Raw genomic sequence first — 114,736 nt, 5'->3', positions numbered from 1 at the left:
TAAGCCAGCAATCGCTCACCCGTTTCGTCCAGGCGTCCAGCCAGCTTCGCCTCGTAGGCGTCATAGGCGAGCTGGCTACGTGCGTAAGCCCTATAGGCCTTCGCGACGGCGGGAACCTCACTGCCGATACGCGGCAGCCGTTGTTCGAGCAAGCGCTGATAAGCCCCGCCCACATCGACCTGTCGACAGAGCCGCGCGAAGCTGGCCGGGGTCGTGGGCAGCGCCGCCGTGGCTGACGGCGCCCCCCAGCGGCTGAACTCTCCAGGCTTGCCCTTGATGAAGAGTTCGCCTTGTTTATCAAACTCGCTGCCGGCGCTCGCATCGGCGGGAGGGTAATTGCGCATGGCCGCTTCGACCACCGACAGTGAGGCACCGAAGGGATCGCGCTTGACCCGGGCCCGACGTACCGCACCCGCGACACCACCAGTGCCATTCACCGGCCCCCAGGCTTGTACCTGCGGCTGAGCCTGCAGCAGGTCGCGCGTAAAGGTATCGGGGGCCGGCAAGTCGATCATCAGCGCATTGAGGGTGTCACTGTCGCGCTGCAATCGCTGGGTGAGGACCTTGAAACGTTTCTGATGGGCCCGCGAAGCGTGTTTCAACCAGATGGGCAGCCTGGCGACGATGAACTCGACATGGGTCTCGAGTGTGGACATGTTGGACCTCCTTCCTTGGGGGCGATTGAATGCGTTGTCGTGGCCGATGCTCTCCAAACCAATCGTTTTTTGAAACCGCGCAACCGTTGCAAGGGGTTGCGGGCGTCAGCGCAGCAAGCGCTTCGGCGCTACCTTCCCGCCGCGGCCTGCGTGCGCAGCAGATCAATGAACAACCCCAGCTCCCGGTTCACCGGCTCCCCCTTGCGCCGCAACAAGCCAAACGGCGCCAATTGCACGTCCAGCGCCACCGGCAGCGCCACCACCAGGCCCATCTTCAGGTAATCGCGCAAGGCGGTTTCCGAGAGCACCATGATCGCGTCGGTCAGTTGAATCAGCTGTTGCATGGAATACACCGAGCTACATTCGATGATGTCTGCGGGCGTCGGCAGCGCAAGACGTTGTAGCGCTTGATCGAGGCCGATGCGCGCCGGGCTGGTTTCCGGCTGCAGGATCCACGGCCAGTCGCTGACCAGTTCGGCCAGGTCGAGTTTTTTGCGCCGGGCCAGGGGATGGCCGGCATGGACCACCACCAGCAGTCGCTCATTGCCCAGTTGTTCGAAGTCGTAGTGCTCGCTGTCGGTGGCGGCGTTGCGCCGGGCGATGGCCAGGTCGATGCGGCCTTGCTCCAGCAACTGGATCACCTGGTCGCTGGTGTCACCCATGATGCGGATCCGCAGCTGCGGATTGAGCGCCTTGATCCGGGCGATGGAGTCCATGACCAGGTCCGGCGCCGCCCCCATGATGGTGCCGATGGACAGGTAACCATAACCGCCCTGCTGCCGGGCCAGCAGGTCTTCGGCGCAGCGGTCCAGGCCGCTGAGGGCCAATTCGGCGAAGCGAATCAGCTCCTGGCCCAGGGCGGTCGGGCGCATGCCCCGGGGCAGTCGCTCGAACAGGTCGCAACCGAACATGTCCTCGATCTCGTGCAGCATCCGGGTCGCCGCCGGCTGCGACATGTTCAGGCTCTGAGAAGCCCGGTGCAGGTTCTGACTGGCGCTCAAGGCCACCAGCATGTGCAAATGTTTATAGCGCAGACGGTTGAACAGGCTGCGTGACAGCACGGGATGGGTCATGGATTGGCCTCTGATTACCGATACCTTGAGGGTATCGATTGTTAGCGAGATTCGATTTGTAACGCATCAATCGCCCGCCGTACAGTCCAGCCCATAAGAACAAATACCTGCTAAAGGACTCCCGCGATGAAGACTCTTCCTGTGTCTGTGCTGGCCAAGATTTCCTGGCGCCTGCTGCCCTTCCTGCTGCTGATGTACATCATGGCTTTTCTCGACCGGGCCAACGTTGGCTTCGCCAAACAGGCCTTCCAGGCCGACACCGGCATCGGCGACGCCGCATTCGCGTTTGGTGCGGGCGTGTTCTTCGCCGGTTACGCACTGTTGGAAGTGCCCAGCAACCTGATCCTGCACCGCGTCGGTGCGCGCTTGTGGATGTGCCGGATCATGGTCACCTGGGGCTTGGTGTCGGCGGCCATGGTCTTTGCCCACAACGAAACCAGTTTCTACGTGCTGCGCTTCCTGCTGGGCGTCGCCGAAGCCGGATTCTTCCCCGGCGTGATTCTCTACCTCACCTATTGGTTCCCCTCGGCAGCCCGGGGCAAGGCCATGGGCTTCTTCTACTTCGGTGCGCCGCTGGCGTTCATTTTCGGCAGCCCTCTGTCGGGGCTGTTGTTGGAGCTGGACGGTTTCGTCGGTGTTCACGGCTGGCAATGGCTGTTCGCCGTGGAAGGCCTGATGGCGTCGGCAGTGGGAGTGTGGGCCTACTGGTACCTGGACAATCGCCCCGCCGATGCGAAATGGCTGACGCTCGAAGAGCGCCGCCAGGTCCAGGAACTGCTTGATGCCGAGGACCAGCACAAACAATCCCATGGCCGCAGCCTGCTGAGCGTGTTGTGCCAGCCTTCGGTGCTGTACCTGTGCCTGATCTACCTGCTGATCCAGGCCAGCGTCTACGGCGTGGTGTTTTACCTGCCGACCCAAGTGGCCGGGTTGCTGGGCAGCAAGGTTGGCTTGATGGTGGGCCTGGTCACGGCCATTCCGTGGGTTTGTGCGCTGTGCGCGGCCTACCTGATTCCCGGTTACAGCGACCGCACTGGCCAGCGCCGCCGCACGGCTGCATTGACCCTGTTGATGGCCGCCGCCGGGATCGCCTGCTCGGTCAGTGTGTCCAGCCCGCTTCTGGGCATCATCGCCCTGTGCTTCGCCGCTTCCGGCTTCATCGCCGTGCAGCCGGTATTCTGGACCTTTCCCTCCAGTTACCTGGCTGGCAGTGCCGCTGCGGCAGGCATTGCGCTGATCAACTCCTTCGGCGCCCTCGGCGGTTTCATTGCCCCGGTGCTGAAGAATTGGGCCGAAGGCGCCTTCCACTCTCCTGCGGCCGGCCTTTACCTGCTCGCCGCCACCACCGTCATCGCCGCGTTGCTGGTACTGGGCATCCACTCCCCCGGCCAACGCGCTTCGAACACACCGGCCACGGTTTAACTCAAGGAGCTGCACAATGGGTATCCCCACTATCAAACACGTCCGCGCCTTCGTCCTGCGAGGCGGCGGCGCGGATTATCACGACCAGGCGGACGGCCACTGGATCGACGATCACATCGCCACACCGATGAGCAAATACCCGGACTATCGACAGAGTCGCCGCAGCTTCGGCATCAACGTACTCGGCACCCTGGTAGTAGAGCTCGAGGCCAGCGACGGCACGGTCGGGTTTGCCGTGACCACCGGCGGCGAACCGGCGGCCTACATCGTTGAAAAACACTTGGCGCGCTTCATCGAAGGTGCCCGGGTCACCGACATCGAAAAGATCTGGGACCAGATGTACCAATCGACGCTCTACTACGGCCGAAAGGGCCTGGTGATCAACACGATTTCCGGCGTGGACCTGGCGCTCTGGGACTTGCTCGGCAAGATCCGCCAGGAACCGGTGCATCAATTGCTCGGCGGCGCGGTGCGCGATGAGTTGCAGTTCTACGCCACCGGTGCACGGCCGGACCTGGCGCAGAAAATGGGTTTCATCGGCGGCAAGATGCCTTTGCATCACGGCCCGGCCGAAGGCGAGGAAGGCCTGCGCAAGAACCTCGAGGCACTGGCGACGATGCGCGAACGGGTCGGTCCGGACTTTTGGCTGATGCTCGATTGCTGGATGAGCCTGGACCTCAACTACGCCACCAAACTCGCGGTCGGCGCCCATGAGCACGGCTTGAAATGGATCGAAGAGGCCCTGCCGCCCGACGATTACTGGGGCTACGCGGCGCTGCGCCAAAACGTCCCCAAGGGCATGCTGGTGACCACCGGCGAGCACGAGGCCACCCGCTGGGGCTTCCGTATGCTCCTGGAAATGGGCTGCTGCGACATTATCCAGCCCGACGTCGGCTGGTGTGGCGGGCTCACCGAACTGGTGAAAATCTCGGCCCTGGCCGACGCCCACAACGCGCTGGTGATCCCCCACGGTTCTTCGGTCTACAGCTACCACTTCGTCGCCACCCGCCATAACAGCCCGTTCGCCGAGTTCCTGATGATGGCGCCCAAGGCGGACGAAGTGGTGCCGATGTTCCACCCGCAATTGCTGGGCGAGCCGGTACCGGTGCAAGGCCGCATGCGCCTGTCGGTCCTCGACCAGCCTGGCTTCGGCGTGACGCTGAACCCTGAGTGCCAACTGCACCGGCCTTATAACCGCTAGAAGAGGAGCCCGCCATGACCATGCCCCACAACGCCTTCAAAGCCGCCCTGGCCTCCAAGCCTACGCAGTACGGCATCTGGGCCGGCTTCGCCAGCGGTTACGCCGCCGAAATCGTTGCCGGCACCGGTTACGACTGGATGCTGATCGACGGCGAACACGCCCCCAACACCGTGCCCAGCGTGCTCAGCCAACTCCAGGCTGTGGCGCCCTATGCCACCGCGCCAGTGGTGCGAGCGGTGACCGGCGATGCCAACCTGATCAAGCAACTGTTGGACGTCGGCGCCCAGACCCTGATGATTCCCATGGTCGAGACCGCCGAACAGGCCCGGGCCCTGGTGCGCGCCATGCGTTACCCGCCCCACGGCATTCGTGGTGTGGGCGGGGGCCTGACCCGCGCCACCCGCTGGGACGGCGTCGCCAACTACCTCACCACGGCCCATGAAGAGCTGTGCCTGATCGTCCAGGTGGAGTCGCGCACCGGGGTGGAAAACGTCGAAGCCATCGCCGCCGTCGAGGGTGTGGACGCGGTGTTCATCGGCCCCGCCGACCTGTCCATCGGACTTGGCCATGCAGGCAATCCTGGTCATCCCGAAGTCCAGGAGCGTATCCAGTTCGCGGTCAATGCCACCCTCGCGGCCGGCAAGGCTTGCGGCATCCTCGCACCCAACGAAGAAGACGCCCGCCGTTATCAGCGCTGGGGCTGCCAGTTCATCGCCGTGGCCATCGACATCAGCCTGCTGCGCCAGAGTGCCATTGCCACCCTCTCCCACTACCGCGAACCCGCCACTGTTCAAGCGCCATCGCGCATTTATTGAAGGACACTGCCATGTCATCCGTTCCTGTGTTCCAGAACTTCATCAACGGCCAGTTCACCCACAGCGAGGCGCACCTGGATGTGTTCAACCCCGCCACCGGGGCGCTGCTGTCCCGTGTCCCGGCTTCCAACGCCGCTGACGTCGATCAGGCCCTCGCTGCCGCCCGCGCCGCGCAGAAAGACTGGTCGGCCAAGCCGGCCATCGAACGCGCCGGACACCTGCGCCGCATCGCCGCCAAACTGCGGGAAAACGTCGCCCACCTGGCGCGCACCATCACCCTGGAGCAAGGCAAGATCAGTGCCCTGGCCGAGGTGGAGGTCAATTTCACCGCCGACTATCTCGACTATATGGCCGAATGGGCCCGGCGCATCGAAGGCGAGATCATCACCAGCGACCGCCCCGGTGAAAACATCTTCCTGTTCCGCAAGCCCCTGGGCGTGGTGGCCGGGATCCTGCCGTGGAACTTTCCGTTTTTCCTGATCGCTCGAAAGATGGCCCCGGCGCTATTGACCGGCAACACCATCGTCATCAAGCCCAGCGAAGAAACCCCGAATAACTGCTTCGAGTTCGCCCGGTTGGTGGCCGAGACCGACCTGCCACCCGGTGTGTTCAATGTCGTATGCGGCGACGGCCAGGTGGGCGCTGCCCTGAGCGGTCACAAAGGTGTGGACATGATCAGCTTCACCGGCAGCGTCGCCACCGGCTCACGGATCATGACGGCGGCGGCGCCGAACATTACCAAGCTCAACCTGGAACTGGGCGGCAAGGCCCCGGCCATCGTGCTGGCGGATGCCGATCTGGCGCAGGCGGTGAAAGCCATTCGCGATTCACGGATCATCAACACCGGGCAAGTCTGCAACTGTGCCGAACGCGTCTACGTGGAGCGCAAGGTCGCCGATCAATTTATCGAGCGGATCAGCGCGGCGATGTCTGCCACCCGCTACGGCGACCCGATCGCCGAAGCCGACGTGGAGATGGGCCCGCTGATCAACCGCCAGGGCCTGGACAGCGTTGAACGCAAGGTTCAAACCGCCCTCAGCCAAGGCGCCAGCCTGGTGAGCGGCGGCAGCGTGGCGGACCGCTCCAGCGGCTTTCACTTCCAACCCACGGTACTGGCCGGTTGCAACGCATCAATGGACATCATGCGTGAGGAAATCTTCGGTCCGGTGCTGCCGATCCAGATCATTGACGACCTGGATGAGGCCATCGCCCTGGCCAACGACTGCGACTACGGCCTGACTTCTTCGGTCTACACCCGGGACCTGAGCCGGGCCATGCACGCTATTCGTGGTCTCGACTTTGGCGAGACCTACGTCAACCGCGAAAACTTCGAAGCCATGCAGGGCTTCCATGCCGGCGTGCGTAAATCCGGGATTGGCGGGGCCGATGGCAAGCATGGTTTGTATGAGTACACCCATACCCATGCGGTGTACTTGCAAAGCTGACCTGTGATAGACCGAGGCTTGGCGAAGCGCTGCCTTTCGGGGGGCGCTTCGCCCCCCAGCGGGAGCAAGCGCCCTCGCCACAACGACTCTTCCCCGTCCTCCTATTTTCAGACCACCAAGGTCAACCACGCCGACGCCAGCAACAACACCGCCATGGTCCGATTGAACCGGCCCATCGCCACAGCGGAACGGAAGAACCGGGCAGCGCCGAGGCCCAGATAGGCCCACACGGTCATGCACGGAATGGAAATCGCGAAAAACGCCAGGGACAGCCAGAGCACCCGCACGGTACGGTCAGCCTCGGCGCCGGCAAACACGCTGACCACCGCCAGCGCCATCATCCAGGTCTTGGGATTCACCAACTGCAACCCGGCCGCTCCCGCCAAGCCCAGTCGTGGGCCTTCGGCGGGCCGGTCCGGGTCAATGGCCTGGGCCGGGGCGCTGAAAATCTGCCAAGCCATCCAGCTCAACCAGGCAATGCCAGCCCATGAGAGCAATGTCTGAATCGTGGCATGGCGCGCGAGCACATCCCCCAATCCGGTGCCGACCAGGAGCACCAACAAGGCTGCCGCCGCGCACGCGCCGAGGATGATCGGCAAGGTGGTGGCCAGGCCGAAGCGCGAGCTATGGCTCAGCACCAGGATATTGGTCGGACCCGGGGTGATGGAGGCGACAAAGGCGAACAAGGCAAACGGCAGTAACTGGTCCATGGAGCAACTTCTCGGTGAATGATCGTCGCTTGATCATCACCAACAAGCCGGGTTCAGTCTGGAACAATTGAGCAACGCTTGCGGTAGTCCGCCGGGCTCAGTCGATAGGCGCGCTGGAACCAGCGGCCCAGGTGGCTTTGGTCGGCAAAGCCGAGCATGGCGGCCACCGCCACGGCACTCTCACCCTGGGCCAGCAAACGCCGGGCGCGGGCCAGGCGCAACTGGATCAGATAGGCATGGGGCGCCAGGCCGAATGCCGCCTTGAACCCACGGGTCAGGCGAAAACGATCGACACCGGTGACCCGCGCCAGGTCATCCAGCCCGATGTCTTCGTGCAGGTGACTGTGCAGGTAATCACGGGCCTGCTGGGCGACCAGCGGCAGCCGTGGGTCGGGATTGATCCGCGCTCGCCAGTGCAAGTGTTGGGTCAGGTTGGCCAGCAAGGTGTCCAGGGCGGTCTGTCGCACGATGCGGATCTCCTGCTCATGCAGGCTCTCGAACGCCAGGGCGGTGGCACTGGCCAGCCGCGCATCGTCCGTCAGAGTGGCGGCGAACCCCAGCTGGGCATTGTCCGGCGCCTCGTCGAACAAGGAGCGCAATTCGCGCTCCAGCCACTGGGGTTCCAGGTACAAGGTGCGGTAGGTAAAACCGTTGGCTTGGGGTGCATTGCCGTCATGCAACTCACCAGGTTCGAGCAGAAACACCTTGCCGGGCGTGCTGTTGTGCTGCTGGCGGCGGCAATGAAACTGCTGCACGCCCTGCTCGGTCACGCCCACCAGGTAGGTGTCGTGCCAATGGGGATCGTAGGCATGTCCCTCGAAATGCGCGCGCACGGTCTCGATGCCGGACGTGGCGTCCTGCTTGAGATCGATCCAGTTGCGCGCCGTCATGAGCCGCCTCGTTTTGTGTATCCGCCTGGAGCAGATTAACCGCTCGTGGGGATGACGTCTGGAAGATTTGTGCAATCCCCTGTGGGAGCGGGCTTGCTCGCGATGGCGGCTGATCAGTCGATGCAGCTGTTGAATGACCCACCGCTATCGCGAGCAAGCTCACTCCCACAGGGTATCAACCTCGCCCCTGCCTCAGGCTTGCGGCAACACCGCCTCCACCGCCAGCCGCGCCAACTCCGCATCCTGCTCGGCCTTGACCCCGGACACGCCAATGGCGCCGATGCATTGGCCGTCATGACGGATCGTCACGCCGCCTTCAAGCATGCCTTGCAGGTGTGGGGCGCTGAGGAAGGCGTAGCGGCCGCCGTTGATCATGTCCTCGAAGACCTTGCTGTCGCGTCGACCCATGGCGGCGGTGCGGGCTTTTTCCGTGGCAATGTAGGCCGATAACGGCGAGGCGTCGTCCAGGCGCAACAGGCCCAGGGGGTGACCACCGTCGTCCACCACGCAGATCGAAACCGCCCATTGGCGCTGATGAGCCAATTCCTTGGCAGCCTCCAGCAATTGCGCAACGTCTTGTTCAGTGAGTACCGCTTTGGTTTTCATGGATCACTCCGAGTTGTGCGGCAGAAAGTCTCGCCGAGTATTGAGCTTCGACGAGGTTTGAGCCAACAAATTCGAAACACGGGTTCTGATCGTGTATGAATTAATCCAAATGGATCCATTGATAGAAATCAATAGCCCAATTTCATGCATATACCGTTGACAACGATATTAGTTAAGAGACCTAATGGATCCACAGACAAGAACAACATCCGCCTGGAGATCCGACATGTACCCCAAAAATGCCTGGTACGTTGCCTGCACCCCCGATGAAATTGCCGACAAGCCCCTGGGCCGCCAGATCTGTGGCGAGAAGATGGTTTTTTACCGTGGGCATGAAGGCAAGGTCACGGCCGTGGAAGACTTCTGCCCCCATCGTGGCGCCCCGCTCTCCTTGGGCTACGTCGAAAACGGCAACCTGGTGTGCGGTTATCACGGCCTGGTGATGGGTGGCGATGGCAAGACCGTGGAAATGCCAGGGCAACGGGTGCGGGGATTTCCTTGCAACAAGACCTTTGCGGTGGAGGAACGCCATGGCTTCATCTGGGTCTGGCCGGGTGACCAGGCGCTGGCGGATCCGGCGCTGATCCATCATCTGGAATGGGCCGAAAGTGACGAGTGGGCCTACGGTGGCGGCCTGTTCCATATCCAGTGCGACTACCGCCTGATGATCGACAACCTGATGGACCTGACCCACGAAACCTACGTGCACGCCTCCAGCATCGGCCAGAAGGAAATCGACGAAGCGCCACCCGTGACCACGGTCGAAGGCGACGAAGTGGTCACCGCCCGGCACATGGAAAACATCATGGCTCCGCCCTTCTGGCGCATGGCGCTGCGCGGTAACAACCTGGCCGACGATGTGCCGGTGGATCGCTGGCAGATCTGCCGCTTCACCCCGCCCAGCCATGTGCTGATCGAAGTGGGCGTGGCCCATGCCGGCAACGGCGGTTATCACGCCGCGCCGCAATTCAAGGCGTCGAGCATCGTGGTGGATTTCATCACCCCGGAAACCGAAACCTCCATCTGGTACTTCTGGGGCATGGCCCGGCACTTCCAGCCGCAGAATGAGGCCTTGACCGCGAGCATTCGCGAAGGCCAGGGCAAGATCTTCAGCGAAGACCTGGAAATGCTTGAGCGTCAGCAGCGCAACCTGCTGGACCACCCCCAACGCAATCTGCTCAAGCTCAACATCGATGCCGGCGGCGTGCAGTCGCGTCGCGTGCTGGAGCGCTGGATTGCCCGGGAGCGTGGAGCCCAACCCGGATTGATTGCCAGCAGCCATCAGCCACAACTGGCGGAGCAACGGCCATGATCGAAGTCCAGGTGGCGGCGCGGCACAACGAAGCCGTCGATATCTGCAGCTACGAGCTGATCCGAGTCGACGGCCTACCGCTGCCGGCGTTCACGGCCGGTGCCCATATCGACGTGCACTTGCCCGACGGCCTGATACGCCAGTATTCACTGTGCAACCACCCCGAGGAACGGCATCGCTACCTGATTGGCGTGCTCAAGGACCCCACCTCGCGCGGCGGTTCACGCAGTTTGCATGAGTTGATCCAGCCCGGCATGCGCCTGCACATCAGCGAGCCCCGCAACCTGTTCCCCCTCGCGCCTGAAGCCCGGCGCAGCCTGTTGTTTGCCGGCGGCATCGGCATTACGCCACTCCTGTGCATGGCCGAGCACCTGGCCCAGAGCGGTTCGGCGTTCGAACTGCACTACTGCGCCCGGTCCCGGGAGCGTGCAGCCTTTGTCGAGCGTTTGCGCCAATCGCCTTATGCCGATCGGGTTTTCCTGCATTTCGATGAAGAACCCGAGACCCTGCTGGACGCCGCTCGGGTGCTGGCTACGCCCAGTGACGACCTGCATCTTTATGTGTGCGGCCCCGGCGGTTTCATGCAGCACGTACTCGACACCGCCAAAGCCCAGGGCTGGCAGGAACCCCACCTGCACCGTGAATATTTCGCCGCTGCGCCTACCGACACCAGCGCAGATGGCCGTTTCTCAGTGAAATTGGCCAGCAGCGGCCAGGTTTTCGAAGTGCCGGCGGACCGCAGCGTGGTGCAGGTGCTGGAAAGCCATGGCATCGAGATTCCGATTTCCTGCGAACAAGGCGTGTGCGGCACCTGCCTGACCCGCGTGTTGGAGGGCGTGCCGGAGCACCGGGACATGTTCCTGACCGAGGCTGAACAGGCGTGCAACGACCAGTTCACGCCCTGTTGTTCCCGGTCGAAGACGCCGTTGCTGGTGTTGGATCTCTAAGCTCCAGACCAACATGGGGCCCTGTGGGAGCGTCTTTATGGATGTTTTTTAGTTTGTGTGTATATCCGTTTTTTTGGTAACGGCGGCTGGCGGTTCCGCCCTTACGGCGGGTCACTTTCGAAAAGCGTGAAAGTAACCAAAGCGCTCTAGCCCCACCACTCGGTGCCTCGCCTAGGCTCGGCATGCCCGAACGCAGGCATTGCTCCGTAGGCCCGCCGCGAAGGTCCATCCATGGCCCAGCGCGGCTACCTCGGCATCCATGCCGAGGTGCCCACTGCGCAACGCCTACGTTCGGCCAGCGTGGTTTTATGGGGCGCCCAGATCAAGATCAAGATCTAAAGCAAAGCAAAGCAAAGCAAAGCAAAGCAAAGCAAGAGCGGGGTACATCCAGCATCTATGAAGCTGGACCACCGCTATCGCGAGCAAGCTCGCTCCCACATCGGGGTGTGGGTGTTCACAGCATCTGCACACAACACAAAAACCTGTGGGAGCGAGCTTGCTCGCGATGAGGCCAGTCCATTCAACATCTTCATCGACAGTGACATCGCCTTCGCGAGCAAGCCCGCTCCCACAGGAGGAACGCGTTCACGCTAAGCCAGGTCGGCTATAAGGCCGCCTCGCGTGCGCTTTTGATCTTAGGCGCCCCGTTAAACCACGCTGGCCGAACGTAGGTATTGCGCAGTGGGCAACCCGGCATGGATGCCGGGTTAGCCGCGCTGGGCCATGGATGGCCCTTCGCGGCGGCCCACGGAGCAATGCCTGCGTTCGGGCACACCGAGCCTAGGCGAGGTGCCGAGTGGTGGGGCAAGAGCGCTTTGCTTACTTTCGCGCTCTTCGAAAGTGAGCCGCCGTAAGGACGGAACCGCCAGCCGCCGTTATCAAAAAAACGGATATACACACAAACTCTAAAACCATCCCTAAAAGACAAAAATACGACCCTTTCTAAGTGAAGCGCCGTTTTCTCTTAAGTGAACAGTATTAGCTCCCACAGGGGCCCTTTCACTCCGAACGCAGAATCACCGTCATCCGCTCATCCGCCAGCGTCGAACCAAACACCTCGGCATAACGCAAGGTCGCATTGGCATGCTCACGCATGATCGCCTCGGCACGGGCGCCCTGGCGATGGATCAAGGCGTCGAACACCGAATGGTGCTGCATGTGGGCATAGTTGAAGCGGCGAAACTCGCCGGCCATGTTCTGGCGATCCACCGCCAGGGCGGTGACTGAGGCGAAAGGCAGATGATCGTTGCGGGCCAGTGCATCGGCAATCGCCGGGTTGTGGCTGCCTTCGACGATCACCTGATGAAAACGCATGTTGAGGTCGTGATAGACCTCCAGGTCATCCTCGGTCACGTAACCTTTGGCGAACAGTTCGTCGCCCTGCACCAGGCATTGTTCGAGTATCGCCCGGCCCTCGTCGGACAAGCCGCGTTCGGCCGTCTGCCGGGCGGCCAGGCCTTCCAGCACGCCCCGCACCTCTACCGCCCCGGCGATCTCCTCGGCACTCACCGAACGCACCTGGAACCCCCGCCCGCCATAACGCACCAGCAGCCCTTCCTGCTCCAGCGTGCGGAACGCCATGCGCACTGGCATCCGCGAAACGCCGAACAATTCTGCGGTGGGAATCTCCATCAAGCGCTCACCGGCCGCCAACTCGCCCGAGGCGATCATTCTGCGCAGCGCCACCAGCACCGTTTGGCCAGGCTTACTCATCCAGGTGGATTCCAGAGAAAAGAGAACCGGCATAGTAAAAGGCTTGGGGCGGCGTGTCACGGCGGGGGCTGGGCTGAGGGCAGAACGAATCGAAGATGAAAATCCTGTGGGAGCGAGCTTGCTCGCGATGACGGCGGCACAGACAACATCACTGCAAACTGCCAAACCGCTATCGCGAGCAAGCTCGCTCCCACAAGGATCGGAGGTTAATCCGCCGCCCCCACCCGCAGGATCGATGGATCTTCACCGCGATACAGCGCCTCGACTTTCGCCGCCCGCCACTGCAACACCGCCCGTTGGTTGATCGAGCCCTTGTCGGTGATTTCGCCGCGATCGATGGACGCCGGCTCATCGAGCAAGGCGATCCACTCCACACGACTGGCGTTGCCGCTGGCTTCGCGGTTCAGGCGTTGCAGCCAGTCGGCGAACCAGCGGCGTACCGCCGGGCTGGCGAGCACCTGGGCATCGCTGGCATCCGAGGCCAGGCCCGACAGGCGTCGGCACTCAACAAGCCTTGGGAACACCAACGCACCCAGGCACTCGCGATCCGGCGCGGTGATCACCAGGTCCTGCACGTAAGGCGTGCCTTCCAGCACCGCCCGGTTGCGCAACGGCCCGACACTGACGAACACCCCGGAGGACAATTTGAAATCCTCGGCAATCCGTCCATCGAACATCAACCCCAATTGCGGGTTGCCCGGATCGGCCAGCTTGATCGCATCCCCCGAGCAGTAGAAACCGTCCTCGTCGAACACCTCGGCGGTTTGCTGCGGCGAGCGCCAGTAGCCAGGCATGATGTGCGGCCCGCGAAAGCGTCCTTCGAACTTGCCATCCACCGGCACCAACCGCACTTCGCAACCCGGCGCTGGCAGGCCGATGTATCCGGCCATGGACAACGGCCCGGTGGTGAACGTGCAGGACGGTGCCGCCTCGGTCATTCCCAGCCCGGCCATCATCCGGATCCGTTCGCCACAATGTTGCTCGGCCACCTTGTCGAGGCGATCCCAGGTGCTTTGGGACAAACCCGCCGCCGCAAAGAAGAACAGGCTGATGCGCTTGAAAAAACGCTCGCGCAAATCGCCGTCCTGCTCCAGGGCGCTGACCAGTTCTTCCCAGCCCTTGGGCACGGTCAGGTAGGCGGTGGGCGAAATTTCCTTGAGGTTGCGCAAGGTTTCGGCAAAGCCCTGGGCCGTGGGCTTGCCGTCGTCCAGGTAGAACGTGCCGCCGTTGTACAGCACGATGCCGACGTTGTGGCTGCCACCGAAGGTGTGGTTCCACGGCAGCCAATCCACCAGCACCGGCGGCTCTTCACCGAACACCGGAAAGGTCTGCAGCAGCATTTGCTGGTTGGCGCAGAGCATGCGCTGGGTGGTGATCACCGCCTTCGGTAGTTTGGTCGAGCCGGACGTAAAGAGAAACTTGGCGATGCTGTCCGGACCGGTGGCGGCAAAAGCCTGCTCGGCCTCAACGCCGCCGGGCTGTGCCAGCAGGCTGGCGAAGCTGGTCCTGGGCCGGCCCGCCAGCTCGCCCTGGACCGTGATCAGGGGAATATCCGCCGGCAATACGGCATTGATCGCCCGCTCAAACGGCGCGGCATTGCTGACAAACACCAGCCCCGGCCGCAACAGGTCGCAGATGTGCCGCAGCTTGGCGAAATCCTGGGACAGCAATGAATAAGCGGGCGACACCGGGCAATACGGAATCCCCGCGTACATCGCACCGAGGGCCATTTGCAGATGCTCGATATCGTTACCTGAGAGCAGCGCCAGCGGCTTTTCGGCCGACAAGCCGTAGCCCAGCAAGCCTTGGGCGATGGCCCGGACGCTGTCGAGCATCTGCCTATAGCTGACGCGACGCCAGTCGCCACCCGCCTCGCGAGCCGCGATAAAGGTGTGCTGCGGGCGCACCTCGGCCCAGTGCACCAGGCGATCGAGCAAGCGCGCCGGCAACGGCGCCAGGGGCTCCAGGGAGCGCATGTGCAGGATGCCCCGCTCTTCCCTGACTTCAACAGCAGGATGACCAATCGACACCTGGCGATACTGCCCAGGGCCGGGTCGGGAGGACGATCTGAACTCGGAACTCACGTACATTTCCTCCACCAAGGCACGTTCGGGTCGCACGAAGCGAGCGGAGCGTGACAGCCTCTGGCTGTGGCCTTGTCATTGTTATTCTGGCCTGCACCGAGGCGGCGGCCTTCAAGGCCTGGCCGCCGCGGTGCGACGGATTTCAGATCGGGTAATGCCGGGGTCCATTCTGCATCGTCACCCAACGCAACTGAGTGAAATGCTCGATGGACGCCTTGCCGCCAAAGCTGCCGTAACCGCTGGACTTGACCCCGCCGAACGGCATTTGCGCTTCGTCGTGTACGGTCGGGCCGTTGATGTGGCAGATGCCCGACTCGACCCGTTGGGCCAAGGCCAGCGCACGCGTGGTGTCGCGGCTGAAGATCGCGGCCGACAGGCCAAACTCGGAGTCGTTGGCCAGGCGCAGCAGCGCCTCGTCACCCTCCCCGCGCAGGACCACGGCCACCGGGCCGAAGGACTCTTCGCGATACAGGCGCATGTCCGGGGTCACGCCGTCGAGCAGGGTCGGCTGCAGGATGCTGCCCTCCAACTGCCCGCCCGCCAGCAGTGTCGCGCCTTTGGCCAAGGCGTCGTCGATCAAGCCCTTGATGCGCTGGCCGGCACTGGCATCCACCAGCGAGCCGAGCACCGAATCACCGGCAGCAGGATCGCCAGCGCGCAAGGTGGCGATCTTGGCGATCAGCCGGGTGACGAAGGCATCGGCCACACGGGCGTCGACGATCAGTCGTTCGGTGGACATGCAGATCTGGCCCTGGTTGAAGTACGCCCCGAAAGCGGCCGCCTGCACGGCAGCATCCAGGTCGGCGTCCTCAAGCACCAACAACGGCGCCTTGCCGCCGAGTTCCAACAGGGCCGGTTTGAGATGACGCGCCGACAGTTCGCCGACGATGCGCCCCACGTGGGTCGAACCGGTGAAATTGACCCGGCGCACCGCCGGGTTGGCGATCAACCGCTCGACGATGGCCGGCGCATCCGCTGGCGCATTGCAGATCACATTGACCACGCCGTCGCCCAGCCCGGCGTCCTGCAGCACTTGGCCGATCAGCCGGTGCACGGCCGGGCTTATTTCAGAAGCTTTAAGAACCACGGTGTTGCCGCAGGCCAAGGGCATGGCGATGGCGCGGGTGGCGAGGATCACTGGAGCGTTCCACGGCGCGATACCCAGCACCACGCCGCAAGGCTGACGCAAGGCCATGGCAAAACTGCCGGGTACATCCGAAGGAATGATTTCGCCGTTGATCTGGGTGGTCATGCACGCCGCTTCACGCAACATGTTCGCCGCCAGGTGCACGTTGAAACCGTACCAATTGGCCATGGCACCGGTCTCGCCGGCGGCAGCGATGAATTCGCCGCTACGGGCCTGCAACTGCTCGGCCGCACGCAGCAGGCGGCTGCGGCGTTCGTTGGGCGCCAGTGCAGCCCAGGCGGGAAACGCAGCTTGCGCAGCGGCCACGGCGGCATCGGCATCTTCCAGCGTGGCGGCGGCCACGCGCGAGACCGCTTGACCGGTCACCGGGTTGCAACGCTCAAAAGTCCGGCCGTCACGGGCGGGGCACGACTGGCCGCCGATCAACAGGGGCACGTCCAGCATGGTGATTCCTCTTTATTGTCTTTATCGGGAATGCATCGCAGCGGTGTAACAGTAGCGCCAGGGCGACGCAGCGAACAGCGGGATGCGGCCCGCTGTTCGTCTGTCGACTCAGCGCTTATACGTTTGCAAGCCAGGCTTGATGCTCTTGTCGTCCAGGAATTGCTTCATGCCCTGCTCGCGACCGCCTTCGGTGTCGAGCAGCCGCGACTGGTCGAGCTTGGCGTACAGGTAATCCTCGTTCTGCTCCCAGGTCAGTTCGCGGCAGCGTTTGAAGCCGTGCTTGGCTGCGCGCAGCACCACCGGATTTTTCTCCAGCAGGTTGCGCGCCAGCGCCACGGTGACTTCACGCAGTTGCGCCAAGGGCACGCTTTCGTTGACCAGGCCCATCTCGGCAGCTTTCTGCCCGCCGAAGGTCTTGCCGGTCATGATGTAGTACAGCGACTGACGATGACCCACGGTGTCGGCCATGGCCTTGCTGACGAGGTTGCCGGGCGGGATGCCCCAGTTGATTTCCGAAAGGCCGAAGGTCGCTTCGTCGGCGCAGATCGCCAGGTCGCACGCCACCAGCGGGCTGAAACCGCCACCGAAGCACCAGCCGTTGACCATGGCAATGGTGGGCTTGGCGTACATGCGCAACAGTTTCCACTGCCATTGCGAGGCTTCGCGGCGGATTTTTTCCTGGAGGATTTCCGGGCCGGCATCCACCTCACGGAAATACTCCTTGAGGTCCATGCCAGCGGTCCAGGCATCACCGGCCCCGGTCAGCACCAGTACACCGGCGGCCGGATCCTGCTCCAGGGTTTCCAACACGTCGATCATCTCGCGATTGAGGGTCGGGCTCATGGCGTTGCGTTTTTCCGGGCGATTGAGGGTCACCCAGGCAATGCCTTCCTCGATATCGACTTTGACCGTTTTCCAGCGACCTTCGTAATTGCTCATGATGCGCGCACTCTTGTTCTTGGCTGAAGATGATCAAAAATTAAACCTGAATATTAGTTATGTCAATTAACTATTAATCGATTTATCTGTATTTTTTCAGCGGCTGGAGTCACGCAGCCGAACAAGGAATATGCGATCCACCGTAGCCATCGCGTCACAACCTCGGGCAAACTGGATAGCCTTGTTAATCACTCACCTTGAGGATGCTCTTTTCGATGGCCAAGTCTTCCAAGCTTGCCGAACCCTCCGAGGCCGTGGCCGACGGCACCGACGCGCCGCTACCGCTGGACGCTGCGCTGGATGACCTGATCGGTTACGCCCTGCGCCGCGCCCAGTTGAAACTGTTCCAGAACCTGATCGGCCGGCTCGCCGTCCACGATTTGCGCCCCGCCCAATTCTCGGCCCTGGCGATCATCGACCAGAACCCCGGCCTGATGCAGGCCGACCTGGCCAAGGCCCTGGCGATCGAACCGCCGCAAGTGGTGCCGCTGTTGAACAAACTGGAAAGCCGGGCGCTGGCCGTACGGGTGCGGTGCAAGCCGGACAAGCGTTCCTATGGGATCTTCCTGAGCAAGACCGGGGAAACCCTGCTCAAGGAGCTCCAGCAGATCGCCGTCCAGAGCGACCTGGATTCCACGGCTGCGCTTTCGGATGGTGAACGGGAAGAATTGCTGCGGTTGCTGAAGAAGGTTTATCAGCAGTAAGGCCAACGCTCCCCCTGTGGTGAGGGGATTTATCCCCGCTGGGCTGCGTAGCAGCCCCAATCCAGGCTCCGCGATCAATCTGATGTGCCGGGGTAGCCGTTTGAGGGACTGCTGCGCAGTCCAACGGGGATAAATCCCCTCGCCACAAGAGCCACTATGTCCCCCGCTTCACCCCCCTTCGCCCAGCAATGCATCACCAGATCGGCACACTGTAGGTCACCAGGAACCGAGTCTGGTTCTCATCGCGAAAGGCCGCCGTTCCCGGGAAGTTGTTGCGATAGATCGACTTGCGCGCCAGCAGCCCCACGTTTTTCAGCGGGCCGCTCTGGATCACGTACCCCAGCTCCATCTGGAATTCCCGCTCCTTGCGATCCTCGGCATTGAAAGCCGCCAGCTCGATGTGATCACCGCGCACGTAACGCAGCCGAGTCCTCAGGCCTGGTACGCCCACGGCGGCAAAGTCATAGTCATGGATCGCCTGCCAGGTGCGTTCCTTGGCATTGAGAAAATCCGAGCTCATGGTCATCTCGCTCAAGCCCATCAACTCGGTGCCGGACACATAAGGCGTGGCCGTATCGCCACTGGCATGCATATAGCCCAGGCTCACGCGATGCCCACCCAAGCGATAGCCGACCAGCGCCGAAACATTGCGGTTATCCACCTTGCCGGCCTTGGCGGCGCCCTCTTCGTCACTGAAAAAGCTGCGCAGGTCGGTGGTCAACACGCCGTCGCCCAAGGGCAGGTTATGCAGCAACGCCAGGGTATTTTGCTGGTACAGGTCTGCCACTTCGGCGTGGTAGGCCCGCAGGCTGAGGTCTTTGTTGACCTGATAGTCGCCCCCCACATAGGCCATGTGAGACGAAGTCGCCGCGCCATTGAAACGGCGATTGGGTGACGCAATGCTCATCGGCTGGTAGTCGGTGGAATCGCGGCGGTTGATGCGGTCGATGTAGCCGGTGTTCAACGTCAATCCGTCGATGTCCTTGGAACTGAGCGTCGTCCCGCGAAAGGTCTGCGGCAGCAGGCGTGACGGGCTGGCGAAGGCAAACGGCAGGAAAATCGACACATCGCCGGTCTTCACGGTGGTCTGGCCGAAGCGCAACTTGCCGGTCAACGCCAGGCGCGAATACTCATCGGCGGCACGCTTGTCGCTGCTGGACACCGGCAACAACTCAGTGCCACTGCGATCCGGCGATGAATCAAGCTTGATTCCCAGCAAACCACGGACGTCCAGGCCGAACCCGACTGTACCCGGGGTAAATCCCGATTCCATGTTCATGAACACACCCTGGGCCCATTCCCGTGCCGCGGTCTTGGCACCGTCGTCCTTGTAGTCGCGGTCCATGTAGTAATTACGCAGGGTCAGGGTGCCGTGGCTGTCGTCGATGAATCCTTCTGCCCACAACGCGCTGGAACCCAGGCTCAATCCAAGGCAGGCCAGCAGTTGAACGAGCGGTGCAACAGGGGTCGCCGCAAGGGTGACCCGCGCAAGGTTTGGCATGTTCGATATCCATTTATTGTTGTTGTTTTTGATCGGGCGCAATACCTGAGGGATGGGCCCTGGGGAAGGAGAATGGAAATGTCGCGGATACTTCGTCAACCAGGATGTTCGATAATCGAACATTAATATCATTATCTAATTTTCAAATTCTTTCACTTTTAGGTAACAACCAACTGATTTTGTTGATAATTTAGGCCGTCAGAGTCTTTAAACCGTTCCGATTCATTTTTTAGTTAGCTTTGTTAATCTAAATCAGGCCCACAGGTTTCTACCCAACCTGTGTTCCAGACAAAAACAATAAGAGGGATTTGCCATGAACCGTCCGGCGCGTCGTGCGACGCTGACCATCGCCCTGTGTTTTATCGTTGCGCTGATCGAGGGTTTCGACCTGCAGTCAGCCGGCACCGCCGCCGCAGGCTTGCGGCAGACGTTTACCCTGGACCCGAAAATGATGGGCTGGGTCTTCAGTGCCGGGATCATCGGGCTGCTGCCTGGGGCGTTCTTCGGCGGCTGGATCGCCGATCGCATCGGCCGCAAGAAAATCCTCATCGCCGCCGTCTTGTTGTTCGGTGTGTTCTCCCTCAGCACCGCTTATGTCGAGCATTTTTCCAGCCTGCTGCTGGTGCGTTTCATGACCGGCCTGGGCTTGGGCGCCGCCCTGCCCAACCTCATTGCCCTGTGTGCCGAAGCCGTGGGGGAGCAACGTCGCGGCACGGCCATCAGCGTGATGTATGCGGGGGTTCCGTTGGGGGGAGCGTTGGCGGCCGTGGTCGCCATGCTGTTTGGCGAGCACTGGCAAATGACGTTTTTCATCGGCGGGCTGGCGCCGTTGCTGGTCGTGCCACTGATGGTGTTGTGGCTTCCTGAGTCCAGCGCCTTTCGCCAGGCCCGGGATGTCGGCGGCGAGGCTCGCAGCTCAACCGGCCAGGCGCTGTTCGGCGAAGGTCGAGGCCGCACCACCCTGGCCCTTTGGCTGAGCTACTTTTTCACCCTGACGGTCATGTACATGTTGCTCAACTGGCTGCCGTCGTTGCTGCTGGAACAAGGCTTCAGCAGGCCCCAGGCCGGTCTGGTGCAGATGCTGTTCAACATTGGCGGAACCCTGGGCTCGTTGCTCGGAGGCCTGTTGCTGGACCGCTGCAACGGCCTCAAGGTGGTGCTGTTCGTTTATGCCGGGCTGCTCAGCGCCCTGGCCGGGGTCGGGTTGTCGGTCGGCATCGTGCCGATGGCCATCGCCGGGTTTGCCGCCGGGTTGTTCGTCATGGCGGCGCAACTGGTGTTGTACGCATTGGCACCGCCCGCCTATCCCACGGCTGTGCGGGCGACGGGTGTGGGTGCTGCGGTTGCCATTGGGCGCCTGGGTTCGGTCGCCGGGCCTCTGGCCGCAGGGCAGATCCTGGCTGCCGGGGCGGGAACCACCGGCGTGTTGCTGGCGACATCGCCCGGGCTGTTGATTGCAGCCGTGGCGGCAATCAGCGTGATGGCTCGTGCGGTGACGGTGGGTGAGGCGCAGGCTGCGCGTTGAAGCATGCAGCTTCAAGTCAACGACAAGGCGCCCCGACGATACTCACTGGGCGTCTGGTTCATCTCGATGCGAAAGTGCCGGTTGAAGTTGGAGAGGTTGTTGTAGCCCACCTCAAAGCAGATATCGGTCACCGGCATTTCACTTTGCAGCAGCAAGCGGCAGGCGCGTTGGACCCGCAGCTTGCGCATCAGGTCGATGAAACCGTGCCCGGTGATGCGTTTGAAGAACCGCGAGAAGCCCGGTTCGCTCATGTCCAGTTGCCGGGCAATCACCGACAGACGCAGGTCGCCGGTGAGCTCAGCCTGCAGGTACTCGAAAGCTTTGTGAATGCGTTCTGAACTGCGGGCATCCAGGGTGGGCGCGTAGCACGGGCTCGCCAGGCACACGGCATCCTCTTGCGGGGCGTTACTGAGGGTCTCGAGCAGTTGCAGGAACAGCGCCAGCCGCCCCAACCCCTGCGCCGGGCCAATGGCCTCGAGCAGGCTCGCGGCGTTGACGGCGGTGTCGCCGCTGAAGGCCAAACCGCGCCGCGCCCGTTCGAACAGTGCCTGCAAATCCCCCAGCTCGGGCAGGGTCCGGCGCAGGGTCAGCAAGGTGGCGCCGTCGAATTGCAACACTACATCGCGCCCGGCCAGGTGCTCGCCCGGCGCCAGGTCGCCCATCCAGTCATGGGGCAGGTCCGGGCCGATCATCGCCACATGGCCGGGGCCGAACGGGCCGATGTAGTCACCTGCCAACAGTTTTCCGCTGCCCTGGCGGATCAGGTGGATTTCAAACTCAGGATGATGATTCCAGCGCGCCAGCGGATAGGGATAGTCGTGCTCGTACCAGCGAAAACTGTGCTCGGGCTCGGGCAGGATAACTTCCAGTTCGGCTGGTCGCTGCTCGAACAAAGGCGTTCTGTGATCGGACATGTCGCGCCTCTCTTAGCGTTATAGGCAGCACCTTACGCCGGGGACACAGCGGTCGCCAGTGTTGACCTGACCGCCCACTGATACTTTTTTAACCCGGATGTCCGCCCCGGGCCGAGGTTAAAAAAGTACCAGCGAAGCATCCTCCCTGCGTTTGTCCGCATTCAGGTGCGCTGCTGTAATCGGCTGGCCATTGAAGACGCCCCACCACCACCCTCACCCGGTGGAACAGGCGCTGGCCTCGGCACAAGGGCCCTATTTCCTTATTGATACAACTGAAGACAGGACAACCCCATGAAACGACTGGAAGGGAAAAGTGCGCTGGTGACCGGTGCGGCCCGTGGTATCGGCAGGACATTCGCCCAGGCCTACATCAACGAAGGTGCGACGGTAGCGATTGCCGATATCGACCTTGAACGGGCCCAGGCCACCGCCGCCGAGCTGGGTGCCGGCGCCTACGCGGTAAAAATGGACGTGACCGACCAGGCCTCCATCGACCAAGCCATCGACGCGGTTGTGGCCCGGGTCGGCAAGCTGGATATCCTGATCAATAACGCGGCGTTGTTTGACCTGGCGCCCATCGTGGAAATCACCCGCCAGAGCTACGAGCGGCTGTTTTCCATCAACGTCGCCGGCACCCTGTTCACGCTGCAAGCCGTGGCCCGGCAGATGATCCGTCAGGGGCATGGCGGCAAAATCATCAACATGGCAAGCCAGGCTGGCCGGCGTGGTGAGGCCTTGGTAGGCGTCTACTGCGCCACCAAGGCAGCGGTGATCAGCCTCACCCAGTCCGCCGGACTGGATTTGATCAAGCATCGGATCAACGTCAACGCCATCGCGCCCGGTGTGGTGGATGGCGAGCATTGGGACGGCGTGGATGCGCTGTTTGCCCAGCATGAAAACCTGCCGCCGGGGGAAAAGAAGCGCCAGGTCGGCCAGCAAGTGCCTTATGGCCGGATGGGGACCGCGGACGACCTCACTGGCATGGCGATTTTCCTGGCCTCGGCAGAGAGTGAATATGTGGTGGCGCAGACCTACAACGTCGATGGCGGGAACTGGATGAGCTGATAATTTGCGGTTTTAGGGCCTTGAAACGACGGAAATGGACTTATTTGCTTGAAAATTGATCCCACTACTTGAGGATTGTCCCGAACGGTACCCAGCGGTGCCGTTCCAAGGGATTTCAAGAGAGCGTGAATACCGTTGCCCCAGCGGGGCAAAAATTGCGCATCATAGGCGCCGTCCGCTCAAGGGAGATTTACATGCGTGCCATTTCATCCGCCATGCGGCTTGCCGTGCTGTCACTGGGCCTGGCATTCGCCGTCGACGCCGCGGCCACCGAAGAGACGCAGCTGGTCGAATCCATCAACCTCTACCGTAGCCAGTCCCAAAGCTGCGCGGGCCAGGCCTCTCTGGAGTTGCCGCCGCTGGCGATGGATTCACGACTGATCCTGTCGGCCAATGGCATCGGCGACCTGCAACAGGCGCTGGCGCGCACGGCCTATCCAATGGTCAACGTGCAGGCCATCAGCCTGTCCGGGCCACGAGATGCGCAAGCCGCGATGAAGGCCGTGCAGGAAAGTTTCTGCCAGGTGGTACTGGATCCGCAGTTCGTCGACGTCGGCGTCAGCCGCCTGGATCGCGAATGGCGAATCGTGCTGGCGCGTCCTCTGCTGTCGGCGCGCCTGGGGGACTGGCAAGGCGAAGGCCAGAAACTGCTGAAGCTGATCAACAGCGCCCGCTCGCAGCCACGCCGTTGCGGCACCGAAACGTTCACGGCCACAACGCCACTGGCCTGGAACGGTACCCTGGCCCTGGCGGCGGTGACGCACACCCGGGCCATGGCCAACAACAACTTCTTCGACCACAAGGACCGCGATGGCCGCATGCCGGGTGACCGGGCCGAACTGGCCGGCTATCTCGGCCAGTTGGTCGGCGAGAACATTGCCGCCGGGCAGGACACCGCCTTGAAAGTGGTAGACGGCTGGCTGGCCAGCCCCGGGCACTGCGCCAACCTGATGAACCCACAGTTCCGCGAGTTGGGCGCCGGGTACGCGACCGATCCGAAAAGTGATGCGGGGATCTATTGGACGGCGATGTTTGGTACCCAATAGCTTTACGCGGGACGGCTCAATCTGCGGTGGCTGGGCCACCGCTATCGCGAGCAAGCTCGCTCCCACAGGGTTTGGTGCCGCGACAAAAATGTGGGAGCGAACCTGTTCAGTGCGTACTGAAGATCAACGATCGATGCACGCCTGACCCCGCCCTCACCCCGTCGCCGACAGCCAACGCGACCGACCCGAAAGGCATGGCCGCGTCGCCACAGGCAAACACCCCTGGCACGTTGGTTTCGCGGGTCATGTCCGTCTGGATGAAGGCCCCCATCGGCCCGTCTTCGAACTCACAGCCCAACGACGCGGCCAATGGGCTGGCGACTCGCGTGCGGGGCAGGACGAACAGGCCATCGATGGCCACTACCCGGCCATTGGCCAACACGACGTTGGCGCGGTCGCCTTCGATGCGTTCGACGCGCTCTGGCACGATCGTTACCCCGCGTCGTTCCAGGCTAGCGCGCTGCTCAGGGTCCGGCTCGAAGACGCCATGGGTGAAAAATGTGGTCGGGCCCCAGTCTGGAAGCATCAAGGCATGGTGCAGCGACATTTCCGAGGTCGCCAACACGCCGATGGGCCCTTGCTCCAGCTCATAGCCGTGGCAGTAAGGACAATGGAACACGCTTTTGCCCCAGCGCTGCGCCAGCCCTTCCACTTCCGGCAGATCATCGATCACCCCCGTCGCCAACAACAGGCGCAGAGCGCTGTAACGCTGGCCGCGGGCGGTTTCCAGGGTGAAGCCCTGCGCCTCCTTGCAAGCACTGACCAGCGTGTCCGACACCCATTCCACCGTCGGGTAAGCCATGAGCTGGGCACGGGCATCTTCGGCGATGTCTGCGGGAGCCCGACCGTCCTGCCCAAGAAAGCCATGGGAGGTGGCGGCGAACCGATTGCGACGCTGGCCGGCATCGATCACCAACACCTTGCGCCGGGCCCGGGCCAGTTGAAGAGCGGCGGACATACCGGCGTAGCTGCCGCCTGCAATGATGACGTCGTAGCGCATGATCGTTCTCCGTGGGTGGTTTCAAAAGAATCGAGAAGTCTCGACACATCGTAAGTTCCTTGAAAACCCTCTGTCAACGATCTCGTAACTTTTGCAATTACAGGCGATACTCGCCCCTGCCTCAGTCAAAGAACACGCAACGATCATGAGAACCGACACTCGCCTGTCCCGCATGCTTCATGTGCTGATCCACATGGATCGTCATCAACAATCCGCCACCTCCGACACCCTCGCGCAGATGCTCGGCACCAACCCGGTGGTGGTGCGCCGGACCATGGCCCTGCTCAAGGAGCAGGGTTACGTCACGTCGGAGAAAGGCCATCGCGGCGGCTGGACCCTGGCCAAACCGCTGTCGGAAATGACCTTGCTCGACATCCACCAAGCCTTGGGCAGCACGTCGATCTTCGCCATCGGCCTGTCCACCGATCATCCGCAGTGTCTGGTGGAGCAAGCGGTGAATGCAGCGCTGACGGATGCGTTCGATGAGGCCCAGGCATTGCTGCTCAAGCGTTTGGGAGGGATTACCCTGGCCCGGTTGGCGGAGGACTTTGATCAGCGATTTCGGCAGGGTTGCGGGGGTACTTCGCAGGTGGGACAGGCTGAGCATTGAGGTTGACTGATCCGCCGTCATCGCGAGCAAGCTCGCTCCCCCATTAGGGGCCCGCGGCTGCCCCCAATAAAGAACGCCGCTCATTGAGCGGCGTTCTTGTCCATCACCAGACAGCGTCCGGTTTACAGCGCCATGTCAGCCGCTGGGTCAGCTTCGCGTGCTGCGCCCGGTTTGGCCGGGGCCGCGGTGGCGCCTGGCTTACCGATCGCCGGTGGCGGGTCCAGTTGCAGGACTTCGCTGGTGTACGCCCACTCCTGAGCCACACGCTCGGGGCTGTCGTTGAGCTTGGTGCCGTAGCTCGGCACGATCTGGTGCAGTTTTTCCTGCCAGGCCGGGCTGGCGACCTTGTCCTTGAAGACTTTCTCAAGCACGGTCAGCATGATCGGCGCGGCGGTCGAGGCGCCTGGCGAGGCACCCAGCAGGCCGGCGATGCTGCCGTCTTGGGACGCGACCACTTCGGTGCCGAGTTTCAGGACGCCGCCCTTCTCTTCGTCACGCTTGATGATCTGCACGCGCTGGCCGGCCTGCCACAGGCGCCAATCTTCCTGCTTGGCCTCCGGGAAGTATTCCTTCAGGGCGTTGAAGCGGTCTTCGTCCGACAGCATCAGCTGACCGGCCAGGTACTCGACCAGAGGGTACTGTTCAATACCGACCTTGGTCATTGGCCACACGTTATGGGTGGTGGTGCTGGTCAGCAGATCAAAGTACGAACCGTTCTTCAGGAACTTGGTGGAGAAAGTCGCGAACGGACCAAACAGAATCACACGCTTGCCGTCGAGCACGCGGGTATCCAAGTGCGGAACCGACATCGGCGGTGCGCCGACCGAAGCCTTGCCATAGGCCTTAGCCAGATGCAATTGGGCGACAGTCGGGTTTTCGGTGACCAGGAACGAGCCGCCTACCGGGAAACCTGCATACTCACGGGCTTCCGGAATGTCCGACTTCTGCAACAGGTGCAAGGCACCGCCACCGGCGCCGATGAACACGAACTTGGCGTCGGTCTCGGTTTCGGTACCGTCCTTGAGGTTCTTGTACGAAACGCGCCAGGTGCCGTCTTCGTTACGGGTGATGTCTTCCACTTCGCTGGACAGCTTGAGGGAGAAATTCGGCTTGGTTTGCAGGTAAGCCGCGAACTGGCGGGTGATTTCGCCGAAGTTCACGTCGGTGCCCAAGGGACTCCAGGTGGCCGCGACTTTCTGGCTCGGGTCACGCCCTTGCATCATCAGCGGCACCCACTTGCTGATCTGCTCGCGATCTTCGGAGTACTGCATGCCAGCGAACAAAGGACTGGCCTGAAGGGCTTCGTAGCGCTTCTTCAGGAATGCGATGTTCTCGTCACCCCACAGGAAACTCATGTGCGGCGTGGAGTTGATGAACGAGCGCGGGTTCTTCAGCACACCGTTCTTGACCTGCCAGGACCAGAACTGACGGGAGATCTGGAAGGCCTCGTTGATTTCGATGGCCTTGGAGATATCGACCTTGCCGTTCTTGTCTTCCGGCGTGTAGTTCAGCTCGGCCAGCGCGGAGTGGCCGGTACCGGCGTTGTTCCAGCCGTTGGAGCTCTCTTCGGCAACACCGTCCAGGCGCTCGACCATTTCCATGGTCCAACCCGGCTCCAGCTCATTGAGCCAGACGCCGAGTGTCGAGCTCATAATGCCCCCACCAATGAGCAAGACATCCACTTTTTTTGCCTCGGCGGCGTGCGTGGTCGCAAGACCCATCGCCATCGCCAGGCCCAGTAGCGCCGTGTGTGTTTTCTTCAACATGTGTGTATCCCTAGGTAGAACGCCATTCCGCCCAGCAGTCCTGATCAATGATGACGCCCATGGCCGGCAAGGCCGCATGGCGTATAGAGATGAACTGAGGGTGGACCTACAGGGCCGAGCAATCGTCGGCCTCACGTTTATGTCTCTCCGGCGCTGACTTCTTGTAGGTCTTGGCTTCAGCTGGGTGAGGGACACTGCAAAACGGTCGTCATCGGGCCCGGCGTGGCCGTGCCCGATTGTCGCAGCGGGGGGAGTTTACATAAGGAAATAAACAGACCGAAGCCCCTTTTTGACATTCCTGACAAAAACACTGGGTAAACAAAGTCATTTTGATGGCTCCGCTTGACGTTTAACCGGCCACGGAGCCGCAGGAACATGCTGTTCCACTTAAATTTCACGCTACCCGAGCATCTGGCTCAACACCGCCCGTAACTTGCCGGGCTTGAGCGGTTTGTTCAGCAACGGCGCCCCCAATTTGCGCAGGGCGCGGCGGCACTGGTCGCTGCGGTCGGCGGTGATGATCACAGCCGGGATCGCCTGATGAAAATGCTCGCGCAGGTGTTTGACCACCTCACACCCCACCACCCCATGATCCAGGTGAAAATCCGCCAGGATCAGTTCCGGCGCGCGACCTTGCAGCACATCAAAGGCGCCCGCCTCGTCGGTGGCGGTCAACACCTCGCAGCCCCACTGCCCCAGCAACGCGGCCATGCTTTGCAAAATGCTCAGTTCATTGTCGATCACCAGCAGGCGGCGGCCCGGCAGCGGGTTGCCGGCAACTGCTTGTACGGGTATCTGGGAGAGGGACGGCGGTCTTTCGGCTGACAGCGGCACCTGAATGCTGAACACCGAGCCGCGCCCCGGCCGGGAACGCACCTGGACCCGATAGCCGAGGATATGGGCGATGCGCTCGACAATCGCCAGGCCCAGGCCGACGCCTTTGCGATCCGCCGCCCGCCCCACATCCAGTTGGTTGAACTCCAGGAATATCGACTCCAGGCAGTCGGCGGCAATGCCCCGGCCGGTGTCCCAGACTTCCAGGCTCAACTGCCCTCCCCGGCGCCGGGCGGCCAGGAGAACGCCACCTTGGGCGGTGTAGCGACAGGCATTGCTGAGCAGGTTGCGCAGGATGCGGGTCATCAGGCGCAGGTCCGTCATGATCGCTTCGTCGCCAAAATGCGCCCGCAGCTCCAGGCCTGCGGCGCCGGCCACCGATTGGAACTCCGACACCAGCGGCGCCAGCAACTCGTCCAGCCGATACGGGGCCAGGTCGGGCTTGACCGCTGCCTGGTCCAGCCGGGAAATGTCCAGCAGGTCAGTGAGCAAGTCCTCGGCACCTTCGAGGGCCTGATGGGTACGTTCCACCAGCACCTGCTCGGAAGTCGGCAGCGAGCGCTCGCGCAAGGTGGCGATCAGCAGGCGTGCGGCGTTGAGCGGTTGCAACAGGTCATGGCTGGCGGCCGCCAGGTATTTGTCCTTGCTGCGATTGGCCGCCTGTGCGGCGTCGCGGGCATCGCGCAACTGCTGCTCGATCAACTCGCGCTGGGCGATCTGCTGCTGCAAGTTGTGGTTGGCCTCCAGCAGCGCGTCAGTGCGCTCGGCCACCCGTTGTTCCAATTGATCGTTGAGCTGTTGCAGGTGTTGCCGGGCCTGCTCCAGCTCATCGAGGCGCGCCGCCAACTCCGGATAGTGGCTCTTGCGCGTCGAGTGATTGCCCAGCCCCAGCAGCCCCTCCAAGGCTTTTTGCTGCTCGTCAGAGGGCTTCGCCATAAACGACCTCGACATCCCGCTGACTCGACTCCCGAGGGTTGGTGAGGATGCACGGGTCGTGCATCGCATGTTGCGACAGGAACGGGATGTCCGAGGTGCTCACCCCGTGCAGGCCCAGGGTTTCGTGGAAACCGATGGTGTGCTTGAGGGCAATCAGGTGTTCCACCAGGCGGGTACGAATCTGCCGATGATTGAGCCCACGGCAATCGATGCCCAGCGTCTCGGCGATGACCTTGAAGCGTTCGGGAGCCGAGTTGTAGTTGAAGGCCACCACGTGCTCCACCAACACCGCGTTGCACAAGCCATGGGGCAAATCCAGGAACCCACCCAGGCTGTGGGACATCGCGTGCACCGCGCCGAGGATCGCGTTAGAGAACGCCAGCCCGGCCTGCATGCTGCCGAGCATGATTTTTTCCCGCAGGGCGACGTCCGCCGGGTTGGCAATCATTTGCACCAGGTTGCCGTTGATCAGGCGCATCGCCTCCAGCGCATGGGGATCGGTCAACGGGCCGTGACCGGTGGACACGAACGCCTCGATGGCATGCACCAGCGCATCGATGCCGGTACAGGCCGACAGGAACGGGTCCATGCTCAGGGTGGTTTCCGGGTCGATCAGCGACACGTCCGGTACCGCCGCCTTGCTGACGATGGAAAACTTCATGCGCTCTTGCTGGTTGGAGATGATCACGAACTGCGACACATCGGCCGAGGTGCCGGCGGTGGTGGGAATCAGGATCAGCGGCGGGCTGGGCACAGTCAGGGTGTCGACGCCTTCGAACTCGAGGATATTGCGGCCGTGGGCAACGACAATACCGATGCCTTTGCCGCAATCCATCGGGCTACCACCGCCGACCGCGACGATGACGTCGCAATGGTTCTCCCGGTACACCTCGGCACCGAGCATGACTTCTTCGACCCGGGGATTGGGCGAGACGGCGCTGTAGATACAGTAGTCGATGGCCTGGGCCTGGAGGCTGGCCTCGACATCGGCCACCCATCCGGCAGCGATCACGCCGGGATCGGTGACGATCAGCACCTTGCGTGCGCCAAACGTCTTGGCGTAATTGCCGACATTGTGCCGGCAGCCGGCACCAAACATGATTTCGGGGGAAACGAACTTGCGCAGTGGACTGAGGCTCATCTTTTCAGGTGCGTGGCTCATCGGTAAGCCTGTTGTTATTGTCTTGGGATACCCTGAGCCTAAAGCATCCTACCGTGATTGCAATCAGACCAATGGGTAGCCCGGCCTGAATGCCTCAGGCCGGGCTAGCACTCATCGGTTGGCGAAGTACATCGTCACTTCAAAGCCAATACGCAGGTCGGTAAACGCGGGTTTAGTCCACATGGGTCTTTCCTCTTCTTGTACCGGGCGATTCCGGCAAGGTCATTAATGCATGCCCCGTCCAAGGCTCGAATGCTACTTTCGAAGCGGTGGATGGGGTGCGTTGGTAGCAATGCTGCAATCACAGACATCCAAATGTGGGAGCGAGCTTGCTCGCGATAGCGGTCGATCAGCAACATCAAGGCTGAATGTCCTGGCCTCATCGCGAGCAAGCTCGCTCCCACAGGGTGCAATGCTGTTTTCGGGTTAGAAGAAGCCCAACGGATTGATGTCGTAGCTCACCAGCAGGTTCTTGGTCTGCTGGTAGTGATCGAGCATCATCTTGTGGGTTTCGCGGCCGACGCCGGACTTCTTGTAACCACCGAACGCGGCGTGGGCCGGGTACAAGTGGTAGCAGTTGGTCCACACGCGACCGGCCTTGATCGCCCGGCCCATGCGGTAGGCGCGGTTGATGTCGCGGGTCCACAGGCCGGCACCCAAGCCAAATTCGGTGTCGTTGGCGATGGCCAGGGCTTCGGCTTCGTCCTTGAAGGTGGTGACGCCCACCACCGGGCCGAAGATTTCTTCCTGGAACACGCGCATTTTGTTGTGGCCCTTGAGCAGGGTCGGCTGGATGTAGTAGCCGCTCGACAAGTCCCCTTCCAGGTGCTCGGCCGCACCGCCGGTGAGCAGTTCGGCACCCTCTTCCCGAGCAATTTCCAGATACGAAAGAATCTTGTCGTACTGCTGCTGGGAAGCCTGGGCACCGACCATGGTGTCGGTGTCCAGCGGATTGCCACGCTTGATCTTGGCGATTTTCTTCATGACCTCGGCCATGAACGGCACATAGATCGACTCCTGTACCAGCGCCCGGGATGGGCAGGTGCAGACTTCGCCCTGGTTGAAGAACGCCAGCACCAGGCCTTCAGCGGCTTTTTCGATGAACGCCGGTTCGGCCTGCATGATGTCTTCGAAGAAGATGTTCGGCGACTTGCCGCCCAGCTCCACGGTGGACGGGATGATGTTCTCGGCGGCGCATTTCATGATGTGCGAGCCGATCGGGGTGGAACCGGTGAAGGCGATCTTGGCGATGCGCTTGCTGGTGGCCAGGGCTTCGCCGGCCTCGCGACCGAAACCATGGACGATGTTCAACACACCGGCCGGCAGCAGATCAGCGATCAGCTCCATGAATACGGTGATCGACAGCGGCGTCTGCTCCGCCGGCTTGAGCACGATGCAGTTACCGGCGGCCAGGGCCGGGGCGAGTTTCCAGGCGGCCATCAGCAGCGGGAAGTTCCACGGGATGATCTGCCCGACCACGCCCAGCGGCTCGTGAAAGTGATAGGCCGCGGTCAGTTCGTTGATCTCGGCAGCCCCACCCTCTTGGGCGCGGATGCAACCGGCGAAATAACGGAAATGGTCGGCCGACAGCGGAACATCGGCATTGAGGGTTTCGCGCACGGCCTTGCCGTTGTCCCAGGTTTCAGCGACGGCGAGGACTTCCAGGTACTGCTCGATGCGGTCGGCGATTTTCAACAGCGCCAGGGAACGGTCCTGCACCGAGGTCTTGCCCCAGGCGTCGGCGGCGGCATGGGCGGCATCCAGGGCTTTTTCGATGTCAGCGGCGCCGGAGCGCGGGAATTCGGCGATGACTTCGCCGTTGACCGGCGACGTGTTGGTGAAGTACTCGCCATTGACCGGTGCGACGAATTCGCCGCCGATGAAATTGCCATAGCGCGGTTTGAAGGAAACGACGGCGCCTGGAGTTCCGGGTTGTGCGTAGATCATGATGGGCCTCTGCCTGGTCGATGCCTGTCGCGGGACAGGCGATAGACCGATGGTAGAGAGCCCCGCGCGGCGGACGAATGCGTCGTTGGCAGGGGGGCTCTCGTTATTTGGTCGTAGATTTTGAATTTCCGGGATGCGAGGACCAACTATGGGCGCGGTCCTTGTGGCGAGGGGATTTATCCCCGCTGGGCTGCGAAGCGGCCCCAAATTTTCTGCGAGCGCTGCGCACTCGAGCGGGGATAAATCCCCTCGCCACAAGGACCGCGCCCGGCCCATTCAACTCAGTGCTTGGCCACCAGATCCTTCGGCAACTTGAAGGTCCAGAGCATCCCGCCCTGGTTGAAGTCCTTCACGCGCTTAGCCACCTCGCCGCCCCACAACGGTACGGCGCCGCCCCAGCCAGAGACCACGGAGACGTATTGCTCGCCGTCCATTTCCCAGGTGATGGGCGAACCGAGCACGCCGGAGCCAGTCTGGAATTCCCAGACCTTTTCCCCGGTCTTGGCGTTGAAGGCCTGCAGGAAACCTTCAGGCGTGCCGGTGAACACCAGGTTGCCCTTGGTGGTCAGTACTCCGCCCCACAGCGGCGCGAAGTTCTTGTGGCGCCAGACTTCCTTGCCGGTCTTCGGATCGATGGCCCGCAGCACGCCGATGTAATCTTCGTTCAGCGGCTTGATGGTGAAGCCAGCGCCGAGGAACGCCGCGCCTTTCTTGTAGGCGATGCCTTCGTTCCAGATGTCCATGCCCCATTCGTTGGACGGCACGTAGAACAGCCCGGTGTCCTGGCTGTAGGCCATCGGCATCCAGTTTTTCGCGCCGAGGAACGCCGGTGCGACGAACACCGAGCTGCCCTTGGCTTCACTGCCCGGTGCGCCCGGACGGCTGGCCTCGTTGTAGATCGGCCGGCCGTCCTTGTCCAGGCCAGTGGCCCAGGTGATCTTGTCGACAAACGGGAAGCCACGGATGAACTTGCCGTTGGTGCGATCGAGCACGTAGAAGAAGCCGTTACGGTCGGCGGTCGCGGCCGCCTTGATCTCCTTGCCGCCTTCCTTGTAGTTGAACGAGATCAGCTCGTTGACGCCGTCATAGTCCCAGCCGTCGTGCGGCGTGCTCTGGAAGTGCCATTTGATGGTGCCGTCGTCCGGGTTCAAGGCCAGACGCGATGAGGAATAGAGGTTGTCGCCAGGGCGCAGGTGGGAGTTCCACGGCGCCGGGTTGCCGGTGCCGAACAGCAGCAGGTTGGTTTCCGGGTCGTAGTAACCGCCAAGCCAGGGTGCGGCACCGCCGGTTTTCCAGAGGTCGCCCGGCCAGGTCTTGCCCGCCTCGCCGCCGGAAATGCCATTCTCGACGGCCTTGCCGTCCTTGTAGACGTAGCCCATGTGGCCTTCCACGGTTGGGCGGGTCCACAGCAGTTCGCCGTTCTTCGGATCGTAGGCGCTGATCTGCCCCACCACACCGAACTCGCCACCGGCCACGCCCGTGATCAGCTTGCCGTTGACGATCAGCGGTGCGGCGCTGATGGAATAACCTTCCTTGTGGTCGGCGACCTTCTTGCTCCACACTACTTTGCCGGTGTCCTTGTTCAGGGCCACCAGCTTGGCGTCGAGGGTACCGAAGAACACCAGGTCGCCGTACAGCGCTACGCCACGGTTGATCACGTCGCAGCAAGGGCGGATGTCATCGGGCAGACGCGCATCGTACTGCCACAGTTTCTTGCCGGTGCGCGCATCCACGGCAAACACCCGAGAATAGGAACCGGTGAGGTACATCACCCCGTCCTTGATCATCGGCTGGGCTTGCTGACCGCGCTGCTTTTCACCACCGAAGGAAAACGCCCAGACCGGCCGCAGGTCCTTGACGTTGTCGGTGTTGAGGGTGGCAAGCGGGCTGTAGCGCTGGCCCTGGACGCCCAGGCCATTGGTCACGATCTGCTCGGGGTTCTTCGGGTCCTGGAGAATTTCCTGATCGGTCACGGCGGCCAGGGCCGAACCGGACAGCAGCATGGCACTGAGCAGCAGGCTCACGGCGAACGGTTGGCGACGTGCGGGATGACTCATGACGGCTACCTCTGCGGTTATTGTTATACCCGGGAAATTTTCCCGGTCTGTCGCAGATTCTTGGCCCCAGGGCCGCCGGCAACAATTGCCCGCTGTGTTGAGTTTTCTAGTTCCTTGGTACATGTGAGTTATTTGTGGCGAGGGGATTTATCCCCGCTGGGGCGCGAAGCGGCCCTTCGGTTTTGGTGACTATTGGGTGACTGAACTGACTCAGGGGGCTGCTTCGCAGCCCAACGGGGATAAATCCCCTCGCCACAGGGACTTCATACAGCCAGGACTATCGAGGCTGGGCATCCACCCGCCTCATCCCCGCGCGCTCGTAGCGCGGATAGAGATGGCTGACACTGCGAATCAGTTCATAGCGGCTCAGGCTGATCCCGGCGAAGCGTTCGGGGATAGGGCTGCGGATCATCTCGGCCATGTCGTCGCCCCGGGCCGCGCCGTCGCGCATCAGTTGGTCGAGCCAGCCCAGGTAATCGCGCATCTGCGCAAAGGGCTGGGCGTCAGTCGCCACTGGGCCGTGGCCAGGCACGATCTGCTTCCAGGGCAAAGCTTGCAGGGTGTCGAGGTCGTTGAGCCAGACCTCCAGCCCCGGGCTGTTGGGGGTGGTCAGGGCGCGTTCGTAGAACACCAGGTCGCCGGCGAACAGCACGCCCGTGGTTTCGTCGAGGATCGCCAGGTCGGCCCCGGTGTGCCCGGCCAGTTGCAGCAGCCGCAATGCGTGATTGCCGACCTTGAGCACACCGGGCGTCAATACTTGGGTAGGCAGCACCACCTCGGTGCCGCGCATCCAGTCACCTACCAGCCGGTACATATTCTCCGCCATGGCGTCGCCCTGCTGGCGCAGCAGCTCCGTGGTCCCCGCCAAGGCCCCGATGGGCACGTCGCTGAAGGCTTGGTTGCCCAGCACATGGTCGGGGTGATGATGGGTCAGCAGCACCTGGATCACCGGCTTATCCGTGGTCGCCGCGATGGCCTGGCGCAAGGCCTCGCCGTAGCGCTTCGATGGGCCGGTATCGATCACCACCACACCGGCATCGGTGACGATGAAAGCAGTGTTGACGATATTGCCGCCGTTGGCCTTGGCGAAGTTCTCGGTGCTGCCTTCCAGCAGCCAGGTGCCCTCGGCGATCTGCCGGGGCTTGAGTGCATAGTCGGTATTGGCCCAGGTGGGCCCGCACAGGCTCATGAAAATCAGCAGCAACCAGCGCATGGCGCGCTCCTTGTGGTCAGGGAATCGCCGCCTCGAACGTGTTGCCGCTGTTGTCGCGCAGCAACAGGCGGGTCTGCCCGGGGCCTTGGATGTCGAAGCCCAGGTTGGGGTTTTCACTGACCGCCGGGAACAACTCAAGGCGCGCCAGCACCTGGCCGTCGGCGTCCAGCAGTTGGGCCTGGTTGAGGAAGAACTCAGGGATGCCGCTCACCAGGCCGTTATCCATCGGATGGGCCACCTGCAGGCGCAGGCGACTGGTGTCACCACGGGGATAACGGGCGCCGAGCACTTCGCCCAGGTGTTCCTCCCAACCCGGCTGGGTGCGTACCACGCTGGGTGCGGTGCAGCCGCCACCGGCCGCGTCGATCAGGGTCGAGCCGACGTGCCACAGGCCATCACGGGTCTGTACCGCAGCGCGCAGTGGCGTGGCTTGTTCGATACGAATGCGGATCGACAACCAGGGCAGCACCCGCTCCCCCGGTTGGAAGTCGACGATTTTCGGCAAAGGGTTCAACTCGGCCCAGGCCAGCACCCGCACCACGTCACCGGTGAAGGCCCGGGCATCGATTTCCAGCGGTACCTGGCGCGCATCTTCGGCAAAGGGTGGCGCCAGCAATCGGACCCGGTCGTCGAACACGAACGGTGCGTCGCCCAGCAGTTGCTTGTGGTAGAAGGCCCACATCACCGAAGGCACCGGATCCTGGCCCGGTTCGGCCGCCGCCAACGCGATCAACGGCAGGCCGCACCCCAGCAGGCACCACACGACCCATTTCATTCCTGCGCTCCTATTGATACATCTCGGGCACTTCGTAACGCAGGCCGTAATGGGCGTAGACACTCTTGACGCTGCCATCGCGGATCAAACCTTCCAGCGCTTCTTCCACCGCATAGGCCAGCTGTCGGTTGCTTTCATGCACCGCCATGCCGATTTCCCACCGTTGCTTGCCCATGTTCGGGTAAGCATTTTCCGCCAGCGCCAGTTGCGGATCGGCAGCCTTGTGGACCTGCCAGTCGATTTCCCCGCGCATGGCCATGACCGCGTCGACCTCGCCAGCCTGCATGGCGCTGAAGGCCTGGCTGACACCCGGGTAATGACGTGTCTTGGCGCTGAGCATGCCGTTGAACACCGACGTCAGGTAGAACGACGGCACGCTGTCGACTTCCACGCCAATCGGGTGCTGTTGGAACACCGCGACGCTGCCCACCGAGTCCAGTCGACGGCGGTCGTATGCCACCTGCCAGCATTCCTGCTGATAAGGCCCGAACATCACCACCTGGGCATTGGCCAACTCACCGATGTCATTGCGCTTTTGCACGTAGTCGTGATCGTAGGGCACGCGCATCATCAGGTCGGCCAATTGCCGGTCGTGCAACGGACTGCTGCGCCAGATGTAATCGCGCAGGTCGTCATCGAGTTTTTCTCCCGGCGGCGCCCAGATCAATTGCAGGCGCACGCCAAGCGCTTTGGCCAGCGCCTGGGCCAGCTCCACGTCCACGCCCCTGGGTTGGCCGTTGTCTTCAAAACTGTAAGGGGCGAAATCCTTGTAGACCGCCACCTTCAACTCACCGGCGGCGATCATCTCGTCGTAGCTGCGCACCTGCGCCTGTACCGCCTGGCTGAACAGCAGCAGGCTGCAGATTACCCATGCGAACAGGCGCATGGCGATCACTCCTCGACGTGCACGCTGTCGAGATAGGTGCGCACCGCCCACAGGGCTTCCTGGCTCAGGTAGTCGGCCATTTTCGGCATGTAGACCCGGCCGTCGCGCACCGCGCCGTGACGTACGCGCTCGACGAACCATTCATCCCCGGCTTCGGCGGCGTCCAGCATCCGCAGGTCCGGGGCAATCCCGCCGGACTTGGCTTCCAGGCCGTGGCACGCGGCGCAGTTCTGGTTATAGGCCGAAGCGCCGATTTCTATGGCTTTGTCACGCTCGGGGGAACTGCGATAGGGGTTCTGGGCGGCCCAACCATCACCGTCCAGCGGCAGGTTGGTGTCCTTGATCGGGGTCAATCCCTTGGTTTCCACTGCCTGGGGCACTACGTTGCCATGGGCCCATACGGAGCCTGCGCCGGTCAGCCCTATCAGCAATGCGGTAGCGATGATGGCGTTGCGTTTTGTTGTCATTGTTATGCCCTCTGGATTGCACGCAAGACCTCTGTGAAGAAGCCGTGCCGTCATCTTAGGAACCCCCCTGCCCCAGCCGAATGCTGCTTTGGTGGTCGCGCTCTACTCCCTTGGTATCGGGTCATTCGACGAGGGTCGTAAAGACAGGCGGTTCGGGAAGTCTTCCCGGCAAGGGCGGGACTTTTTCCGTATCGGCCGGGCCCGCCGCGACCCAACCTAGTCAGGCCAAAACCTTCACTGGGAACTGCACCATGACAATAAAAACGCAACCTGCCCTCTCGCCCCTGACCGTTGCCGTGCACGCCTTGCTATTGGCCGGCAGCCTGTCGTTGGGCACACTCGCCAACGCCGCCACAACTCCGGGGGTCACCTGGGAAGACATCGCCAACGACCACCTGAGCACCAAGGACGTGCTGCAATACGGCATGGGCACCAACGCCCAACGCTGGAGCCCGCTGGCCCAGGTCAACGACAAGAACGTGTTCAAGCTCACGCCGGCCTGGTCCTACTCGTTCGGCGACGAGAAGCAGCGCGGCCAGGAATCCCAGGCCATCGTCAGCGACGGCGTGGTGTACGTCACCGGTTCCTACTCGCGGGTATTCGCCCTCGACGCCAAGACCGGCAAGCGCCTGTGGACCTACAACCACCGGCTGCCGGACAACATTCGTCCATGCTGCGACGTGGTCAATCGCGGCGCGGCCATTTATGGCGACAAGATCTACTTCGGCACGCTGGACGCGCGCGTGGTCGCCCTGGATAAAAACACCGGCAAGGTGGTGTGGAACAAAAAGTTCGGCGACCACGCCGGCGGCTACACCATGACCGGGGCGCCGGTGCTGATCAAGGACAAGACCAGTGGCAAGGTGCTGTTGATCCACGGCAGTTCCGGTGATGAGTTCGGCGTGGTCGGGCAGTTGTTCGCCCGCGACCCGGAAACCGGTGAAGAGGTGTGGATGCGGCCCTTCGTCGAAGGCCACATGGGCCGCCTCAACGGCAAGGACAGCACCCCGACCGGCGACGTCAAGGCACCGTCCTGGCCGGACGACAAGACCACCGAAACCGGCAAGGTCGAAGCCTGGAGTCATGGCGGCGGCGCGCCTTGGCAGAGCGCCAGCTTCGATCCCGAGACCAACACCATCATCGTCGGCGCGGGCAACCCCGGGCCATGGAACACCTGGGCCCGCACGGCCAAGGATGGCAACCCCCACGACTACGACAGCCTCTACACCTCCGGCCAGGTCGGCGTCGACCCGAGCACGGGCGAAGTGAAGTGGTTCTACCAGCACACGCCCAACGATGCCTGGGACTTCTCCGGCAACAACGAGCTGGTGCTGTTCGACTACAAGGACAAGGACGGCAAGGTGGTCAAGGCCACCGCCCACGCTGACCGCAATGGTTTCTTCTACGTGGTGGACCGCAACAACGGCAAGCTGCAGAACGCGTTCCCTTTCGTCGACAACATCACTTGGGCCAGCCACATCGACCTGAAGACCGGTCGCCCGGTGGAAAACCCCGGCCAGCGTCCGGCCAAGCCATTGCCCGGCGAAACCAAGGGCAAGCCGGTGGAAGTCTCGCCACCCTTCCTCGGCGGCAAGAACTGGAACCCCATGGCCTACAGCCAGGACACCGGGCTGTTCTATGTGCCGGGCAACCAATGGAAAGAGGAATACTGGACCGAGGAAGTGAACTACAAGAAGGGCTCGGCCTACCTGGGCATGGGCTTTCGCATCAAGCGCATGTACGACGATCACGTCGGCAGCCTGCGGGCGATGAACCCCACCACCGGCAAGGTGGTCTGGGAGCACAAGGAGCCTTTGCCGCTGTGGGCCGGGGTATTGGCGACCAAGGGCAACCTGGTGTTCACCGGCACCGGCGACGGCTTCTTCAAGGCCTTCGACGCCAAGACCGGCCAGGAACTGTGGAAATTCCAGACCGGCAGCGGCATCGTCTCCCCGCCCATCACCTGGGAGCAGGACGGCGAGCAGTACATCGGCGTGACCGTCGGCTATGGCGGTGCCGTACCGTTGTGGGGCGGTGACATGGCTGAGCTGACCAAGCCGGTAGCCCAGGGCGGGTCGTTCTGGGTGTTCAAGATTCCGAGTTGGGATAAGGCGACAGCGCAGAAATAGCCCGATCCCACCTGAATTCTGATCGATACAACAATCCCCTGTGGGAGCGAGCTTGCTCGCGATGGCGGTGGCTCAGTTGGCAGTGATTTTGAATGTGCCGACGCCTTCGCGAGCAAGCCCGCTCCCACAGGGGTTGTATGGTGTGCACAGCATCTGTGTCCAACGAGATCAAATGTGGGAGCGGGCTTGCTCGCGAAAGCGATGGACCAGTTAGCGGTGATGTTGAATGTCCCACCGCTATCGCGAGCAGGCTCCCACAGCCAACCGAGTTTACTGTCATGAGACTTCTGCCTCTGCTGCTTCTGTTCGTTGGCGCCTTTGCCAACGCCGACGACCTCGACACCCCGCTTACCATCAACGGCTGCATCATCGCCGAATCCAGCCAATGCCCCGGCGCCAACCTGCGGGGCGCCCGGCTGGCCAACCAGGACCTGCGCAAAATGAACCTCAGCGGTGCCGATCTGCGCGATGCCGACCTGCGGCACGCGCGGTTGGACCTGGCGAATCTGGAACGAGCGCGGTTGCAGGGCGCCAACCTGAACCGTGCCAGCCTGCAACAAAGCAACCTGCGCCTGGCGGACTTCAGCGGTGCCACGCTCAAGGCGATCCAGGGTTGGGGCCTGTTCGCCCAAGGCGCACAGTTCCAGCGTGCCGACCTGAGCGCTGCGTACCTTCAGTTCGCTCGCCTGTCCGGTGCTCGCTTGCACGATGCCAACCTGCAGGCCGCCGACCTGGAAATGGCCTGGCTGAGCAAGGCCGACCTCAAAGGCGCCGACCTGCGCGACGCCAACCTGCAAGAAGCCAAGCTCGGCGAAAGCAACCTGGAACAGGCCAACTTGAGCGGCTCGCGCCAGCACTACGGGAACTTCCAGGATGCGAATATGGAAGGCTGCACCGGCTGCCCGACGTCTTGGGATCAGTAAAGTCTGCGGAGACACGCACAACCCTGTGGTGAGGGGATTTATCCCCGCTGGGCTGCGAAGCAGCCCCAAAGCCTGACAACTCGGGGTGTCAGGTTCATTGAGTGAGCTGTTTCAGGGCTGCTTCGCAGCCCAACGGGGATAAATCCCCTCGCCACAAATGGATCATTCAGTGGAACCTGGGATCTACCCCGCCACCCGCACCACCCCCATATCAATCCCCAAATGCACCAGCTCGGCATGGGAACTGACCTGTAACTTGCTCTTGAGCAGCGTCAGGTGGTTGGACACGGTCTTGGCGCTGATGCACAGCTGTTCGGCAATGGTACGTGCAGGCGTGCCCTTGGCGAGCATGACGAAGATCTCCAGCTCACGCTGGGTCATGCATTGCAGGCGCGGGTCGGTGTTGTGCCGGGAGCTGGTGCATGCCAATTGCGTGGCCAGGGACTGCTCGATGTAGGCATGCCCGGCCAGCACTCGCCGTACCGCTTCCACCAGCACCTGGGGTGCAGAGTTCTTGGTCAGGTAGCCGGCGGCACCAGCGTCCAGCGCCTGGCGGACCAGCGGCAGCTCATCGTGCATGCTGAAAAACAACACCCGCAGTTGCGGCAGGCGCTGGCGCAGCCGTCGGGTGGTTTCCAACCCGCTGATCCCGGGCAGGCCGAAGTCCATGATCACCAGGTGCGGCACTTGTTCCTGTACCTGGCCCAACGCCTCTTCGCCCGTCGCCGCCTCCCGTACCTGCAAGTCCGGCATCAGCGCCCGCAAAAGGCTGGCATAGCCCTGCCGAACCACCGCATGGTCGTCCACCAACAAGATGTTCATCACGCCTCCAGGGGAATATTCAAGGCCAGCGCCCAACCGGCGCCAGCCTGGCTGATGATGCGCAGCTCGCCGCCCAGGCTGCGGGCCCGTTCGGACATCGAGTGCAAGCCAACGCCTGCACGGGCGGGCTGCGCCGCACCGCGGCCATTGTCACGCACCAGCAAGCGCAGGCGCCCGGCGCGATGTTGCAGGCGGATCCGTACCTCAGTGGCGCCCGCATGGCGGGCAACGTTGGTCAGGGCTTCCTGCAACAAGCGATACAGATGGGTCTTGTCCGGCCCCGACAATGACGGCAGCGCTTCGTCGATCCGCAGCTGACAGGCAATGCCCTGGGTTGCCTGCCATTGTCCGGCCAACAAGCCGATGGCCTCGCCCAACGGCAGGTGCTGTAGCACCACCGGATACAGGTCATGCACCAGCGCGCGGAACCCCTGTTGCAGATGTTCGCAATGATCCTCGAGCTGGCTGACGGTCTGCGCCAGTACCTGCGGCTGATCCACCACCAGGCGCAACAGGCAGGCCCGGGCGCGAATACCCGCCACGTATTGACCGAGGTCGTCGTGCAGGGTCTGGGCCAACTGAGTGCGCTCCTGTTCCTGCACGGCCAGCAACGCTTGGGTCAGCCGGGTGTTATCGATCCGCGACTGGGCCAGGGCGGCGGTCATGCGATTGAAATGCCCTGCCAGTTGCTGCGCCTCGGGGACGCCTTCCGCCGGCAGGCGCACCTGGAGATTGCCGGCGGACACCTGACGCAGCGCGTGCAGCAAGTCATCCAGCAAGCGCATGCCCCGGCGCACCGCCCAACGAATCACCAGCAAACTGAGCAATAGCGCCAGGGCACAGACACCCAGCAACTGCACCAATGAATCGAGGATTTCCTCGATTTCGTCTCGAGGATCCACCGCCATCCAGGCCCGCCGACCATCACGCAAATCCACCACTTGGGCCGCCGGGCCGTCAGCCAGTAACCGACGACCGAGCCAGGCTTCCAGCCCCTCGTCGGCATCCGCAGGGAGCAACTCCCCAGGGGCCAGCCAACGGACACGCACATGCCGCAGGCTGCCGGTCAGCCGCGGCTGGAGACTGGCTGGGTCACGCTCGGCGGTTTCGCGCAGGTAATGCACCACGGACTCGGCCGATTGCAGTTCGCGCTTCACATCGGCCATGGCCTGATGCAACAGCAAGGCTGCGCAGGCCAGGGTGACCAGGGCGAAAAACGCCGTTACCCAGAGGTTGATTCGCCAGAGGGCTGACATGGTTAGCGGCCCATGGCCGGGATGGAGTCACATCCCCAACGCCGGACACAAATCCCCTGTGGGAGCGGGCTTGTTCGCGAAAGCGGTGGCTCAGTCGATAGGGATGTTGAATGGGATGCCGTCGTCGCGAGCAAGCTCGCTCCCACAGGGGGACTGGGGTGTTTGCAGATTTGAGGTCCACTGCACGCTCCTTGCTTGCCAGACAACCGATCGACCCCGATCAGGCTCAGGACCAACAACGCCGGCAGAAGCAGGGCTTTGAGAATCCGCACCATCTGTCCGCTCCTGATGAATGACGATTGCCTGCATCGTAAAACCCCAACCCCGGCGGCGGTTTACTACCTTGGTACTGCCCCGGCGGTACTTTCTGCATATTTCCCCTTGGCCACAGGCTTCCTATGCTGGCGCTACCGGCAATGGAGGTGGTATGCGCAGGCTTCTCAGTTACGCCCTGATCCCTCTGCTGGCTGCGGCCAGTGGCTGGCTGCCGGCCATGGTCCAGGCGGGCGATGCGGCGCCGTTGCAAGTGCGCATCGGCTACCTGGGCTATCGTCCCGACCCGGGGCCGCTGCTGTCCAACGTGATTGCCGAACCTGCCGACGCCGGGCTGCGTGGTGCCGAGCTGGCGATCATCGACAGCAACAGCACCGGGCGTTTTCTCAAGCACGATTACCGCCTGGAAAGCGCCAACGTCGACAGCCCCGAAGCGCTGCTCCAGGCCGCCCGCAGCCAACATGACCAAGGCCTGCGGTTGTTCGTGGTCAATGCGCCAGCCGCGAGCCTGCGCCAGCTCAGCGCCGCCCTGCCCGACAGCCTGCTGTTCAACGCCGGCAGCCCCGACGACAGACTGCGCACCACCGATTGCCTGGGCAACGTGCTCCACAGCCTCCCCGACCGGGCCATGCTCGCCGATGCCCTGGTGCAGTTCAGCGTGGTGCGCAAATGGCAACGGGCCTTGCTGATCGTCGGCCAGACACCCGAGGACCAGGCCTATGCCGCCGCCCTGCGCCGGGCCATGAAGCGCTTTGGCATGAAGATCGTCGCGGAAAAAGCCTGGCAGTTCGACAACGACCAGCGCCGCAGCGCCCAGGCCGACATGCCGTTGTTCACCCAGACCGCCGAATACGACGTAGTGCTGGTCGCCGACGAGCGCGGCGACTTCGGCGAGTACGTGCCCTACCAGACCTGGTACCCACGCCCGGTGGCCGGCACCCAAGGCCTGACCCCCACCGCCTGGCACAAGACCGTGGAAACCTACGGCGCGGCGCAGCTGCAAAAACGCTTCGAAGCCCTGGCCGGACGCTGGATGAACGACCGCGACTTCGCGGCCTGGATCGCCGTGCGCAGCATCGCCAGTGCAGTGAGCAAGCTGCGCCAGGACGATCCGTTCGCCATCCGCCAACTGGCCCTCAGCGACCAGTTGCCCCTGGACGGTTTCAAGGGCCGCAAGCTCAGCTACCGACCCTGGAACGGCCAACTGCGCCAACCGATTCCCCTGGTCCAGCCCCGCGCGCTGGTCAGCACCTCGCCCCAGGAGGGTTTTCTGCACCCCACCAATGAAATGGACAGCCTGGGCTACGACCAGCCCGAAGTGAGCTGCCGTTACCCCTGATCGATAACAACAATAAGGACACCGTCATGCGCCGCCCCCTGCTCTACCCGGCCCTGCTCTGCCAAAAGCCCCTGTTGTGCAAAGCCTTCGCCCTGGGCGCTGCGCTGCTCATCGCCGGCCCCGCCGCAGCCAGCATTGCCTGGGTTTCCAACGAGAAAGACAACAGCCTGAGCCTGATCGACATGCAGAGCCTGGCAGTCATCGAGACTCTGCCGGTAGGCCAGCGCCCCCGAGGCCTGTTGCTGTCCCATGACAATCGTTTGCTGTACATCTGCGCCAGCGATTCGGACCGGGTCCAGGTGATGGACGTCGCCACCCGCAAAATCATCAAGGAGCTGCCCTCCGGCAAGGATCCGGAGCAATTCGCCCTGCACCCCAACGACCGTTGGCTCTATGTGTCCAACGAGGACGATGCCCTGGTCACGGTGATCGATACCCAGACGTCTGAAGTGCTGGGCCAGATCGGCGTAGGCGTCGAACCCGAAGGCATGGCTGTCAGCCCCGATGGCAAGTGGGCGGTCAACACCAGTGAAACCACGAACATGCTGCACTGGATCGACACCAGCACCCAGACCCTGGCCGACAACACCCTGGTGGATCAACGACCCCGTTTCGTCGAGTTCAACCGCGACGGTTCGCAGCTCTGGGCCTCGGCGGAAATTGGCGGCACCCTGACGATTCTCGACGTGGCCTCGCGCAAAATCCTCAAGACCCTGACGTTCCAGATCAAAGGCGTGCACCCCGACAAAGTCCAACCGGTAGGCATCAAGCTCAGCGCCGATGGCAAGCTCGCGTTCGTGGCCCTGGGCCCGGCCAATCATGTGGCGGTGATCGATGCCAAGACCTTCGAAGTGCTGGATTACCTGTTGGTGGGCCGTCGGGTCTGGCAACTGGCGTTCACGCCCGACCAGCGCCAACTCCTGGCCACCAACGGTGTGAGCGGCGATGTCTCGGTAATCGATGTAGCGAGCCGCAAAGTGCTCAAGTCGATCAAGGTCGGGCGCTACCCCTGGGGCGTGGTGGTGACGCCATGAGCGCGCTGCAGGTCAGTGAGCTGAGCTTTGCCTATGGTTCGCGCGAAGCCCTCAGACAGGTGAGCTTCAACTTGCCCGTCGGCGGCTTCGCAGCCCTGCTGGGGCCCAACGGGGCCGGCAAGTCGACGCTGATTGCCCTGCTCACGCGCCTGTACGACGTGCAACGCGGCGACATTCTGGTCGGTGGTCATTCGTTGCAGGACTCACCGCGAGCGGCCCTGCGCCAGTTGGGCGTGGTGTTCCAGCAGAGCACCCTGGACCTGGACCTGAGTGTCGAGCAGAACCTGCGTTATCACATCGCACTGCATGGCTTGTCGCGGCGTCAGGGCAGCCTCCGGATCGATGCCGAACTGGCCCGCCAGCAACTGACAGAGCGGCGCCACGACCGCGTGCGCGACCTTAACGGCGGCCATCGGCGCCGTGTGGAAATCGCCCGGGCCCTGTTGCATGAACCGCGCCTGTTACTGCTGGATGAACCCAGCGTCGGCCTGGATCCGGCCAGCCGCCTGGCCCTGGGGCTGCACGTTCGGCAACTGTGCGAGGAACAGGGTATCAGTGTGCTCTGGACCACCCACCTGCTGGACGAAGTGCGGCCCGGCGACAACTTGTTGATTGTGCATCAAGGCCGCCTGGTCGCCAGTGGCCGTGCCGACGCCGTGAGCCTGGAACACGGCGGCACCCTCGGTTCAGCCTTCACGCACTTGACCACCTCGGGAGTCCAGCCATGAACGCGTACTGGCATTGTTTCAGCGGCATCGTCATGCGCGAATGGCTGCGCTTCGTGCTGCAACGCACGCGGTTGCTCAGCGCCCTGGTGCGGCCGCTGCTGTGGCTGCTGGTGTTCGCCGCCGGTTTTCGCGCGGCACTGGGCATCGCGATCATCGCCCCCTACGACACCTACATTCCCTACGAGGTATACATCGTGCCCGGGTTGGCCTGCATGATCCTGCTGTTCAACGGCATGCAAGGTTCGTTGTCGATGGTCTACGACCGGGAAATGGGCAGCATGCGCGTGCTGCTGACCAGCCCCCTGCCCCGGGCTTTCCTGCTGGCCAGCAAGTTACTCGCGACCTCGCTGATTTCGCTGCTGCAGGTCTACGCCTTCCTCGCCATCGCCTGGCTGTACGGCATCCAGCCACCGACCATGGGCTTGCTGCTCGCCTTACCGGCCCTGCTGCTGGTGGCCCTGATGCTCAGCGCCCTAGGGTTGCTGCTGTCCAATGCCATCCGGCAACTGGAGAACTTTGCCGGGGTAATGAATTTCGTGATCTTCCCGATGTTCTTCCTGTCTTCGGCGTTGTACCCGCTTTGGAAGATGCAAGAAGCCAGCCCCTGGCTGTATTGGCTCTGCGCGCTCAGCCCGTTCACCCATGGCGTGGAACTGGTGCGTTTTGCGCTGTATGAGCAGTTCAACCCGCTGGCGATGGCGGTGTGCGTGGGCTTGACGCTGGTGTTTGCGCTGCTGGCGGTGTGGACGTTCAATCCGCAGCATGCGGCGTTGCGCAAGGCCAATTGATCCTGCCCCGTCCCATATCCCTGTGGTCCTCTGTGGGAGCGAGCTTGCTCGCGATAGCGGTGTGTCAGTCAACATCATTGCTGAATGATCCGCCGCTATCGCGAGCAAGCTCGCTCCCACAAGGGCTCTGAGCAGGCACCTACGGCTCAAATTACTACTTTAGTACCGGTCTTCCTGTCTATGGTCGCATTCACAAGACCTCGACCCTGGCATGTAATGGGCGCATAACAAAAAGGATCAATCCTATGCCCCGTTTACTGGCGATGCTCTTGCTGGGCCTGGCGCTGAATGTCGCCCAGGCCGATACACAGCTGTTTTCCCCCCAGGGCTATCGCGTCGCCCAGTACCGCAGCCCGACGCCGCCTTCCGTGGACGGCGCACAGACCCTCGACACCCCGGCCTTGCAACGCCTGCTCGGACAAGCGCCGCCTCCGGTCCTGATCGACGTTTACCGTCGGCCCTGGATCCAGGGGCAGTTCATTGAAAATGAGCCCCACGCCAACCTGCCCGGCAGCCTGTGGCTGGCCAATACCGGTGACGGTGACCTAGACGCCACCTGGCTGGATTACCTGACCTATCACCTGCGCAAGGCCACCGCCGGGCGGGTGGATCAACCGCTGGTCTTTTATTGCCGCTCTGATTGCTGGTTGAGCTGGAACGCGGTAAAACGCGCCGCTGCCATGGGCTATAAGCATGTGTATTGGTATCGCGATGGCCTCGATGCCTGGGAGGCGGCCAATCTGCCCTTGCAAGCGGCCCGCCCCGAACCCTTTCCCTGACCTTACAAGTGCGCACAACTGCCCTGCCCCTATGACAATAACGAGGTGAATGGCCATGTATAAAATCCTGATAGCCGATGATCACCCACTGTTTCGCGAAGCCATCCACAACGTCATCAGCGACGGTTTTCCTGGCAGCGAGGTGATGGAAACCGCCGACCTGGACAGCGCCCTGGCGCTGACCCGCGAGCACGACGACCTCGACCTGATCCTGCTCGACCTGAATATGCCCGGCATGCACGGCCTCAACGGCCTGATCAACCTGCGCAACGAAGCACCCACCATTCCCGTGGTGATTGTCTCCGCCGAGCAGGATAAACAGGTTGTGCTGCAAGCCATCACGTATGGCGCGGTGGGGTTCATCACCAAATCCTCACCACGTGCGCAGATGACCGATGCCATCGAACAGATTCTCAATGGCAACGTGTACCTGCCGCCCGACATCATCCGCACGCAAAAAAGCCCGATGGGTCGACGCATGAACGAAAACCCGAGCTTCCCACCGGAACTGCTGCAGGCCCTGACCCGCAAGCAACTGCTGGTGCTCGAACGCATGACCAAGGGTGAGTCGAACAAGCAGATCGCCTACACGCTGGAGATCGCCGAAACCACGGTCAAGGCCCACGTCTCGGCGATCCTGCGCAAGCTCAACGTGCACAATCGGGTGCAGGCGATTCTCAGTGCCGGGGATATTGATTTCGGGGCTTATCTGCGGCGTTGAACAGGTACCCCCCCGGTTTGGTCCGGGGCCCTGGTTAACACGCTTCTGTGGCGAGGGGATTTATCCCCGCTGGGCTGCGAAGCAGCCCCTTGGATCTGTCAGCCGGACGGAGTTGTCAGGTTTTAGGGCCGCTTCGCGCCCCAGCGGGGATAAATCCCCTCGCCACAAAAGGGGTCCGGTTCAAGAGTTGCGAGCCTGGCCCAACAAATGACTCATCGCAATCTTCAGCTTCATCGGCCGCACCGGCTTGTGCATCAGGGTGTGGCCGCGCTCGCGGATCTGCTGCTTGAGCTCGTTGCTGTAGTTGGCGGTGATCATCATGGCCGGGATCGGCGAGGCCCGGCGGGCGTTGATCCGCGCCACCGCGTCAACGCCGTTTTGTTCGTTATCCAGGTGATAATCGGCAATCAGCAGGTCGGCCTCGGCATGGTAGTTGTCCACCTGCCGCGCCAGGTCCTGCTCCGACAGCGCCGTCACCACCACACACCCCCAGCCTTCCAGCAAGGTCCGCATGCCGGCGCAGATCGCCGCGTCGTTATCCAGCACCCAGATCCGCGCCCCACGCAGGCGCTCGAGCATCGGTTCGCTCATGTCCAGGCACGGCAACGGCTTGGGCGCCGTGGCGCTCAGGGGCACTTCGACGGAAAACATCGAACCCTTGCCCGGCCATGAACGCACCTGGATCCGATGCCCGAGGATTCCGGCGATTTTCTCGACGATCGCCAGCCCCAGGCCCAACCCGCGGTCCTGATCCGGACGCTGCACGTCACCGCGCTTGAACTCCTGGAAAATTTCCTCCAGACGGTTTTCGGCAATGCCGATGCCGCTGTCCCAGACTTCGATGGTCAGCCGCTGACGATGTCGCCGACAGCCCAGCACCACTCGTCCACTGGGGGTATAGCGAATGGCATTGCTGAGCAGGTTGCGCAGGATCCGCGCCAGCAGCTGGATATCGCTGCGCACCAGGGCCGAACAGGGCACAAAGTGCAGCGCCAAGCCTTCACTGCGGGCCACCTGGACATATTCGGCGGCCAGGTTCTCGAGCAATTCGCTCAGGGCGAACGGTGCGATATCGGCCTTGATCACCCCGGCATCGAGCTTGGAAATATCCACCAAGGTACCCAACAGGTTTTCCACATCCTCCAAGGAATGACTGACGTTGCGCACCAGTTGCGCGTTCGCCACCGGCTCACGGCGCTCGAGCAAGGCGCTGGTGAACAGCCGCGCGGCATTGAGCGGTTGCAGCAGGTCATGACTGACCGCGGCGAGGAACTTGGTTTTCGACAGGTTGGCCTGCTCGGCCTCGCGCTTGGCCTCGCGCAGGCGCAACTCCACCCGGCTGCGCTCGTCGATCTCGCGCAGTAACTGATCGTTGAGGGTGGTCAGCTCGGCGGTGCGTTCCTGGACCCGTTGTTCCAGGTTCTGGTAGGCCTGGTGCAGTGCCTCGGCGGTGCGCCGGCGCTCGGTGATGTCGCGGATCAGTACGAAGATCCCCACCACCTCGCCGTTGGCCAAGCGGTTGGGCACATAGGAGCGCAACATGTAGCGCTCCTGATTGTTGATGTTGGTTTCGGCGAACTCGAACGTCACGCTCTCGCCCGCCAGCGCCCGGGCCACATAGGCCTCCAGGCGCTGGTAATGCTGCTCGCTATGGGCCTCGCGCAGGCTCTGGCCGAGCATCACCCCACGGGGCCAGCAATACCATTGCTCGTAGACCTTGTTGGTGAACTCGTAGACCAGGTCGGCGTTGAGGTAGGCGATCAACGCCGGCACATGGTCGGTGATCAGGCGGATCCAGCGCTCGCTTTCGCTCAGGGCCTCAGCGTGCTGGTAGCGTTCGGTGATGTCGGTGAAGGTGTTGACGTAGCCGCCGGTGGGCAGCGGATGGGTGCGGATCTCCAGGACCCGGCCATCCGACAGGCGCTGCTCGCATTCGTGAATCAGCCGTCCGTTGCTGTCGCGGCTGACTGGGGTCAGCAGCTGCAATTCGCTGTCGGCGATGACCTCGTTGAACAACCGGTGGGCGGCCACGGGTGCCAAGCCGCTGAGTTCCAGGAAGCGCCGGTTCCACAGCTCCAGCACACCTTGGGCGTTGACCATCGCCACGCCCTGGGACAGGTTGTCCACCGCGCGCTGCAACAGATGGGACTTCTGTGCGATGGCCTGCTCGCGGCGCACGGTCTCACTGAGCTTGACGTCGGTGATGTCGGTAAACAGGATCACCCGCCCGCCTTCCTGGGTCGGCCGCTCGCTGACTTGCAGCCAGCGACCGTTCTGCAAGCGGTACAACACATGCTCGTCGGCCTGCCCCCGGGGTTCTTCGCTGAACAAGCCGTTGGCGGTCATCAAGCGCTTGACCTGCGACAGGCGCATCCCGGCGATGATGCGCACCCGACTATGGGCCCAGAACGCCTTAAAGCGGCTGTTGAACAGGACGATGCGTTGTTGTTCGTCGAACAGCACAAACGCATCGGAGATGCTCTCGATGGCATCGATCAAGTGTCGGTGGGCCGTTTCCGCCCGCAACCGCGCCTCACCCAGCAAGTGATTGCCGGCCTTGAGTTCGGCCATCGCCTGATTCAGGGCGTCGGTACGCTCACGCACCTGCTCGGCCAACACCACCGAATGCTGGAACGCCGCGTACGGGTCATTGCCACGGGTGACACCGGACTCCACCCGCTCGATCAGCGCGGCGTTGATGCGCCGCAGCTTATGGTTTTCATGCTGCAGGCTGGCGATCTGCGCCTGCAGTTCAGCGTTGGCCAGGGACGCGATGGCGGGCAATGGCAACTCCGGTGAAGGTCTGGTTGATGTGCATGCCATTGAACTGTTCTCCGTAGGTGTTGAACCCCATCACCCGTTGTTCGCGCAGGAACTGGCCGATCTGTTCCAGGCCTCCGCGGTCCTCCAGTTCCAGGCGCCTGAGGAAGCAGTCACAGCCGATGGTCAGCAACAAATCACCGAGGCGTGCCTGCAAGCCGTCGAACAGGCTTTGCAGATTGTCCAGCAAGGGGCCGGGGGTCATCGCGGTGAGGACGATGCCGTTCTCCACCGCGCAGTAAAAACTCAGGCTCAGGTCCGGGTGCACTTGCTGGATGGCCCGCACGTAGTACTGGTCATGGATGCGCACCGCCAGGGGATGGGCGGCGAAGACCCGGTAGTCCAGCGCACTCACGGGCACGCCGATATGCCGGGCGTATTCTTCGGCGGCGGGTTCGGCATTGAGTTCAAAGACTCGTCGTGAAGCGCTGTCGGCGCCGGTGACCACCAGTTTTTCTTGCCGAGGCAGGATGTGGTGGGTGGTGAACACTTCGAACTCCAGCCAGGTGTTGATCAGCAGCACCACGGCCGCACCGCTGTGGAACTGGCCTTCGAAGTACACATGGGTGTGGGTCAGGTAGTTGTCGTCGCCGGCCGAACCGCCGAAATGCGGGATGTCGCCGAGTGCGGCGCTCAAGGCTGCCAGCACCATTTCCTCGCGGCTGGACAGGCCGTCGAGCAAGGTCAACGCGAAGCTGTGGCCCTTGATCGGCGCCAGGGCATTGCTGCGGCAACCGCTGGCCAGGCGTTCGACCATTTGCTGGGCGTCGATCAGGCTGAAGTGCTCCATTTCGCCGATCAGCTCGGCGGCAATGGAAAAATGCCGGTGATCGAAACCCACCGCCGTCACGCAGTTGCGGCCATAACCCTGGGTGGTGATTTCCCCTGCGCTGGTGCAGCCCACCAGGCGAATCCCGCCGAAGCTTTGGGAAAGCGCTTGGCCAAGGGCCGGCAAGTTGTATTCGGCGGAACAGAAAAACAGCACGAACCCCAGGTGCGGGTGCAACAACTGTCGCGCCAGCTCCTGGGCCACTTGCTGGACATCTGTTGCCTGGGACATGGCGCTCACCACACCTTCGCTCTGGGCCTGCTGCATCTTCGCCTCCGACGGGTGCGTGATAGGAGCCTTGAGTGTACGAAGCAACGCCCGGTCCACGAATGCTACTTGGGTAGCGGGTGGGCGCTTCCATGGGAGGAGAACAGTGGCGACCCCGGCCGCGATGCGCACGGCTGGGGCCACCACAAAAACCATCGGGCTTTGTTTGGAATGCCCTTGTGGCGAGGGGATTTATCCCCGCTGGGGCGCGAAGCGGCCCTAAAACCTGACAACTCGGTCTGCCTGACAGATCCAGGGGGCTGCTTCGCAGCCCAGCGGGGATAAATCCCCTCGCCACAGGGATATGCTTTTCATCCGACGGATTGTGTTACCAGGTCAATACAGCCCCCACCGCGAAGGTATCGGTGTCTTCGTTCTGCGCGCTGGTGTCGTGGCCGTCGATTTCAAACTGGTTGTATTCGGCCACGAGCTTGAGGTTGTCGTTGATGTCATGGAACAGCGCAATGCCGCGGGTTTCGTAGTCGGCGCCGCTGCCCACCACGCCATTGCCGTCGTCGTCGGTCTTGCCATAGGACAGCGCCAGGCGATTCTTGCCCAACTTGTAGGAGCCCTGCAGCAGGTAGCCCTTGCTGTCGACATTGCGCAACGTGGCTTCGCCGGCGTTGTTGGTGAAGAACGGGTTGATACCCTTGGCCTGGAACCCGGAACCGGTGAGCGACAACCCACCCATCTTCGCTTGCACGCCATAACCCAAACCTTTGGAGGTCACCGACTCGACCGTGGAGTCGGTGTTATCAGAGGTCTGGTAGCTGCCGTTGAGCCAGCTGTAGATCTTTGCCCCGCCCAGGTCGAACTGGTAGGTGATCTCGCTCTCGGTGCGCGGGTTTTCCTGATAGGCCTTGCCGGTGGCACTGTTGTCGTTGGTGTCCACTGGATCCATGATCCCCACCGCCACGCGCAAACCGTCCATCACCGGTGTGCGGTAGGTGATCTGCGAGGTTGGGAACGGATACGGATAGCCGCTGCCGATGTTGCCGAACGACACACCACCGCCGTCCACCAGCCCGAGGGTGTCGCTGACCTGGCCATAACCGGCCAGCAGTTCATCGAGCAGGATGTTGGAGCGGGCGAACAGGCCGAAATCCTTACCGATCAACACCTCGCCCCACTCTGGGTTGGCGACGGTGCCGTAGAACTGCCGCACATCGATGGCGGTGTCGGTGCCGTTGGTTTCGCTGTCGTTGATGGTCACCCAGAACGAAGCCCGGGCGCCGAGCTTGAGGTCATCGACCTGCTTGCCCATGTTGAAGCCCAGGTAGTTGGGTAAAAACCCCATCTTGACCCGCGCCTGCCGACGGTCGTACTGCTCCCCTGCCCGGTCCACATCACTGTTGACGTAAAAGGCGTTGATGTAGCCGTCAGTGGAAAAGGTGGTCTGGTCCTTGTCGTACAGCATGATTTCGGCTTGGGCCCAAGACGTCAGGCCCAGGGTCGAAAGACCGGCGATGACCGCAGGCAAAAAACGCAGGCAGGTATTTTTATTGTTGTGCATGGCGCGCTCCGCAACATGAGACAGGATGTCGGAGGCGATTATCGAAAGGCACCAGGCCACGTCATACGCTGCCTTGGAGGCGATTGGCGGATGCTTTGGAAGCGCCGGCACGGCGCGGCAGTTTGGGTGTAAGACGGCGATGCAGAGGGGCGTGGTACTTTGGGTGTGGGCCGGTTGTCCTGCCAGTTAACCAATACCTGTGGGAGCGGGCTTGCTCGCGATGGCGGCGGATCATTCAACGGTGATGTTGGCTGACACACCGCTATCGCGAGCAAGCTCGCTCCCACAAGGTGAGAGCTTGTTGCCGCTGGCCTGCGCGGCAGGCCCCTCGCCGTCAGCTCAAAACCTCGGCTTGACGGTTTTCCAGTCCGGCCGGTAGCGCTGCATCTGCCGCACATCGTCGCGCTGGCGAATGCCGCACGAGAGGAACTGGTCATGCAGCTTGCCCAGTTGATCCCGGTCCAGCTCCAGGCCAAGACCGGGCGCTCGAGTGATTTTCACGCAACCATCGACAATCGGCAGCTTGCCGCCCTTGATCACTTCTTCATCCGGCTCCTGCCACGGGTAATGGGTGTCGCAGGCGTAATCCAGGTTCGGCACCGCCGCCGCCACGTGGGCCATGGCCATGAGGCTGATACCCAGGTGCGAGTTCGAATGCATCGATACGCCCAGGCCGAAGGTGCTGCACATTTTCGCCAACGCCTGGGTGTCCCGCAGGCCGCCCCAATAATGATGGTCCGCCAACACAATCTGCACACTGTTCAACGCCACACTGCGACGAAACTCATCGAAATCGGTGACCACCATGTTGGTCGCCAGTGGCAGGCCAGTGCGCTTGTGCAGCTCGGCCATCCCCTCCAGCCCCGGCGTCGGGTCTTCGTAATATTGCAGGTCGTCGCCCAGTAATTCGGCCATGCGAATGGAGGTTTCCAGCGACCAGTTGGCGTTAGGGTCGATGCGCAACGGATAGCCGGGAAACGCCTGTTTCAGGGCCTTGATGCAAGCCACTTCATGTTCCGGATCGAGGGCGCCGGCCTTGAGCTTGATGCTCTTGAAGCCGTAGTCCTGGATCATTCGCCGGGCCTGGGCGACGATTTGCTGTTCGTTGAGCGCCTCCCCCCAACTGTCTGCGGGATAGGGCGAATCGATGTGCTCGGCATACTTGAAGAACAGATACGCGCTGAACGGAATCTCATCGCGAATCGCGCCACCCAAAAGGTCCACCAGCGGCACGTTCAGGTAATGGGCTTGCAGGTCCAGGCAGGCCACTTCGAACGCCGAGTAGGCATTGCTCACCGCCTTGCTCGCGTGGGAGCCTGGTGCCAACTCGGCACCGGCCATGCTCGCCGGCTTTTGCGCAGCCACGGTGGCCTGGACGATCGCCCGCAGCTGGTTGAGGTTGAACGGGTCCAGGCCGATCAACTGGCTCTGCAGTTGCTGTTGGATCGCCAGGGCCGGCGCATCGCCGTAGCTCTCGCCCAGGCCGATGTAACCGTTGTCGCTCTCGATCTCGATGATCGAGCGCAGCGCGAACGGCTCATGGATGCCGCTGGCGTTGAGCAAAGGTGGATCGCGAAAAGCGATGGGTGTGACGGTAACGCGTTTGATCTTCATACAGCGGCTCCCGATGGGCCAGGTTTCAAGGCTTGCGATTTTTCCGGCGGATTGGCTTCGGCAACGGTTTCGGGCCGGCCGGACAGTGAGTTCGGGGTATCGCGCTTCGGCGCGGTGCGGGCGAAAAAGATCACCACGGCGGCGACGAGCGAGGTCGCGGCCAACCCATACAGGCCGCCCTCGATGGAGCCCGTGGTCTGTTCCAGGAAACCGAAAGCCGTGGGTGCGACGAAGCCACCAAGGTTGCCGATGGAGTTGATCAAGGCGATCACCGCCGCCGCGATACGGGCATCCAGGTAACCCTGGGGAATCGGCCAGAACAACGCCGATGCGGCCTTGAAGCCAATGGCCGCAAAACAGATCGCGACAAAGGCAAAGATCGGCCCGCCAGTGGTGGACATGAACATGCCGAACGCGGCGATCACCAGCGTCACCGCGACCCAGGCCTGCTGGAATTTCCATTTGCCGGCCAGGGCGGCGAAGCCGTACATCGCGACGATGGAGATGATCCACGGAATCGAGTTGAGCAAACCAACCTGGAAGTCCCCCAGGCTGCCCATTTTCTTGATCATGCTCGGTAGCCAGAAGGTGGCGCCGTAGATGGTCAGGGCGATGGAAAAGTAGATGAAGCAGAACAACGCGATCTGTCGGTCGGCGAGCAATTTGAACATCGACGGCTTGACCACCTGGGCGGCTTCCCGGGCCCGTTGCTCTTCGGCAATGGCGGCGATCAGTACGGTCTTCTCTTCAGCGGTCAGCCATTTGGCCTGGCTCGGGTGCGATTGCAGCCAGAACCAGACAAATCCACACAACACGATGGAAGCGAAACCCTCGATCAGGAACATCCACTGCCAGCCATGCAGGCCCATTCCGCTGATGTGCAGCAAAGCACCGGACACCGGGCCGGAAATCACCGAGGCGATGGCCGAACCGCTGAGGAAGATCGCCATCGCCTTGCCGCGCTCGTTGGCGGGCAGCCACTGGGTGAAGTAGTAGATGATGCCGGGGAAGAAGCCCGCCTCCGCCGCGCCGAGAATGAAACGCAGCACATAGAAGCTGGTTTCACCTTGCACAAAGGCCATGGCCATCGCCGCTGCGCCCCAGGTGAACATGATGCGCGTCAGCCAGGCCCGGGCGCCGTAGCGTTGCAGCAGCATGTTGGACGGCACTTCGAACAGCGCGTAGCCGACGAAGAACAGCCCGGCGCCAAGCCCGTAGGCAGCAGCGCCGATGCCCAGGTCGGTTTCCAGGTGACTGCGCACAAAACCGATGTTGACCCGGTCGATGTAGTTGACGATGAACATCACGACCACCAATGGCAGTACATGACGTTTGACCTTGGCCGCCGCGAGCGCGAGGGTACTCGCTGGCGTGGAGTCCAGTACGTTATTCAAGGGGTGCCTCCCGATCATTGTTTTTGTGGGGAACGGGACGATGATGGACGCCGGGGATTGTTCCCGTCTAATCTAACTTGGCACTTGATTGATACCTGGATTGAATCAATGTTCGAACTGGCCCAGCTGCGCTGCTTCACCACGGTGGCGACCGAACTCAATTTCCGTCGCGCCGCCGAACGTCTGAACATGACCCAACCGCCCTTGAGCCGGCAGATTCAACTGCTGGAACATCACCTGGGCGTCGAATTGTTCACCCGCAGTACGCGCAGCGTGGCGCTCACCGCCGCCGGCCGGGCGTTTTTCATCGAAGCGCAGAACCTGCTGGAACAGGCGCAACAAGCCGCCGTCGCCGCCCGGCGTTTCGCCCAGGGCGACATTGGTTCGGTGACCATCAGCTTCGTCGGCAGCGCGGTGTACGAGTTCTTGCCCAAGGTCATTGCCGAGGCGCGACTGAAACAGCCCCAGGTCAAAATCGTCCTGGCGGAGATGAACACTTACCAGCAGCACGAGGCCTTGCGCGCCCGGCGCATCGACCTGGGCATCGTCCGCTCGCCACTGCTGGAAACCGGCTACGCCACCGAATGCCTGGTGCGTGAACCCTTCGTCCTGGCGGTCCCGGCCGGGCATCCGCTGGCCACTGCGGCGTCCGTGGGCGTGCAGGACCTGGATGGCCAACCGTTCCTCATGTACTCCCATTCCGCCTACCCGCCCTTCAACGAACTGCTCACCGGCATGCTCCGCTCGGCCCGGGTCGCGCCGCAATTCGTGCAATGGCTGGGGTCGTCGCTGACGATCCTGGCACTGGTCAACGCCGGCATGGGCTTGGCGCTGGTACCGCGGTGTGCCACCAGCGTGGTGTTCAAGCAGGTGGTATTTCGCGAGATCGACCTGGGCGAAGGCGTGCAGAGCGAGTTGCACCTGGTGTGGCGCCAGGACAACGACAACCCGGCGTTCACCATGTTGCTGGAAGGGATTCGAGGGGCAGTGCGCGAGGGGTTGTGAATGCGTCAGCACGGCTGAAAAGGTCCCCTGTGGCGAGGGTGCTTGCTCCCGCTGGGCTGACTCACTTTTGATCGTTCCCACGCGCAGCAAAGGAATGCATCCCGTGACGCTCTGCGTCACCTTCCAGAAGCGGAACGCGGAGCGTCCCTGGTGGCATTCCCACCCGGGAGCGTGGGAACGATCGATACACCTCGGTGCCGATTCGAGGGGCTGCTGCGTAGCCGGGAGCAAGCTATTCCCGTCGAGCCAAACAAGTTGTACGATGACCGACGAGCATAACCCCAAGCGCTCGTACGTTCCCGATACCTACAACAACAAGGAAACACCCATGAAAAAAGCGACATTGATCGTCAGTTTCTTGTGCCTGTTCAGCGGTTACGCAGCGGCAGCCACTTCATCAGCCGAACAGGACGTGGCCCAGGCCGTCGACCACCTGACTCAAGCCATGCTGCACAAGGACATCCCTCAACTCCAGGCACTGGCCGCCGAGAACCTGACCTACGGGCATTCCAGCGGGAACATCCAGGACAAGAAAGCCTTCATCGCCGACATCGAAACGGGCAAGAGCGCGTTCAAGACCCTGGAAATGAAGAATCAGAAAATCACCTTGTCGGGTGATGTAGCGCTGGTGCGTAATCACTTCTCGGCCCAGGCGCTCAAGGGCACCGAAGTGGTTCCGACGGAAATCGAGAACTTCCAGATCTGGCAGAAGCAGAAGAATGGCAAGTGGTTGCTGATTGGTCGCCAGGCGTTTCGGTTCTGATCGCTGACTGAGCGCAAGCCTGATGTGATTCATTGTGGCGAGGGGATTTAGCGAAACGTCGAACCGCCCCGCTGGGGCGCGAAGCGGCCCTAAAACCTGACAACTCGGTCTGCCTGAAAGATCTAGGGGCTGCTGCGCAGCCCAGCGGGGATGAATCCCCTCGCCACATGTTTTTGCGTCAGACTCCGGACCACTGCTGCCGTTGCTGCAGCAGGAAATCCACGAAGGCACGCACCCGTTGCGGCACATACCGACCATGGGGATACAGCAGTGTGAAAGGCCGTGACCGGCCCCCGAATGGCTGCAACACCTCCACCAGCCGGCCATCCGCGAGTTCCTGTTCGACGATGAATCGATAGGTCTGGAACAACCCGGCGCCGTACTTGGCCAGCGTCACCCCGCCCAGCACATCATCCGAACAGCAATAGCTGCCCTGGCCGAATACCTCCTTCTCCTTGCCATCCACCTTGAACAACCAGGAAATCCGCCGCCCGCTGCTGGGCAATTCGAACTGGATGCACTCATGATCGTCCAGGTCTTCAAGGGTCTGCGGCGTGCCGGCCCTGCGCAGGTAGTCCGGGGAGGCGACCACGGCCAGATTCGCGTCTTCCAGCAAGCGAGCGATCATGGAAGAGTCCGGCTGCGCCCGCACCCGGATAGCCAGGTCATAACCTTCGGCAACGAAATCAATGTTTCGATTGCTCAAGTGGAGGTCGACGCTGACTTGCGGATACAACGCCCGAAAAGCCGGCAGCAATGGCAAGATCCGATGATGACCGTACGTGGTGGGCAGGCTGATGCGCAGTTGTCCGGACGGCACCGATTGGGCGCCCATCATCTCCTGTTGTGCCTCGACCAGTTGCGTCAACGCCTGTCGACATTGCTCGAAATAGGTCCTGCCGGCTTCGGTCAGGCGGATGCTGCGAGTGGTCCGCACAAAAAGCCGCGAACCCAGGCGCTCTTCCAAGCGAAAGATCGAGCGGCTCACTGCCGCCGGAGTAACACCCGCCAACTGCGCCGCGGCGGTGAAACTGCCCGCCTCTGCCGCCAGGCAAAACAGTTCTATGCTGCCCAGCTGCAGGTCTTCGAAATGACGTTTCATGATTCATTACACCGCGTATCAACTGAAGATGGCAGATGCCTGTTTATCAGTCTGTGCCGTATAAATACAGTGGTCCTCGGTAGCGTGGGAATCTTCCTGCGCCCATTTCCCAGCAGCAGGAGTGCAACATGCCTTTCGTCAATGTGCGTATTACCCGCGACGGCGTTACCCGCGAGCAGAAAGCCCAGGTGATTTCAGAAATCACCGAAACCCTCCAGCGCGTGCTGGGCAAGGACCCGCACTTGACCCATATCGTGATCGAGGAGGTCGATACGGATAACTGGGGGTATGCGGGGATGACGACCACGGAGTATCGAAGTCTTCCCAAGGAATAATGTTTTCGCCCTTACGAGCCCGGTCCAACTGCCCGGTTTTTTGTATCAGCCAACCCGATGACCTGTGGGAGCGAGCTTGCTCGCGATCGCGATGCATCAGTCACATCTGAGTTGGCTGACATGCCGCTATCGCGAGCAAGCTCGCTCCCACAGAAAAACCCCGGAGGCAGAACCTTCGGGGTTTTCATGACGCATTGGACTCAGAGCGTGTAGGAAATACCGGCCTGCACGGTCCGCGGTGCACCTGGATAGGCGTAGACGTTACCGAACGCGCCTTCCTCGTAGTCGGCGTCGAACAGGTTCTTCAGGTCCAGGTTAAGGCGAATCCGCTCGTTGACCTTGTAGTAGCCGAGCAAGTCGACGACGGTGTAGCTGTCCATGGAGAACGCATTGGCCGCTGTCTGGCCGGCCCGTTCATCAACGTACTTGGCACCTAATCCCAGGCCCAACCCCTTGAGACCGCCGTCCTGGAACTCATAGACGTTGAGCAGACTGAAGGTATTCTTGGGAACGTTGAGCAAACGCGTACCGGTAGGGATATTGGCGTCCTTGGTCACCTCGGCGTCGACATAAGCGTAGCCACCGATCATGCGCCATTGCGGCGTCAGGTTGCCCGCGACGTTCAAGTCAAAACCACGGCTGCGCACCTCACCAGCGGCCACGCTGAATGTGGAATCCACCGGGTCCGTGGTGAGCACATTGCGTTTTTCGATCTGATACACCGCCGCATCGACGCTCAACTGACGATCCAGTGCTTCCCATTTGACGCCCATCTCATAGGACTTGCCCTCTTCCGGCTTGAACCCGCCACCCTGGCGACTGGCACCGTTATTGGGTTTGAAAGAACGGGCAGTGTTGGCGTAGACGGCTACCGTGTCGGTCAAATCATAGAGCACACCCAGGCGCGGGGTGACCGCGCTGTCAGTGACATCCCAGTTTCTGCTGCCGGGCGGGTTCTGGGGGACGAAACTTTCGTACTCATGCTCAAACCGTTCGAAACGCGCGCCGGCCAACAACTTCAAGCGTTCGGTAAGCGCCACCTGGTCCTGGATGAACACACCAAAGGTCTTGAGATTTTCCTGGTCGTGGGTGGGGGTACGGGTCAGCGCCGGGCGTGGCTGGCCATACACCGGATCGAAGATGTCAATCGGATAGGCGCCAGCCCCCGCCGCCGAACGTTGAATGATGGATTGGTAGTCGTAGTCTTCGTACTCGATGCCCGTCAGCAACGTGTGCTCGAATCCTGCGGTGGAAAAGTGTCCGGTGAGGTTCAACTGGGTATCACGGTCGGTCCATTCCAGTTTGCGATAGTTGAAATTGCGGCCCAAGGTGCGTCCATCGGCAGCGATGCCGTTGCCTTCCACCGCATTGCCCTGCAACGTGCCATCGAGCCACTGCGTGCCGCCGGCCAGGGTCCAGTCCTCGTTGAGCATGTGTTCGAAACGCACCTGCAACATGTTGTTGTCATTGTGTAGCTTGCCGGCGTCTTTTTCGCCGAAGAACGTATCGCGCGACGCGGTGCCGCGCTGGCCGGGATAGTGGGTCAGGCCACGGTCCAGCGGCGCATTGTTGCGCATGAAATCGCCTTCGAAGGTCAGGCGCGTAGTGTCGTTGACCTGCCAGGTCACCACGGGTGCGACGCCATAGCGCTCGGTCTCGACATGGTCGCGGAAGGTGTCACCGCCCTCGCCGATCACGTTCAGGCGATAAGCCAGGCGCCCTTCTTCGTCCAGCGGTCCGGACGCGTCCAGCGTACCGCGCCGCATCCCCTGGTCGCTGACCTGGCTGCCCAGGGTTACCGTGCGCTCGGCCAACGGTTGTTTGGACACGACGTTGAAGGTACCGCCCGGATCGCCACGGCCGTACAGCATGGTCGCCGGGCCTCGCAGCACTTCCAAGCGCTCGATGGTGTTGGCGTCGGGCATGTTCGGGTAGCCACGGTTGATCGGGAAACCGTTGCGGTAAAACTCACCGGTGGTGAAGCCGCGCACGGTGAACGTGGTCAGGCCCTGGCCACCGAAGTTATTGGCCCGGCCTACCCCGCCGGCGTAATCGAGAGCGTCCTGCAGGCGCGTGGCGCCGAGGTCTTCGACCACGTCACGGGATACTACGGAGATGGATTGTGGGGTTTCATGGATCGCCGTGTCGGTACGGGTGGCGCTGGCTGATCGGGTGGCGTGGTAGCCCTTTACCGGTCCCTGTGCTGATTCGTAGTCTGAAGCGCCGACGATATCCGTGGCTTGTAGCTCAAGGGATGCCGGCTTGGCAGGGATTGGCTCTTCAGCCCAGGTGGAAGCGGAATAAGCCTGGAGCATACACAGTGAAACGAGAATCCGACGCATCGATGCACAATCCTACTGAAAAAAAAGCCTCCGCATTGGAGGCTGACAGAATGTGTCGTGAAAGATACAGCAACTCATTAACGTTTGACATAGATTCCCATTAACGCTGGGTTTTTTTGCTCTTTTTGGGGTAGGTTCGTGTGTATATCCGTTGCTGCGGTAACGGCCGCTGGCGGTTCCGCCCTTACGGCGGGTCACTTTCGAAAAGCGCGAAAGTAACCAAAGCGCTTTTGCCCCACCACTCGGCACCTCGCCTAGGCTCGGTGTGCCCGAACGCAGGCATTGCTCCGTGGGCCCGCCGCGAAGGGCCATCCATGGCCCAGCGCGGCTAACCCGGCATCCATGCCGGGTTGCCCACTGCGCAATGCCTGCGTTCGGCCAGCGTGGTTTAACGGGGCGCCTAAGATCAAAAGCACACGCGAGGCGGCCTTATAGCCGACCTGGTTTGGAGTGAACGCGTTCCTCCTGTGGGAGCGAGCTTGCTCGCGATGGCGATGCTACTGTCGATGAAGATGTTGAATGGACTGGCCTCATCGCGAGCAAGCTCGCTCCCACATGGATTTGTGGGGGCTTACGGTATCTGCACACGACACAGAAACCTGTGGGAGCGAGCTTGCTCGCGATAGCGATGGTTCAGCCACATGGATACTGGAGGTTTCCTGCTGTTGCTGTTAAAACGAAATCAAAAAAATTGCCCATCACTACAACACGGATACCGCCCCAATCGACTCCTGTGCAACCCGCTGGAAAAACCTCTGCGCCCGAACATCCTGGGTATACGCCACATTCAACCGCAGCCAATCGCACCCCTCCCCCTGTGGCAGGAACGTCGAGCCCTGGGACAGTTGGATGTGCAACTCCCGGGCAATCTGCTGCACCCGCGGTGCATCGAGCCGTCGAGGCCTGGCCCAGATGAACAGCCCTCCCGTCGGCTCGGCAAATACCTCCCAATGCGCAGGCGCCAACTGACGAAGCGTACTCGCCATTTGTTTGTTCAGCCGTTGGCGCAAGCGTTGGATCAACTTGCGATACGCCCCGTTGGCCAACAACGTCGCCACCACGTTTTCGGCCAGCAGCGAACAACCGATGCCGGTCACCATCTTGACCTCGGCCAGGCGGTTGATGATCTCGGGCCGGGCGACCACATAACCGATGCGCAGCGAACTGGACAACGTCTTGGAAAAACTTGCCAGGTAGATCACCCGGTCCAGGGCATCCAGGGTCGCCAGGCGTGACGTCGGGCCATTCTGGAAGTCGGCGTAGATGTCGTCCTCGATGATCCGAAAGTCATGGGCCGTGGCCAGTTGCAGCAAACGGTAAGCCACGCTCGGCGCCAGGCTGGTGCCGGTGGGGTTTTGGTACATGCTGTTGATGAAGAAATACGCGGGTTTGTGCTCCCCCAGCAGTCGTTCCAGGCTGGCGATATCCGGGCCTTGGGCGGTTCGGGGTACCGCCAGGGTCTTGACCCCGTGCAGTTTCAGCAAGTTGAACAGGTTGTAGTAACCGGGGCTTTCCACCAACACCAGGTCACCGGGCTTGAGGAGCGTTCGCACCAGCAGATCAAGGCCGTGGCTGGCGCCTTGGGTGGTGATGATTTGCCCCGGGTCGGCATGAATGTCGATCAGGCCCAGGCGTTTCTGGATGTGCAGGCGCAAGTGAGCGGAGCCCAGCGGGGTGCTGTAGTTGAACAACGCATGATTATCACTGCGCACGACCTGGCGGATGGCCTGGCCCAGGTCGGTGTCGTCACGCCAGGCGTCCGGCAGCCAGCCGCAGCCCAGCTTGAGTTGCGCCGATTCATTGTCGAAAAGGGACCACTTCGCAGTACCCGTTTCAATATCTGGCGCCTGCGGCTGGGATAGCTGCTGGGCCACAAAAAAGCCCGAGCCGTGGCGGGATTCCAAGACGCCGCTGGCCACCAGTTGGTCATAGGCCTTGATCACGCTCGACAGGCTCAGGCCATTTTCCTGGGCCAATTGACGGATAGAGGGCATGCGAGCGCCGGGGCGGATGCCGTGGGACTGTATCCAGCCCATGACGTGGGTCACCAACTGCCGGATCACGGGCTCGGCAGCATTGCGGTCAATGTTCAGGTCCACGGCACGCACTCTCGGCTAAGTGTTCTCGAATTTCGAGCGAACAGTTAAGCACAAATGGCCTCGGTCTGTTCCTTGTTTGCGCAGGACCTGCACCTGATAGTCCTCCAGGACTTCACTCAAGCACCCCAGCTAAGGAACACCCTTGAACCTACCGCATCGACATTCCTGGGGGCTGGCTTTCGGCCTGTGCCTGATCACCCTGGCGGTCAACCTGCAGGCGCCGCTCTACACCACCTACGCGCAGTTGTCCGGCTACGGCGCCGGCGCCACGGCAGTGGCGTTTTCCGGTTATGTGTTGGGCGTGCTGCCGGTGCTGCTGGCTTTCGGCGGGCTGGCCGATCGGGTGGGACGCAAGCCGTTGATCCTGATCGCCCTCGGCCTGTCGATGCTGGCAACTGTGGTGACGTTGCTCTGGCCGAGCCTGGTGGCGCTGGGCGTCGCGCGGCTGATGATGGGGGTCGGTACGGGGCTGGCTTCGGCCACGTCGACCGCCTATATGGCCGAACTCATGGCAACCGGCGACGCCCGCTCGCCAGCCAACCGCGTCACTGCCAGCACCTCCTTGGGTTTTGGCCTGGGCGCAGCCTTGACCAGCCTTTTTCTGGCGGCCCACCACAGCGTCACGCCTGGAAGTTTCTGGTTGCAGCTGATGTTGGCCGCGACGGCGATCGTGGTGGTCTGGCGGCTACCGGACCCGGCGGTGAAAATCAAAACCGCGCCGTTGTTGCGCTTGCCTTTGTTCCCCGTCGGTAGCCTGCCCTACAGTTTTTCCATGCTGCTGGCCTGGGCGACCTCGGGCCTGGTCATCGCCATACTGCCTTCGGTGCTGGCGACCCACGATCTGCAGCAGTGGTCCGGCCTGTCGACTTTCACCGTGATCAGCTGCGGCTTGGTCTTTCAACCTTGGGCTCGTCGCCTGCAACCGGCCCGGGCCACTGGCTTGGGGCTGTTGATCCTGCCGGTGAGCTACGCATTGCTGGCCTGGGGCGCAAGTGTCGGCTCCCTGCTCGCCGTACTGCTTGGCGCGCTGGGCGCCAGCAGTGCGTGCTATGGCTTTCTGTACCTGGGCGGATTGTCAGCCGTCACGGCCATGGCGGGTGTGGAAAAGGCCCGGGTCAGCGCGGGATTCTTCCTGTTCGCCTATGTCGGGTTCAGCATCCCGGTGGTGGTGACCGGATTATTGGCGGATTATTTCGGCGCGGATGTGGCGTTGATATTGTTTGGCGTGGCGCTGGCTGCCGGGGCGTGTGTCACCGGGCTTATCATCGTTAGGACACAGGCCTACGTGACCCATCTGTCCCACGGCTGAGACAGGGGCCGGGACAGCGACACTGCGCCAGCGAAAGTCGTATACCATATCCCCATCTCAGCCGAACGACCCGCCGCCGTGACTTTATCCAAGTTCAATCTGCCTGACCTGGGCAACACCCCCTCCACTTCGGAAATCATCACCCGCCATCTGCGCGATGCCATCGTCGCCGGGCATTTTGCCGAGGATGAGCCCATCCGCCAGGACGACATCGCCCGGCAGTTCAACGTCAGCAAGATTCCCGTGCGCGAAGCCCTCAAGCGCCTGGAGGCCGAGGGACTGGTGATGTTCCAGCGCAATCGCGGGGCGATGGTCACGCGGATTTCCGAGGTAGAGCTGGCGCAGATGTTCGAAGTGCGCATGCTGCTGGAAGACAAAGTCCTGCGCCTGGCGATTCCGAACATGACCGAAGAAACCTTCGCCCGGGCCGAAGGCATCTGCCAGGAGTTCATCGGCGAAGATGACGTCGGTCGCTGGGCTGAACTCAATTGGCAATTGCATGCGTGTCTGTACGAGCCGGCACAACGGCCGTTTCTGGTCGGCCTTATCCGTTCGGTCCACGACAAACTGGAGCGTTATCTGCGCATGCAGATGAGTCTTTCGGCGGGCAAGGAGCGGGCCGATCACGAGCACCGGGAAATCATCAAGGCCTGCCGCGCCGGGGATGTCGAGCGCGCGGTCGGCCTGCTGGACGAACACATCGCCGGTGTCTGCAAGACCCTGTTCGAGTTCCTGCCCTCCAGTCATTGAATCGGCACTGTGCCGATTTCGTCATGCGCGGCAGATAAATCCATCAAGCCGCCGCCCCCCGGCGCGGGCCACGCTTACCGTCACTCACCTGAACGGACGTGGCCCTCCATGAAACGCATCACCGTGATCGACTCCCATACCGGCGGCGAACCGACCCGTCTGGTTACCGACGGTTTTCCTGACCTGGGCCAGGGCAGCATGGCCGAGCGCAGGCAGCGTCTGGCCGAGCAACACGATGCCTGGCGCACCGCCTGTGTGCTGGAACCTCGGGGCAGCGATGTGCTGGTGGGGGCACTGCTCTGCGAGGCAGTGGACCCGAGTGCCTGTGCCGGGGTGATCTTCTTCAACAACAGCGGCTACCTGGGCATGTGCGGCCACGGCACCATCGGCCTGGTGGCGTCACTGGCCCACCTGGGCAGGATCGGCCCCGGCGTGCACAGCATAGAAACCCCGGTGGGCACGGTACAGGCGACTTTGCATGACGATCAGTCGGTCAGCGTGCGCAACGTACCGGCCTACCGTTATCGCCAGGCGCTACGCCTGGAGGTGCCCGGCATTGGCCCGGTGGTGGGCGACGTGGCCTGGGGGGGCAATTGGTTCTTCCTGATGGCCGAGCATGGTCAGCGCGTGGCGAGTGATAACCTCGACGCGCTGACCGCCTACACCTTTGCCGTGCAGCAAGCCCTGGAACAGCAAGGGTTTCGCGGCGAAGACGGCGGCCTGATCGACCACATCGAACTGTTCGCTGATGACCCTCACGCCGACAGCCGCAACTTCGTGCTCTGCCCCGGCAAGGCCTATGACCGCTCCCCGTGCGGCACCGGCACCAGCGCCAAACTGGCGTGCCTGGCCGCTGACGGCAAGCTGCAACCCGGGCAGATCTGGCGCCAGGCCAGCGTCATCGGCAGCGAATTCGAAGGCTCCTATGAACGCGCGGGCGAGCGCATCGTGCCAACCATCCGGGGCCGCGCCTACATCAGCGCCGAAACCACGCTGATCATCGACGCGGATGACCCGTTCGCCTGGGGCATTCGTCCGTGAGCCAAGGCCTTGTCGCCGACGTGATCGTCATTGGCGCGGGCATCATTGGCGCGGCCTGTGCCCGGGCGTTGGCCCAACGGGGCTTGAAGGTGTTGGTGCTGGACGCCGGCTGGCATGGCGCCACGGCGGCCGGCATGGGCCATCTGCTGGTGCTGGATGACAACGCGGCGGAACTGGCCCTCAGTCAATACTCCTTGCAGCGCTGGCGCGAACTGGCCCCAGCCCTGCCCGAGGGCTGCGCCTGGCGCAACAACGGCACCCTGTGGCTGGCGGCCAATGCCGAGGAAATGGCGGTGGCCCACAGTAAGTACCTGAACCTGCTGGCCCATGGTGAAGCCTGTGAACTGATCGGCCACGCCGCGCTGCGCCAGCGTGAACCCGAGCTGCGCGAAGGCCTGGAAGGCGGGTTGCTGATCAAGGGCGACGGCATCCTGTATGCCCCGGCTGCCGCTCGCTGGATGCTGGACGCGGCCAACATTCGCCAGCAAAGCGCGCGGGTCAGCGAGGTGGACGGTCACCGCGTGCGCCTCGACGACGGGCGTTGGTTGAGCGCCGAAGCGGTGGTGCTCGCCAATGGTATCCAGGCCACCGAGCTGTGCCCGGAACTGCCCATCGAACCGAAAAAGGGTCACTTGTTGATCACCGATCGCTACCCCGCCACCGTCACCCATACTTTGGTGGAGCTGGGTTATGTCACCAGCGCCCACAACGCCAGCGGCCCATCGGTGGCGTGCAATATCCAGCCTCGCCCGACCGGGCAATTGTTCATCGGTGCCTCGCGGCAGTTCGGCAGCCTCGATCCGCAGGTGGAGGGCTGGATGCTGGCGAAGATGCTCAAGCGCGCCGTGGACTACATGCCCGGCCTGGCGCAACTCAACGGCATCCGCGCCTGGACCGGCTTTCGCGCCGCCAGTCCGGATGGCCTGCCACTGGTGGGGCAGCACCCGCAACGCCAAGGCCTGTGGCTGGCAGTGGGTCACGAGGGCCTGGGGGTCACAACGGCGCCCGCAACGGCTGACCTGCTGGTCGCGCAACTGTTCAACGAAACCTCACCGCTGGCCCCTCAGGCTTACCTGCCCCAGCGTTTTCTGGGAGAACCGGTCTATGCCTGAAGTGTTTTTGGACGGCCGTCCCCTGTCGGTGGCCAACGGCACCAGCGTCGCAGCGGCATTGGCCTTGGGCTCTGACGGTTGCAGCCGCACATCAATCAGCGGCCAGCGCCGCGCGCCCCTTTGCGGCATGGGCATTTGTCAGGAATGCCGAGTGATGATCGACGGCTATCGGCGCCTGGCCTGTCAGACGGTATGCCGCGACGGTATGCAGGTGCAAACCCTACCATGAACGAAATCACCGACCTGTTGATCATTGGCGCCGGCCCTGCTGGCATGGCTGCCGCCCTGGCTGCGGCACCCAGCGGCGCGCGTATCGTGCTGCTGGACGACAATCCGCTGCCCGGCGGACAGATCTGGCGTGACGGCCCCCAGGCCAACCTGCCCGGCAAAGCTCGACGCCTGCGGGATCAACTGCGGGCCTGCGCCAACGTACGTTGCCATGCCGGCACCCGGGTGATCGCCTGCGCCACAGACAAAACCCTGCTGGTGGAAGATGCCGAGCGCGGCTGGCAGATCACCTACGACCGCTTGATCCTCTGCACCGGCGCCCGTGAATTGCTACTGCCCTTCCCTGGGTGGACGCTGCCTGGGGTGACCAGTGCGGGCGGTTTGCAGGCGCTGATCAAGGGCGGTTTGCCCGTGCGCGGCGAACGGCTGGTGATCGCCGGTAGCGGGCCCTTGTTGCTGGCCAGTGCCGCCACGGCGAAGCAGCATGGTGCACAGGTGTTGCGGATCGCCGAACAAGCCAGTCGGGCCAACGTGCTGGGTTTCGCCACGCAATTGCCACGCTGGCCAGGCAAATTCTTTCAATCGTTCAGTTTGTTCGACCACCATTACCGCACCGACACCCATGTGCTGGAGGCCCTGGGCCGCGAGCGCCTCGAGGGCGTGCGCTTGCTGCACCAAGGCAAGACCATTGAACTGGCCTGCGACCGCCTGGCCTGTGGCTTCGGGCTGATTCCCAATACCGAGCTCGGCCAGGTCTTGGGCTGCGCGCTCGAAGGTCGAGCACTGGCGGTTGATGCCTGGCAAGCGACCAGCCGCCGTGAACATTACGCCGCCGGTGAATGCACTGGTTTCGGTGGCAGCGAACTGGCCCTGGTGGAAGGCGCCATCGCCGGCCACGCCGCGGTCGGTCATACCGCAGCCGCTCAACGCCTCTGGCCACGGCGCGCCCGCTGGCAGGGGTTCGCCCAGGCATTGAACAAAGCCTTCGCCCTCGACGCGCGACTCAAGACCCTGGCCCGCGCCGACACCCTGGTCTGCCGCTGCGAAGACGTGTCGTATGGCGAACTGGCCGGCCATGAAAACTGGCGCGAAGCGAAACTGGCGAGCCGTTGTGGCATGGGCGCCTGCCAGGGCCGAGTGTGCGGCGCAGCGCTGGAACATCTGTTCGGCTGGACCACACCCACACCCCGCCCGCCCTTCAGCCCGGCTCGGATTGGTTCTTTGCTGAGTCTGGAAGAGACACCGCCCACCTGAACCGCACCGAGACTCTAATTAATGTGGGAGCGGGCTTGCTCGCGAAAGCGGTGGCTCAGCTTGCACCGATTTTGAATGTGCCGACGCCTTCGCGAGCAAGCTCGCTCCCACATGGTTTTCTGCGGTGTCTGCTCAATTGGCATCCACCGCGAATACCTGTGGGAGCGAGCTTGCTCGCGATGACGGCGTGACAGACACCTCATCTTCGATTGACACTCCACTATCGCGAACACCCTCGCACCCATAAAAAGGCGATGCTGGACCATGTACCCCACGCTCACCTCCTTCGCCCCCTGCGACCTGGACAACCTGCTGCGCAGCCTGCAACCCATCGCACCGCTGCTCGACACCCTCTCGGACGTGGTGTTTTTCATCAAGGACAATCAGGCCCGCTATGCCTTCGTCAACCAGACGCTGGCCCGGCGCTGTGGCTTCAAGCACAGCGGTGAGCTGCTGGGCCTCACGGCTGAGCAGGTGTTCCCCGAGCGCTTTGGCCCGCTGTACACCGAACAGGATCGGCGGGTGCTGGCCAGCGGCCGGGAACTGGCCGATCAACTCGAGCTGCACCTGTATTACGGCAACCAGCCGGTGTGGTGCCTGACCCACAAGCTTGCGTTGCTCGAACCGAGCGGCCGGATCGTCGGCCTGGCCGGCATTTCCCGCGACTTGCAACTGCCCCAATCCAGCCACCCCGCCTTCCAAAAACTGGCGGCGGTGGATGCCCATATAAAGAGCCACTTCGCCCGCCCTATCAGCCTGGCTGAACTGACCGCCATCGCCGGATTGTCGGTGGCGCAGCTGGAGCGGCACTGCAAACGCATCTTCCAGCTCACGCCCCGGCAGATGATTCACAAGGCGCGACTGGAACAAGCCTCGCGATTGTTACTGGACACGGAGCTGCCGATCACCGACATCGCCTTGCGTTGCGGTTACACCGATCACAGTGCTTTCAGCCGTCAGTTCCGTGCCTTGACCAGTCTTTCGCCCAGTCAGTATCGCGAGACCCAGCACTGACGCTTGTTCCCTATTGGGGCGTTGGCGCCTGAGGCTGCTCCCATCTGTAACACCCTGAACCGGTATCCCCGCTGACTTGCCTGTCACGTTCTCGAATAGAAGCCTCTATATCAGTCCTCTGCAGCCGTTCCTCGAATGATCACCAAACAGGCACGCCGATTGCTTATTTAATATCGTATACGAAATCCTCAATACGATATCTCACCGCATTTATTCGACAGCGAGGCATATATGAAAAACCCAGCACTGGCCGTAGCCCTCAGCATTGTCCTTACGCCCTTATTCATCGCAACCGCCCACGCCGATAAGCTCGACGACATCATCGGCTCCGGCAAACTGCGTTGTGCCGTGACCCTGGACTTCCCACCCATGGGCTTTCGTGACGAAAGCAATAAACCGGTAGGCTTCGACGTGGACTACTGCCACGACCTGGCGAAGGTTCTCGGCGTAGACGCCGAAGTGGTGGAAACGCCGTTCTCCGACCGGATCCCTGCGCTGCTGTCCGGCCGCGCCGATGTCATCGTCGCCTCCACGTCCGACACCTTGGAGCGAGCCAAGACCGTCGGCCTGACTGTGCCCTACTTTGCCTTCCAGATGGTCGTGCTGACCCGCGACAACACCGGCATCAACAGCTACGCCGACCTCAAGGGCAAGGCCCTGGGCAACACCAGTAGCACCTACGAAGCCATTGCCCTGGAGAAAGACCAGAAGAGTTGGGGCAGCGGCAGCTTTCGCGCCTACCAGTCGCAGAACGACACCCTGCTGGCCGTCGCCCAGGGGCACATCGATGCAACGGTGGTGACCAACACCGTGGCGGCCGCAACCATCAAGTCGGGCAAGTACAAGGGCCTGAAGATCGCCGGTGATGCGCCCTACGTCATCGACTATGTGTCCCTCGGCGCCAAGCGCAGCGAGTATGGCCTGATCAACTACCTCAATCTGTTCGTCAACCAACAGGTGCGCACCGGTCGCTACAAGGAGTTGTTCGTCAAATGGGTTGGCACCGACATCCCGCCAGCCAACCTGACCGTGCCGCAGGTTTACTACTGAGGATCGGGGCATGCCAAGCACGCCTGTCCGTTTGAAAGGCCGCAGCCTGGTGGAGGGTGCCGCCCAGGGCACCCTGTTGTTCGCCGACGTGGGCCTGAGTTTCTGGGGCGGGGTCGACCCGGCCAGCGGCGAGGTCATCGACCGGCACCACCCGTTGAGCGGCGAACGCCTGGCCGGGCGCGTGCTGGCGATCCCCAGCGGACGCGGCTCCTGCACCGGTAGCAGCGTATTGATGGAACTGATCAGCAACGGCCACGCACCCGCCGCCCTGGTGCTGGCCGAAGCCGATGAAATCCTGACCCTGGGCGTGCTGGTGGCGCAGGTGATTTTCCAACGTTCCTTGCCGGTGTTGTGCGTGGGCCACGAGGCGTTCGACAGGCTACGCGGCCAAGGCTTTGTGCGGCTCGAGGGAGACAGTCTGACCTTGTCGGGCCGGCGTCCCAACGACCATTGGCATGAGGCGGACGTTCCCTTGCAGCCGTCCCCGCCCTCCACGATCTGCCTCACCGAACAGGACCGGGCGCTGCTCGACGGCCGCCACGGCAAGGCTGCGCAAATCGCGATGCAGATCGTCCTGCGCATGGCCGACATCCAAGGCGCCACGCAACTGCTGGACGTGACCCAGGCCCACATCGACGGCTGCATTTATACCGGCCCGGCCAGCCTGCGCTTTGCCGAACAACTGGTGCAGTGGGGCGCGAAAGTGCGCGTGCCCACCACCCTCAATTCCATTTCCGTGGACCAGCGCCGCTGGCGGGAACTGGGCGTCGATCCGGCCCTGGGCGAACCGGCCGGCGCCTTGGGCGAGGCCTACATGGCGATGGGCGCACAGCTGAGCTACACCTGCGCGCCCTACCTGCTGGACAGCGCGCCCAAGGCCGGCGAGCAAATCGTCTGGGCCGAGTCCAACGCGGTGGTCTACGCCAACAGCGTGCTGGGGGCTCGCACGCAGAAGTACCCGGACTTCCTGGACATCTGCATTGCCCTGTGCGGGCGGGCACCGTTAGCCGGCTGTCATCTCGACGACCAGCGCAAGGCCCGGTTGATCATTGATGTGCCGGGTCTGGGTCGGGTGGACGACAGTTTCTATCCGCTGCTGGGCTACCACATCGGCGGTCTGGCAGGCCGTCGGATCCCGTTGATACGCGGCCTGGAACACGCCGCCCCGACCCTGGACGACCTCAAGGCCTTCGGCGCCGCGTTCGCCACCACCAGCGCTGCGCCGTTGTTCCACATCGCCGGGGTGACACCGGAAGCCCTCGCCCCGGACAACGTCATGGAGGCCGGTGTCAACCTACCGAAGGAAACCATCGATACCACGGGCCTGCTCGCCAGTTGGCGCGAACTGAACAATGCCCGGGACAACCACGTGGATCTGGTTTCCCTGGGTAACCCGCACTTTTCCCTCAGCGAATTCGCTGCCCTGGCGAGCCTTTGCGCAGGCCGGATCAAACACCCGGACGTGGTGTTGGCGATCACCTGCGGCCGTGCGGTGCTGGAACAAGCCCGCGAGGCCGGCCACTTGAGCGCCATCGAGGCCTTCGGCGCGGTGCTGGTGACCGACACTTGCTGGTGCATGTTGGGCGAGCCGGTGATCCCGCCGCACGCCAGCACCTTGATGACTAACTCCGGCAAGTACGCCCATTACGCACCGGGCCTGGTCGGTCGCGGCGTGCACTTTGCCAGCCTCGCTGAATGCGTGGAGGCCGCGTGCACCGCCACGGCCAGCGGCCAGCCGCCAATATGGCTGCAACCCACCGCCCGCACGGGGAGCCCCACCCATGTTTGATTACACGTTCCAATGGCGCCCGGCCCTGCGTGCCCTGCCCGACATGCTCGCCGGGGCCTGGGTCACCTTCGAGACCGCCGCGCTGTCGATGATCTTCGGCGTGTTGATCGCCCTGGTGCTGACGGTGATACGCCAGGCGCGCAACCCATTCCTGCGCGGCGTGGGCAACGGTTGGGTTTCCATCGCCCGTAACACGCCGTCGTTGTTCCAGATCTACATCCTCTACTTCGGCCTCGGCTCCCTAGGGCTGCATGTCAGCTCCTGGCTGGCCTTGCTGGCTGGGATCACGTTCAACAATGCCGGCTACCTGGCGGAAAACTTTCGCGGCGGCCTCAAGGCCGTGCCGAATACGCAGATGCGCGCCGCTCGCTCCCTGGGGATGAGCACCTTCCAAGCCTACCGGATGATCATCGTCCCGCAACTGCTGCGCATCGTCTTCTACCCGTTGACCAACCAAATGGTCTGGGCGGTGTTGATGACGTCCCTGGGGGTGGTGGTCGGCCTGAACAATGACCTCACCGGGGTCACCCAGGAATACAACGTCAAGACCTTCCGCACCTTCGAATATTTCGCCCTCGCGGCGGTGCTGTATTACCTCATCGCCAAGTTGATCGTCGGGCTCGCCCGGTTGTTGTCTTGGCGCCTGTTCCGTTATTGAGGGCTCGTCATGTTTGAAACCAGCCTCACCGTTAACGACCTGTTGTTCTTGCTCGACGGGGCCTGGGTCACGCTGCAACTGACCGTGTGGTCGATCCTGCTGGGGACCCTGGCCGGTTTGCTGTTCGGCCTGTTGCGGGCGCTGATGCCGCGCGCCAGCCTGCCACTGGCCTGGGTGTTGGACGTGTTTCGCAGCGTGCCGCTGCTGATCCAGTTCGTGCTGTTCAACTCCCTCAAGAGCATTGTCGGCCTGAACCTCAGCGCCTTCGCGGTCGGCTGCATCGTGCTCGGGGTCTACGCCGCGGCGTACTTCACCGAAATCGTCCGTGGCGGCGTGCTCGCAGTGCCATTGAGCACCCGGCGGGCCAGCCGTTCCCTGGGCTTGAGCTACCTGCAGGATTTGCGCTTCATCGTCCTGCCGATTGCCACCCGGGTGGCGTTTCCCGGCTGGCTGAACCTGGTGCTGGGCGTGATGAAAGACACCGCGCTGGTGATGTGGATCGGCATCGTCGAATTACTGCGTGCATCGCAAACCATCGTCACGCGCATTCAGGAACCCCTGCTGGTGCTGTGCATCGCGGGCCTCATTTACTACGTCATGAGCCTGGTGGTCGCCCGCCTCGGCGCACGCCTGGAAAGAAGGTGGCAGGAAAATGATTGAGATCGAAAACGTGCACAAATCCTTCGGCGCCCTGGAAGTGGTCAAGGGCGTGAGCCTGACCGTGGACAAGGGTGAAGTGGTGTCGATCATCGGCGGATCGGGCTCCGGCAAGTCGACCCTGCTGATGTGCATCAACGGCCTGGAACCGATCCAGAAAGGCAGCATCCACGTGGACGGCGTCGAGGTTCACGACCGGGCCACCGACCTCAATCGCCTGCGGCAGAAGATCGGCATCGTCTTCCAGCAATGGAATGCCTTCCCCCACCTGACCGTGCTGGAAAACGTGATGCTGGCGCCCCGCAAGGTACTGGGCAAGAGCCTGCAGGACGCCGAGGCCCTGGCGGTGAAACAGCTGGAACACGTAGGCCTGGGGGACAAGCTCAAGGCCTTCCCCGGCAAGTTGTCCGGCGGCCAGCAACAGCGCATGGCCATCGCCCGGGCCCTGGCGATGTCACCGGACTACATGTTGTTCGACGAAGCCACCTCGGCCCTGGACCCGCAACTGGTGGGCGAAGTGCTGGACACCATGCGCATGCTCGCCGAAGACGGCATGACCATGGTGCTGGTGACTCACGAGATTCGCTTTGCCCGGGACGTGTCCGACCGCGTGGCGTTCTTCTGCAATGGCCGAGTTCATGAGATCGGCCCACCGGACCAGGTGATCGGCAACCCGATGCAGCCGGAGACGGCGGCGTTTCTCAAGTCGGTGAAGTAGCGGATGGCCCCTTCGCGAGCAAGCTCGCTCCCACAGGGGAACGCATTTCAATGTGGGAGCGAGCTTGCTCGCGATGAGGCCCGACCAGACAACCCAAGGATTTGATTCATGCGCTCATCAAAAATCATCCATGTAGTCAGTTGCCACGCCGAAGGCGAAGTCGGCGATGTGATCGTCGGCGGTGTCGCGCCACCTCCCGGTGCCACGGTGTGGGAGCAGTCACGCTGGATCGCCCAGGACCAGACCCTGCGCAACTTCGTCCTCAACGAACCCCGTGGCGGTGTGTTCCGTCACGTCAACCTGCTGGTGCCGGCCAAGGACCCACGGGCGCAAATGGCCTGGATCATCATGGAACCGGCCGACACGCCGCCGATGTCCGGCTCCAACTCCCTGTGCGTGGCCACCGTGTTGCTGGACAGCGGCATCCTGCCGATGACCGAACCCCAGACCCACCTGGTGCTGGAAGCGCCGGGAGGCTTGATCGAAGCGGTGGCCGACTGCCGCGACGGCAAGGTACAGCGGGTGGAGATCAAGAACGTACCCTCCTTCGCCGACCGCCTCGATGCCTGGATCGAAGTCGAAGGCCTGGGCTCCCTGCAGGTGGACACCGCCTACGGCGGCGACAGTTTTGTCATCGTCGACGCCCAGCGCCTGGGCTTTGCCATCCGTCCCGATGAAGCCGCCGAGTTGGTGGCGGTGGGCTTGAAAATCACCCGGGCCGCCAACGAACAACTGGGCTTCGTACACCCGTTGAATCCTGATTGGTCGCACATCTCGTTCTGCCAGATCGCCGCGCCCATCGTCCAGGAGAACGGCATCGCCACGGGTGCCAACGCCGTGGTGATCCAGCCCGGCAAGATCGACCGTTCCCCCACCGGCACCGGCTGCTCGGCACGCATGGCGGTGTTGCAGGCCAAGGGCTTGATGCAGGTGGGTGAGCGGTTTATAGGCCGCTCGATCATCGGCTCCGAATTCCACTGCCGCATCGATTCACTGACCGACGTGGCCGGACGCCCGGCGATTTATCCGTGCATTGCCGGGCGCGCGTGGATCACCGGAACCCATCAGCTGCTGCTCGACCCGGCCGACCCGTGGCCGCAGGGCTATCGGCTTTCAGATACCTGGCCTGGCGCATGAATTTTCGATTGTGCAAATCCCCCCTGTGGCGAGGGAATTTATCCCCGCTGGGCTGCGAAGCAGCCCCCTGGACTCCACTGACACACCGAGTTGCCTGTATCAGGACCGCTTCGCGGCCCAACGGGGCGGTGCGACGTTTCGCTAAATCCCCTCGCCACAAACCATTAACCACCGGAGACAACCCATGAGCAAACGCATCAACTGGAGCGGCGTTTTCCCCGCCGTCACCACGCAATTCAACGACGATTTTTCCATCAACCTGGAAAAAACCCACCAAGTGATTTCCAACGTCATCCGTGACGGTGTTTCCGGCCTGGTGGTCTGCGGTTCGGTGGGGGAAAACACCTCCCTGAGCGCCGAGGAAAAAATCGCCGTGACCGAAGTCGCGGTGGACGCCTCTCGCGGCCGCGTGCCGGTGATTTGCGGCGTCGCCGAATTCACCAGCGTGCAAGCCGCCAAGGTCGCCAACGCGGTGCGCAAGGTCGGCGTCGACGGGGTGATGCTGATGCCGGCGCTGGTCTACGGCTCCAAGCCCTTCGAGACCGCCGAGCATTTCCGCTACGTGGCCCGCCACGCCGATGTGCCGCTGATGGTCTACAACAACCCGCCGATCTACAAGAATGACGTGACCCCGGACATCCTGATTTCCCTGGCCGATTGCGACAACGTGGTGTGTTTCAAGGATTCCTCCGGCGATACCCGGCGCTTCATCGACGTGCGCAACGAAGTCGGCGATCGATTTGTACTATTCGCAGGCCTCGATGACGTGGTGCTGGAAAGCCTCGCCGTGGGTGCCGAAGGCTGGGTCTCGGGGATGTCCAACGTGTTCCCGAAAGAAGGCGAAACCATTTTCCGCCTGGCCCGTGCCGGACGCTTTGCCGAGGCGATGCCGATCTATGAATGGCTGATGCCGATCCTGCACCTGGACGCCCGCGCCGACCTGGTGCAATGCATCAAACTGTGCGAAGCCATCGCCGGCCGCGGCAGCGCCCTCACCCGCCCACCACGCCTGGCCCTGCCGGAAGAGGACCGGGCGTATGTGGAACAGATCATGGCCAAGGCCATGGCGAATCGGCCGGCGTTGCCGGATGTGGGGCTTTGACCCCAGAGCATGGCGCCAACTGGCGGTGACTGGGACGCCGCCATCGCGAGCAAGCTCGCTCCCACAGGGATTTGTGGTGAATACACGATAGCGGGGGCATGGGAGTCAAACTGTGGGAGCGAGCTTGCTCGCGATAGCGGTCTGCCTGAACCGGCTATGCTGGATGTGCCGACTAAATCGCGAGCAAGCTCGCTCCCACAAAGCTTGACGAGGCTTCCCATGAATTATTTCCTGGCCCAGGCCCTGAACAACCGATGGGCCAACCACAGGCTGCTCGGCGCCTGCGCGCAGTTGAGCGAGGCTGACTACGCCGCGCCGCGCACGGGGTTCTTCCCGTCCATCCAAGCCACGCTTTGCCACATCCTGGAAGTGGACCGCTATTACCTCACCGCCCTGGAAGGCGACCGAGACGGCCAGATAAAAGATTTCTCCGAGACCCTGGCCTTTGCCCCACTGGTGCATAAGCAGACCCAAACCGACCAGCGGCTTGTGGCCTTCTGCGAATCACTGCGAGAAACAGACCTCGCCCGCTGCGTAGAGCTGGTGCGGGCCGACGGTGTGGTGCGCGAACGAATCGACCGGCTGCTGTTGCACCTGTTCGAACATCAGATCCATCATCGTGGACAGGTCCACACCATGCTCAGCGCCACCCACGTCGCGCCGCCACAACTCGATGAGTTCTTTCTCGATTGCGACCGACCCTTGCGCAAGGACGAGGAACAGCGACTTCAGCTCGATGAACGGCGGGTCTGGCGCGATTACTTGCCTGGTTGAACCGCCCCCAAAAGGAGACCTTGCCATGAACGTTATCCTTCGTTGCATCGGTTTGGCGTCGATGCTGATGGCCACGGCAGCACTCGCTCACCACGGCTGGAGCGAATACGACGCCAGCACCCCCTTGGAACTCGACGGCACCATCAAGGAAGCCGGTTACTCCCATCCCCATGGCTACGTGCGCCTGCAAACCACCGACAAAACCTGGACCGTCGTGCTGGCCCCGCCGTCACGCATGGAGAATCGGGGCCTGACCAAAGACATGCTCAAAGCGGGTAACCGGGCCACCGTGGTCGGCTATGCAAACCGCAACAAACCCGACGAATTGCGCGCCGAACGCATCACCATCGACGACAAGACCACCGAGTTGCGCTGATGCAGGCCTCCCCGGCTGGTGCGACCCAAGGCTGGATGGACCAACTGGCGGATTCATCCCTGGCGGTGGCCATGCGCAGCGAGCTGTGGCTCTACCCGCTGGTGGAAGTCGTGCACATCATCGGCTTTTCGGTGCTGGTGGGCGCGGTGGTGATGTTCGACCTGCGCATCCTGGGGCTGTCCAAGGGCATCGCCGTGACCGCACTGGCCCGTCATCTGCTGACCTGGGCCATTGCGGCCCTGCTGCTGATCGTGCCTGCCGGGCTGATGATGTTCAGCGCGCACCCCCATGACTTTGCCGGCAACGACGTCTTCGTCCTCAAGCTCTGCCTGATCGCGACGGCGGGCCTCAACGCCCTTGTGTTCCACGTTGGAACCTACCGCGGCGTCCAGCAATGGAATATCGGCCACAAGGCACCCGGCCTGGCCAGAATCCAGGCGCTGGTGTCCATGGCGCTATGGATCGCGGTGATCTGCTGCGGCCGCCTGCTGGCTTATACCTGAAAAAAAAGCGATGGCCGCTGCCGGCCATCGCCAAATCGCCCACCACAGGCGCCCTCAGATCCGTGCGGGTGACACGATGATCTTCACGTTGTGCTCCTTGTTGTTCACCAGCTCCTCGAAGCCTTGCCCGACGATTTCCTCCAACTGGATTCGCCCGGTCACCAGTGGCGAGATGTCCAAACGACCATCGGCGATAAAGGCGATCACGTCGGCGAACTCACCGTTGTAGGCCAGGGCGCCGAGCACCTGCTTTTCGGTGGAGACCAGTTCAAAGAAGTTGAATGAACTCGGCTCCTCGAAGATTCCCACCAACACGCATTTTCCGGCCTTGCGGATCAGGTCGATGGCCAGCTTGGCGGTGTGTTTGTTGCCGATGCACTCGAAGCTGACATCGGCACCCAGGCCGCCGGTCAGGCGCCGTACTTCGGCCAGGGCGTCGCATTCGTTCGGATCGATCACATGGTTGGCGCCCACTTCCAGGGCCTTGGCCTTGCGTGCGCCGGACATTTCCAGGGCGATCACCTGCGCCGCGCCGGCGGCCTTGGCGCACATGATCGTGCACAGGCCGATCGTCCCGGCCCCCACGACCACGACGTTCTGGCCCAACAGGCTGCCGGCCTTTTTCACCGCATGCATGCCCACCGCCAACGGCTCGATCAGGGCGCCGGCCTCGGCAGGGAAATCGGCGGGTAATTTGTAAAGCAGGTTGGCCGGTACGTTGACCAGTTCGGCGAACGCACCGTTGTTCATCAGCCCGGTGAACGCCAGGTTTTCGCAGATGTTGTACAGCCCGTGGGTGCAGTAATAGCAGGTGCCGCAGTGCTGGCAGGCATCGGCCGCCACCGGCTCGCCGACGCTGAAGCCCTCCACGCCGGCGCCCAGTTCGACGATCTCGCCGCAGAACTCATGGCCGAGGATGCACTGGCCCTTGATCCCGGTCAGCGGGTGCGGTGCGTCCACCGGGATGAACACCGGCCCGGCCACGTACTCATGCAGGTCGGAACCACAAATACCGCACCATTGCACGCGAATCTGCACCCAACCGGCGGGCGGCGAAATGGGCAGTGGCACGTCTTCGACGCGGATGTCGTTGCGGCCATGCCAGACGGCGGCGCGCATGCTGCGGGTAGGCTTGATTGAAACGTTCATGACGTTACCTCCAGAATTTTTGTAGGGCGACGAATCACCTCGCCGCCCGCTTGATCAGTGCTGTTGAATGAACGCCAGGATCAGCGAGTTGACCTGTTCGGCCGCTTCCATCTGCACCATGTGGCCCTGACCGGGCAGCACCTCGACCTGTGCGCTCAATCCTTCGCTGTGGGTCACTGGAATGATGGCGTCGTCGCTGCCCCAGACCACCAGGGTCGGCACATGGCCGGCCTGTACCACTTCGCGCAGGTCGGTTTGCTGGCGGCCATCGGCGAACAACCTCGCAGACAGCTGTTGCAACGCGGCGTCCACGCCCTCCAGGCGCTTGTACTTGAGCATGTCGTCGAGCATCTGCCGGTTGACCAGCTCGGCATTGGAAAACAGCTGCACCAACTGCGGCTTGAGGGCGTTGCGGTTGGCCGCTTCGACGAAGCCCTGCAAGTAGCTACCGTTGATCTCCGGACCCAGGCCGGCGCTGCCGATCAAGGACAGGGAACGCACCCGCTGGGGCGCCAGCCGTGCGGTGTTCAGCGACACGGCGCCGCCCATGGAATGCCCGACGAGGTGCACAGCGTTGATGTCCAGGTGATCGAGCAAGGCCAGTACCACGCCGCTCAACTCATCCAGATCGCCCCTTTGCAAGACCTTGCCGGACTCGCCATGGCCCGGCAGATCCAGGGCAACCACCCGGCGCCCGGCCGCCAGTGCCTCATGGTTGAACAGCCAGTTGTTCAAGTCGCCACCGAAACCGTGCACCAGCAACAGCGGCGTACCGCCCTCGCCGCGCTCGAAATAGCGGATCACCCGTCCGTCCAGCTCGACTTTCTGCGGTTTCGGCCCGCTATCCTCGGCCGCGGCATCGCCCGGCACGAAGCTGGCCTGGAACTGCTCGATCACCGCCTCGACCTCGGCGTCGCTGGCCTCGCCCTCCACGACAATGCCCAGCAAGGCACCGACCGCCAGGGTTTCATCCTGGCGCGCGATCTGCCGGCGCAAGATCCCGGAGAACGGCGCCTCGACGCTGCTGGAGATCTTGTCCGTCTCGACATCCATCACTTCCTCGCCCTTGGCGATGGCCTGGCCCTCCTCCTTGAGCCAGGCATCGACCCGGCCCTCGGTCATCGACAGGCCCCACTTGGGCATGGTCAGGGTATGAATCTGGCTCATCAGTGCTTGCTCCACTCGATCACGTTGAGCACGGCTTGCTCGATTTTCGCCGCGTCAGGGATGTACAGGTCTTCCAGGGCATCGGAGAACGGCACCGGCGTGTGCGGCGCGGTGACCATTTCGATCGGCGCCTTGAGCGCGCCAAAGGCCTTTTGCGCCACCAGCGAGGAAATATCGGTGGCCATGGAACAGCGCGGGTTGGCCTCGTCGATCACCACCAGGCGCCCGGTCTTCTCCACGCTTTCGAGGATGCTGTCCTCGTCCATCGGGCTGGTGGTGCGCAGGTCGATGACTTCGCAGTCGATACCGCGCCCGGCCAGGCTGCGCGCGGCGTCCATGGCGGTGTTGACCATGCGTCCGTACGACACCAGGGTCACGTCCTTGCCGTCGCGCAGGAAGTTGGCCTCGCCAAAGGGGATGGTGTAGAGCTCTTCCGGCACTTCGCCCTGCATGCTGTAGAGCAACTTGTGCTCGCAGAAGATCACCGGGTCGTTGTCGCGGATCGCCTGGATCAGCAGGCCCTTGGCGTCGTAAGGCGATGACGGGCAGACCACTTTCAGCCCCGGAATGTGCGTCCAAAAGGACGTGAGCATCTGCGAATGCTGGGCCGCGGCGCGCAGGCCGGCGCCGACCATGGTGCGGATCACCAGGGGCGTGGAGGCCTTGCCGCCGAACATGTAGCGAAACTTCGCTGCCTGGTTGAGGATCTGGTCCAGGCAGCAACCGGCAAAATCGACGAACATCAGTTCGCACACAGGGCGCACACCGCAGGTCGCAGCCCCGACGGCCGCGCCGACGTAACCGATCTCCGACAGCGGCGTATCCAGCACGCGCCCCGGGAACTGATCGTAAAGCCCCTTGGTGACGCCGAGCACACCGCCCCAGGCGTCGTTCTCACCGGGGGCGCCGGCACCGCCGGCCACGTCCTCACCCATGATGAAGACACTGGAGTCGCGGCGCATTTCCTGGGCCAACGCCTCGTTGATTGCCTGCTGATAGCTGATTTTTCTCGCCATGATGGGATTCTCTGTTTTTGTTTTAGAGGCTTGTTCGAGCAAGCGGCGTTCAGGGGTAGGAGACGTAGACGTCGGTGAGCAGGTCCGCCGCCGTGGGCTTGGGATCGGACTTGGCCTTGAACACGGCGTTGTCGATCAGCAGCTCCACCTCCTTGTCGATCTGGTCCAGCTGCTCGGCCGACAGCAGCCCGGCCCGGGTGGTGCGTTCGCGGAACTGCATCAGGCAATCCTGGTTCTCGCGGAAATGCTTGACCTCATCCGGCCCCCGGTAGGTCTGGGCATCGCCCTCGAAGTGACCGTAATAGCGTGTCAGCTTGACCTCGATCAGCGACGGCCCCTCCCCGGCCCGGGCGCGTTCGACGGCAGCCCCAGCCGCCTCATGCACGGCAAAGAAGTCAAAGCCATCCACCGTCACCCCGGGCATGCCGAACCCGGCGGCGCGGTCGGCGATGTGATCGCAGGCCACCGACCAATTGGACGCGGTGGCTTCGGCGTAGCCGTTGTTTTCCGCGACGAACAGGCACGGCAGGTTCCACACCGAGGCCATGTTCATGGCCTCGAAGACGGCGCCCTCGTTGGAGCCGCCGTCGCCGAAGAACACCACGGCGACGCTGTCGGTGCCCTTGAGCCGGGCTGCCAAAGCCGCGCCGACCACCAGGGGCGCGCCGGCGCCGACAATGCCATTGGCGCCGAGCATGCCTTTCTCGAAGTCGGCGATATGCATCGAGCCGCCCTTGCCTTGGCAGACGCCGGTTTTCTTGCCGTAGATTTCGGCCATCATCCCGTAGACATCCACGCCCTTGGCGATGCAATGGCCGTGGCCACGGTGGTTGGAGGCGATGCAGTCGTTATCGCCCAAATGAGCCATGACCCCGGCGGCCGAGGCTTCTTCGCCGGCATACAGGTGGACGAAACCGGGAATCTCGCCGGTGGCGAATTCCACGTGCAGGCGCTCTTCGAAGGCGCGGATGGTGCGCATCACCTGGTAGGCGTGCAGCAGTTGATCGTGGGTGAGCGGTGTCGACATTTTTATTCTCCAGGGGTGTCTTGAAGGCGAAGGTTCAGGGGGTGTTGCGGATGTTCGCGGCCGATGGCCAGCAAACGGTGTTGCGCGGTGTAGGCCAGCACCGCGTTGACATCGATGGTCAGCGGGCCGTTGGCATCGAGGGTGACCGTGGGCCGGTCTTGCGGGTTGAATTCGATTTCCCGCTCGCCATCCAGGGCCAGGGTGCCGCTGGACAGCGACAGGCCGTGGGCGATGCCCGGTTCCAGCGGTCCGGCGGCAAGCACGCCGCAGCCTTGCAGCAGACCGGGGGCCAGCGGCACCAGCAGCGCTTCAGGCGATTGCGGGTCCAGGCGCATCCAGGCCCCGCCCGGCGCCTGGCGTGACACCGGGAACCACAGGCCGCATAGCGCCGACAAGCCGATGGATTGCGGTTCGGCGAAGGTCACGAAGACTTCGGCCAGGTCCGCCGCGCGACTGATGGCCCGGGCGCCGACAAAACGCAGCGGTGACACGGCGACATCCACCAGGGCGACTTCCCGCAGGCCTCGCGCGGCATCGCAGACCAACAAGCGCTTGTTGCGGCGCAAGCCGATCTGCGCCGGTATCCGGCCGCTGGCGTACAACCCGCCGGCCAGGCCGGCACTGGTGGCCTCGCGCAGTTCGGGGAAGGCGTTGTTGGTGCCGGTGGACAGGGTCAGCAACGGGATGTCGCCCACTTCGGCGGCGACGGCCTTGTGCGTGCCGTCGCCGCCGAGCACGGCGATCAACGCCACCTCGCGCTCGGCCATCAGCCGTGCGGCCCGGCGGGTGTCTTCGACGGTCTGGCGCAGGGTCAGGTCAAGAAACTCCAGGGCCGGCCAGTGGCTGCTGCGGGCCTGACGGCTGTGGCTGTTCTTCAACACGGCGGCGGCCATGCCGATCATGTCGGTGGGCATCAGCACCTGTTCGATGCCGGTGGCGCCGAAGGCGGCCAGCAGGCGCTGGATCACCGAGACCTTATCGGTGCTGGAAAACAACCCGGCGTTGGCGGTCAGGCGCCGCACGTCACGGCCCGACGCGGGGTTGGCGATGATGCCCACGGTCAGTGGTCGGCGGCTCATGGCACCACCGTGGGCGAAACAGGCCAGTAACCTGGGCGGCAAGACCCTCGGTAAAAAGACATAGGCACCTCGTTTTTATTATTGGATGAACCGCCAGGCGGCTGCATGGGATAGAGCAAGGCCGGTGCCAGTTATCGAAGAAACTCACGAAATGCCCGGTCCAGAGCGTTCGCTGTGCTCTAATCGACGGCGTGAACCGGACCGCTGTGAGACGTGGCATGTCAACCTGCACGAGGTGAACGCGAGACATTGAGACGTGGCGTCTCACGCCAGCCATCCGCCCTGCCAGGCTTGTCTGCGCTCGGCGAACGGCGCTTAATGTGCGCACAACGATAAGAAGCTGAACCGGAGGCCCTATGCTTTCCGCACACTCCCGGGCGCACGTGGATTGCGTCAGCCGCGTGGTGAAAAACGCCGACCAATTGCCACAACTGCCGGTCCCGGACCTGATCCTCGACTCCTGGCGTCGCTCCATGGAGCAACATCACCTGGATCCCGCCTCGCTGCAGGGCCCGCGCATCCTGTCCGAGGACGTGCTCAAGCAGTGCCGCGAGCGCTCCGAACTGTTCCTCAATATCGCCAGTGAAGAAGTGGCACGCCTGCATGGCCGGGTGCGCGACGCCGATTACTGTGTGTTGCTGACCGACGCCCAGGGCCAGACCATCGACTACCGGGTGGAAACCGCGATCCGCAATGACTGCCGCAAGGCCGGGCTGTACCTGGGCACCTGTTGGTCGGAGGGCGAAGAAGGCACCTGCGGCGTGGCGGCGGTGCTCACAGCCAAGGCCCCGGTGACGGTGCACAAGCGTGACCACTTCCGGGCCGCCTTCATCGGCCTGACCTGCTCCGCCGCGCCGGTCTTCGACCCCCAAGGTGAATTGCTCGGGGTGCTGGATGTGTCGGCGGTGCGCTCGCCGGATGATCGGCGCTCGCAGCACCTGATCCGGCAAATGGTGGTGCAGAGTGCCCGGGAAATCGAACAGGCGTTCTTCATGAGCAGCGCCCAGGGCTACTGGGTCCTGCGGGCTCACCGCAACGCCGGCTACGTCGACAGCCAGCCAGACTTCCTGTTCGCCTGGGACGACGATGGCTGCCTGCAAGCCCTGAACCCCGCCGCTCGCCAATACCTGCTGCAGCATTACGGGCAGCTACCGCAACACATCAGCCAGGTCTTCGACCAGCAACAGCTGCACCGCGCCCGTGACGAAAGCCTCTACCCGCTCGATCACGCCTTGCATGGCCGCTTGAGCGCACCTCGCCATCGGGCCAGTCCGCGTCCCCGGGTTGCAATGAGCCCATCCGAAATCGATCCTCGCCTGGCCGACAGCCTGCGCCTGGCGGTGCGGGTCAAGGACCGCAACCTGCCGGTGCTGATCCAGGGTGAAACCGGCTCCGGCAAGGAAGTCTTCGCCCGTCAACTGCATCAGGCCAGCCAGCGTCGCGATCGGCCTTTTGTGGCGCTGAACTGCGCGGCGATTCCTGAAAGCCTGATCGAGAGTGAGTTGTTCGGTTATGTCGCCGGGGCCTTCACTGGCGCCTCGGCCAAAGGCATGCAAGGCCTGTTGCAGCAGGCTGATGGCGGGACGTTGTTTCTGGATGAAATCGGTGACATGCCGTTGGCCTTGCAGACTCGCTTGTTGCGGGTGTTAGCCGAAGGTGAAGTGGCGCCCTTGGGGGCATCGCGCCGCAAGGCCGTGGACATCCAGGTGATCTGCGCCACCCACCGCGACCTGGAGACGCTGGTAGCCGCCGGCGAGTTTCGCGAGGATTTGTATTTTCGGCTGGGCGGCGCCCGCTTCCAGTTGCCGCCGCTGCGTGAGCGCACTGACCGGTTGGCGCTGATCAGCCGTATTCTTGCCGAGGAGTCGACGCTGTGCGGGGATGCGGTGCAGCTGAGCAGCGTGGCCCTGGAATGCCTGCTCGGCTATCACTGGCCAGGCAATGTCCGTCAATTGCGTCATGTGCTGCGCTACGCCTGCGCGGTGTGTGAGGCGAGCGTGATCCAACTCAGCCATCTGCCCGAGTCATTGCACAGCACCGACGCTGCTCACTCGCCGGAACCGAGCGCCAGCCCGGAGCGTCAGGCATTGCTCGACGCCCTGGTGCGCCATCGCTGGAAGCCCACCGCCGCCGCCCGGGCCCTGGGTATTTCCCGGGCGACCCTGTATCGACGGGTGCACCAGCATGGCATCGAGATGCCGGGCAGGCGCCCGGCTTGACGTTGAGCGCTATCTGCGCGCCAACTCGTGACGCACGCATTGCTCGTAGTAAGTCTGCTTGACGGCTGCGGGCTTGAGGCGCGATGCACTGTTGTAGGTTTGCTCGGTGATGCCCATGGCGGTCATGCGCATCCAGGGCCGGGGGAATTTGCGAACTTGCAATCGCTTGCGGGCGCCGTACAAGGTAATCCCGGAGAGCTTCGCGGCCTGTGCTCCCGCCGCGATGTCCGCGCCCCATCGGCACACCGACTGCTGGTTTTGCGTCAGTGCTTTGGCCTGGGCCTCAAGCGAGACGGCGGCCAGGAGAAACGTCGCTACGACCCACATAGAAATTCGCATAGGTTTGTCGCTCAACTTTCTGAAATAAAAGAAGTTTGACGACATTCAAATGAGCAAGGGGCCAGTACGGCTACCCAATTCCTGTGGTGAGGGGATTTATCCCCGTTGGGCTGCGCAGCAGCCCCATGGATCAATCTGACACACCGAGTTGTCAGGTTTTAGGGCCGCTTCGCGACCCAACGGGGATAAATCCCCTCGCCACAAGCAAGCTCCCTCGCCACGGATATCACTGGCCTGCCTTCGCCTCCTGCAACAACTGCTGAATCACCTGCTCCTGCGCGCCATAGCGCCCTTCGCCAAAGTGGCTGTAGCGCACCTGCCCCTTGGCGTCGATGAAGTAATGGGCCGGCCAGTACTGGTTATTGAAGGCGCGCCAGATCGCATATTGGTTATCGATGGCCACCGGATAATGGATGCCCAGTTTGCGCACCTGCTCGCGCACGTTGTCGATGATCTTCTCGTAGCCATATTCCGGGGTGTGGACGCCGATCACCACCAGCCCGTCCTTCTCGTACTTTTTCGCCCACTCGTTCACATAAGGCAGCGTGTGCTGGCAATTGATGCAGTCATAGGTCCAGAAATCCACCAACACCACCTTGCCCCGCAATGACTCACTGCTCAGCGGAGGCGAGTTCAGCCATTGCACCGCGCCATCCAGCGAGGGCATGGCGCCCTGGGACCCGAGGGTTGGCATGGAGTCGGCGCTGGCCTTGCTGACCACGTAGTCGATAGCCTTCGGTACCTTCTCCAGCAGGCTCTGTTCCAGGCTGGCCGAGCGTTGGGAAGAGGTGCTGGCCAACAGCCGATCATCGACGCCAGTGCCAATCGCCACGGCAGCCAGCAACACAACGACACCGGTGCCACGGCGCAACCAGCTCGTCAGCGGCAGCGAGAGTTTCAGGCGACCGATCAATCCGCGTCCGGCGAGGATCAGCACACCCAGGGACAAGGCACTGCCCAAGCCATAGGCAAGCAGTAACAGGCTGGTCTCGGCGCTGGCGCCTTGCAGCATGGCACCGGTCAGGATCACCCCGAGTATCGGCCCGGCACACGGTGCCCAGAGCAGTCCGGTGGCCACCCCGATCAGCACCGACGCTACCGGCCCGGCCATCCGCCCGGCGCTGGCGTCAATCCGATTGCCCAGGCTGACCAGCGGCCGCGACAACCATATGCCGACCCGGCTGAAGATCAGCGACAAGGCGAACAGCACCATCACCACCAGGGCGACTTGCCGGCCGACGCTGCTGGCGCGCAATACCCACTCGCTACTGACCACCGCCAGGCTCGACACCAGGGCGAACGTCAGCACCATGCCGACGAGTGTCAGCAGCACCGAGCCCCGCGAGCGATTGGCACGGGCGAACAGAAACGGCACCACGGGGAGAATACAGGGGCTGAGGATCGTCAGGATCCCGCCGAGGAAAGCGATCAGAAGCATGGGATCACCACTGGATAGTTGAAAATAGTACGCAATAATAATTAGTTAACTTATATTTATAATGTTTTACTTTCAGTTACCGTCATTGCAATTGTCGGCAAGCTTGCGGTAGTCCAGCGCCTGCTTGTGGCCCGCTGAGTCCAGATAGATCATCTCGGCGTTCACCACGCCGCAGGCCGGGTTGGCGTCTTCGGTGATGGACAGCACCTTCCGGATGTCCAGGTGGGTGCCGTAGGTATAGGTTTGCGCCTGGACGTTGCTTTCGGCCCGGGCCGACAGGGTGCAGATGTTCAGCGTGGCGAAGAGGCAAGCGGCGTAGATGGCTTTGGTGTTCATGGCGGTGTCCTCGAGTCATTCAATGAGTGTGTTTTCTGCCGAGGCTTGTTGTGTTGCCTCGATGGAAGCCATTGAATGCCGTTGAGGTATCGCGTCTGTATCGAGCCAGGTGGCTTTTTGCATCCCTGTGTATCCGTCGCACGCCAGATACACTGCAATACAAACCGTCGCAGGCCGGGCCGGCCGACGCCTGTAGACTGATCACAACGAAACGCCAAGAGGGGCTGGACACCATGGATCATGTCGATCACGTGTTGATAGTGGATGACGATCGCGAGATCAGAGAGCTGGTTGGCAACTACCTGAAGAAGAACGGCCTGCGCACCACTGTCGTCGCCGATGGCCGGCAAATGCGCGCGTTCCTGGAAACCACCCCGGTGGACCTGATCGTGCTGGACATCATGATGCCCGGCGATGACGGCCTGGTGCTGTGCCGGGAGCTGCGCGCCGGCAAGCACAAAGCCACGCCGGTACTGATGCTCACCGCCCGCAACGACGAAACCGACCGCATCATCGGCCTGGAAATGGGCGCCGACGATTACCTGGTCAAACCCTTCGCCGCCCGCGAGCTGCTGGCGCGAATCAATGCCGTACTTCGCCGTACCCGGATGCTGCCGCCCAACCTGGTGGTCACTGAAAGCGGTCGCCTGCTGGCCTTCGGGCGCTGGCGCCTGGACACCACCGCCCGCCACCTGCTGGACGCCGATGGCACCATGGTCGCCTTGAGTGGCGCCGAATATCGGCTGCTGCGGGTGTTCCTCGACCACCCGCAACGGGTACTCAACCGTGACCAGTTGCTCAACCTGACCCAGGGCCGGGACGCCGATCTGTTCGATCGCTCCATCGACCTGCTGGTCAGCCGCCTGCGTCAGCGCCTGTTGGACGATGCCCGGGAACCGGCCTATATCAAGACCGTGCGTAGCGAAGGCTATGTGTTCTCGCTGCCGGTGGAGATCCTCGAGGCTTCGGTATGAGTCTGCCATTGCATTGGCCGCGTACCCTCGCCTCGCGGCTGTCGCTGATTTTCCTGATAGGGCTGATCCTGGCCCAGGGGCTGTCGTTTGGTGCCCAGTATTACGAGCGCTACCAGACGGCCAAATCCACCATGCTCGGCAACCTGGAAACCGATGTCTCGACCTCCGTTGCCATCCTCGACCGCCTGCCTGCCGCCGAACGCCCGGCCTGGCTACCCAAACTCGCCCGGCGCAACTACGGCTACCTGCTAGATGAAGGCCAGCCCGGCCAGCCGATGGACCTTACCGACGCCCCCGTGTCGGTGAGCTCGATCCAAGAGGCCATCGGCCAGGCCTACGCCCTGACCTTCAATCAGATACCCGGGCCGAAAATGCACTACCAGGCTCACCTGCGCCTGGGCGACGGCAGCCCGCTGACCATCGATGTACGTCCGGCGATGATGCCCCTCTCCCTCTGGCTGCCGGTGGTGTTGCTGGGGCAGTTGGCACTGCTGATCGGCTGCACCTGGCTGGCCGTACGCATCGCCGTCGGCCCGCTGACCCGGTTGGCCGGAGCAGTGGAAACCCTCGATCCGAACGTCCACAGCGTACGCCTGGACGAAAAGGGCCCGACCGAAGTGGTCCATGCCGCCAAGGCGTTCAATGCCATGCAGGATCGCATCGCAGCCTACCTCAAGGAGCGCATGCAATTGCTGGCGGCTATTTCCCATGACTTGCAGACGCCCATCACACGCATGAAGCTGCGCGCCGAATTCATGGACGACGGCATTGAGAAGGACAAGCTGTGGAGCGACTTGAGCGAAATGGAACACCTGGTACGCGAAGGCGTGGCCTATGCCCGCAGCGTCCACGGCGCCACCGAGGCCAGCTGCCGCATCAGCCTGGACGCGTTTCTCGACAGCCTGGTGTTCGACTATCAGGACACCGGGCAGGATGTGCAGCTTTCCGGGAAAAACGCCGCCGTCATCGACACCCGCCCCCACGCCCTGCGCCGGGTGTTGGTCAACCTGGTGGACAATGCGTTGAAGTTTGGCGGTGCGGCCCGGATCGAGGTGCAAGAGGGCGAAAACGGTCAATTGGCGATCCAGGTATTGGACCGTGGCCCTGGCATCAACGAACAGGAACTGGCCGAAGTCCTCAAGCCGTTCTACCGGGTAGAAAGCTCGCGTAACCGGGAAACCGGCGGCACCGGATTAGGCTTGGCCATTGCCCAGCAACTGGCGAACGCCATGGGCGGTTCATTGACCTTGAGCAACCGCGACGGTGGCGGGCTGTGCGCCGAGCTGCGGCTCAGTCGTGAAACTCGGTAACTCCACAGAGGGTCTGTGGAATACGCAAATGTTGAAACCACCCCAAAACAACTGTGGGAGCGGGCTTGCTCGCGAAGGCGGAGTGTCAGCCACATCAATGGCGACTGACCCGACGCCATCGCGAGCAAGCTCGCTCCCACAAGTGGATCTGTGGTAGCACGCAGATGTTGCCCCCCCAAAAACAACTGTGGGAGCGAGCTTGCTCGCGATGGCGGTGGGTCAGTCAACATCATCATTAACTGACACTCCGCCTTCGCGAGCAAGCCCGCTCCCACAGGGGGTACTTCAACCCAAGCGGTGCTTCAACAACACTTGGGCCCACCCTTGCCACCGTAACGGGCCTCCTGGCGTTCGCGGAAGAACGCCTCATAGTCCATCATCGGCTTGTCCGGGTGTTTGGTTTGCATGTGCTCGACGTAGTTGTCGTAGTCGGGCATGCCGACCATCAGGCGCGCGGCCTGACCGAGGTATTTACCGAGGCGACTCAAGTCATTGAACATCGTTGCAATCCTCTATCAAGCGTCCGGCACGGCCTGGAATGGCGCTTCCTTGTCCGTGCGTTCCTGGGTACCCCAGGCGGCGATGCCGACCTTGAGTGCGTAGAACAGGATGCTGAAGACCACGAACAGGAACAACACCGTCAGCGTGGCGTTGGTGTAGGCGTTGAACACCACGTGCTGCATCTGCTCGATGCTCTTGGCCGGGGCCAGGACCTGGCCGGCCGCCAGGGCATCGTTGTATTTGCGCGCCAGGGCCAGGAAGCCGATCGCCGGGTTGGCGTCGAACAGCTTGATCAGGCCCGCCGTGGTGGTGCAGATCAACAGCCAGACCGCCGGCAGCATGGTCACCCAGACGTAGCGCTGGCGCTTCATCTTGATCAGCACCACGGTGGCGAGCATCAGGGCGATACCGGCCAGCATCTGGTTGGAGATGCCGAACAGCGGCCACAAGGTGTTGATGCCGCCCAGCGGATCGATCACGCCCTGGTACAGCAGGTAGCCCCACAGCGCCACGCAACCGGCGGTGGCGATCAGGTTGGCGGTCCAGGATTCGGTGCGCTTGAGCGCCGGCACGAACGAGCCCAGCAAGTCCTGCAGCATGAACCGCCCGGCACGGGTGCCGGCGTCCACCGCCGTGAGGATGAACAGCGCTTCGAACAGGATCGCGAAGTGGTACCAGAACGCCATGGTGTTTTCACCCGGCAGCACCGAATGCAGGATCTGCGCGATACCGACCGCCAGGGTCGGCGCACCGCCGGCACGGGCCAGGACGGTGGTTTCGCCGATGTCCTTGGCCACCGCTTGCAGCGCCTCGGGGGTGATTGCAAAGCCCCAGCTGCTGACGGTTTGCGCCACGGCCACCACGTCACCGCCGACGATGGCCGCCGGGCTGTTCATGGCGAAGTACACGCCTGGCTCGATCACCGAAGCGGCCACCATGGCCATGATCGCCACGAACGACTCCATCAGCATGCCGCCGTAACCGATGTAGCGGGCGTTGACTTCGTTATCCAGCAGCTTGGGCGTGGTGCCCGAGGAGATCAGCGCATGGAAGCCCGAGACCGCGCCACAGGCGATGGTGATGAACAGGAACGGGAACAGCCCGCCCTTCCACACCGGCCCGGTGCCGTCGGTGAACTGGGTCAGCGCCGGCATTTTCAGCTCGGGCATGGTGACCAGGATGCCGATGGCCAGGGCGACGATGGTGCCGATCTTGAGGAACGTCGACAGGTAGTCCCGCGGGGCCAGGATCAGCCACACCGGCAGCACCGCCGCGACGAAACCGTAGCCGATCAGCATCCAGGTGATCTGGATCCCAGTGAAGGAGAAGGCCTTGGCCCAGACCGGGTCGGCGGCGATCTGCCCGCCCAGCCAGATCGAGCCCAGCAGCAACAGCACGCCGATGAGCGAGATTTCACCGATGCGACCCGGGCGGATGTAGCGCATGTAGATGCCCATGAACATCGCGATCGGGATGGTCGCCATCACCGTGAAGATCCCCCACGGGCTCTCGGCCAGGGCCTTGACCACGATCAGCGCCAGCACCGCGAGGATAATGATCATGATCAGGAAGCAGCCGAACAGCGCGATGGTGCCGGGGATGCGGCCCATTTCTTCGCGGACCATGTCGCCCAGGGAACGACCGTTACGGCGGGTGGACAGGAACAGGATCATGAAGTCCTGCACCGCACCGGCCAGCACCACGCCGGCAATCAGCCAGAGCGTGCCGGGCAGGTAGCCCATCTGCGCCGCCAATACCGGCCCGACCAGCGGCCCCGCGCCGGCAATGGCCGCGAAGTGGTGGCCGAAAAGGATGTGTTTGTTGGTCGGGACATAGTCCAGGCCGTCGTTGTTGAGCACAGCGGGGGTGGCCCGGCGCGCATCGAGTTGCATCACGTTGTTGGCGATGAAGAGGCTGTAGTAGCGGTAGGCGACCAGGTAGATGGCCACGGCGGCGACGACGATCCAGAGGGCGTTGATGGGTTCGCCGCGGCGCAAGGCCACGACACTCAACGCACAAGCTCCCAGAACAGCCACGGCAAACCAGGCGAGGTGTTTAACCAGACGGGTTGTCATTGCGTGTCTCCTGCCGATATCCAGTGGATTGCGGCGATTGTTTTTATAGTGTGCCCCGGCTATTCGGAGCGGGCCCAATATCCCTGTATGCCGTCAATAAATAAATCCGTAGTACTACGTAGAACCCGCTCCCACAGGTTTGGATGTCTCATCCATGGGTTTGGCATATGATGCCGCCATTCGCCTCCCCGCTGAGCCCGGACAGGAGTACAGATGCTGCTTAAACACAAAATCGTCGCCCTCGGTATTTTGCCTCTGGTCCTGGCGATTGCTGTCATCTGCGCCCTGGTGATCTCCCTGAACCGACAATTGGGCGATCAACAGGCGCAATTGATCGAAGACAGCATCCTGGCGAGCAAGCGCGCCGAGTTGAAAAACTACGTCGAGATGGCGCAGAGCCTGATCGCCCCGCTGTATAACGACGGCTTGGGCGACGAACGTGCGCAGCAGCAGGTCCTGGAGGAACTGCGCAAGCTCAGCTTCGGCATCAACGGTTACTTTTTCGTGTACGACCGCCAGGGTCGCAGCCTGATGCACGCCCGTCAGTCGGAGCTGGTGGGGCAGTACCTCTGGGACATGAAGGATCCCCACGGCTTGCCCGTCATCCAGGCGCTGCTCAAAAGCGCCGAGTCGGGCGAAGGTTTCCAGCGTTATGCCTGGAACAAGCCCTCCTCCGGCCAGGTCACCGACAAGCTGGCCTACGTGGTGATGCTGGACCGCTGGGGCTGGATGCTGGGCACCGGGATTTACCTGGAGGATGTCGAGCGCGCCACCCAGCAGGCCCGCGACGAGGTGGCCCAGGGCATCCACACCACCATGCAGGCCATCGCCGCCATCGCCTTGGTGGCAGTACTGCTGGTGTTTGCCGGCGGCATGACCCTCAACGTCAGCGAACATCGCCTGGCCGACAAGAAGCTGCAGCGGTTGAACCAGCGCATTGTCAGCTTGCAGGAAGAAGAGCGCTCGCGGGTGTCTCGCGAGCTTCACGACGGCATCAGCCAGTTGTTGGTGTCGATCAAATTCCAGTTCGAACTGGCCAGCCATGTGCTGGAAAACGGCCAGGAAAATGGCTTGGGCATTTTGAAGAATGCGACTGATCGGCTGGGAGAAGCCATCGGCGAGATCCGCAGCATTTCCCACGATTTGCGTTCGTCCCTGCTCGACACGCTGGGGCTGCCTGCCGCCATCGGTCAGCTCGCGACTGAGTTCCAGCAACGCAGCGGACTCGAGGTGTCCTACAGAAGCAATGAGTTCGATTGCCGGCTGGAAAACGGCGCGCCCGTTTCACTGTTCCGCATTGCCCAGGAAGCCCTGACCAATATCGAGCGTCACGCCGGGGCGAAAAGCGTCGGCATCACCTTGTTTGGTTCCAGCCAGTCCTTGCGCCTGACGGTGGTGGATGACGGGATGGGGTTCAACGTGCCGCAGGTCGAACGCGGCCATACCGGCATCGGCCTACGCAACATCCGCGAACGCGTCGAGCATTTCGGTGGACGCCTGGAGCTGACGTCGGTGCCGGGACGAAGCGAACTGGACATCCTGCTGCCCATGAACCTGTCGGCGACAGAAAGCTGATGCGCGCCCATTCCAACAAGAGCACCTGCCGATGAGCCTGCCCCCTGCGATCCGCGTTGCGCTGGTCGACGATCACTCCCTGGTCCGCGACGGCATCAGGGCCCTGCTGTCTGTAATGCCTCAATTGAACGTGGTGGGCGAAGCCGAGAACGGCGCGCAGGCGATCGAGATGGTCGGTCGCTGCCAACCGGACCTGCTGCTGGTGGACATCAGCCTCAAGGACATGAACGGGCTTGAACTGACCCGGCAGCTGGGCAAGCAATACCCCAGCCTCAAGATCCTCATCCTGAGCATGTACGACAATTACGAGTACGTGAGCGAGTCCGTGCGCTCCGGCGCCAGCGGCTATGTGCTCAAGAATGCCCCATCGCGGGAAATCATCGCGGCCATCGAAGCCATCATCAGCGGCGGCACCTTCTACAGCGCCGAGATCGCCCAACGGCTCGCTACCGACCAGAACAGCGATAACGAACTGACGCCACGGGAGAGCCAGGTGCTGTACAAAATGGTCCAGGGCCTGAACAACAAGGAAATGGCCCGCGAACTGGACATCAGCGTGCGAACCGTCGAAACCCACCGCCTGAGCATCCGCCGCAAGCTGAACATCGACAAACCCGCGGCGCTGGTGAAATACGCGATCGACCACGGGATCATTTCGCGCTGAATGGCGCTCGGCTGACGCTTCTGTGGCGGGGAGATTTATCCCCTTGCCACAGAGATCAGCATCGCGCTACTTCGCGAACAACTGGCTCATATCCTTGAACGCCTTGAACTCCAGCGCGTTGCCGCAAGGGTCGAACAAGAACATCGTCGCCTGCTCACCCACCTGGCCCTGGAAGCGGATATAGGGCTCGATCACGAACGTTGTGCCAAAGGACTTCAAACGCTCGGCCAATGCCTCCCACTCCTCCCAGCCCAGCACCACGCCAAAATGCGGGACAGGCACGTCGTGGCCGTCTACCGGGTTGCTGTGGACGCTTTCCTGGGACGCCGTCTTCGGCTGTTCATGAATCACCAACTGATGACCGAAGAAATTGAAATCGACCCATTGCGCGCTGGAGCGACCTTCTGGCAATCCGAACACATCACCGTAAAAAGCACGGGCAGCCGCGAGGTCATAAACGGGAATAGCCAGGTGAAAGGGAGCAAGACTCATCAGGACACCCACATTTTCGAGAAAGAACAGTCAGTCTAGCGCCACTCTCACCCAAGGTAGTAACCCGGTTGGTCCAGGTCTGTCAGCAGGTCAGGACCGTTCGGCGTCCAGCCTAACAATGCTCGCGTGTGCGCACTGGACGCCGCCATGTCTGCACCGGCCATGCGCGCGAACCAGCCGAAGTGCTCGCGCTCGCGTGACGCCGTCGGCAAGCCCAGGTGGCGACCGAGTACCTGGGCAATGGCCTTGAACGGTACTGACTCATCAGCGACCGCGTGGTACACGGACTGCGTCACGCCTTGCTCGAGCGCCAGCCGGTAGACCTTCGCGGCATCCAACCGATGCACACCTGACCAGCAATTGCGCCCCTCACCGAGGTAAGCCGATACACCCGTCTCTCGCGCCAGACGAATCAGGATGGGGATGAAGCCATAGTCGCCCATTCCATGGACCGAAGGCGCCAGCCGCACAGTGGCCGCGCGTACGCCCCGCTCGGCCACCGCCCGGGCGGCCGCCTCGGATTTGCGCAGAGAGGCGGGACTGGCCACTTCAAGTTCGACCGCACCCCGGCTCAGCCCGGACAAACCCGAGGTGACGAGCAATGGACGGCTGGAACCTTGCAACGCGCTGCCTAGCGCCTCGATCACGCGACGATCCTGCTCGGCGTTTTCGGCGAACCTGGAAAAGTCATGATTGAACGCCGTGTGGATCACCGCGTCCGCCGCCAGCGCCGCGGTCTGCAAGACCTCGATGTCGTCAAGGGTCCCGCGCACCACCTTCGCGCCGGTGGCTGCGAGCCTGGCGACCTTGTCCTCTGAACGGGCCAACCCGGTGACTCGGTAGCCCGCGCCGAGCAAATCCTCGACCACTGCCGACCCAACCCAACCGGTGGCGCCGGTAACGAATACGTGCATATGCAACGCTCCTGTTCTGGAAAAAAAGCGGGATCTCGAAACCTCTATAACCTATGCCCGGCTCAAGATTTGTATGGAATGTGTACGAACTGCTTTGCATTGGCCTGCCCCATCAACAGCAGCAAAGCCATGCCAAAGGACAGCGCGACAGCCACGGCGCCGCCCAGGTAAACCGCCTCGATCCCCCAGCCACTCGCCAATACGCCGGCCAGCGGACTGGTGATGCCCAGGGAAATATCAAGGAATGCTACATAGGCGCCCATGGCCAGGCCGCGGGTTTGCGCCGGAACCCGCTTTACCGCCTCCACCCCAAAGCCTGGGAAGGCCAGCGAATAGCCGAACCCGGTCAACGCCGTGCCCAGATACGCGATGAGCGCGGTATCGGCTCCCCAGATCAACAGCAGGCCGACAGCCTCGATGACCACACAGACCAAGGCCACCTGCGCACCACCAAGCTTGTCCGGAAGATGCCCAAACAAGAGGCGAGCCCCAATGAATGCCAGGCCGAACGCGGTGAACGCCAGCGAGGAGTTACCCCAACCTTTGCTGGCAAATAACAGCGCGATGAACGCGGTGACAACCCCAAACCCGACGCTGCAAAACGCCAATCCCATGCCAGGGGCCCAGACACTACCCAGGACTTTGTAGAAAGGCGTGCGCCGGGTCGCCGTGGGGGCGATAACCCTGACCTTGGCGACGACCACCAGGGCCAGCAGTGGGATGAACACTGTAGCCACGGCGATGCCCATGAACCCCCACAGCGCATTCATGAATACGCCAGCCGGCGCACCCAACGCAAAGGCGCCGTACATGGCGATGCCATTCCAGGCCATGACCTTGCCCGCATGCTGTGGTCCGACCAGGCCAATGCCCCAACCCAACGCGCCGGTGACAATCAGGCTTTCGCCCATGGCCAGGATGACGCGGCCCAGGACCAGCAGCCAGACTGAAACCAGCGGCATGCCGACGAAGGCCAGGGAGACCAGGTAAACCAGGCCGGAACAGGCCGCCGTTATCAGGCCGGCGATGACCGCGCGCTGGGTGCCACGTATATCGGCAAAGTTGCCAGCCCAGGAGCGCGACAGCAGCGCAGCGGCGAACTGCGCGCCCACCACCAGCCCTATCACGAGCGTCCCCATGCCCAACGTATCGTGCAGATGCAGGGGCAAGACCGGCAGTTGCATGCCAATCGTCAGGAAGCCGATGAACACCGTCAGGACCAGTGGCAGCAGCGTCAACACCGGAGGGGTACTGGCGGCCGTCGGGGCCGCCGAAGAAGCAGGTTGAGCGTGTTTGTCAGTCATAGGAATAACCAGAAGAAAGCGTGGCGAAAAGGGGTGACGTTGAATGCCGTTCAAAGGGCGACTAGAATGCGATCAATTCGTCGCATTCAGAATACGAATACTTCGTCGTATTTTCTATTCGCATTCCCCCTTCGAGGTTCACCCCCGCATGTCCGAGCGCCCTAGCCCCCAGATTTCCTCGCGCAAACAGCCGAAACAGGCGCGCTCCGCCGAGCTCGTGGCAGCGGTCCTGGAAGCGGCTGTTCAGGTTTTGGCGACCCACGGCGCCCCTCGCTTCACCGTGGCCCGCGTTGCCGAGCGAGCGGGCGTCAGCGTCGGCTCGGTGTACCAGTATTTCCCGAACAAAGCGGCCATCCTGTTCCGGCTGCAGAGTGATGAGTGGCAACAAACCACCGCGATGCTGCGCAGGATTCTTGAAGACAACGCCAAGCCGCCCTTCGAGCGGTTGAGGGCACTGGTGCAGGCGTTCATCCAATCCGAATGCGACGAGGCGCAGATACGCATCGCCCTCAACGACGCCGCCCCTCTCTACCGTGACGCCCCCGAGCACCAGACGGCGCGGACGTCGGTGCAGCAGTCGGTGGACGCTTTCATGCTGCAAGTGCTGCCGGATAGTTGCGAGCATACCCGCGCCCTGGCCGGTGACCTGATCATCACGACGCTCAGTTCCGTGGGTAAGCGATTTTCGGCAACGCCTCGCTCCGACGAGCAAATCCAGACGTATGCCGGTGCCATGGCCGATATGTTTTGCGGCTACCTGAAGAGCCTGCAGCAAAAAACGCCCGAGACCACCCCAGGCTGATCGCTCGTCTCGACGCTCCAGTGACAGCCTGCCGGCACTTTTACTACACTCGACGGCCTTGTCCTCCCTTGCGAGCCGTCCATTCCTATGAAAAACATAACAAGCACGATGACGATCTGCGGCCTGCTGGCGCTCTGCGGCAATGCCTTGGCGGAGCCCGCGCCCTCGCACCTGGATCAGGTCCTGCAGCGAGGCGAACTGCAGGTGTGCACCACGGGCGACTACAAGCCCTACACCTACAAAGCTGAAACAGGCGAATACGAAGGCATCGACATCGACATGGCCCGCTCACTGGCCGCCAGCCTGGGCGTCAAGGTGCAGTGGGTGCAGACCACCTGGAAAACCCTGATGCCGGACATGCAGGCAGGTAAGTGCGACATCGGCATGGGCGGGATTTCGGTGACGCTGGAACGTCAGAAGAAAGCCTTCTTCAGCAACACTCTGGACGTGGATGGCAAGATCCCGCTGGTACGTTGCGAAGACCAGTCGCGCTATCAGACCATCGAGCAGATCAATCAACCTTCGGTGCGCCTGGTGGAACCGGCCGGCGGCACCAACGAAGCCTTCGTGCGGGCCTTCCTGCCCAAGGGCCAGCTCAACTTCCACGACAACGTGACCATCTTCCAGGAACTGCTGGACAAGAAAGCCGACGTGATGATTACCGATGCCTCGGAAGCGCTCTACCAGCAAAAACTCAAGCCGGGCCTCTGCGCCGTCAACCCGACCCGTTACCTGCAATATGGCGAGAAGGCCTACCTGCTGCCACGGGATGACACCACCTGGAAAATGTACGTTGACCAGTGGCTGCACCTGAGCAAGGCGAACGGCAGCTACCAGAAAGTCATTGGACAGTGGCTGGCGGTTCCGGGCGCTCAATAACCGCTCACGGAAGAAAAAAATCTGTGGGAGCGAGCTTGCTCGCGATGGCGTCAGGTCAGCCGCATTGATGCTGGCTGACACACCGCTATCGCGAGCAAGCTCGCTCCCACAAGGAGATGTGTGTCGAGCGCGGATTGCATGCCCACTGAAAGTCCAGTGTGGGAGCGAGCTTGCTCGCGATAGCGTCAGGTCAGCCGCATTGATGTAGCTGAGCTCGCTCCCACAGATTTGATCGGCTCAAGGCCTGGTGTTGGGCTCAGCTCACTGCGCCGCGCGCACCTTGGCGATTTCGTCGTACATCATCTTCACCAGGTTGGCATCCAGGGATTTGGCGAACTTGTCGATCACCGGTTGCACCCGCTCGCGAAAGCGATCTTTCTCGGCCGGGGTGATTTCGTTCACAGTCATCGCGCCAGCCAGTGTCGCTTTCGCCTTATCCATGCTCGCGGTGGTGACTTCCCGCTGGAATTTTTGTGCTTCGGCCGCCGCCTCGCGAATCATCGTCTTTTCATCGTCATTGAGGCGATTCCAGGTCTTCTGGCTGATGATCAACGACTGCGGATTGAAAATATGTCCGGTCACCGAGAGGTACTTCTGCACCTCATAGAACTTATTGCCCTCGATCACCGTGAATGGGTTCTCCTGACCATCGATGGTGTGCTGTTCAAGGCCGGTATAGACCTCGGGGAAGGCCATCGGCACAGGGTTGGCCCCCAGGGCGGAGAAGGTTTCCAGGTAGATCGGCGACTGGATGACGCGAATTTTCAAGCCCTGCATGTCTTCGAGCCTGGTCACTGGATGCTTGCTGTTGGTCAGGCTGCGGAAACCCAGGTCCCAATAGCCCAGGCCCACCAGGCCTTTGCTGTCCAGTTGCGCGGCCAGTTTCTGGCCGACCGGTCCATCGATCACCGCATGGGCTTCCTCGGCGTTATTGAACAGGAACGGGAAATCGAGCATGGCATAGTCCGGAGCCTGGGCCGCCAGGATGCCGGAGTTGAGCACGGTCAGGTCCAGCGTGCCGCCCTGCAAGGCCGACACGGTCTGCACGTCGCCGCCCAAGGTGCCGCCAGGGAACAGACGCACCTTGATCTTGCCACCGCTCTTCGCGCTGAGCAGGTCGGCGAACTTCTGCGCGCCCTGCCCTTGCGGATGCTCCTTGACGTTCTGGAACGCGAATCGCAGGGTGCGTTCACGAATCTCGTCCGCGTGGCTCGCCACGCTGCCCAGCAACAACCCCGTTGCGCATGCCCCGGCCAACAGGGTTTTCATCAGTTTTCGCATGTCACTCTCCGATCATTATTGTTTTTAAGGTCGAGCTACCCAGGCTTGCACCAATGTTATCCGGTGAAGAATTTCAACGGCCCCAGGACAAGCTGAGGGAACAACACCAGCAGGAACAGCACCACAAACTGCGCGAGCATGAACGGCCACACACCACGGACGATTTCCTCGAAATCCAGCTTCGCCACCCCACACACCACATTGAGTACCGTGCCCACCGGCGGCGTAATCAGGCCGATGGCCGTGTTGATCAAAAACAGCACGCCGAAATACACCGGGTCGATCCCCGCCTGGATGACCGCCGGCATCAGCACCGGGGTGAGAATCAGAATGGTCGGGGTCATGTCCATCACCGTTCCCACCAGGATGATCAACACCATCATCACCAGCAGCAAAAGGGTCTGGTTGTCCATGAAGGGTTGCAGCAGCTCCGCCAGCTGGCCCGGCAGGTCGGCGATGGTCACCAGCCAGGATGAAACCATGGCCGCCGCCACCAGCAGCATCACCACCGAGGTGGTCTTGGCCGAGGACAGGATCACTTCGTACAGCTGGCTGACTTTCATTTCCCGGTAGATCACCAGGGACACGAACAGCGAATAGACCGCCGCGACCACGGCGGCTTCCGTGGGGGTGAAGATGCCGAATTTGAGGCCCAGGATGATGATCAACGGCAGTCCCATCGCCCAACTGCCGTCGAGCAACGTGCGCAGCACTTCGGCACGGGAGCGCTTGGGCGGCGTCTCGACATTCTCGCGGCGAGAGATGAACCACCACGCCACGGCCAGCGAAGCCCCAAGCATCAATCCCGGTACGATACCGGCCAGGAACAGCTTGGAAATCGACACCCCGGAAGCCACGCCAAACACAATGAAGCCGATGCTCGGCGGAATGACCGGCGCGATGATGCTACCGGCGGCGATCAGCCCGGCTGAGCGGCCCCGGTTATGCCCGGCCAACACCATCATCGGTACCAGCAACGCCGCCAGTGCCGCCGCATCCGCCACGGCCGAGCCGGAGAGCGATGCCAACAGGCAGGAAGCAATGATTGCCACGTAACCGAGACCACCGCGCTTGTGCCCCACCAGTGCCATGGCGATGTTGACGATGCGTTTGGACAGGCCGCCGACATTCATGATCTCGCCGGCCAGCATGAAGAACGGCACGGCCATCAGTGGGAAACTGTCCGCGCCGTTGAGCAGGTTCTGGGCAATGATTTGCGCGTCGAACAGATCCAGATAAAACATCAAGGCCACGCTGACCACCAGCAAGGCAAACGCAATGGGAATGCCCAGCGCCATGCTGCCCATCAACGACCCAAGGAAAATAACCAGTGTCATGGACGGGTACTCTTGATGGGGTTATGGGCGATCACTTCGGCAGCGTCGTTGTCCTTGACCATGACCAGCTCGTCATCGCCGAGCTTGCCGAACGTCGCCAGGTAGAGTTCGTAGAGCAGGATGGGCGCGGCGCTGGCGCCGAACACCAGGCCGGCGGCATAGAACAGCGCCATCGACAACCCTGAGGCTGGCGCGACCACATCCAGGTTGATCACCGCCTGCTGCCAACTGCCGATAAAAATCAACCAGCAGATGTACAGCATCAGCAGATGCCCGATGACCAGGCAGAGGCGCTTGCCGGCCGGTGGCAAACGCTTGACCAGGCTGTCCATCCCCAAATGCGCACGGTCCTTGAGCGCCACCAGGGCGCCGAGAAAAATCATCCAGACGAAGAACCAGCGCGACAGTTCTTCCGACACGCTGATGCCGGAGTTGAAGGCATAGCGCAGCACCACGTTGCCGAACACCAGCACGATCATTGCGATCATGCACAGCACGATCAGGAGCTTGAGCAGCTTGAAATACAGATCGACGACTTTTGTCATCTTGAAGGCCTCTGCGATTGTCGAATACCGGCATCCAGCCGGCGCGATAGAACGGCAGCGCAGTCCGCTATCGAATCCAGAAGCTGGCGTTGCGAAGAGCGCCAGGCCAGGCGCGACAAAACAAGGGAGAGGCGTCGAGGGTGTGCAGGCAAGTCCGCATGAGGTGTTCCTCTGTTTTTTATTATGGCCTTGTCAATGCGACGCAAGGCGGTGTGCGCCTAAAATGTACCAACCGGTTAGTTCGGTCAATAACCCAGGCATGAACCCACGACAAAGCGGGCGATTATCGGCTAGACGTTCACAAGTGGTTTACCTATCGCCGCCTACGAAAGCAGGCACAACTTTCCTTGATTGAAGAACAGCAGCCCGTCGCATTAATAGTTACCTATTAACCGCCCGTCACAATAAACAAAAATAAAATGAACTAACCTCAATAGCCATACTTTGCACGCAACCAACTTAAAGCCACCAACTACAAATTAATGACAACATTCCGGCGCCAGCCTACCGGCAGATAAAAGCTGCATCTTATTTTTTCAGGCGCCAATAATTAACAACGGCAGCCCTCACGATATCTCAACAAAATATATAAAATAAATTCCTTTAATATCAATCAGTAACAGAACGGATCCAACAAATAATCAGCCACACCCCCATCACCAATAACGCCTCCGAAAAAATATTAATTAAACTTCACATAAAAAACTTTGCGACGACGCACTTTGATGTTATTAATCTGCCGATCCAAAAACCAAGGTGCCACCACGTAACTTTCTTTACGCGCATAACCCCTTTCGGATATTGGAACCACTTAACTTAAATCCCTTGCTCAAGCGCCTGATCGCACTTGGGCGAACTGTTGTGTGGCGCAGCAAACTGCGCGAGGAAGGGCGTCATCGCTATTCAAGTCCCACGGATCAAGATCCTGTCGATCTTCGGCACCCGTCCGGAAGCCATCAAGATGGCCCCCCTGGTCAAGGCCCTCGCCGCCGAATCCGGCATCGAGTCGCTGATCTGCGTCACCGGCCAGCATCAAAGCATGCTCAAGCAAGTGCTGGATCTGTTCGACCTCAAGGCCGATTTCACCCTTGACGTGATGACCCCGCACCAGACGCTCAACTCCCTGACTGCTGCCCTCTATAGCGCCATCGACCCGGTCCTGGAACAGACCCGGCCGGATCGGGTGCTGGTCCATGGCGACACCACCTCAGCCATGGTGGCTTCGATGGCCGCCTTCCACCGGCGTATTCCCGTGGGTCATGTCGAAGCCGGGTTGCGCACCGGTGACATCTACAGCCCATGGCCGGAAGAAATGAACCGTCGTTGCATCGACCTCAGTGCCGACCTGCTGTTCGCCCCTACCGGACAATCCCGCGACAACCTGCTGGGCGAGCGCCTGCAGGGCCACTGCCTGGTGACGGGCAATACCGTCATCGATGCCCTGCAACTGACTGCCCAGCGCATCAATAAGGATGCGCAGTTGCGTGGCGAGCTGGACCAACAGTTCCCGTTCCTGCAAACCGGACGCAAGCTGTTGCTGGTGACCGGTCATCGCCGGGAGAACTTCGGCGAAGGCTTCCTGGACATCTGCAAGGCCTTGCGTCACTTGGCCCAGCGGACTGACATCCAGATCGTCTACCCGGTGCACCTCAATCCCAACGTACTGGGACCGGTGACCGAACAACTGGGTGACCTGCTCAACGTGCACCTGATCAAGCCCCTGGATTACCTGGCGTTCGTGCGCCTGATGCAACACGCCCACGTCATCCTCACGGACTCGGGTGGTGTGCAGGAAGAAGCGCCGTCCCTGGGTAAACCGGTGCTGGTGATGCGCGACGTCACCGAACGCCCCGAAGCCGTGGCCGCCGGTACCGTGCGCCTGGTGGGCACTTCCCCGGCCTCGATCATCGCCGGCGTGAACGCGCTGTTCGACGACGTTGCCTTGTGGCGTCGCACCTCACAGGCGGTCAACCCCTACGGTGATGGCAAGGCCAGCCAGCGCATCGTCGACACCCTGATGGGCCGACCGGTCGACGATTTTGTCGTAGGCCAGGTGCAACCGACCCATGCGCCGTTACACACGCCGCTGTCCGAGCCACGCGAGTTGCTCGCCGATTTCACCTAATAACCGCTACTCACCCTTATCAGATCGAGATTTGCCTGAATGAAGCCTTCCGTTGCCATCCCTACGGGCGCGCTCAGCGCCCTTGCCTGTGGCCTGAGCCTGCTCGCGCTAATGCCAAACTTTGCCCTGGCTGCGGATAGCCCGCTCACCCAGGCAATCCATCGACTCAACGCCGATACCCGCCAGGAGCGGGAGATTCGCTTGAGCGACCTGGGCATCACCGCGCCAATCCTGCTGGGCGCCAGCGACGCTCGACGGGAACTGTATTTGCCGGTACCCGCCGGTGTGACGCTCAACGATGCGACACTGCAGCTGGACGCCAGCTATCTCAATGGCGAAGGTGGCCGCAACACCATGGTGCTGTCGCTCGACGGTTACCCGGTGCGTGCCGAAGGCCTCAGCGAAGCGCAGGGCGATGCCAGCGTCAAACTGGGCGTAGACAAAGCCCCGCGCGACAACGGCCTGGTGCGTTTGGGCATTGCCTGGGCCTCCGTGGTCTCCCGCCCGCTGTGCGAAGAAGATCGGGTGATCGGTAACGTGCTGCGCATTCAACCCGACACACGCCTGAACTACAGCTACGACGCCAGCCAACTGCAGGATGTCGGCGCCGCCTGGACCACTCTGCCCGCCACCCCCGGCATCCTGGTCGCACCGGGCTCGCTGTCGGCCGGCAGCTATGACGCCGTCTGGCGATTGGGCGTGGCCCTGGAGCGGATCGGCAAGCATGCGCGCATCCTGCCCTTCCCTGCCGTGCAGGACAGCGTGGACCTGAGCGGCCTGCGCGTCCCGGTCGAGCTGTTGAATATTCCCGCCTTCGTCAGCCTCAACGGCAAAGGCCAGCACACCTTGGCCAACCCAGCCGAAATCGGTGCGCTGCTGATGCTTGGGCAAGTGCCGAACCTACAGGCCGACCTGGCCATCAGCGACCCGCAACTGCTCCAGGCCATCAACCAGTCCCTGGATGCCTTGCAGAGCCAGGTCCAAGGCGTCGACACCACGGCGGCAGCGGCCTTGACCCAATGGCGCGATACGCACGTCAACGCCGCCCTGGTGGGCACCGGCACTGACAACGTGCGTCTGGCACTGTTGGGCACTCGCCCGGTATTGATGATTGCCCCGGATGCGACCGGCAAAGCCTTGTCCTTGCTCGGTTCTGCATGGAACAAGCTGGCGCGCAGCCGCCAGTTGACCGTGAACGAAGCGCAAACGCCATTGAGCGATGATGGCCGCGTGGCCCTGTCGCGACTGGGCGGCGCTCCCGGTAACTTCGACGTAGCCTCGCGATTCGACTGGAGCACTTCGTTCCCCCTCGGCAGCGTGGCCTATGACGGTCGCCTGCCCGTTACCGCCGTGGTCGACGTCTCCGCTGCACCCGGCGCTTCGGACACCGCGCCCGTGGCCTCGCTGTTTTTCAATGACTTCCTGATCGGTGCCCAGCAGCTGACCACCGATGGCCAACCGCAACGCATCCAGGCTCACATCCCACGCTACGCCCTGGGTTCGAAAAACGTCTTGCGCGTCTCGTTCCAGCGCCAACCGGTCAGCGACCGTTGCCTCGAAACGCCTCAGGCGTTCCCGGTGTCCGTACTGCCTACCAGCCATATCGTGCTGGACAAAACCTCGTTGGGTGACGATTTCGCCGGCATCGCCGCACGCTTCGCCGTCGACACCCAAGTGCTCGTTCCCCAGGCCTATCTTGACCACCCCGCCAGCAGCCTGGCCCAAGTGATCCCGGTGGCCGATGCTTCCGGCGTCTCACCGCTGCGCGCGCAGTTGAAAGTCAGCGCCGATCCAAAAGCCGTCATCAGCCCGGATAAAGCCTTCCTGGCGTTCGAACTGCCACTCAAGGACAGCAAGGAATCGGTGCAGGTCGATGAGCAGGGTCACCTGCGGATCAACCATAAAGACCAGGTGATGCTGGATGTGCAGCGCCTCAATCAGTTGGCGTCGTTGCAAGTGGTGCAGGCCTCGGGTCAGCACGGCCTGGTCTATCGGGCCCTGGGCGACCAGCCCCCGAGCCTGGCCAAGCCGGTCGTATTGACCCGCGGCGATGTGGCGATCCTGGGCGACAGCGGTGCCGTGGCGGTCTTCGATACCCAGGATCCCAACGGCAGCCAGTTGATCGGCCAGGAAGAACCCAAGGGCCTGGATGCCTGGCGCAAACCTTCGCTGCTTTGGCTGATCCCCGGTGGCATTGCCTTATTCCTTATCTTGTTGCTGGCTGGCCGTAGCGCCCGTCGCAATCGCCAGTAACGGTAACCTTTGATGACGTCGCTTTATTGGCCCTATTGGCTGGCCCACTACTATAACTACCTGGAAGCCGCGACTATCGTGGTCGCGGTACTGATCCTGATCTCCAGCCTGGACGATCTGATCATTGACGTGTGGTACTGGTCTCGTCGCCTGTACCGCAAGTTCACCGTGGACCGCAAATACCGGCCGCTGACCGTCGAGCAATTGTTGGCCCGGGACGAACAGCCCCTGGCGATCATGGTCCCGGCCTGGCTGGAATACGACGTCATCGCGCCGATGATCGAGAACATGGTGTCGACGCTCGACTACCAGAACTACGTGGTCTTCGTCGGCACCTATGTCAACGACCAGCGCACCATCGACGAAGTCGAGCGGATGCGCCGGCGCTACAAACAACTGCACCGCGTGGAAGTGCCCCATGCAGGGCCGACCTGCAAGGCTGACTGTTTGAACTGGGTGATCCAGGCGATCTTCCTGCACGAGAAAACCCACGGCATGACCTTCGCCGGCGTCGTGTTGCATGACAGCGAAGACGTGCTGCATCCATTGGAACTGCGTCTGTTCAACTATCTGTTGCCGCGCAAGGACATGATCCAGTTGCCGGTGGTCTCGCTGGAGCGCAACTGGTACGAATGGGTGGCGGGCGTCTACATGGACGAGTTTGCCGAATGGCACGGCAAGGACCTGGTGGTGCGCGAAAGCATGACCGATACCGTGCCCTCGGCCGGCGTCGGCACCTGTTTTTCCCATCGCGCCCTGCGGGTGCTGGCCGGCGAAACCGAAAACCAGCCGTTCAACACCGACAGCCTCACCGAAGACTACGACGTCGGTGCGCGATTGGCCAAGGTCGGCATGAACGCGATCTTCGTACGTTTCCCGGTGCAGTTCCGGGTGCTGCGCAAATCCTGGTTCCGCAAGCCCTATGAATCGACCCTGACGATGCCGCTGTGCGTGCGTGAGTTTTTCCCCGATACCTTCCGCACCGCCTTTCGGCAAAAGGCGCGCTGGACCCTCGGCATCGGCCTGCAAGGCTGGGAACAGATGGGCTGGAATGGCTCGCTCGCCAACCGATACCTGCTGTTTCGCGACCGCAAGGGCGTCGTGACCGCGTTCATCAGCATCATCGCCTATGTGATCCTGGTGCAGCTGCTGGGCCTGATTATCCTGCGCAACAGCGGCTTGTGGGACGTCAGTTTCCCTACGCCCTTTGAAACCAATGGCGTAATCAAATACCTGTTGCTGGCCAACGGCGTTGCCTTGGCCTGGCGGATCGTGCACCGCTACTACTTCACCACGGTGCTGTATGGCTGGCAGCACGGCCTGCTGTCGATCCCGCGCATGCTGGTGGGCAACTTCGTCAACTTCATGGCCGCCTCCCGGGCCTGGCGCATGTTCCTGGTGGGCAAGGTGATGAACCGCAAGCTGGTCTGGGACAAGACCATGCATGACTTCCCGTCCACGGATCTGGTCGCCACCGCACCGCGTCGCCTGGGCAGTGTATTGCTGTCCTGGCAGGCCATTACTGACACCAACCTGCAAAGCGCCCTCGACGAACAGCAGTCGCGTAATGTGCCGCTGGGTCGGATTCTGCTCAATAACGGCTGGCTGGACGACGAAACCCTGGCCGAAGCCATTGCGTTCCAGAATGACTTGCCGCGAGTCTTCGAGGTGGCCGAAAAAGCCGCAGCCTCGACCTCGTCGCTGGCCAGCGAGTTTGCCTTGCGCTGGCGGGTCATTCCCCTGGGACGCAATGGCGAAGGGCGTGAACAGATCGCCGTCGCCAACCCGCTTTCCGACGAAGGCCTGGAACAGGTCAGCGCCGAATTGGGCAGCGAGCCGGTGCAATTGATCGCCCGGGAGAGTGAAATTCTCGCGTTGTTGCGCCGATTGCCAGCGAACAACGGTCATGCCGTACCGAATGCCAGTGCGCCGCTGCTGGGCGACCTGCTGATCGAAATGGGCCTGCTCGATCGCGATCAGTTCAGCCGCGCCATGCTGCAGTATCGTCCGCAGCATCACGGCCGGATCGGCGATTACCTGGTCGACAGCGGCGTGCTGCCGCGGGCAACTATCGAACAGGTGGTGGCACGCCAGCACAGCCTCTACCCAATGGAGCTTCCGGCATGAACCGCCCCCTTCTGACCCTCTTGGCCACGGGGCTGAGCCTGGCCTGCGCACTGGCGTCGGCCGAGACGTTGCCGCTGCCATTGACTGGGCCGGCCTACACCGCCGCCAACGAGGCCTACAGTGCCTACGAGCGCAAGGACTACGACCTGGCCATCGCCAAGGCGCGCGAAGCCCTGCGCCTGCGCGCCGACGTGACGCGCCTGAACACGCTGATTGAGCTGGCCGAACGGGACAAGAAACTGCGCGACCAGCCGCAAACCGCCAGGTCATCCCGCGCCGCGCCGGCAACACCGGGCTTCGCCGCCGCGTCCCAGGGCTTCAAAGCCTACGATCGCGAACAATTCGGCCTGGCCGCGCAATCGGCCCGCAAGGCCATCACCCAGGCGCCCCGTCGTCGCGAGTATCGATTGCTGCTGATCGACTCCTTGCAGCGCCAGCAACAGCTGGAAGAGGCCGACCAGGCCGTTACCGATGCGCTAGGAGTCTTCACCAACGACACCACGTTGCTGATGCGGCGCAAAGAAATTCGCCGCCAACTGGCAGCACCGCTGGCGGTCCAGGGCTACCGCGCCCTGCAGCAAGGCAACCGAGCCCTGGCTGTGGAAAAGGCCCGCAAAGCCGTAGCCTGGGCTCCGGAAATCGCCGCCAACCAGCAACTGCTCGACAGTGCGTTGCTCGATGCCAATGATTCCGACGCACCGGTCCTGGAGTGCCAGGAAAGCGCCTTCGGCCTGACGTGCGCCACCCGGCGGGTTAACACTTATGAGCAGACACCGGTAAGCGATTTGCAGCTTGCCTATGATTCGGTCCGCAGCGGCGACGACGAAACGGCCCACGCGGCGTTTCGCAAGGCCGACGCCACCACGCCACTGAAGCCGGCGGCAGCCCAGGACGCGGCCTACAACGCCATGCGTGTCCATGAAGACGACGAAGCCGTCGCGTACTTCAAGCGCGTGATCGATGGGCAAAAAACTGCAGAAACGCCCATGTCCGCGCAACAACTGTTCGATACCCGTCGCGCCGTGGGTGACGTTTCGCGCCGGATGGGCCTGACCAGCACCACCAGCTATCGCGGCAACAGCTCCAGTGGCCTGAGTGCGGCACCGAGCACCGGCAGCAGCGGCAGCCAAAGCAATGACCTGCTACAAAACAGCACCGAGCTGTCCTGGCGCCCATTGGGTTATCGCAACGCGCGCTTTGTCGAACTCTACGGGCGCATTACCGATACCCTGTGGAGCAAGAACAGCGACTCGGACACCGGCGCCGATGCCCTGCAAGGCGCTGTTGGCGTAAGGGTCAAACCCTTCAGTTCCGTCAACATCATGGCCGCCCTCGAACGCACCTTCCCCCTTGGCTCGTCCAATGTCGACGGCGACTGGCTGGTGCGCCTGGGCTACGGTTCGAGCATCGGTACCGACCTGCGGGTCGATGTGCCGAGCTGGTGGACCTCGCAGTTGTATGCCGAGGTGGGCCATTACATCAATGACTCGCGCAATTACTTCAACAGCGAATGGCAAGTGGGCCGCAGCTACGCCATCGGCGGAACCGGTTCGCGCTGGGTAACCTTCCCCCATGTCGTGGCGGCGATCGACTACGATTCGAAGATGAACAGCGAAGCCGGTGGCGGTTTTTCTTCCGGCGATGCCGGAGGCATCGGGATAGGAAACAACGTACGTTATTGGTTCCGGGAAGACGCCTACAACGCACCGCGCTCCTACGTGGACTTTTCCCTGCAGTACCGAGCCAGGGTGTTTGGCGAGGATCGGGCCAAAGGCGTGTTCGCTCGCCTGACCTACTCCTATTGAGGGCGTTGATGTGATATCCGATCCATCGCTACGAAATGCGTCTCGCCTGGCCGAACCGCGACTACACTGCACCCAGAAGGGACTTGTTTGAAAAGCTTCGCCCATGCAATCAATCGCAAGATCGTCGCGGCCCTGTTACTGGCCGCGCTTCTCGCCGCAGGTACAGGGACGTACTACATGACCACCAGTGCGGCACCGAACATCGTCGGCATCGTCTGGCAGCCTGACAACCAGACCGTCGGCATCAACGGCACCTGGGAAAAACTCGGGGTGCACGAGCTGCTGGTGCAGTGGACGGTGGTGGACGACCAGGCCTTCGTGCCTGGCACCGGGTTGACCAGCGTACCGGTGCTGCCGGACTGGGCGCGCATTGCCAAGGCACCCTGGGCCCAGGATGTCATCCTCGGGCTGGCCGGCTACTTCAGTGAAAACCGCTCACGGGACAACATCGAGCAGTTGGCGGCGGTGTCGGAGCGCATTGCAGGGCTGCCCACGCCGCTGCATGTCAGCGGTTGGTACTTCCCCGCCGAAGTCGATCCGAGTTGGGCTCGCGCCACGGAGCTGCCGGCCTTGCTGGCCAAACTGCCGCGCCCACTCTGGATCAGCGTCTACGACGGCGCCAATATCGGCCCGGCCGCCACCGCCGATTGGCTCAAGCAATGGTTACCGAACGACATCGGCGTGTTTTTCCAGGACGGCGTCGGCGTCTATGCCCGCACCGCCCCGGTCGCGCGCAACTATGCCGACGCCCTGCGTGATCGGCTTGGCAAGGACCGCGTGCGGATCATCGTCGAAGCCTTTCGCCCGAAATACGGTGGTGGCTTCCGTTCAGCCACCGTGGCCGAACTCAAGCCGCAACTGGCGGCCTATGACGGGTACCCGCTCTACCTGTTCGATGGCCCGCACTACATGACGCCTGCGTTGGTTGACCAGTTGAAGCAAGCCCTGCCCCAGCCCTGACCAGGCATTTGAAGCTATCCGCTCGCCCTCGCTTACTGAGTTTGTATCGGTCTGTATATCAAATGCGGGCTGATACGAAATGATGAATTTCGCCCCCTCCCGGCACACATCGTCGATACATCCGCGCGTTTAACTGTGATCACCGGACAGCGACACATTCGTTGCCACCGGCCCACTCAATCAAGCGCAAGGAGAATCACCATGTTCAACTTCTCGAAATTTTCGTCTATGGCAATCGCCCTGACACTGGTTGGCGGCGTCGGCCTGTCGAACGCTGCCTCAGCAAAGACTCCACCGGCCCAGGCTGCGCATCAACTGGCTGAAGGCGGATCCGATCGTTTGATCCAGAATCGCGTGGCCGAGGGCGGCTCTGATCGCTTGATCGAGAATCGCGTGGCTGAAGGCGGGGCTGATCGGTTGCAGGAGTTGCGTGAACACAGTGTGGTGTGAAGCGATTTTGTGGCCAGAGATTGCTCCCGCTCGACTCTGTGGGAGCAGGCTCTCTCACCACAAAAGCTTATGGCTCAGGGCTTGATGTTTTTCAGCTCATTGAGCAAGGCGAGCAGTTGCTGCATCTTTTCCTCGCCGAACTGTTCTTCGATCCGTCGGTAGTTGCCTTCCATGCCCTCGCTCATGGACACGAAGCACTGCTGGCCGCGTTCGGTCAGGCCGACGAAAACCCGGCGCTGGTCCTGGCTGGACTTCTGCCGACGCACCAGGCCGTCACGCTCTAGGCGACTGAGCACACCGGTCATGCTCGGCTTGAGAATGCAGGCCTGATGGGCGAGCTGATGGCTTTCCAGCTCACCTTGCTGATAGAGGATGCGGATCACTCGCCACTGCTGTTCCGTGAGGTCATGCTGGTTCAACGCCGGGCGGAAAAA

The 114,736-nt window shown here is 62.3% G+C and carries 101 protein-coding genes (2 of these 101 only partly in view); 52 read left to right on the top strand and 49 right to left on the bottom strand.

Annotation, left to right across the window (positions count from 1 at the left end; all coding sequences use genetic code 11):
- Together LOY70_RS14420 and LOY70_RS14415 are read right to left on the bottom strand one after the other, a co-directional pair.
- On the bottom strand, positions 1-656 hold the start of the coding sequence (locus LOY70_RS14420; protein ID WP_265037702.1) for a leucine-rich repeat domain-containing protein. 4,441 nt of this gene lie to the left of the window's left edge; 656 of the gene's 5,097 nt are visible here — the first part of the coding sequence; the start codon lies at positions 654-656; its stop codon lies beyond the left edge, outside the window.
- Positions 657-784: 128 nt separating this feature from the next.
- On the bottom strand, positions 785-1,729 hold the full coding sequence (locus LOY70_RS14415; RefSeq protein ID WP_265037701.1) for a LysR family transcriptional regulator: 945 nt from the start codon (positions 1,727-1,729) through the stop codon (positions 785-787).
- Between the two features lie 126 nt (positions 1,730-1,855).
- Between LOY70_RS14415 and LOY70_RS14410 the strand changes: the two genes are divergently transcribed.
- Genes LOY70_RS14410 through aldA form a run of 4 tightly spaced genes read left to right on the top strand, consistent with a single transcriptional unit; the run spans position 1,856 to position 6,612 of the window.
- Entirely contained in the window at positions 1,856-3,151 is a 1,296-nt protein-coding gene (locus LOY70_RS14410) for an MFS transporter (protein WP_265037700.1), read from the top strand.
- Between the two features lie 16 nt (positions 3,152-3,167).
- Positions 3,168-4,352, top strand: coding sequence for an L-rhamnonate dehydratase (rhmD, locus tag LOY70_RS14405; protein WP_265037699.1), 1,185 nt, complete (start codon positions 3,168-3,170; stop codon positions 4,350-4,352).
- 14 nt (positions 4,353-4,366) lie between these two features.
- Positions 4,367-5,167: an HpcH/HpaI aldolase/citrate lyase family protein gene (locus LOY70_RS14400; RefSeq protein ID WP_265037698.1), complete on the top strand. Its 801-nt coding sequence runs from the start codon at positions 4,367-4,369 to the stop codon at positions 5,165-5,167.
- Between the two features lie 11 nt (positions 5,168-5,178).
- The gene (gene aldA / locus LOY70_RS14395) at positions 5,179-6,612 is read left to right on the top strand and encodes an aldehyde dehydrogenase (RefSeq protein WP_265037697.1); all 1,434 of its coding nucleotides are present in this window, start codon (positions 5,179-5,181) and stop codon (positions 6,610-6,612) included.
- Positions 6,613-6,719: 107 nt separating this feature from the next.
- Here aldA and LOY70_RS14390 read toward each other — a convergent pair whose 3' ends face one another.
- From LOY70_RS14390 to LOY70_RS14380, 3 genes are all read right to left on the bottom strand, one after another.
- On the bottom strand, positions 6,720-7,322 hold the full coding sequence (locus LOY70_RS14390; RefSeq protein WP_265037696.1) for a LysE family translocator: 603 nt from the start codon (positions 7,320-7,322) through the stop codon (positions 6,720-6,722).
- 53 nt (positions 7,323-7,375) lie between these two features.
- On the bottom strand, positions 7,376-8,212 hold the full coding sequence (locus LOY70_RS14385) for an AraC family transcriptional regulator (RefSeq protein ID WP_265037695.1): 837 nt from the start codon (positions 8,210-8,212) through the stop codon (positions 7,376-7,378).
- A 192-nt stretch (positions 8,213-8,404) separates the two neighbouring features.
- On the bottom strand, positions 8,405-8,818 hold the full coding sequence (locus LOY70_RS14380; RefSeq protein WP_265037694.1) for a GlcG/HbpS family heme-binding protein: 414 nt from the start codon (positions 8,816-8,818) through the stop codon (positions 8,405-8,407).
- Positions 8,819-9,044: 226 nt separating this feature from the next.
- On the opposite strand from LOY70_RS14380, the gene LOY70_RS14375 reads away from it, so the two are divergent.
- Together LOY70_RS14375 and LOY70_RS14370 are read left to right on the top strand one after the other, a co-directional pair.
- Positions 9,045-10,130: an aromatic ring-hydroxylating oxygenase subunit alpha gene (locus LOY70_RS14375; RefSeq protein ID WP_265037693.1), complete on the top strand. Its 1,086-nt coding sequence runs from the start codon at positions 9,045-9,047 to the stop codon at positions 10,128-10,130.
- Positions 10,127-11,077, top strand: a complete 951-nt coding sequence (locus LOY70_RS14370; protein WP_265037692.1) for a PDR/VanB family oxidoreductase — start codon at positions 10,127-10,129, stop codon at positions 11,075-11,077. Before LOY70_RS14375 ends, LOY70_RS14370 begins: the two co-directional genes overlap by 4 nt.
- Before the next feature lie 999 nt (positions 11,078-12,076).
- Here the strand turns inward: LOY70_RS14370 and LOY70_RS14365 are convergent.
- The 4 genes from LOY70_RS14365 to LOY70_RS14350 form a co-directional block, all read right to left on the bottom strand.
- Positions 12,077-12,790 carry a GntR family transcriptional regulator gene (locus LOY70_RS14365; RefSeq protein ID WP_265037691.1) on the bottom strand — a complete coding sequence of 238 codons (714 nt, stop codon included), beginning with the start codon at positions 12,788-12,790 and terminating at the stop codon, positions 12,077-12,079.
- 206 nt (positions 12,791-12,996) lie between these two features.
- Positions 12,997-14,874 carry a feruloyl-CoA synthase gene (locus LOY70_RS14360; protein WP_265037690.1) on the bottom strand — a complete coding sequence of 626 codons (1,878 nt, stop codon included), beginning with the start codon at positions 14,872-14,874 and terminating at the stop codon, positions 12,997-12,999.
- A 142-nt stretch (positions 14,875-15,016) separates the two neighbouring features.
- Positions 15,017-16,465 carry an aldehyde dehydrogenase gene (locus LOY70_RS14355; protein WP_265037689.1) on the bottom strand — a complete coding sequence of 483 codons (1,449 nt, stop codon included), beginning with the start codon at positions 16,463-16,465 and terminating at the stop codon, positions 15,017-15,019.
- 108 nt (positions 16,466-16,573) lie between these two features.
- Complete coding sequence (locus LOY70_RS14350) at positions 16,574-17,404, bottom strand: p-hydroxycinnamoyl CoA hydratase/lyase (RefSeq protein WP_063320869.1); 831 nt, start codon at positions 17,402-17,404, stop codon at positions 16,574-16,576.
- Positions 17,405-17,619: 215 nt separating this feature from the next.
- On the opposite strand from LOY70_RS14350, the gene LOY70_RS14345 reads away from it, so the two are divergent.
- Positions 17,620-18,108, top strand: coding sequence for a MarR family winged helix-turn-helix transcriptional regulator (locus LOY70_RS14345; RefSeq protein ID WP_265037688.1), 489 nt, complete (start codon positions 17,620-17,622; stop codon positions 18,106-18,108).
- Between the two features lie 193 nt (positions 18,109-18,301).
- On the opposite strand, the gene LOY70_RS14340 is transcribed toward LOY70_RS14345, so the two are convergent.
- Complete coding sequence (locus LOY70_RS14340; RefSeq protein WP_265037687.1) at positions 18,302-19,609, bottom strand: OprD family porin; 1,308 nt, start codon at positions 19,607-19,609, stop codon at positions 18,302-18,304.
- A 313-nt stretch (positions 19,610-19,922) separates the two neighbouring features.
- On the opposite strand from LOY70_RS14340, the gene mhpT reads away from it, so the two are divergent.
- The gene (gene mhpT, locus LOY70_RS14335; protein ID WP_265037686.1) at positions 19,923-21,134 is read left to right on the top strand and encodes a 3-(3-hydroxy-phenyl)propionate transporter MhpT; all 1,212 of its coding nucleotides are present in this window, start codon (positions 19,923-19,925) and stop codon (positions 21,132-21,134) included.
- 11 nt (positions 21,135-21,145) lie between these two features.
- Here the strand turns inward: mhpT and LOY70_RS14330 are convergent, their stop codons facing one another.
- Complete coding sequence (locus LOY70_RS14330) at positions 21,146-22,048, bottom strand: AraC family transcriptional regulator (RefSeq protein ID WP_265037685.1); 903 nt, start codon at positions 22,046-22,048, stop codon at positions 21,146-21,148.
- Between the two features lie 291 nt (positions 22,049-22,339).
- Between LOY70_RS14330 and LOY70_RS14325 the strand changes: the two genes are divergently transcribed.
- Positions 22,340-23,113: an L-iditol 2-dehydrogenase gene (locus tag LOY70_RS14325; RefSeq protein ID WP_265037684.1), complete on the top strand. Its 774-nt coding sequence runs from the start codon at positions 22,340-22,342 to the stop codon at positions 23,111-23,113.
- A 194-nt stretch (positions 23,114-23,307) separates the two neighbouring features.
- On the top strand, positions 23,308-24,159 hold the full coding sequence (locus LOY70_RS14320; RefSeq protein WP_265037683.1) for a CAP domain-containing protein: 852 nt from the start codon (positions 23,308-23,310) through the stop codon (positions 24,157-24,159).
- A gap of 106 nt (positions 24,160-24,265) precedes the next feature.
- Here the strand turns inward: LOY70_RS14320 and LOY70_RS14315 are convergent, their stop codons facing one another.
- A complete protein-coding gene (locus tag LOY70_RS14315; protein ID WP_265037682.1) occupies positions 24,266-25,159 on the bottom strand; it encodes an NAD(P)/FAD-dependent oxidoreductase in 894 nt (297 codons plus the stop codon).
- Positions 25,160-25,304: 145 nt separating this feature from the next.
- On the opposite strand from LOY70_RS14315, the gene LOY70_RS14310 reads away from it, so the two are divergent.
- On the top strand, positions 25,305-25,769 hold the full coding sequence (locus LOY70_RS14310; protein ID WP_265037681.1) for an Rrf2 family transcriptional regulator: 465 nt from the start codon (positions 25,305-25,307) through the stop codon (positions 25,767-25,769).
- 122 nt (positions 25,770-25,891) lie between these two features.
- Here LOY70_RS14310 and mqo read toward each other — a convergent pair whose 3' ends face one another.
- The 10 genes from mqo to pedF all read right to left on the bottom strand — a co-directional run bounded on the left by mqo (position 25,892) and on the right by pedF (position 37,812).
- On the bottom strand, positions 25,892-27,535 hold the full coding sequence (gene mqo / locus LOY70_RS14305) for a malate dehydrogenase (quinone) (RefSeq protein WP_265037680.1): 1,644 nt from the start codon (positions 27,533-27,535) through the stop codon (positions 25,892-25,894).
- Between the two features lie 399 nt (positions 27,536-27,934).
- Positions 27,935-29,305 carry a hybrid sensor histidine kinase/response regulator gene (locus LOY70_RS14300; RefSeq protein WP_265037679.1) on the bottom strand — a complete coding sequence of 457 codons (1,371 nt, stop codon included), beginning with the start codon at positions 29,303-29,305 and terminating at the stop codon, positions 27,935-27,937.
- The gene (gene ercA / locus LOY70_RS14295; protein WP_265038057.1) at positions 29,289-30,446 is read right to left on the bottom strand and encodes an alcohol dehydrogenase-like regulatory protein ErcA; all 1,158 of its coding nucleotides are present in this window, start codon (positions 30,444-30,446) and stop codon (positions 29,289-29,291) included. The genes LOY70_RS14300 and ercA overlap by 17 nt, the downstream gene beginning before the upstream one ends.
- A gap of 132 nt (positions 30,447-30,578) precedes the next feature.
- Positions 30,579-30,650, bottom strand: coding sequence for a pyrroloquinoline quinone precursor peptide PqqA (pqqA, locus tag LOY70_RS14290; protein WP_003253598.1), 72 nt, complete (start codon positions 30,648-30,650; stop codon positions 30,579-30,581).
- A gap of 243 nt (positions 30,651-30,893) precedes the next feature.
- On the bottom strand, positions 30,894-32,414 hold the full coding sequence (locus tag LOY70_RS14285; protein ID WP_265037678.1) for an aldehyde dehydrogenase family protein: 1,521 nt from the start codon (positions 32,412-32,414) through the stop codon (positions 30,894-30,896).
- A 281-nt stretch (positions 32,415-32,695) separates the two neighbouring features.
- Entirely contained in the window at positions 32,696-34,471 is a 1,776-nt protein-coding gene (locus tag LOY70_RS14280; RefSeq protein ID WP_265037677.1) for a PQQ-dependent methanol/ethanol family dehydrogenase, read from the bottom strand.
- Between the two features lie 277 nt (positions 34,472-34,748).
- Positions 34,749-35,684 carry a quinoprotein relay system zinc metallohydrolase 1 gene (locus LOY70_RS14275; RefSeq protein WP_265037676.1) on the bottom strand — a complete coding sequence of 312 codons (936 nt, stop codon included), beginning with the start codon at positions 35,682-35,684 and terminating at the stop codon, positions 34,749-34,751.
- Between the two features lie 16 nt (positions 35,685-35,700).
- Positions 35,701-36,459 carry a quinoprotein dehydrogenase-associated SoxYZ-like carrier gene (locus LOY70_RS14270; protein WP_265037675.1) on the bottom strand — a complete coding sequence of 253 codons (759 nt, stop codon included), beginning with the start codon at positions 36,457-36,459 and terminating at the stop codon, positions 35,701-35,703.
- Between the two features lie 10 nt (positions 36,460-36,469).
- Positions 36,470-37,345, bottom strand: coding sequence for a substrate-binding periplasmic protein (locus LOY70_RS14265; RefSeq protein WP_265037674.1), 876 nt, complete (start codon positions 37,343-37,345; stop codon positions 36,470-36,472).
- Between the two features lie 5 nt (positions 37,346-37,350).
- The gene (pedF, locus tag LOY70_RS14260) at positions 37,351-37,812 is read right to left on the bottom strand and encodes a cytochrome c-550 PedF (protein WP_123344050.1); all 462 of its coding nucleotides are present in this window, start codon (positions 37,810-37,812) and stop codon (positions 37,351-37,353) included.
- A gap of 251 nt (positions 37,813-38,063) precedes the next feature.
- Between pedF and exaA the strand changes: the two genes are divergently transcribed.
- Positions 38,064-39,941, top strand: a complete 1,878-nt coding sequence (exaA, locus tag LOY70_RS14255; protein ID WP_265037673.1) for a quinoprotein ethanol dehydrogenase — start codon at positions 38,064-38,066, stop codon at positions 39,939-39,941.
- Between the two features lie 278 nt (positions 39,942-40,219).
- Positions 40,220-40,864: a pentapeptide repeat-containing protein gene (locus LOY70_RS14250; RefSeq protein ID WP_265037672.1), complete on the top strand. Its 645-nt coding sequence runs from the start codon at positions 40,220-40,222 to the stop codon at positions 40,862-40,864.
- 183 nt (positions 40,865-41,047) lie between these two features.
- Here LOY70_RS14250 and LOY70_RS14245 read toward each other — a convergent pair whose 3' ends face one another.
- Both LOY70_RS14245 and LOY70_RS14240 read right to left on the bottom strand, forming a co-directional pair.
- Positions 41,048-41,686, bottom strand: coding sequence for a response regulator transcription factor (locus LOY70_RS14245; RefSeq protein WP_265037671.1), 639 nt, complete (start codon positions 41,684-41,686; stop codon positions 41,048-41,050).
- Complete coding sequence (locus tag LOY70_RS14240; protein ID WP_265037670.1) at positions 41,686-42,942, bottom strand: histidine kinase; 1,257 nt, start codon at positions 42,940-42,942, stop codon at positions 41,686-41,688. Before LOY70_RS14240 ends, LOY70_RS14245 begins: the two co-directional genes overlap by 1 nt.
- A 427-nt stretch (positions 42,943-43,369) precedes the next feature.
- On the opposite strand from LOY70_RS14240, the gene LOY70_RS14235 reads away from it, so the two are divergent.
- The 6 genes from LOY70_RS14235 (at position 43,370) to LOY70_RS14210 (ending at position 48,604) form a co-directional block, all read left to right on the top strand.
- A complete protein-coding gene (locus LOY70_RS14235) occupies positions 43,370-44,554 on the top strand; it encodes an ABC transporter substrate-binding protein (RefSeq protein WP_265037669.1) in 1,185 nt (394 codons plus the stop codon).
- A gap of 26 nt (positions 44,555-44,580) precedes the next feature.
- Positions 44,581-45,588, top strand: coding sequence for a YVTN family beta-propeller repeat protein (locus tag LOY70_RS14230; protein ID WP_265037668.1), 1,008 nt, complete (start codon positions 44,581-44,583; stop codon positions 45,586-45,588).
- Complete coding sequence (locus LOY70_RS14225; protein WP_265037667.1) at positions 45,585-46,316, top strand: ABC transporter ATP-binding protein; 732 nt, start codon at positions 45,585-45,587, stop codon at positions 46,314-46,316. Before LOY70_RS14230 ends, LOY70_RS14225 begins: the two co-directional genes overlap by 4 nt.
- Positions 46,313-47,104: an ABC transporter permease gene (locus LOY70_RS14220; RefSeq protein ID WP_265037666.1), complete on the top strand. Its 792-nt coding sequence runs from the start codon at positions 46,313-46,315 to the stop codon at positions 47,102-47,104. The genes LOY70_RS14225 and LOY70_RS14220 overlap by 4 nt, the downstream gene beginning before the upstream one ends.
- 245 nt (positions 47,105-47,349) lie before the next feature.
- Positions 47,350-47,883: a PQQ-dependent catabolism-associated CXXCW motif protein gene (locus LOY70_RS14215; RefSeq protein WP_265037665.1), complete on the top strand. Its 534-nt coding sequence runs from the start codon at positions 47,350-47,352 to the stop codon at positions 47,881-47,883.
- A gap of 55 nt (positions 47,884-47,938) precedes the next feature.
- A complete protein-coding gene (locus LOY70_RS14210; protein WP_265037664.1) occupies positions 47,939-48,604 on the top strand; it encodes a response regulator transcription factor in 666 nt (221 codons plus the stop codon).
- A gap of 180 nt (positions 48,605-48,784) precedes the next feature.
- On the opposite strand, the gene nahK is transcribed toward LOY70_RS14210, so the two are convergent.
- From nahK to LOY70_RS14185, 5 genes are all read right to left on the bottom strand, one after another.
- Entirely contained in the window at positions 48,785-51,427 is a 2,643-nt protein-coding gene (nahK, locus tag LOY70_RS14205; RefSeq protein WP_413776634.1) for a hybrid sensor histidine kinase/response regulator NahK/ErcS', read from the bottom strand.
- Complete coding sequence (gene nosP, locus LOY70_RS14200; RefSeq protein WP_265037663.1) at positions 51,357-52,520, bottom strand: nitric oxide-sensing protein NosP; 1,164 nt, start codon at positions 52,518-52,520, stop codon at positions 51,357-51,359. Before nosP ends, nahK begins: the two co-directional genes overlap by 71 nt.
- Positions 52,521-52,848: 328 nt before the next feature.
- The gene (locus LOY70_RS14195) at positions 52,849-54,033 is read right to left on the bottom strand and encodes a porin (RefSeq protein ID WP_265037662.1); all 1,185 of its coding nucleotides are present in this window, start codon (positions 54,031-54,033) and stop codon (positions 52,849-52,851) included.
- A gap of 339 nt (positions 54,034-54,372) precedes the next feature.
- Positions 54,373-55,647: a glucarate dehydratase family protein gene (locus tag LOY70_RS14190; protein ID WP_265037661.1), complete on the bottom strand. Its 1,275-nt coding sequence runs from the start codon at positions 55,645-55,647 to the stop codon at positions 54,373-54,375.
- Positions 55,644-57,059 carry an MFS transporter gene (locus tag LOY70_RS14185; RefSeq protein WP_265037660.1) on the bottom strand — a complete coding sequence of 472 codons (1,416 nt, stop codon included), beginning with the start codon at positions 57,057-57,059 and terminating at the stop codon, positions 55,644-55,646. The genes LOY70_RS14190 and LOY70_RS14185 overlap by 4 nt, the downstream gene beginning before the upstream one ends.
- 90 nt (positions 57,060-57,149) lie before the next feature.
- Here LOY70_RS14185 and LOY70_RS14180 point away from each other — a divergent pair, with 90 nt between their 5' ends.
- A complete protein-coding gene (locus tag LOY70_RS14180; protein ID WP_265037659.1) occupies positions 57,150-58,046 on the top strand; it encodes a LysR substrate-binding domain-containing protein in 897 nt (298 codons plus the stop codon).
- Between the two features lie 328 nt (positions 58,047-58,374).
- Positions 58,375-58,809 (top strand): nuclear transport factor 2 family protein, encoded by a 435-nt coding sequence (locus tag LOY70_RS14175; RefSeq protein WP_025213532.1) that lies wholly within the window; start codon positions 58,375-58,377, stop codon positions 58,807-58,809.
- A gap of 178 nt (positions 58,810-58,987) precedes the next feature.
- Here the strand turns inward: LOY70_RS14175 and LOY70_RS14170 are convergent, their stop codons facing one another.
- Positions 58,988-59,911, bottom strand: coding sequence for a LysR family transcriptional regulator (locus LOY70_RS14170; protein WP_265037658.1), 924 nt, complete (start codon positions 59,909-59,911; stop codon positions 58,988-58,990).
- Positions 59,912-60,039: 128 nt separating this feature from the next.
- On the opposite strand from LOY70_RS14170, the gene LOY70_RS14165 reads away from it, so the two are divergent.
- Positions 60,040-60,246 (top strand): tautomerase family protein, encoded by a 207-nt coding sequence (locus tag LOY70_RS14165; protein ID WP_025213530.1) that lies wholly within the window; start codon positions 60,040-60,042, stop codon positions 60,244-60,246.
- A gap of 200 nt (positions 60,247-60,446) precedes the next feature.
- Here LOY70_RS14165 and LOY70_RS14160 read toward each other — a convergent pair whose 3' ends face one another.
- Both LOY70_RS14160 and LOY70_RS14155 read right to left on the bottom strand, forming a co-directional pair.
- Positions 60,447-62,588 carry a TonB-dependent siderophore receptor gene (locus LOY70_RS14160; protein WP_265037657.1) on the bottom strand — a complete coding sequence of 714 codons (2,142 nt, stop codon included), beginning with the start codon at positions 62,586-62,588 and terminating at the stop codon, positions 60,447-60,449.
- Between the two features lie 701 nt (positions 62,589-63,289).
- A complete protein-coding gene (locus LOY70_RS14155; RefSeq protein ID WP_265037656.1) occupies positions 63,290-64,687 on the bottom strand; it encodes a PLP-dependent aminotransferase family protein in 1,398 nt (465 codons plus the stop codon).
- 142 nt (positions 64,688-64,829) lie between these two features.
- On the opposite strand from LOY70_RS14155, the gene LOY70_RS14150 reads away from it, so the two are divergent.
- The 17 genes from LOY70_RS14150 to LOY70_RS14070 all read left to right on the top strand — a co-directional run bounded on the left by LOY70_RS14150 (position 64,830) and on the right by LOY70_RS14070 (position 80,159).
- Positions 64,830-65,996, top strand: a complete 1,167-nt coding sequence (locus LOY70_RS14150; RefSeq protein WP_265037655.1) for an MFS transporter — start codon at positions 64,830-64,832, stop codon at positions 65,994-65,996.
- A 78-nt stretch (positions 65,997-66,074) separates the two neighbouring features.
- Positions 66,075-66,746: a GntR family transcriptional regulator gene (locus LOY70_RS14145; RefSeq protein ID WP_265037654.1), complete on the top strand. Its 672-nt coding sequence runs from the start codon at positions 66,075-66,077 to the stop codon at positions 66,744-66,746.
- A gap of 108 nt (positions 66,747-66,854) precedes the next feature.
- Complete coding sequence (locus LOY70_RS14140) at positions 66,855-67,787, top strand: 4-hydroxyproline epimerase (protein WP_265037653.1); 933 nt, start codon at positions 66,855-66,857, stop codon at positions 67,785-67,787.
- Positions 67,784-68,899 carry an NAD(P)/FAD-dependent oxidoreductase gene (locus tag LOY70_RS14135; protein ID WP_265037652.1) on the top strand — a complete coding sequence of 372 codons (1,116 nt, stop codon included), beginning with the start codon at positions 67,784-67,786 and terminating at the stop codon, positions 68,897-68,899. Before LOY70_RS14140 ends, LOY70_RS14135 begins: the two co-directional genes overlap by 4 nt.
- Positions 68,892-69,128, top strand: a complete 237-nt coding sequence (locus LOY70_RS14130) for a (2Fe-2S)-binding protein (RefSeq protein ID WP_265037651.1) — start codon at positions 68,892-68,894, stop codon at positions 69,126-69,128. Before LOY70_RS14135 ends, LOY70_RS14130 begins: the two co-directional genes overlap by 8 nt.
- Positions 69,125-70,381: an FAD/NAD(P)-binding oxidoreductase gene (locus tag LOY70_RS14125; protein WP_265037650.1), complete on the top strand. Its 1,257-nt coding sequence runs from the start codon at positions 69,125-69,127 to the stop codon at positions 70,379-70,381. The genes LOY70_RS14130 and LOY70_RS14125 overlap by 4 nt, the downstream gene beginning before the upstream one ends.
- 264 nt (positions 70,382-70,645) lie before the next feature.
- Complete coding sequence (locus LOY70_RS14120; RefSeq protein ID WP_265037649.1) at positions 70,646-71,395, top strand: AraC family transcriptional regulator; 750 nt, start codon at positions 70,646-70,648, stop codon at positions 71,393-71,395.
- A 231-nt stretch (positions 71,396-71,626) separates the two neighbouring features.
- Positions 71,627-72,445, top strand: coding sequence for a transporter substrate-binding domain-containing protein (locus LOY70_RS14115; protein WP_265037648.1), 819 nt, complete (start codon positions 71,627-71,629; stop codon positions 72,443-72,445).
- 10 nt (positions 72,446-72,455) lie between these two features.
- On the top strand, positions 72,456-74,234 hold the full coding sequence (locus LOY70_RS14110) for an aconitase family protein (RefSeq protein WP_265037647.1): 1,779 nt from the start codon (positions 72,456-72,458) through the stop codon (positions 74,232-74,234).
- On the top strand, positions 74,227-74,892 hold the full coding sequence (locus tag LOY70_RS14105) for an amino acid ABC transporter permease (RefSeq protein ID WP_265037646.1): 666 nt from the start codon (positions 74,227-74,229) through the stop codon (positions 74,890-74,892). The genes LOY70_RS14110 and LOY70_RS14105 overlap by 8 nt, the downstream gene beginning before the upstream one ends.
- Before the next feature lie 9 nt (positions 74,893-74,901).
- A complete protein-coding gene (locus LOY70_RS14100) occupies positions 74,902-75,552 on the top strand; it encodes an amino acid ABC transporter permease (RefSeq protein ID WP_025213518.1) in 651 nt (216 codons plus the stop codon).
- Positions 75,545-76,267: an amino acid ABC transporter ATP-binding protein gene (locus LOY70_RS14095; RefSeq protein ID WP_265037645.1), complete on the top strand. Its 723-nt coding sequence runs from the start codon at positions 75,545-75,547 to the stop codon at positions 76,265-76,267. Before LOY70_RS14100 ends, LOY70_RS14095 begins: the two co-directional genes overlap by 8 nt.
- Before the next feature lie 108 nt (positions 76,268-76,375).
- A complete protein-coding gene (locus tag LOY70_RS14090; RefSeq protein WP_265037644.1) occupies positions 76,376-77,404 on the top strand; it encodes a trans-3-hydroxy-L-proline dehydratase in 1,029 nt (342 codons plus the stop codon).
- Positions 77,405-77,588: 184 nt separating this feature from the next.
- Positions 77,589-78,506 (top strand): dihydrodipicolinate synthase family protein, encoded by a 918-nt coding sequence (locus LOY70_RS14085; RefSeq protein WP_265037643.1) that lies wholly within the window; start codon positions 77,589-77,591, stop codon positions 78,504-78,506.
- A gap of 219 nt (positions 78,507-78,725) precedes the next feature.
- Positions 78,726-79,280, top strand: coding sequence for a DinB family protein (locus LOY70_RS14080; protein WP_265037642.1), 555 nt, complete (start codon positions 78,726-78,728; stop codon positions 79,278-79,280).
- 25 nt (positions 79,281-79,305) lie between these two features.
- Positions 79,306-79,656, top strand: coding sequence for a DUF6152 family protein (locus LOY70_RS14075; RefSeq protein ID WP_092327853.1), 351 nt, complete (start codon positions 79,306-79,308; stop codon positions 79,654-79,656).
- Complete coding sequence (locus LOY70_RS14070) at positions 79,656-80,159, top strand: DUF6644 family protein (protein ID WP_265037641.1); 504 nt, start codon at positions 79,656-79,658, stop codon at positions 80,157-80,159. The genes LOY70_RS14075 and LOY70_RS14070 overlap by 1 nt, the downstream gene beginning before the upstream one ends.
- 54 nt (positions 80,160-80,213) lie before the next feature.
- Here the strand turns inward: LOY70_RS14070 and LOY70_RS14065 are convergent, their stop codons facing one another.
- The 5 genes from LOY70_RS14065 to LOY70_RS14045 all read right to left on the bottom strand — a co-directional run bounded on the left by LOY70_RS14065 (position 80,214) and on the right by LOY70_RS14045 (position 85,597).
- Positions 80,214-81,278, bottom strand: a complete 1,065-nt coding sequence (locus LOY70_RS14065) for a 2,3-butanediol dehydrogenase (protein WP_265038053.1) — start codon at positions 81,276-81,278, stop codon at positions 80,214-80,216.
- An 84-nt stretch (positions 81,279-81,362) separates the two neighbouring features.
- On the bottom strand, positions 81,363-82,475 hold the full coding sequence (locus tag LOY70_RS14060; protein WP_265037640.1) for an acetoin dehydrogenase dihydrolipoyllysine-residue acetyltransferase subunit: 1,113 nt from the start codon (positions 82,473-82,475) through the stop codon (positions 81,363-81,365).
- The gene (locus tag LOY70_RS14055) at positions 82,475-83,491 is read right to left on the bottom strand and encodes an alpha-ketoacid dehydrogenase subunit beta (RefSeq protein ID WP_265037639.1); all 1,017 of its coding nucleotides are present in this window, start codon (positions 83,489-83,491) and stop codon (positions 82,475-82,477) included. Before LOY70_RS14055 ends, LOY70_RS14060 begins: the two co-directional genes overlap by 1 nt.
- A gap of 49 nt (positions 83,492-83,540) precedes the next feature.
- Positions 83,541-84,518, bottom strand: a complete 978-nt coding sequence (locus tag LOY70_RS14050) for a thiamine pyrophosphate-dependent dehydrogenase E1 component subunit alpha (RefSeq protein WP_265037637.1) — start codon at positions 84,516-84,518, stop codon at positions 83,541-83,543.
- Between the two features lie 2 nt (positions 84,519-84,520).
- Positions 84,521-85,597, bottom strand: a complete 1,077-nt coding sequence (locus LOY70_RS14045) for an ATP-NAD kinase family protein (RefSeq protein WP_265037635.1) — start codon at positions 85,595-85,597, stop codon at positions 84,521-84,523.
- Positions 85,598-85,953: 356 nt separating this feature from the next.
- Here LOY70_RS14045 and LOY70_RS14040 point away from each other — a divergent pair, with 356 nt between their 5' ends.
- Positions 85,954-87,816: a sigma-54-dependent Fis family transcriptional regulator gene (locus LOY70_RS14040; RefSeq protein ID WP_265037633.1), complete on the top strand. Its 1,863-nt coding sequence runs from the start codon at positions 85,954-85,956 to the stop codon at positions 87,814-87,816.
- Between the two features lie 9 nt (positions 87,817-87,825).
- Here LOY70_RS14040 and LOY70_RS14035 read toward each other — a convergent pair whose 3' ends face one another.
- The 3 genes from LOY70_RS14035 to LOY70_RS14025 all read right to left on the bottom strand — a co-directional run bounded on the left by LOY70_RS14035 (position 87,826) and on the right by LOY70_RS14025 (position 89,929).
- Positions 87,826-88,155, bottom strand: a complete 330-nt coding sequence (locus LOY70_RS14035; RefSeq protein ID WP_123344952.1) for a hypothetical protein — start codon at positions 88,153-88,155, stop codon at positions 87,826-87,828.
- Positions 88,156-88,381: 226 nt separating this feature from the next.
- Complete coding sequence (locus LOY70_RS14030) at positions 88,382-89,593, bottom strand: cytochrome c biogenesis protein DipZ (protein WP_265037630.1); 1,212 nt, start codon at positions 89,591-89,593, stop codon at positions 88,382-88,384.
- 72 nt (positions 89,594-89,665) lie between these two features.
- Positions 89,666-89,929 (bottom strand): DUF2790 domain-containing protein, encoded by a 264-nt coding sequence (locus LOY70_RS14025; RefSeq protein ID WP_265037628.1) that lies wholly within the window; start codon positions 89,927-89,929, stop codon positions 89,666-89,668.
- Between the two features lie 233 nt (positions 89,930-90,162).
- Between LOY70_RS14025 and LOY70_RS14020 the strand changes: the two genes are divergently transcribed.
- Together LOY70_RS14020 and LOY70_RS14015 are read left to right on the top strand one after the other, a co-directional pair.
- Complete coding sequence (locus LOY70_RS14020) at positions 90,163-90,903, top strand: response regulator (RefSeq protein ID WP_265037626.1); 741 nt, start codon at positions 90,163-90,165, stop codon at positions 90,901-90,903.
- Entirely contained in the window at positions 90,900-92,213 is a 1,314-nt protein-coding gene (locus LOY70_RS14015; RefSeq protein ID WP_265037624.1) for an ATP-binding protein, read from the top strand. The genes LOY70_RS14020 and LOY70_RS14015 overlap by 4 nt, the downstream gene beginning before the upstream one ends.
- A 302-nt stretch (positions 92,214-92,515) precedes the next feature.
- On the opposite strand, the gene LOY70_RS14010 is transcribed toward LOY70_RS14015, so the two are convergent.
- Together LOY70_RS14010 and LOY70_RS14005 are read right to left on the bottom strand one after the other, a co-directional pair.
- Positions 92,516-92,713, bottom strand: a complete 198-nt coding sequence (locus LOY70_RS14010; RefSeq protein WP_003182142.1) for a YbdD/YjiX family protein — start codon at positions 92,711-92,713, stop codon at positions 92,516-92,518.
- A gap of 15 nt (positions 92,714-92,728) precedes the next feature.
- Positions 92,729-94,789 (bottom strand): carbon starvation CstA family protein, encoded by a 2,061-nt coding sequence (locus LOY70_RS14005; RefSeq protein WP_265037622.1) that lies wholly within the window; start codon positions 94,787-94,789, stop codon positions 92,729-92,731.
- A 213-nt stretch (positions 94,790-95,002) separates the two neighbouring features.
- Here LOY70_RS14005 and LOY70_RS14000 point away from each other — a divergent pair, with 213 nt between their 5' ends.
- Both LOY70_RS14000 and LOY70_RS13995 read left to right on the top strand, forming a co-directional pair.
- Complete coding sequence (locus tag LOY70_RS14000; protein WP_265037620.1) at positions 95,003-96,364, top strand: cache domain-containing protein; 1,362 nt, start codon at positions 95,003-95,005, stop codon at positions 96,362-96,364.
- A 31-nt stretch (positions 96,365-96,395) separates the two neighbouring features.
- Positions 96,396-97,028: a response regulator gene (locus LOY70_RS13995; RefSeq protein WP_265037618.1), complete on the top strand. Its 633-nt coding sequence runs from the start codon at positions 96,396-96,398 to the stop codon at positions 97,026-97,028.
- Positions 97,029-97,094: 66 nt separating this feature from the next.
- Here the strand turns inward: LOY70_RS13995 and LOY70_RS13990 are convergent, their stop codons facing one another.
- From LOY70_RS13990 to LOY70_RS13980, 3 genes are all read right to left on the bottom strand, one after another.
- A complete protein-coding gene (locus tag LOY70_RS13990; protein WP_123341274.1) occupies positions 97,095-97,520 on the bottom strand; it encodes a VOC family protein in 426 nt (141 codons plus the stop codon).
- A 47-nt stretch (positions 97,521-97,567) separates the two neighbouring features.
- Complete coding sequence (locus LOY70_RS13985) at positions 97,568-98,434, bottom strand: SDR family oxidoreductase (RefSeq protein ID WP_265037616.1); 867 nt, start codon at positions 98,432-98,434, stop codon at positions 97,568-97,570.
- A gap of 62 nt (positions 98,435-98,496) precedes the next feature.
- Complete coding sequence (locus LOY70_RS13980) at positions 98,497-99,738, bottom strand: arabinose transporter (protein ID WP_265037614.1); 1,242 nt, start codon at positions 99,736-99,738, stop codon at positions 98,497-98,499.
- Between the two features lie 148 nt (positions 99,739-99,886).
- Here LOY70_RS13980 and LOY70_RS13975 point away from each other — a divergent pair, with 148 nt between their 5' ends.
- Together LOY70_RS13975 and LOY70_RS13970 are read left to right on the top strand one after the other, a co-directional pair.
- Complete coding sequence (locus tag LOY70_RS13975; protein WP_265037612.1) at positions 99,887-100,540, top strand: TetR family transcriptional regulator; 654 nt, start codon at positions 99,887-99,889, stop codon at positions 100,538-100,540.
- Between the two features lie 87 nt (positions 100,541-100,627).
- Entirely contained in the window at positions 100,628-101,419 is a 792-nt protein-coding gene (locus LOY70_RS13970) for a transporter substrate-binding domain-containing protein (RefSeq protein WP_123341278.1), read from the top strand.
- A gap of 261 nt (positions 101,420-101,680) precedes the next feature.
- Here the strand turns inward: LOY70_RS13970 and LOY70_RS13965 are convergent, their stop codons facing one another.
- Genes LOY70_RS13965 through LOY70_RS13955 form a run of 3 tightly spaced genes read right to left on the bottom strand, consistent with a single transcriptional unit; the run spans position 101,681 to position 104,582 of the window.
- Complete coding sequence (locus LOY70_RS13965) at positions 101,681-102,700, bottom strand: TRAP transporter substrate-binding protein (protein WP_265037609.1); 1,020 nt, start codon at positions 102,698-102,700, stop codon at positions 101,681-101,683.
- Between the two features lie 56 nt (positions 102,701-102,756).
- Entirely contained in the window at positions 102,757-104,037 is a 1,281-nt protein-coding gene (locus tag LOY70_RS13960; RefSeq protein ID WP_265037607.1) for a TRAP transporter large permease subunit, read from the bottom strand.
- Positions 104,034-104,582 (bottom strand): TRAP transporter small permease, encoded by a 549-nt coding sequence (locus LOY70_RS13955; protein WP_265037605.1) that lies wholly within the window; start codon positions 104,580-104,582, stop codon positions 104,034-104,036. The genes LOY70_RS13960 and LOY70_RS13955 overlap by 4 nt, the downstream gene beginning before the upstream one ends.
- An 895-nt stretch (positions 104,583-105,477) precedes the next feature.
- Here LOY70_RS13955 and wecB point away from each other — a divergent pair.
- The 6 genes from wecB (at position 105,478) to LOY70_RS13925 (ending at position 114,302) form a co-directional block, all read left to right on the top strand.
- Positions 105,478-106,707 carry a non-hydrolyzing UDP-N-acetylglucosamine 2-epimerase gene (wecB, locus tag LOY70_RS13950; protein WP_265038051.1) on the top strand — a complete coding sequence of 410 codons (1,230 nt, stop codon included), beginning with the start codon at positions 105,478-105,480 and terminating at the stop codon, positions 106,705-106,707.
- Between the two features lie 39 nt (positions 106,708-106,746).
- Complete coding sequence (locus tag LOY70_RS13945; RefSeq protein WP_265037603.1) at positions 106,747-108,960, top strand: hypothetical protein; 2,214 nt, start codon at positions 106,747-106,749, stop codon at positions 108,958-108,960.
- A 12-nt stretch (positions 108,961-108,972) separates the two neighbouring features.
- Entirely contained in the window at positions 108,973-111,087 is a 2,115-nt protein-coding gene (locus tag LOY70_RS13940) for a glycosyl transferase family protein (protein ID WP_265037601.1), read from the top strand.
- A complete protein-coding gene (locus tag LOY70_RS13935) occupies positions 111,084-112,892 on the top strand; it encodes a bacteriophage N4 adsorption protein A (protein WP_265037599.1) in 1,809 nt (602 codons plus the stop codon). The genes LOY70_RS13940 and LOY70_RS13935 overlap by 4 nt, the downstream gene beginning before the upstream one ends.
- A 177-nt stretch (positions 112,893-113,069) precedes the next feature.
- Positions 113,070-113,852 carry a hypothetical protein gene (locus LOY70_RS13930; RefSeq protein WP_265038050.1) on the top strand — a complete coding sequence of 261 codons (783 nt, stop codon included), beginning with the start codon at positions 113,070-113,072 and terminating at the stop codon, positions 113,850-113,852.
- Positions 113,853-114,053: 201 nt separating this feature from the next.
- Positions 114,054-114,302, top strand: coding sequence for a phage infection protein (locus tag LOY70_RS13925; RefSeq protein WP_265037597.1), 249 nt, complete (start codon positions 114,054-114,056; stop codon positions 114,300-114,302).
- A gap of 74 nt (positions 114,303-114,376) precedes the next feature.
- Here the strand turns inward: LOY70_RS13925 and hpaR are convergent, their stop codons facing one another.
- A protein-coding gene (gene hpaR / locus LOY70_RS13920; protein WP_265037595.1) for a homoprotocatechuate degradation operon regulator HpaR crosses the window boundary here: on the bottom strand, positions 114,377-114,736 show its 3' portion. The gene runs 63 nt beyond the window's last position; the window shows 360 of its 423 coding nt (coding positions 64-423); its start codon lies beyond the right edge, outside the window; its stop codon occupies positions 114,377-114,379.

The organism is Pseudomonas sp. B21-054 (assembly GCF_026016345.1).
Taxonomy (GTDB): Bacteria; Pseudomonadota; Gammaproteobacteria; order Pseudomonadales; family Pseudomonadaceae; genus Aquipseudomonas.
The sequence above is the reverse complement of the archived record's forward strand: the minus strand, read 5'-3'. Positions and strand labels throughout refer to the sequence as shown.

What these genes read in the sequence shown, in the direction of transcription:
- LOY70_RS13925 (WP_265037597.1), top strand. Translation starts at nt 114,054, where the DNA reads ATGTTCAACTTCTCGAAATTTTCGTCTATGGCAATCGCCCTGACACTG.
- LOY70_RS14190 (WP_265037661.1), bottom strand. Translation starts at nt 55,647, where the DNA reads ATGAAGATCAAACGCGTTACCGTCACACCCATCGCTTTTCGCGATCCA.
- LOY70_RS14030 (WP_265037630.1), bottom strand. Translation starts at nt 89,593, where the DNA reads ATGCTTCTGATCGCTTTCCTCGGCGGGATCCTGACGATCCTCAGCCCC.
- LOY70_RS14230 (WP_265037668.1), top strand. Translation starts at nt 44,581, where the DNA reads ATGCGCCGCCCCCTGCTCTACCCGGCCCTGCTCTGCCAAAAGCCCCTG.
- LOY70_RS14390 (WP_265037696.1), bottom strand. Translation starts at nt 7,322, where the DNA reads ATGGACCAGTTACTGCCGTTTGCCTTGTTCGCCTTTGTCGCCTCCATC.
- LOY70_RS14350 (WP_063320869.1), bottom strand. Translation starts at nt 17,404, where the DNA reads ATGAGCAATTACGAAGGTCGCTGGAAAACGGTCAAAGTCGATATCGAG.
- LOY70_RS14020 (WP_265037626.1), top strand. Translation starts at nt 90,163, where the DNA reads ATGGATCATGTCGATCACGTGTTGATAGTGGATGACGATCGCGAGATC.
- LOY70_RS14400 (WP_265037698.1), top strand. Translation starts at nt 4,367, where the DNA reads ATGACCATGCCCCACAACGCCTTCAAAGCCGCCCTGGCCTCCAAGCCT.
- LOY70_RS14125 (WP_265037650.1), top strand. Translation starts at nt 69,125, where the DNA reads ATGAACGAAATCACCGACCTGTTGATCATTGGCGCCGGCCCTGCTGGC.
- mqo (WP_265037680.1), bottom strand. Translation starts at nt 27,535, where the DNA reads ATGTTGAAGAAAACACACACGGCGCTACTGGGCCTGGCGATGGCGATG.
- LOY70_RS14250 (WP_265037672.1), top strand. Translation starts at nt 40,220, where the DNA reads ATGAGACTTCTGCCTCTGCTGCTTCTGTTCGTTGGCGCCTTTGCCAAC.
- LOY70_RS14330 (WP_265037685.1), bottom strand. Translation starts at nt 22,048, where the DNA reads ATGTCCGATCACAGAACGCCTTTGTTCGAGCAGCGACCAGCCGAACTG.
- LOY70_RS14040 (WP_265037633.1), top strand. Translation starts at nt 85,954, where the DNA reads ATGCTTTCCGCACACTCCCGGGCGCACGTGGATTGCGTCAGCCGCGTG.
- exaA (WP_265037673.1), top strand. Translation starts at nt 38,064, where the DNA reads ATGACAATAAAAACGCAACCTGCCCTCTCGCCCCTGACCGTTGCCGTG.
- LOY70_RS13990 (WP_123341274.1), bottom strand. Translation starts at nt 97,520, where the DNA reads ATGAGTCTTGCTCCCTTTCACCTGGCTATTCCCGTTTATGACCTCGCG.
- LOY70_RS14310 (WP_265037681.1), top strand. Translation starts at nt 25,305, where the DNA reads ATGAGAACCGACACTCGCCTGTCCCGCATGCTTCATGTGCTGATCCAC.
- LOY70_RS13955 (WP_265037605.1), bottom strand. Translation starts at nt 104,582, where the DNA reads ATGACAAAAGTCGTCGATCTGTATTTCAAGCTGCTCAAGCTCCTGATC.
- LOY70_RS13965 (WP_265037609.1), bottom strand. Translation starts at nt 102,700, where the DNA reads ATGCGAAAACTGATGAAAACCCTGTTGGCCGGGGCATGCGCAACGGGG.
- LOY70_RS14380 (WP_265037694.1), bottom strand. Translation starts at nt 8,818, where the DNA reads ATGAAAACCAAAGCGGTACTCACTGAACAAGACGTTGCGCAATTGCTG.
- LOY70_RS14140 (WP_265037653.1), top strand. Translation starts at nt 66,855, where the DNA reads ATGAAACGCATCACCGTGATCGACTCCCATACCGGCGGCGAACCGACC.
- LOY70_RS14025 (WP_265037628.1), bottom strand. Translation starts at nt 89,929, where the DNA reads ATGAACACCAAAGCCATCTACGCCGCTTGCCTCTTCGCCACGCTGAAC.
- mhpT (WP_265037686.1), top strand. Translation starts at nt 19,923, where the DNA reads ATGAACCGTCCGGCGCGTCGTGCGACGCTGACCATCGCCCTGTGTTTT.
- LOY70_RS14240 (WP_265037670.1), bottom strand. Translation starts at nt 42,942, where the DNA reads ATGTCAGCCCTCTGGCGAATCAACCTCTGGGTAACGGCGTTTTTCGCC.
- LOY70_RS14195 (WP_265037662.1), bottom strand. Translation starts at nt 54,033, where the DNA reads ATGCACAACAATAAAAATACCTGCCTGCGTTTTTTGCCTGCGGTCATC.
- LOY70_RS14005 (WP_265037622.1), bottom strand. Translation starts at nt 94,789, where the DNA reads ATGACAACCCGTCTGGTTAAACACCTCGCCTGGTTTGCCGTGGCTGTT.
- LOY70_RS13975 (WP_265037612.1), top strand. Translation starts at nt 99,887, where the DNA reads ATGTCCGAGCGCCCTAGCCCCCAGATTTCCTCGCGCAAACAGCCGAAA.
- LOY70_RS14110 (WP_265037647.1), top strand. Translation starts at nt 72,456, where the DNA reads ATGCCAAGCACGCCTGTCCGTTTGAAAGGCCGCAGCCTGGTGGAGGGT.
- LOY70_RS14215 (WP_265037665.1), top strand. Translation starts at nt 47,350, where the DNA reads ATGCCCCGTTTACTGGCGATGCTCTTGCTGGGCCTGGCGCTGAATGTC.
- LOY70_RS14415 (WP_265037701.1), bottom strand. Translation starts at nt 1,729, where the DNA reads ATGACCCATCCCGTGCTGTCACGCAGCCTGTTCAACCGTCTGCGCTAT.
- LOY70_RS13930 (WP_265038050.1), top strand. Translation starts at nt 113,070, where the DNA reads ATGACCACCAGTGCGGCACCGAACATCGTCGGCATCGTCTGGCAGCCT.
- aldA (WP_265037697.1), top strand. Translation starts at nt 5,179, where the DNA reads ATGTCATCCGTTCCTGTGTTCCAGAACTTCATCAACGGCCAGTTCACC.
- LOY70_RS14275 (WP_265037676.1), bottom strand. Translation starts at nt 35,684, where the DNA reads ATGCGCTGGTTGCTGCTGATTTTCATGAGCCTGTGCGGGCCCACCTGG.
- LOY70_RS14120 (WP_265037649.1), top strand. Translation starts at nt 70,646, where the DNA reads ATGTACCCCACGCTCACCTCCTTCGCCCCCTGCGACCTGGACAACCTG.
- LOY70_RS14115 (WP_265037648.1), top strand. Translation starts at nt 71,627, where the DNA reads ATGAAAAACCCAGCACTGGCCGTAGCCCTCAGCATTGTCCTTACGCCC.
- LOY70_RS14065 (WP_265038053.1), bottom strand. Translation starts at nt 81,278, where the DNA reads ATGCGCGCCGCCGTCTGGCATGGCCGCAACGACATCCGCGTCGAAGAC.
- ercA (WP_265038057.1), bottom strand. Translation starts at nt 30,446, where the DNA reads ATGAGCCTCAGTCCACTGCGCAAGTTCGTTTCCCCCGAAATCATGTTT.
- LOY70_RS14010 (WP_003182142.1), bottom strand. Translation starts at nt 92,713, where the DNA reads ATGTTCAATGACTTGAGTCGCCTCGGTAAATACCTCGGTCAGGCCGCG.
- LOY70_RS14300 (WP_265037679.1), bottom strand. Translation starts at nt 29,305, where the DNA reads ATGGCGAAGCCCTCTGACGAGCAGCAAAAAGCCTTGGAGGGGCTGCTG.
- pedF (WP_123344050.1), bottom strand. Translation starts at nt 37,812, where the DNA reads ATGACAACAAAACGCAACGCCATCATCGCTACCGCATTGCTGATAGGG.
- nosP (WP_265037663.1), bottom strand. Translation starts at nt 52,520, where the DNA reads ATGCAGCAGGCCCAGAGCGAAGGTGTGGTGAGCGCCATGTCCCAGGCA.
- LOY70_RS14285 (WP_265037678.1), bottom strand. Translation starts at nt 32,414, where the DNA reads ATGATCTACGCACAACCCGGAACTCCAGGCGCCGTCGTTTCCTTCAAA.
- LOY70_RS14160 (WP_265037657.1), bottom strand. Translation starts at nt 62,588, where the DNA reads ATGCGTCGGATTCTCGTTTCACTGTGTATGCTCCAGGCTTATTCCGCT.
- LOY70_RS14370 (WP_265037692.1), top strand. Translation starts at nt 10,127, where the DNA reads ATGATCGAAGTCCAGGTGGCGGCGCGGCACAACGAAGCCGTCGATATC.
- LOY70_RS14055 (WP_265037639.1), bottom strand. Translation starts at nt 83,491, where the DNA reads ATGGCGAGAAAAATCAGCTATCAGCAGGCAATCAACGAGGCGTTGGCC.
- LOY70_RS13945 (WP_265037603.1), top strand. Translation starts at nt 106,747, where the DNA reads ATGAAGCCTTCCGTTGCCATCCCTACGGGCGCGCTCAGCGCCCTTGCC.
- nahK (WP_413776634.1), bottom strand. Translation starts at nt 51,427, where the DNA reads ATGGCATGCACATCAACCAGACCTTCACCGGAGTTGCCATTGCCCGCC.
- LOY70_RS13995 (WP_265037618.1), top strand. Translation starts at nt 96,396, where the DNA reads ATGAGCCTGCCCCCTGCGATCCGCGTTGCGCTGGTCGACGATCACTCC.
- LOY70_RS14270 (WP_265037675.1), bottom strand. Translation starts at nt 36,459, where the DNA reads ATGAAATGGGTCGTGTGGTGCCTGCTGGGGTGCGGCCTGCCGTTGATC.
- LOY70_RS14000 (WP_265037620.1), top strand. Translation starts at nt 95,003, where the DNA reads ATGCTGCTTAAACACAAAATCGTCGCCCTCGGTATTTTGCCTCTGGTC.
- LOY70_RS14235 (WP_265037669.1), top strand. Translation starts at nt 43,370, where the DNA reads ATGCGCAGGCTTCTCAGTTACGCCCTGATCCCTCTGCTGGCTGCGGCC.
- LOY70_RS14385 (WP_265037695.1), bottom strand. Translation starts at nt 8,212, where the DNA reads ATGACGGCGCGCAACTGGATCGATCTCAAGCAGGACGCCACGTCCGGC.
- LOY70_RS14220 (WP_265037666.1), top strand. Translation starts at nt 46,313, where the DNA reads ATGAACGCGTACTGGCATTGTTTCAGCGGCATCGTCATGCGCGAATGG.
- LOY70_RS14375 (WP_265037693.1), top strand. Translation starts at nt 9,045, where the DNA reads ATGTACCCCAAAAATGCCTGGTACGTTGCCTGCACCCCCGATGAAATT.
- LOY70_RS14015 (WP_265037624.1), top strand. Translation starts at nt 90,900, where the DNA reads ATGAGTCTGCCATTGCATTGGCCGCGTACCCTCGCCTCGCGGCTGTCG.
- LOY70_RS14165 (WP_025213530.1), top strand. Translation starts at nt 60,040, where the DNA reads ATGCCTTTCGTCAATGTGCGTATTACCCGCGACGGCGTTACCCGCGAG.
- LOY70_RS14035 (WP_123344952.1), bottom strand. Translation starts at nt 88,155, where the DNA reads ATGCGAATTTCTATGTGGGTCGTAGCGACGTTTCTCCTGGCCGCCGTC.
- LOY70_RS14105 (WP_265037646.1), top strand. Translation starts at nt 74,227, where the DNA reads ATGTTTGATTACACGTTCCAATGGCGCCCGGCCCTGCGTGCCCTGCCC.
- LOY70_RS14085 (WP_265037643.1), top strand. Translation starts at nt 77,589, where the DNA reads ATGAGCAAACGCATCAACTGGAGCGGCGTTTTCCCCGCCGTCACCACG.
- LOY70_RS14060 (WP_265037640.1), bottom strand. Translation starts at nt 82,475, where the DNA reads ATGAGCCAGATTCATACCCTGACCATGCCCAAGTGGGGCCTGTCGATG.
- LOY70_RS14180 (WP_265037659.1), top strand. Translation starts at nt 57,150, where the DNA reads ATGTTCGAACTGGCCCAGCTGCGCTGCTTCACCACGGTGGCGACCGAA.
- LOY70_RS13980 (WP_265037614.1), bottom strand. Translation starts at nt 99,738, where the DNA reads ATGACTGACAAACACGCTCAACCTGCTTCTTCGGCGGCCCCGACGGCC.
- LOY70_RS14070 (WP_265037641.1), top strand. Translation starts at nt 79,656, where the DNA reads ATGCAGGCCTCCCCGGCTGGTGCGACCCAAGGCTGGATGGACCAACTG.
- LOY70_RS13985 (WP_265037616.1), bottom strand. Translation starts at nt 98,434, where the DNA reads ATGCACGTATTCGTTACCGGCGCCACCGGTTGGGTTGGGTCGGCAGTG.
- LOY70_RS14355 (WP_265037689.1), bottom strand. Translation starts at nt 16,465, where the DNA reads ATGCTGGACGTGCCCCTGTTGATCGGCGGCCAGTCGTGCCCCGCCCGT.
- LOY70_RS14410 (WP_265037700.1), top strand. Translation starts at nt 1,856, where the DNA reads ATGAAGACTCTTCCTGTGTCTGTGCTGGCCAAGATTTCCTGGCGCCTG.
- LOY70_RS14210 (WP_265037664.1), top strand. Translation starts at nt 47,939, where the DNA reads ATGTATAAAATCCTGATAGCCGATGATCACCCACTGTTTCGCGAAGCC.
- LOY70_RS14315 (WP_265037682.1), bottom strand. Translation starts at nt 25,159, where the DNA reads ATGCGCTACGACGTCATCATTGCAGGCGGCAGCTACGCCGGTATGTCC.
- LOY70_RS14095 (WP_265037645.1), top strand. Translation starts at nt 75,545, where the DNA reads ATGATTGAGATCGAAAACGTGCACAAATCCTTCGGCGCCCTGGAAGTG.
- rhmD (WP_265037699.1), top strand. Translation starts at nt 3,168, where the DNA reads ATGGGTATCCCCACTATCAAACACGTCCGCGCCTTCGTCCTGCGAGGC.
- LOY70_RS14345 (WP_265037688.1), top strand. Translation starts at nt 17,620, where the DNA reads ATGGCCAAGTCTTCCAAGCTTGCCGAACCCTCCGAGGCCGTGGCCGAC.
- LOY70_RS14045 (WP_265037635.1), bottom strand. Translation starts at nt 85,597, where the DNA reads ATGAGCCGCCGACCACTGACCGTGGGCATCATCGCCAACCCCGCGTCG.
- LOY70_RS14080 (WP_265037642.1), top strand. Translation starts at nt 78,726, where the DNA reads ATGAATTATTTCCTGGCCCAGGCCCTGAACAACCGATGGGCCAACCAC.
- LOY70_RS13960 (WP_265037607.1), bottom strand. Translation starts at nt 104,037, where the DNA reads ATGACACTGGTTATTTTCCTTGGGTCGTTGATGGGCAGCATGGCGCTG.
- LOY70_RS14340 (WP_265037687.1), bottom strand. Translation starts at nt 19,609, where the DNA reads ATGCCAAACCTTGCGCGGGTCACCCTTGCGGCGACCCCTGTTGCACCG.
- LOY70_RS14050 (WP_265037637.1), bottom strand. Translation starts at nt 84,518, where the DNA reads ATGTCGACACCGCTCACCCACGATCAACTGCTGCACGCCTACCAGGTG.
- LOY70_RS14365 (WP_265037691.1), bottom strand. Translation starts at nt 12,790, where the DNA reads ATGAGTAAGCCTGGCCAAACGGTGCTGGTGGCGCTGCGCAGAATGATC.
- LOY70_RS14130 (WP_265037651.1), top strand. Translation starts at nt 68,892, where the DNA reads ATGCCTGAAGTGTTTTTGGACGGCCGTCCCCTGTCGGTGGCCAACGGC.
- LOY70_RS14100 (WP_025213518.1), top strand. Translation starts at nt 74,902, where the DNA reads ATGTTTGAAACCAGCCTCACCGTTAACGACCTGTTGTTCTTGCTCGAC.
- LOY70_RS14090 (WP_265037644.1), top strand. Translation starts at nt 76,376, where the DNA reads ATGCGCTCATCAAAAATCATCCATGTAGTCAGTTGCCACGCCGAAGGC.
- LOY70_RS13935 (WP_265037599.1), top strand. Translation starts at nt 111,084, where the DNA reads ATGAACCGCCCCCTTCTGACCCTCTTGGCCACGGGGCTGAGCCTGGCC.
- LOY70_RS14170 (WP_265037658.1), bottom strand. Translation starts at nt 59,911, where the DNA reads ATGAAACGTCATTTCGAAGACCTGCAGCTGGGCAGCATAGAACTGTTT.
- LOY70_RS14075 (WP_092327853.1), top strand. Translation starts at nt 79,306, where the DNA reads ATGAACGTTATCCTTCGTTGCATCGGTTTGGCGTCGATGCTGATGGCC.
- LOY70_RS14175 (WP_025213532.1), top strand. Translation starts at nt 58,375, where the DNA reads ATGAAAAAAGCGACATTGATCGTCAGTTTCTTGTGCCTGTTCAGCGGT.
- LOY70_RS14225 (WP_265037667.1), top strand. Translation starts at nt 45,585, where the DNA reads ATGAGCGCGCTGCAGGTCAGTGAGCTGAGCTTTGCCTATGGTTCGCGC.
- LOY70_RS14280 (WP_265037677.1), bottom strand. Translation starts at nt 34,471, where the DNA reads ATGAGTCATCCCGCACGTCGCCAACCGTTCGCCGTGAGCCTGCTGCTC.
- LOY70_RS14185 (WP_265037660.1), bottom strand. Translation starts at nt 57,059, where the DNA reads ATGATCGGGAGGCACCCCTTGAATAACGTACTGGACTCCACGCCAGCG.
- LOY70_RS13940 (WP_265037601.1), top strand. Translation starts at nt 108,973, where the DNA reads ATGACGTCGCTTTATTGGCCCTATTGGCTGGCCCACTACTATAACTAC.
- LOY70_RS14325 (WP_265037684.1), top strand. Translation starts at nt 22,340, where the DNA reads ATGAAACGACTGGAAGGGAAAAGTGCGCTGGTGACCGGTGCGGCCCGT.
- LOY70_RS13970 (WP_123341278.1), top strand. Translation starts at nt 100,628, where the DNA reads ATGAAAAACATAACAAGCACGATGACGATCTGCGGCCTGCTGGCGCTC.
- LOY70_RS14265 (WP_265037674.1), bottom strand. Translation starts at nt 37,345, where the DNA reads ATGCGCCTGTTCGCATGGGTAATCTGCAGCCTGCTGCTGTTCAGCCAG.
- LOY70_RS14320 (WP_265037683.1), top strand. Translation starts at nt 23,308, where the DNA reads ATGCGTGCCATTTCATCCGCCATGCGGCTTGCCGTGCTGTCACTGGGC.
- LOY70_RS14245 (WP_265037671.1), bottom strand. Translation starts at nt 41,686, where the DNA reads ATGAACATCTTGTTGGTGGACGACCATGCGGTGGTTCGGCAGGGCTAT.